The organism is Bacteroidota bacterium, from assembly GCA_018816945.1.
Taxonomy (GTDB): Bacteria; Bacteroidota; Bacteroidia; order Bacteroidales.
Genome location: JAHIVC010000052.1, coordinates 1 through 94,676 on the forward strand (window position 1 = coordinate 1; position 94,676 = coordinate 94,676).

Here is a 94,676-nt window from a genome sequence, read left to right on the forward strand (position 1 = left end):
CAAAGGACTCCAATGCAAACAAATTAATATAATACCACCATAGTAATTCACTTTTAAATCCACTTTCTTTTTTTATCGGTAATTCTTCGTTAAAATATTTAAGCACACCTTCTCTGAACCTTTTATAATCGTCCTTATGAAACTCACCACCATAATATGAGAACTTGTCCTTCAATGAATTTACACTATCAAGAGGATTTCGAATGATATATATGAACTTACAATCGGGATCGTATTTTCTAAAAATTCCATATCGACCGTTCCCTCTAATAATTTTAATTAATTTGGCATTATCCTTCTGTATTGGGTTAAAAATTTTGTGAAGAAACGAATCATCTATGTTTTCTGTATTTTTAATAAATAATGGAAGTGCCAAATGAGATGCGATTCCTTCATGACTGATTGAGTCAGTATATTTAAAATTACCTTTCACATTTTCATAAAAATCATTAAATGAATTTATATCCCAAAGAAAAGGTTCATATACAAAATCAACTTCATTGTACTTATCGATAAGAATTTTTTGCAATAATGCATAGATTGCTGTAGTTCCTGAACGGGCTGATCCAATTATACAAACTTTCATTTTGTAACAATAATTTAGTAATTAACATTTATCATATCAATATTCATTTCAATAGCACAATCTGCGATTCCATATATTCCAACGGGCGATTCAACAATTTTAAAAACACTTGCATCTATTATTCGACCGTAAAAAATGAGTTTTTCGCCTACTGTTGAAGAAACACCGCAATTCAGGTAATAGGTTCCCAATAATAAATTCGCTATAAACTTCCATTTAATCGTAACCCTGTCAGTTTTGTTAAAATCCAATCTTGTTGCTAAAAGATCCAGATGATCAGGGATTGTAGCACCGACTAACATTTGCCCCTGCTCAGTTTTTATTTGCATACCAAACGAAATGTCCTTTAAATTTTCTAAAAACAAAACATTATATTGATAAATGTAAGTCATTCCAGAAACTAAAGCATTGACTCTTCTTCCATCTAATGAAAAAATACCAATTAAAGAAAATTCCACCTTACTATCTATATATTCAACAGTGCTCTTAGGATTTAAACCATCAATAAAATAATCTTTTAGAGGATAGTTCTTAACTGAATTTCTGGATAGTTCATAGTTAAATTTAAAATCATTTTTTAAATTCTCATTTACTTGTATATTATAATCAGTAATATCCTTCTGAATTTGCCTAACTAATAAGTCATGAGAAATTATTTTTGAGAAAATCATTTTTTGATAAATACTAGTGATCATTTTGGGAATCCCATTTGCCAAGACCTGACCTTTATCAATTAGAATCGCACGAGAACAAAGTAGGTTAACAGAACTAATTGAGTGACTGACATATAATATGGTTTTACCAGCTTTGAAGAATGTTTCCATTTTAGCAAAGCATTTTCTTCTAAACAACTCATCCCCTACCGATAAGACTTCATCCAAGATAAGAATATCAGGGTCAATATTAACGGAGACAGCAAATGCCAATCTAGCTTTCATTCCACTTGAGTATGTTTTCAGAGGTTGGTAAATAAAATCACCAATTTCAGCAAATTCAAGAATCTGATCAATTCGTTCTTCCATATCCTTTCGTGAAAACCCCATTAAGGAAGAATAAAAGAAAATGTTCTCGATTCCCGTAAATTCAGGATTAAAGCCCGAACCAAGCTCTAATAAAGGGACTATTTTACCTTGGGTAAATACTTGGCCATTTGAAGGTGTTAAGATGCCTGAAATTATTTTTAACAAAGTTGATTTCCCTGAACCATTCCGTCCAATGATGCCGAGAATTTCTCCTTTACGTACTTCCAAATTAATATTTTCAAGCGCGTAAAAATCCCTATGGAATACTTTTCTAAGTGGGTGTAATGATTCCTTTAATCTGTCGACTTTACTTTTATATAACTTATACCTTTTTGAGATATTTGATAACTGTATGACTACTTCCTTTTCATCCATTTAATTCTATTTAGGTAACATCGGCAAAATGAGGCCTTAATTTTTTAAAAACTAATATCCCAGCTATTAGAATAATAAATGTGAGAGTCCAGAAATATAAAGTCAAAACTGGATACTCCCAAAATCCAGTCTTAAATAAAAGGCTATCTCTGTAACCATTAACAATATAATACAATGGATTAAATTGCATTATAATGGCAATATCCTTAGGTAATTCTTTAATATTCCAGAAGATTGGTGTTAGGAAGAATAGAACCCTATTTATAATGCTAATAATATTCTTTATATCGGGAAAAAACAAATTGATTGAAGACGTAAGCCAAGCCAAACCAGTGATTAAAACGACGAAACAAAATATATAATATAAAAGTTGTATCCAAAATAATGAAGGCTGAATCTTATTTACCAGGAGTAATAATATTGCAATAATTACAATTATGGCATGAAGCATTAAACTTGAAAGAATCTTAACAATAGGTAAAATAGCAATTCTGAAATTTACCTTTCTTATCAAAAAAGAATACTCTTTAATACTATTAACAACAGCCATTAAGGTTGTGCTAAATAATTCATAAGAAATATATCCGGTAATAAGATAGGTAATATAAGGTACCCCTAAGGTATTTATATGCCCGTATCTAAATCCAAAAACAAGGTATAATATGATTATAAATGCTAAAGGGTCAAATATTGACCATGCCAATCCAAATATATTTTTTATATATTTTGAAGAAAAATCACGTTTTGTCAACTCTAAAATAACATTTCTATTCTCCTTAAGCTGAGATAGAAAATCTATTCCTTCAACAAATAAGCGGCTTATATTCATTACACCTTATTATAATTATATAGTAAATTGTTACATTTCATTCTGTTCAGAATCCATTTCAGTAATATTCTCTATTTCTGCGCGCTTAAGTTTCTCTCTCAGTACATTCATCTCCTGCTTCATCAATCCAATGTCCTGGCCAATTGATTTAATCCAGAAAGATTGTTTAGAAATGATGAGGGAAAACTCAATCATAATGATAAATAGGGCCATTATTAAAATCATAAATAAGGCAGCCGGAGGATAGGCTATTCCTAAAATATCTGCCATCCATTCAAGTCCGTTACGCCATATAGAAAACAGAACAAACACACTTGTGAAAAACAACCAAAGAATGGAATATTCTTCCTTTAAACGATGTTGCCGGATTAAAATAATGATAAAGATTAAAAGTGAAACACTTCCTGCGATGGCAATTATTTGTATCCTGTTATCCATGACACTCTAATTTAATTTTTTAATTTTTTTGACCTTAAGGCCGCCATGGCCATTGATAATAAAACTTTAACGATATAATAGGGGCCCTTCCAGGTTGGGATTGAAGACACGCCGCCTTGCCGCTCACGCATTTGGGTAAATACCTCCTTCATTCTAAACCCATTTTTACCTAGCAGGATAATAAGTTCAGGTTCCGGAAAATCAACCGGATAATGTGTCGCTAAAAATTCAATCGCTTTTCGATTATAAGCCCTAAAACCGGATGTTTGATCGGCAATCCGTTGTCTGACAAAGAAATAGCTAAAGAGCCTCAATACGTATATGCCAATCATTCTGAATGATTTGGGTTGATAAGTTTGGGTTTTCTGTATAAACCTGGATCCAATCACACAATCTGCGTCTCCTGCCATGATGGGTTTAATTATTTTAATAATCTCCTCAATCATGTGCTGACCGTCACCATCAAATTGCAGAGCGATTGGATAATCGTGCTCTTTCGCGAATTTAAAACCGGTTTGCACACTTGCCCCGATTCCCATGTTATAAGGTAGATTAATCACAGATGCCAATTTTGTTTTTTCGGCAAGCTTTCCGGTTTCATCAGCAGAACCGTCATTTACAACCAACAAATCAAAGGTCGGATATTCCTGCTTAATGGCAGATATAACCTCCACAATGCTTGCGGCTTCATTAAATGCCGGAATGATCACCAAAACTTTTTCCATCATTATTATTTTTGAATTATTAACCTCTGCTTACAATTCTCCAATAAGGTTTCATCAATCTGAGCTCCATATTCCATTGCCTTCAAAAAATCACTGTATGCCTGTTCAAAATTATTTTGTTCAAGATAACAAATTCCACGGAGTTTTAATACTTCTCCATCTTTTGCATTGAATTGCAATGAAGTGTTTAAATCTTTTATGGATAAATCAAACCGACGAATTGCATAAAAAGCCTTTGCCCTGTTATTGTATGCATTGCTTAGTCTCGGTTCAATTTCAAGGGCTTTATTCAAATCAATGATTGCATCTTCATATTTCCCAAGGTTCAACATCACCTGACCACGATTATTTAAAGCAGCTGCAAAATTCGGATTTAGTTGAATGGCTTTATTTAAATCATTGAGTGCATTTTGGATTTCTCCTTTAAATAAATATGCATTTGCCCGATTAAACCAAGCTGACTCAAGTTCGGGTTTTAATTCAATAGCTTTTGAACAATCATCAATTGCAGCATCAAAATCTTTCATTCGTAGTCTTGCAATACCTCTGGTATCGAATGCTTCAGCAAATTTATCATTGAGTGAAATTGACTGATTTAAATCCCTGATGGCGTCTTCTGTTCGGTTAAGAACCAGAAGTGCCTCTGCCCTATTGTAATAAACCTGATCGTTCTCAGGTTCTATTTTATTAGCGATATTAAACTGCTCAATGGCAGGCACCGGCTTAAACAAATGAAAATATGCAATGCCAAGATTTAAATGTGGTCGAGCTTTTGCAGGTGACTTTTGCACCACGTCGTACCATAATGCAAGTTTTGTTTTCCATACTGTATTTCGAACTAGTGTTAAACAGCCATATACCACTATAATTAAGGAGAAAACCATAATTAATTGGCCTTGCTTAATTTTTCTCAATAGCTCAATGAGCGCAAGCACCAGAATTATCGCAAATCCCATCATTGGCAAATACAAACGATGTTCAAATATTACATCCCTGATCGGAATGATACTCGATTCAACCATAAGCGTTATAAAAAACCAGGCAATTCCATATGAAATTAATGGGTGTTTGCGGTAGATCGTAAAAGCAGAAACCAGCAAACTGATGACAACAACGCCACTAATCAACTCATCTATCCCCCACAATGATTTGGAAATCACAAAATCATAATCCAAATTTTGTGAAATCGGCAGGACAAGTAACTGAACATATTTTACAATTACCCGAATTTGGGTAATAAAGTATTCGTATCGACTAATACTTTCTGTTTCTTTGGGAAGAAGTCCTCCAAGAATGACTACAAAAGATGAAATCAAAATAGCAATAACTCCGGTAAGCAATAATTTATTAAACCGTTTTCCTTCATTATTTCTGATAAAAAAGAATTCGATCAATAAAAAAGCAATAGGTAAAGTAACTGCAATTTGTTTGGAAAGAACCGATGCGATCGCTGTAATAATCGTTAAAACATAAAAAGATACAAACTTAATATATAACTCCCCTTTCACCTGCGACAACCTTGCCTTTAAATAAAAAAAACTTGATGCAATATAAAAAAGCCCTGCCAGAGAAGTCATTCGTTGAATGATATAACTCACAGCCTGTGTTTGAATCGGATGGCACAAAAAAATCAATGCGATAAATAATGCAGTGAGTTTTTCTTTTCCTATGATTTTATTTGAATGGACTACCTTTTGAGAAAGTAATAAAAGTGTGAAGAAGTAGACCAAAATACTTGTCAGAAGATGAACCATCAAATTAAAGACATGGTAGCCGAATACGTTTGTTCCATTTAATGATCTGTTTATAGCTAGCGTAAAATATGACAAAGGGCGATCATTAATTCTGGTCCAACTTGAAAATTCTGAATACAGGGAAAGATCATTAAACTTATTTTGCTGAACAATATGCACGCCATCATCGAACTGAAACTCTCCATAAAAACTATTGGAATAGATAATAGTTCCTAATACAATTATCAGAAGACATGAGAATAAATGAGTTCTATTTTTTAATAATTCCAATTGGTGCATATTAGTTGCAACAAATATAATATCTTTTAAAACATTAGATATACGTTGCGGATCATAATAAAAGAAGGAGGAAATATTCAGAGATAACTATCTGCTGAACATTTCCTCCCAAGAGTGAAAACAAGCTATTCCTAATATTTATAGCCTGCTTTATGTAATTCTTTTAAGGTTTTAATAGGTTTTGGTGGATTTAAATATCCCGCAAGGAATTTATAAATTTTTACCCGTATTTCTTTTGCTGCTTTGGTATCAATGCGGTCGAACGAGTGGCCACCGGGCATATCTTTAAAAATTTCATACTCAAACTTTTTACCATCGGCTTTCAACGATTTGATCAAATGTTCAACTTCTAAAACATTCACGTCTTCATCGTTGGTATTGGTATGGATTAATAGCGGAGTTTTTAATTTTTCGGTATGCCAGGCTGGTGATCTGCGTCGATATTCCTCAACATTTTCATCAGCAGGTTTTCCAATATGATAATCTGCAGAAAATAAATCACGATAACCCTGATTTTTATAACCCATTCTTGCAATCAAGTCACTTACGGGTACCCCTGCAAAACCAACTTTATAGCTTTCAGGATGATCATAAAGATTGAAAAGAGTGATCAAGCCACCATGGCTCCAACCAATTAACCCAACTCTGTCTTTATCCACAAATTCGTAATTTTCAACCATGTAGGCCCTACTTGCATCCACATCTTCTACCTCAAGCCCTCCGTAATCAATTTTTTCATAAAAGCCCTTGCCATAGCCGGTACTTCCTCGATAATCGGCAGCTACTACGATATAGCCTTGAGATACCATCTCACGAATAATATGGGTGTAATAGGTTGTGACATTAGCATGAACTCCACCATGTGGAAAAACAAGTAAAGGGTACTTTTTATTTACATCAATATCTTTAGGAATAAAAATGTACGCCCAAAATTTGGTAGGATTGCCTGCCCCCTGACCAGTTGGGTTTTTCTCATTAGCTGCAGGTGGCCCATACATATATACTTTATCAACAAAGGCAACATCTCCCACTCTTTGAAACCAAAGCAAATCATCAATTGATTTTTCCATAACATCAAGACGATGATCAAGGTTTTTATTATCATTTTTCAAGGACTTAATGTCTTTGCTTAGTTGTTCCAGATTTTGTGCAGAAGCACCAAGACCAACAAATACAATTCCTGTTAGCAGAAATAATTTGGTTAATTTAAATAACTTTTTCATCGGATTGATTTTATAATTTTTTCGTCTACGAATTTAGAAAAAATGATTTAATTAATGGTATCTTGAATGGAATTAATCGACAATCTTGAGGATATATCCTACTCGTCGGATGGTCTCTAAGTTAATTGACGGATCGCTTTGGAAATATTTTCTAAGTCGACTGATAAAAACATCCATTGATCGCCCCAAAAAGTAGTCATTATTTCCCCAAAGATCAGAAAGAATATTTTCACGTTTTACGGTTTGATTAAGATGCTCGATCAAATATTTAAGAAGTTCGGCTTCACGCAATGTCAAACAATGAACCTGATCAGGACCCTTTAGTTTTAAGCTTCCGAAATTAAAGATAAACTTACCAACGCTAAACTCATTTAATTCATTGGGACCAATTTTGGTTTTCCTGTTCAGTAGATTTTGAATACGTTGCACTAACTCTTCTATTTCAAAGGGTTTGCAAATATAATCGTCTGCAATTGCCAATCCTTTTAGCCGGTCTTCTTTCAAATTTCTGGCTGTCAGGAAAACAATCCACATATCCGGATTATCTTTTTTAATATCGGCAGCAAGCGAAAAACCATCCTTTTTTGGAAGCATGATGTCTAGAATACAAAGATCAGGTCTGCTGGTTTTATATTTATTCCAGCCATCCTCCCCATCTTCGGCAGTTATCACTTCAAAATTCTGCATTTGTAAAAAAGAGGTCAACAAATTGCGAAAATCCCGTTCATCTTCGACTAATAGTAATCGACTCATTTGTTATTTTTTTAATTTGATAAAAAATGTAGTACCTATATTTAATTCACTTTCCAACCATAACTCTCCTCCATGTGCTTCAATGATACTTTTAACGTAAAACAAACCCAAACCCAATCCTTTGGTATTATGCACGGATGAAGTATTAACCCTGTAAAATTTTTCGAAGATATGTTTCTGATCATTCGGATTGATCCCGATCCCATTATCCTTGATTTTTAAAATCATTTCATCCGGATTAACAATTAAATCAATGATAAGATTTAATTCACCTCTTTTATACTTAACCGCGTTATCCAATAAATTATTTAAGGCTATTGACAACTGAAATGCATCAGCGTAAATAAAAAATGCACTCCGTGGGATGAATGTTTTTATCTGTACTTCCTCATGCACCAACTTAAAACTATCAATTTTTTCATTTAAAAAATGGACAAAATCGATTTGTTTGAGTACAAGATTAATTTTTTGCTTCTCCCACATGCTGATATCCAGTATTTGATCAATGATTTGTGTTAGGTGTTTATTTTGACGGGAGATTATGTTCGAATACTCTTTAATCTTAAGCGGGTTCTTCACTATATCTTCGTTCGACAAACCTTGGTTAGCAAGTGAAATTGTAGATAGCGGTGTTTTTAATTCATGCGTCATGTTATTGATAAAATCTGATTTTAAATCAGAAATCTTTTTCTGTTTCATTAAATTTCTGAGGGTAAAATAAAATACCAGACTGATGATCAAAATTGAAACCGTAATGAGGACAAGAACTCCTATCATTTCACTATATATTACCTGACGTTTTCTGGTAAAGTCAACATAAACATCAAAATTTACCGAGAAAAAACTTCGTTCGACCCGGAAATTATCCAGAAGCACGCCCTGAAGATTTTGATTGAGTACCCTTGAATTCACATCTCCAAGAATTAGGGTATCATTCCTGACTATTGGGAAATCATCAAAATCGTTAATGACTGTATAATCGTGAATAATAAATCCAGCCCGTAAATTTGGATCCATATTCTGTTGATTTAATTTATAACTGATCCTATTACTGAAAGGTTCCGTAACTGTCATGATACTCATCACATTATCATAAAATGTCGCCTTCAGAGAATCTGATAATTTAGGATCATTAATATATCCAATTCCCTTAAAATAAAAACTGATTTTATCCATGTACCAATACATCGAATCAAGACCAAGTTCCGGCGAATAATCATTAAGCTCATCCATAGCCTCTCGGATTACCTGATTATATCTTGTATCAAAATCATGCGATCTCACTTGATATACATTGATGATGGTATAAAATTGAATCGATAAAAATACAATTAATGCAAACAAGGAAGCACTAACGATGATGTGTGGTTTCATTAACAATTACTTTATTAAAAACTGAATGCTAAACATCTGATTTATTAACGAATGAATCATTTTACAGAAATTATCATTTAGAACTCATTTGTTGAATTTTGAATAAAATTAATGCTTTTTCCCAATTTATAAACGCATTAACCAAACGTTAACCAAGCATTAACATCATATCTTGAATTGAGTATTTAATTTTACATCATAAAAATATTTTAAATAATTAAATTTTATACAAATGAAAACACAGGCAACAATTATCCTAATTATCTGCTTATTCGTAGCCCCGGGCTTAGCAATGAGCCAATCAACCGGAACCAGCAAATCAAAAGAAGAACAAGAAATTGAGAAGTTCAAGGAAGCGAGAAAACATTTATATAATATGGACAGTATCATTGCTCCTTCAATGAGAACAGTAGGCAAGGCATTTTCAGGTACTACATGGTCTGCTTCTTCCGATAATTATTTTCAATTACTAGATAATACGAAAAACTCTACGCTATCCTTTCGTAAAGAATTTGATGAAAAAAAGAACATTGAACGATCATATGAAATGGAGTTCGATAAGGAACAGAAATCATTGGAAATCCGCATTTCAGCAGAAGCAAGAGAAGGCCGTATCAAAATCATGATTAACAAACCAAACGGCAAAGAATTTAAATCATTAGAAATTGATGGTGAAGAAAGCCTGAACTGGAACCAGACTATTAACGCCTATACCGATGAAAATAAAAAAGATTTTGCCGGAACCTGGGTGGTGAAAGTATCTACCACGGCTGCCATAGGTTATTATAATGTAAAACTTACGGTGAGATAAGCCCTCATATAAACTTTTGTGCGAATTAGAGTGAAGTTCATTTTTATAACAAACCCACCCTGCTTTAAAAGGTCAGAGTGGGTTTGTTAATTTACCGATTTAGGTTACAATTCTACTTGTAACCTGCCTCTCTTTCTTTTGCTTTCCGATCCCACTCAGGCAATACAATTTTCTTAAACTCCTCTTTCTCCTGAATAAGTTTCTCCATTGGTAAACCAATAAATTTTTGAGCTTTGGTTTTTGTGGCAATATCAGGATAAGGAATTTCACTATTTATTCCATGATTGGCTAAAACACGTGCCAATAAAATCCTTGCTTCCTGCGCATTGTCGATCGCTTTGCCAACTACCCTTGAGGTTTCAAGTGGTGAGTGGAACGATCCACCATGACTGGCAGCAACATAATCCCAGAACCATTGAGCTGCCCTGATTTTTTGCAATACATCTTTCATTTCTACTTCGGTAGCCCCGGCATCCCACGCAGCCTTCGCTTCAACATGAGCACGAACGAGTTGAACTTCCGCCTGATCACGAATTTCAATAACTTTCATCTGACGATCATAAACATTTTTAGCTAAGGTAGATTCACTTTCACGATGACATACCTGACACGATGCGGAGATGTTATCAAGTGGACTTACCATTTTATGATTCGTAAATTTTTGCCCGCCCTGGCTTTGATATGGCATGTGGCAATCAGCACAGCTTACTCCTCTTTCAGCATGAATTCCGGTTTGATAAACTTCATATCCGGGATGTTGTGCCTTTAGCATAGGCGCTTTACTTAAACTATGTGTCCAATCTGCAAATCCAATTTCGTTATAATAATCCAGCATATCTTCTGCTGTCTGGCCATTTTTCCATGGAAAGGTTAAATAAGGAACGCCTTCAACAGGAACTTTCTTGTTAAAATAATATTCAACATGGCACTGTGCACAAACCAATGAGCGCATTTCCTGATGGCTGGCCTGCCCGATGTCTTTACCCATCGCTTGAAATCCTTCAATTAAAGCTGGCCTGGTAATACGTAAATCCATGGTTTCATTATCATGGCAGTCGGCACATCCAATTGAATTCACTATCTCTGCTCCTTTATCCTCCCATTGCCCTTTATAAAACTCAGCAATTCCATTTTCTTTCATAAGTCTAGGAACATCCGGACTTTTACAAGTCCAGCATGTTGCGGGCATAGGTCCTTGAGCCGGTTTGATTGGCCCACCTGTTCGTAATGTATTTCTGGTGTCTTCAATGGCATAAAAATGTCCACGGCCTTGTTTATAATCTGTCGAAAATCCATATCCTACCCAAAGTACAACCAACCTGGGATCAACTTCTAACATATCAATCACGGCATTCCCATTATATAAAGTACGGAAAGAGGTGTCGGATGTTTTCATGTAGGATTCATACTCCATAGGATAGTTTTTACCCCATTCGCTATTTCGAGGCTCGAACTCACTTAACTTAACTCTTGGTTGATAAGCAAAAACTGCTTCAACTCTACGCTCAGTAATTGACGAGGCTAAAAGTCCCAGCAAGAAAACAACCACGATACTGGCCACAAATAAAACCCAATTAACCCAGGCCTTTCGATTTGAATTTTGATTAGCTCTTTTCATTTCTATACTTATTATATTATTTCTTTTCCTGATCTGTTCTTAACCACTTAGGAACCGGACTTGATAAAACCGGAACTCTTGCATATGGAACGCTCGATAAACTGTTCACTCTGCCGTGTGGCACCTCCCGATGACAATCCCAGCATAATCTGTCCTTGAACTGATTATGAAACACTTCCGTTTGTACCAATAATTTTGATTCCGTAATTAACTCATGATGACATCGTACGCAATTATCCTGAACTACTTTTATTCCGGCCGATTTGATGAAGATGGTTTGTGGTTCCAAACGAGCAGTGAATATGGTGGCATGTCGAATTCCATCCTTCGCTTTAAAAAACCATTTATTTGCAGCATTGTTATGCGGAACATGACAATCGTTACAAACTGCTCTTTCGCGATGCGAGCTATGGCCCCATGTTGAATATTCAGGAGCCATGATATGACAATTAACACAAGTTGCGGGATCATCAGAAAGATAGGAAATGGCATTTGAAGTGTAAAAAGCATACAAGCTGATTCCAACAATTGATCCTGCAATTATCGCTGCTATCGTTTTCCAACCTTTTGGCGGAGTAAGAAATCTTAGTAATTCGAACATCGTGATCTCATTTGATATAAAAAAATCGCGCTAAATTTAGGTATTCCTGTACTTTTTTTCGTAATCAAATTTACATAAAAATCACATTAAAAAACACCTCAATTTGACAATATTTGGCAGATTAAGTCAATTTATATTGAATCCAAATTACTTACGCTTTTTGCGCACATAAAGCTTGATCCAAACCACGACTCCACTTAAAATAGTCGTAAAAGCTAATAAACCAAGGATAGGTATAATAAGGATGTATAGATCACCAAAAATAAACTTGAAGAAGCGCCCGGTATGAACTTCCAGGGCAAAATTCCATAAAGACATTGGCGATTTTTGAAGCATTTGATATGACATTTCGGTAAATTTCACTCTTGAATTTAAAGGAATTATGCCTGCATTATAATCAATGTGGTATTCCGCTCCGTCATTTTTTTCAATGAAACCAGCCGCCATAAACTGCCCTATGGGTGGACCTGCCCTATCGATATTGAATTGGGTTGATTTCGAAATATAATCCTGCACAAATCCATGATCAGGTATCCAACGATAAAGCCCATAAAAAGAGCCTATCAAGTAATCACCAAGTCCAATTTTTTTAAAAACATTAATCCCCATAATCGAAACGGGAGGTTGCACCGGAGCTAAAACAGGCGCTGATTTAAAGTGATCCTCTGAAAAATAAATTCCTTCGACCGTACCGATTAAAAAGCGATCCAATTCTTCATCGTAAAGAATGTCGCGGAATCGATCAAACCAAGGATTTGGATTGTCAAGATTCGTATATTTTAACTTTGCTACACGCGAGTTGACGATGGCTATAAGCATTGGCGGTCGTAAAAACATTCCGCTTATGGTAGTAATCATCAAGAGCACTGCGAGCCAGATTCCGATTTTATTATGCCATTTGATCGAAAATTTATTAAACTGTTTAATTTTACTATTGTCCTTATCTTTGTTTTTTCGTCTGCGAATAATACCGGGAGAAAAATAATATACCAATCCTGTAATGGCCAAAACAATAAAAACAATTGCCACCAGATCGACAATTAATTTCCCAATCTTACCATAAATCTCGCCACTATGGATTACCCATAAAGTTTTAAAAAGGCCTATTTTATTGTCGTAACCAGAAGGTGCAAAAACTTTAATTTCCGAGAATTGATAATTACCCGGATTATCTATTGATGCTAAAATATGAGAGCGTGTCATCACATAAACAGAGTCGTTGGCGAATGCCAGTCCAACTGTTTGTTCTTCATCAACGGGCAATTTTATTTTTTGCCACCCATCATTCTGATAAATGTACAAACCAAATAGAGTTGCCGCTAATAAACTCCCATTTTCGGTTTTTAATAACTTAAATATTTTTCGGTTATCAATCCCAGAACGGAAACCTTTATTGAAATCAGTAAAGCTTGAATAGGAAGAATCAGTGAGCCAAACACCAATATTGCCATAAACTAGCAAACTATCCGAGTTAATCTGGATCGATCCTTTTAGTGAAGCATTATTCCAATTCTTATACTGATATTCACCTGCCAGATATTTCCGGTTTACCTCAAAATTAGCAAAAGTTTGCCGATGATTTAAAACTATACCTGACAAACACCAGAAAAACAAAAAGAAGGCAGCAATCAGTCCGGGCCATCTATGAAGCCACTTTAAAAATTTAAGGAAACGATTCTTCTTCATAAGCTTGATCCGGGCAAATAAGGTTTAGCCTTTAAAGAAATAAGTATAAAAAACGGGTCCCTCTTGCTTCGACCAGAATTGAAAACCCATGGCTTTTACCTTATCGATAAGTGGTGCGGGAAGAAAAGGCGTAATAAGTTCATAAATTTGTCCCTTTTCAATTTTATAAGCTCCTGCAACAACCTCTGGCAGCGGATGGCCACCATCGGCGATAATTTCGCGTGCATCAAAAGTGTATTCAATTTTGTCGGTAGCAAACCAAGCTGGTGCAACCGTATTTTCGATATTTGTCGGGTGTGAATGATCCATATTTTCTTGTCCTACTTTGTTTCGTAAATTATTAATTAACTGATCTAATGCAATGCCTCCAACCAGAGCAGCTTGTTGTAAGCTGGTTACCCTAGCAATGGTTCTTCTAAAAATCGGATTTTTCAGCTTTTTAAAAGTGGGAACCATCTCAATTAACACTTCCTCCAATTGTGGAAAATGATCAAGAAGTTCCCCTATATTTGTTTTAGGTATTATTTGTAAATTTGCGTTATTCATACAGCTACTCATTTTTCGAATAAGATAAAAGTCTTTGGTCTCCTTCTAATTTTCTTTTTGCGGTTAAATCTTGAGACACTTCTAAGGTGCCTATAAAATTTCCGCTTTTATCATTCAATGCGATGTATTCGATGTGGATAAATTTACCCCCCATCTGAATCCAGAATGGAGCTTTGCTTTGTTTTCCCGAACTAAAATCTTTCAAAATTTCCTCGACAATCCCAACACTTGATGGCGGATGACAAAGTTTAACATCCCGATTTAAGATGGCCCGGTTTCGGTCGAAGATTCTTTCTTCCGATTGGGAAAAATATTTCACTTTTTCATTTTTATCCACAAAGGTCATATCAATAGGTAATGAATTTAAAATGGCTTCTAGTTCAGTTTTGGTAAAGCTTCCGCTTGATAATTGAATCATTTCTTTATCTTCGGAGGAAGCATTTGTTTTCTGAACCATTCCTTCAGGTTTCCATTCCTCTTTCGGATCGTAAAGGCAAAATCCGATTTCCAAAGTCTGTTCCTGAATTTCATACCACTCAATGTCTGTAAGTTTATCCATGGTCATCGGAAATAGGATTTCTTCTTCCTTCAAAGTCATATCCTCAACTGCGCTTAATGCCGGCGATAATACCATTTCAATTAACACCTTTACTTCATCAAGAGAAATGCCTTCTGTTATATCAAGTGTTTCTAAGGCAGCTTTTAAAAAACCCCTGGTTTCATCATGTTTGCCCCACATTACTTTAGGCGGCCCGGTAATCCCATATTTTTCAAGATAAGGAAATAATAAATTTTCCTTACGTCGATAATGTTTATCAACATCCATCAATGCATTAAACAGTCCTTTTAATTTCATAAATTTTGATGGAATATGATCATCAGCAAGTCCATCAAACTCAGTAAAAACATTCCTGATTTGATTGATTACTTTTTTTAATTCCAGGTTTTCCTTAGTGAAAACATCAACCGGGTGACCTATAGGAATTTCTTTGGCACCACTCAAATCAATAGCTCCTTCCAGGGCTTGTGTATGCATATCACAAAATTTCAAGACCTCCTTTTCGTCAAGGACTCCTTCTGAAATGAGCTCCTGTTCAACTTCTACTACATCGCCATAAGGTACTTTTTTCATCAATTCGATTAAGCGTCCCCTTACTTCTTCCGGTGCTTCGCCCTCATGAAGTTGCAAAATCATGTGTTTGAGTAATTCTTTTCGTTTTTGCGAATTATTAATTAGTTCACTCATTGTTGTTATTTTTATAAAATCTTAATAAATACAGAAAAATAGGGCAAAAAAAGGGTGCTTAACCCTTGATCATTGTTAAAATCATTTTAAACTTTTCAACTGCTTTTAGCGAATGTGAGATATTGGCAGGCATAATAATGGTTTCTCCCTTTGATACGATATGCGATTCGCCCCCAATTTTTATATCAACTTTTCCATCAATCACTTGTACCATTGCGTCAAACGGTGCAGTATGTTCACTTAGTCCTTCATTTTTATCAAATGAAAATAAGGATACATTTCCGGCAGGATTTTTCAGCACATTTTTGCTGATGATAGAGCCACTTGAATAATCTACTTCTTCTTCAAATTTGAAGATATGTGCTTTTTTAAATTCGTTGGTTTCCATAATATATTTTGTTTTACAAGTTTTTTTATTTAGTTATTTATTATCAGAATAAATTGATAATCAAAGCAACAGAGGGAATCAGACCCATTGTTCGCTAAGTATTTCTCCCCTTATACTGACCACAGTTTGTTTAATCGGGATTTTTCGTGACGCTCCTTCCAATGCTTTTTTTGCCATGTGAATGAGTCCGCCACAGCATGGCACTTCCATTATCATTACCTGTAAAGTATTAATCATGGCGACATCAATCATTTGCCTAAGCTTATCAACATAGATATCCATCCCTTGATCCAGCTTTGGACAAGCAATTGCCAAGCCTTTGCCTTTTAGCACATCCCTATGAAAATTACCCATTGAAAAAGCAACACAATCAGCAGCCAATAATACATCTGCATTTCTGAAGTAAGGGGCATTGGGATTAACCAAATGCATTTGCACCGGCCACTGCTGCAACGTTGATGGTTGTTTATCATTTGAACTCTGAGCCGCTGCGTTCATTTGTTTTTCGTCAACTTTAAAATCGCGCATTGCTGAACCCGGACAGCCATGTCCATGTTCATGATGTTGTGTCACATTAATTTTGGGGTCCTCCTTTTTATGATCCTTCATAAGTATTTCATCTAAATCAAAATCTAATTCGCATTGAGCTGATATTAAATAATCGGTAGCTTGTTTTAAGTATCCGAATTCACCATGATCCTGTAAATGTGATAAATGGGCAATGACTGTATTTTTCCCTTTTTTTATAATTTCTTTGATAACCTTTGTTTCATCGTAAGCCTCTGCTTCCCGCTCCTCAATCTCAATCGCTCCTACGGGACACTCACCAATACAAGCACCTAAACCATCGCACATCAAATCGCTAACCAGCCTGGCCTTACCATCAATCATTTGTAAGGCACCTTCGGGGCAACCAGGGATGCATAATCCACACCCTGTGCATTTTTCTTCATCAATTTTTATGATTTCCCGTTTCATGATGTTGCTGTTTTTAATGATTTGACCCTAAAATATTGAACAAATTTTATTAATTACGCTATTTAAGTATTTGATTACGCTAATATACGTAATTCTTTAAATTCAAAGAATAATTTATTCAGATATTTTATTCGGGTAATTGGATTCTAAATAAGGAAAAGGATCACAAATACATCGCAAGTGTTTGCCCCTGAAGATAATCCCGATACTGAATTGTCATGTCGCGGGTAACACTATTTAGAATACACTTATCAAATGGACAGATTTGTTTTTCGATCGGGCACGCCAGAATCTCAATTTTTCCTTCAATGGCTTCGTAAATTTCAAGTAGTGTAATTTCATCAGGTTTTCTTTTCATCGTAAATCCACCGGATGGACCCCGATGAGATTCAATAAATTTTTCTTTCACTAATCGCTGAAAGACTTTGGCAACATGATGCTTTGAACTTGATGTCATCTCAGAAATTTGTACAACATTTATCATCTTATCTGATTGTGCAACTAATATCATACCGTGTAAGGCTATGGATGCAGCTTCTGAAAGAGTTACAATTTTTGACATGTGCTATTTAGTATAAGAAGTATTTAATTACCCAAATGTAAAAGCCTTTTCTTAAATAAAAAAATATTACTACAGAAATTTTAAAAAAATCAGCTATTTTTACCAATTCAAAATAACACCTAACATGTTTATAGGAATATTGAAAGATACCATCATGATTACAGCTTTTGTGCTGGTTGTGATGTTGATTATCGAATATATAAATGTACGAACTCGAGGCAATTGGAGTAAACCGCTCCAACGCAGTGGATGGCTGCAAATATTAAGTGCTGCCTTTCTAGGAATAATACCCGGTTGTTTGGGTACTTATACAGCAGTATCTCTTTATACACACAAAATATACGGGTTTGCCGCATTGGTTACGACCATGATTGCCACTTCAGGCGATGAAGCATTTCTAATGCTTGCAATTATGCCTGGATCTGCCTTGAAACTATTTGTAATCATTTTTGTGATCTCTGTTATCACAGGACTGATCATATTTCTCATTATGAAAAACAGGACCTTGATGCACATTCCTGAAAATCATCTAAAAATTCATTCTGAACAAGGTGATTGTATTTGCTTCGATCCCAAAATTATTGTTGATCAGATCAAAAACATCAGCTTTCAAAGGGCTATTATACTGGCTGGTCTATTGCTTTTTTTATTTGGGCTATTAATTGGGGTAATTGGCGAAGATCATCATTTCCTAATGCCAGGCAATGGATCAGACCCACTTTTACCTGAAACAGAATCGCATGGCTTTGAGTGGAGCTGGGTAAGCGCAACATTTCTTTTCGTAACCATCATCGCTTTGTTTATCATTTCTACGGTAAATGATCATTTTCTGAATGAGCATTTATGGGGCCACATTATTAAGAAGCATTTTTTAAAAATTTTCTTATGGACATTTGCAACATTGCTATTAATACATTTTATAAACGATTTTATCGATGTGGAAAGTTGGATCAAAAATAATCTCTTCAGCATCCTAATCATCGCATTGCTTATCGGTATCATACCGCAATCTGGCCCACACATTGTATTTGTTTTGTTGTTCGTTGAAGGCACCATCCCATTTAGTATACTATTGGCTAATTCAATAGTCCAGGACGGGCATGGAGCAATCCCATTATTAGCCGAATCGAAAAAAAGTTTTATTGTTATGAAATTTGTGAATATCCTTGTAGGTCTATTGGTCGGGATTGCAGGTTTGACTTTTGGCTTTTAAACCTAAAACTTTTTTTTGAGAACTTTTCGGACTATATTTGCCTTATATAGATTGTCTTATTCAATATGACCTGTAATGAAAATAATATTATTAGCAATTGATTTTTCAGAAGGGATTGAGAATTGTTGCAATTATGCCATTCGGGCAGCAGGAAGATTTGATGCCGAAATCATTCTATTTCACTCCTACTTTGACAAATTCCTTGTTGCTGAAAGCAATTTTCCGACCGGAATTGAAACCGACACCCTTATTAATAGAAAAATCTTACAGGACATAAAAACGCAAGCAGAATCAGATTTAAAGAATATTGAAAATTGCATTGTTGAGGCCTATCCGAAAGCAAAAGTAAAGTCAGCCTTGAGTGGTGGCGATGCGGAGGATGAAATTATAAAGGCAGCGGAAGAATATAAGGCAGATTTAATCATGCTCGGATCAAGTGGCAAAGCGGCTAAGGGTATCTTTTCGGGCAGTATTTCAAGAAAAATAATTGAAAACACACAGATTCCTGTCTTATCCATCCCTTTGAATTACACTTACAAACCAATAAACAATATCCTTTACCCTACCGAGTTTCTCCATGATGACACAAAAATCATTAAGACTATTTTTGAACTTCTTTCCAATTTCGACATCAAAATGCATTGCATTCACCTGGTCCATCCGGAAAACTTCAAAGCTTCCGAATCAATAAATTTACTTTGTGCGAATTTTAAAGCTGAAATTAAAAAAGAACTGATTTGCGTTGAAATGATTGCTTCATCCAATTTTCTTGAATCATTACAAAATTATGCTGAATTGCATCAAATTGATTTGATTGCTTTTGCAGCTCACAAAAGGGGTTTCTTAAAAGAATTGTTTACTCAAAAACTAACAAAAAGGGATTTATTCCAATTACAGCTGCCCATGCTAACAATAAAGCAGTAGACCATAAGTGTTAGTTTCGATATTTCATTATCTTTGATCATCTGCAGTCAAACTCCAGAATCTAAAGTACATGAAACTTTCCATCGTTATTGTCAATTACAACGTCAAGCATTTTTTTAGGCAATGTCTAAATTCTGTAATATTGGCTGCTAAGACGCTTTCTTATGAAATTATTTGTATTGATAATCATTCAGTAGATGGATCATCAGAAATGATTTCCAAGGATTTTCCGCAAATAAAATTAATTAAAAACGATATCAATCTTGGATTTGGAAAAGCTTGCAATCAAGGAATTAAAATTGCTCAAGGTGAATACATTTTAATTTTAAATCCTGATACTGTATTGGAGAATGACAGCCTGACAAAACCAATCATATTTATGGATGCTCATCCTGAAGCCGGTAGTTTGGGAGTGAAAATGCTTGACGGGAATGGGAAATTTTTGCCTGAATCAAAAAGAGGTTTACCAACCCCTGCGGCTGCATTTTATAAAATGTCGGGGTTATCTAAATTATTTTTTCCTTCCCGAATTTTTGGCAAATATTACCTCGACCAGCTCAATAAGGATGAGATTCAAAGTGTGCACGTTTTGACTGGTGCTTATATGTTAATTCGTAAATCCGTACTTGAAAAGACCGGATATTTTGATGAGCAATTTTTTATGTATGGAGAAGATGTTGATTTATCCCATCGGATTATTCAGGCAGGCTATAAAAATTATTATTTCCCTGAAACAAGAATTATTCATTATAAAGGAGAAAGCACAAAAAAAGAAAGCATCGAATATGTATATAGTTTTTACAGGGCCATGCTTATTTTTTCAAAAAAACATTTCTCAAAAAATAACACCAAAACTTTATCTATACTGATCAGAATAGCTATAATTTCAAGCGCTGCATTCGCCTTAATAAAAAGAATGCTGAATGGATTCTTCCTGCCTATCCTCGATTTTATCATTTTTGGGTTGGGTATAATTTTCATAACAAAGATTTGGGAAACACTGATCATTTACCCCGAAGGTGGCTCCTACCCGTTTCTGTTCTACCAACTAATCATTCCAATTTACATTTTAATCTGGCTGGCAACCCTTTATTTTTCAGGCGGGTATGACAAACCATTTAAACCGAAGAAAATAGTTTGGGCAATCGTCATCGGAACCATTTTAATTTTACTGGGATATTCGTTACTCAATGAAACCTGGCGCTTTTCCAGATCAATCATTTTATTGGGAGCTTTATGGGGACTAACTTCGTTAACCAGCTTTCGCTTGATTTTAGGTCGATTGGGATTAATTCAATATGGACATGAACCGGCCAAAAGAATATTCATTATTGGAAAGATTGAGGAGGCCAATCGAATTACAAACATCCTTCTCCAAAGCGACATTAAACCTGAATTTCACGGATATGTTTCTCCTGATAACAAAACCATAAATGACAATAAATTTATTGGATCCATCACACAAATCGAAGATCTGGTTAAAGACTTCAATATTAATGAACTTATTTTTTGTTCAAAAGACATCAGCTATCAGCAAATCATTGATATCATAACAGCACTTCAATCCAAACACCTTATTTGTAAAATTGCCCCCGAAAATAGTTTTTCAATCATTGGAAGCAAATCTATCTCAAGTACTGAAGATTTATATACCCAGAAAATCAATATTATCAGCAATCCATCGAATATTCGGGCCAAAAGAAACTTCGATCTCATCGTTACATTTGTTTTGATTCTCTCAATTCCATACAGCCTTTTCATAATCCCGTCATTTTATGGTTTTATTAAAAATATTTTCAGGGTGTTGATCAATAAAATTTCTTGGGTAGGCTATCATCCTCAGGATAATTCCAGCCTAAAATTACCTGTCATAAAAAGGGGCGTTTTACACACAACGGATGGAATCAAAGAATTTATTGATAACCAAAAAGAGATCACGGCTTTAAACATTGATTACACACAAAATTATCACTTTAAGAAGGATTTGCATATCGTCTATCAAGGATTTAAAAAGCTGGGAAGACAGTAATTACAATTTTATTTAGAACTATTCCAGATTAAAAAAAATCACTATCTTTGCAAAAAGAAACAATGAATTAATACCTGATTAATTCTAATGAAATATATAATTAGCAATGGCAAAATTTGATCTTATCATGCCCAAATTGGGTGAAAGTATTATAGAAGCGACCATTACCAAATGGTTAAAAGTTGAAGGTGATTTAGTAGAAGAAGATGACGCAATCCTTGAGATTGCAACCGATAAAGTTGACTCAGAAATACCCTCTCCTGTTGAAGGGAAAATTATCAAATTAATGTTTAAAGAAGGTGATATTGTTCCTGTTGGAGAAATTATTGCCCAAATTGAAATGGACGGAGCGGCAAGTATTGATGCAGAAAAGAGTTCAGAACCAAAACCAAAAGATAAACTAATTGTTCCCCCTGTCAAAGTAGAATCAACAACCCCTGAAGTAGTTCAGGCAGAAACTCAATCAGAAAATGACTTTACAGCTTCCGACCGTTTTTATTCCCCGTTGGTCAAGAGTATTGCAAAAACCGAAGGAATTGGGATTCGTGAATTAAACACTATTCAAGGCAGCGGAAAAGATGGTCGTGTAACGAAAGAAGATATGCTCTCTTTCCTAAAAAACAGAAAAGCAAGTCCGGCAACAAAAGTTGTTGAAGCACCTGCAGTTATAATGTCAGGAGGAGATCAGATTATTGAGATGGACCGCATGCGAAGATTAATTGCTGACCATATGGTGATGTCCAAACAGGTTTCACCGCACGTTACCTCTTTTATTGATGTTGATGTTACAACAATTGTTAATTGGAGAAATAAAGTAAAAGATATTTTACTGAAAAGAGAAGGTGAAAAAATTACATTTACCCCAATTTTTATTGATGCAGCAGCAAAAGCGATTAAAGATTATCCGGGTATCAATGCTTCTGTTGACGGTACAAAAATCATCATCCGTAAAAATGTGAATATTGGCATGGCAGCGGCACTGCCAAATGGCAATCTGATTGTTCCCGTCATAAAACACGCAGATGAAAAGAATTTATTGGGGCTATCAAAAACCGTTAATGATTTAGCAAACCGTGCACGATCAAATAAGCTTTTACCTGATGAAATCCAAGGAGGTACATTTACAGTTACCAATTTCGGTAGTTTCGACAGTTTAACCGGAACCCCAATTATCAATCAGCCACAAGTGGCAATTCTAGGAATTGGTGCCATTCGCAAACAACCGGTTGTTATTGAATCATCATTAGGTGACACCATCGGTATCAGGAGCATTATGATTTTCTCTCTGGCTTATGATCACAGAGTAGTGGATGGAGCTTTGGCAGGGATGTATTTAAAAAGGCTTAAAGAACTTTTGGAAAATTTTGATCCAAATTTGCCGATATAAGTCAGTTTATTCCCGGCGATTTTATTAAATTAGCCATTATTTAATAGCATTAAAATAATGAAACTAAATCTTACGCGTCCTTTAGCCTTCTTTGACCTGGAGACCACCGGATTGAATATCACCAATGATCGAATTGTAGAAATCAGCATCCTGAAAGTAATGCCTGATGGAACTCAGAAAACCTTAACCAGATTGGTAAATCCAACCATCCCAATTCCTCAGGAGGTAACCGAAATACACGGGATTAAGGATGAAGATGTAAAAGATAAGCCCACATTCAAAGATATGGCAAATGAGCTGAATCAATTCTTGCACAATTGTGATTTGAGCGGGTATAATGCACTTAAATTTGATATACCACTCTTGGTTGAAGAATTTTTCAGGGCCGAAGTAAATTTTGATCTAAAGCACCGCCGATTTATCGACGTACAGAATATTTTTCATAAAATGGAACAACGCACGCTAAAAGCTGCCTATAAATTTTATTGCGGAAAAGATTTGATTGGTGCGCATGGTGCAGAAGCAGATACAAAAGCAACTTACGAAATTTTAGTAGCCCAACTAGAGAAATACCAAAATGCCGAATTCGAAGACAAGGATGGCAGCATTTCCGTTCCGGTTAAAAATGATATTCACACTTTGCATGAGTTTTCAAAACAAAAAAACAATGCCGATCTCGTAGGCCATTTGATATTTGATGAGCATAATATTGAGCTTTTTAATTTTGGCAAACATAAAGGCAAATCGGTTGAAGATATTTTTAAACAAGAACCGTCATATTACGATTGGATGATGAAGAGCGATTTTCCTTTATCAACAAAAAATGTCATAACGGCTATCAAACTCCGTGGGTTTAATCAAGGATCACTTAATTTTGGATAAATTTTGTTCGGATGAAAATTATATGCATTGGCAGAAACTATGTTGAGCATGCCAAAGAATTAAACAATCCTTTACCCACAAAACCCATCTTTTTTCTTAAACCAGAAAGCGCAATTATTTTGAAAAATCAGCCATTTTTTTATCCTGAGTTTTCAAAAGATATTCATTACGAAACTGAAATTGTTTTAAAAATTTGTAAAGTAGGGAAACACATCCTACCGGAATTTGCGCATACTTATTTTGATGAAATTGGAATTGGATTCGACCTTACAGCCCGCGATCTTCAAAATGAATGCAAAGCGAAAGGAATTCCGTGGGAGATGGCAAAAGCATTCGATCAATCTGCACCACTTGGATTATTTAAACCTAAATCAGTTTTTAAAAATATTAATGATATCGCTTTCTCCTTGAAGGTAAACAATGAAATCAGACAACAAGGAAACACAAAAGATTTGATTTTTTCATTTGATCATTTAATTTCCTACGTCTCACAATTCATCACTTTAAAAATTGGGGATATGATTTTCACAGGTACCCCTGAAGGCGTTGGCCCTGTTCACATAGGCGATCATTTAGAAGCATTTATTGAAGGTGAAAAATGTTTGGATCTGAAGGTAAAATAATGCTGTTATGATCAAATGAACTACCCCGCAGCAGAGCTGCGAGGTATCTGGAATATCGAATACAGTAGTCAGAAGTCAGAATTTTTTTTGAAGATATTTTAATCCCTCTTCTGAATTCTGGATTCTTACCCCAAAGCAGAGCTTTGAGGAATTGTTTGATTAAATTTTTCGGAAATACCATTAGTTAAATATAATCTCATCCAAAATATCAGCACCCGCCTCTTTATTTAATGCTTTTACCATCTTGGTTTTGGCATACGTCAGTTCATTTGTAATTGCAGCTGAATCCATCTTCACAAACAACTTTCTTTTTTTTAGCTTGATATCGACCGTATGATTGGCAATCATTTTACCGACCACGCTTTCCCACGAATTAATCAACTTCACCTCGGTCATTTTATCTTCCAACTTGTAAGTTTTTAACAGCTCCTTGATGGCCTGGCCAATCGTCATTTCATTTGATCCCTTACTCATCATTATTTTGAATTATTGTTCTCAATTTCTGAAATTACACCTGCTTTCACCAGAAATATTTTATGATCAATTTTATTTTTCTGAAATAAACGTTCCACCCTAAATTGTTGGGTATCTGTTATGAAAACCTGCCCAAAATTATTTTTACTGACCAGATCAATCAATTGCTCAACCCTGTGTTCATCAAGCTTATCAAAAATATCGTCGAGCAAAAGTACCGGATTAAAACCTTTAATATTCTTGGTGTACTCAAACTGAGCAAGTTTAATGGCGATTACAAAGGACTTTTGTTGCCCTTGCGATCCAAATTTTTTAATCGGATGATCTCCAATATTATACTGCAAATCATCTTTATGAACACCCTGTGTAGTAAAACGCATCATACAATCTTTTTTAAACGAATCAATTAACAATTCGCCCAAATTATTTTCCGTTAATTGCGAATCATAAATGATGCTGACTTTTTCTCTCCCTTTCGTTATTACTTCAAAATACTTCTGGAAAATAGGGGAAAAATCATCCAGGAAATGCTTTCGTTTCTCATAGATCACCTCACCATGATTGATTAATTGATTGTCCCAAATTTCAATCTGCGATCGATCAAACGATCTTAACTCACCCATTTTTTTTAGCAAAGCATTACGCTGTGCCAGTACTCTATTATAATTGAGTAAATGATCTAAATAATTTCGGTCGAATTGCGAAATTACCCCATCAATATACTTCCGCCTGATTTCACTCCCATCATTGATTAAATCACGATCGTACGGAGAAACCATTACGAGAGGATACATTCCAATATGGTCGGCAAGTCGCTCGTATTCTTTTTTGTTATGCTTAAATTGCTTTTTTGCACCACGTTTTTGAATGCAACTTGTAACATCATCCTTGTTCCCATTTTTTGAGTAGTGGCCATGAATGGCAAAAAAAGGTGCTTCGTGCAAAATATTTTGCGTATCCATTGAATTAAAGTAACTCTTGCAAAACGACAAATAATAAATTCCATCAAGCACATTTGTTTTTCCCGCTCCATTGTTCCCAACAAAGCAATTTATTTTTTCGGAAAAATTCAATTCTGCCTGCTCGCAGTTTTTAAAATTTGTGAATATGAGTTTTTTCAGATACATGTTTAAAACGTCTTAATTTTTTCAGCAACTTCATTCATCAACCATTGAGGTGTGGAAGTTGCCCCACTAACTCCTACCAAATCAACACCTTCAAACCACGCTTTTTGAATTTCAGTTTCATTTGCCACAAAATATGATCTGGTATTGTGTTCTTTGCAAATTCCAAATAAGAATTTAGCGTTCGAACTGTTTTGTCCTCCAACAAAGACAATTACATCATGATTCTTAGCAAAGAAAACTAATTTTTCTTCTCTTTTAGAAACCTGCTTACAAACTGAGTTCGTGGCCTCAAAAAAATACTTATCATTTCTTTGAGATTCATTTAATTTCGAATAAATTAAAAGTTTAATCTCCTCAAACTTACTCATGCTCATGGTAGTTTGCGAAAATAAACGGATGGGGCGCGTAAAATCGATTTTTCGAATATCTCCTTCATTTTCAAGGATAATCACCTCTGCGCTTGACTGCCCCATTAAACCTAAAACTTCCGGATGCTTTGCTTTTCCAAAAATAACAATTTGTCCATTTTCCTTTTTGATTTCTTTGGCGGTCTTGCCCACTTTATTCTGCAAACGCTGAACAACTTTACAAGTAGCATCAATCAGTTCAATGTTTTTGTTTATTCCTAATTGATAAGTTTCGGGTGGTTCGCCATGAGCCCTGATCAATACTTTGACATTTCGAAGGCTTTTTAATTCATCATGACTAATAAATATAATCCCTTTCTCGGTCAACCTCGCAACTTCCTCCTGATTATGCACAATTTCGCCCAGACAGTACAATTGATCCTGACCTTTGATTTCCTTTTCCGCCATTTTAACGGCTTTTAACACACCTCCACAAAAGCCGGAATTAGGATCGACAAAAACCTGCATAGAATATTTATTAGACTGTAAAAATATGAAATAAGCAATTGCTAATTCCGAATAATTTCAGGAAGTACGATCAATTAGCGTTTAAATAATTCGGCTATATTCGTTGTGATGGTGAAATAATTTGGAGAACCGGCCAAATGATAGGCGGAACGGGCATAAGCCAATCTGAATCGGGAAATTTTAAATTCAAAGCCCCAGGAAAAACCAACGGTTGACATTTTAGTATCAATTCCTAATTCTTTTCTTCGTTTATAATTATATCCTAATCGTAAAATGAAGTTTTCTGATAGTAAGAGTTCGCCCCCAATCACGATATGACGAAATAATTGATCCCCAAACTTCAACGAAGCATCATTTGCATTTTCAGCATCATTTAATAAAATATAATCACTATTCGTATCATATGGATTGTTGTAACTCACATTCCATTTATTCAGATGATTTACTAAAAGAGAATATCTGAACGGAAGATGCTTTAACCTTTTTGAGAGTCCAAACTGAATTTCAAAAGGAAATCCTTCCTTGTTCCCGCTTGTGAATGATTTTACCTGCCATCCAACATTTTTAACAATTAAAGATGAAGAAAAACCATTTTCGTTGTCAAAGAATGAGCCTGCGAAATCAATGGCTATGCCATGCGAATTATATCTCTCAAACGACGAATAAACATATTTGAAATTAGAACCAATCGACCATTTTGGGGTAATTGCCTTGGCCCATCCGATTTGCATTGCCAATTCGGAAGCACCAAAACGGCCATTAATGATACCTGTGTTATCGGCGTAATCGAATTTGCCATAGTTTACAAACTGGATTGCCCCAACAAAGCTGCCATATTTTTCGAAAGAATGCGAATACGCCGCAAAGCCATAATTGATATCAGAATAATAATCAACAATACTTAAGGAAAGATGATGGTTCATTGTTGAATTAATCAGGGATGGATTGTTAAGCGCAAGCGCAATATCACCGTCATTAATTGAGAGAAAATCACCACCCATCGATGCAACTCTGGCCGAACTAACTAAATTCAAAAAATCGAATGAAGTATTTCCACCAACTTGCGCAGTAAGTTTGTTAATAAATAGTCCACAAATGATCAAAAAAAAGATCAAAACGCGGGTTACTTTCCGAAATAATTTACCATTAATATTCATAACAATCAATAACGCAAATCTATTGAATTTAATTTTTAAAACTTGTTAAACTTATTATTAATATTTTTTGAAGGACCCCTGAATATAGAAATAAATGGTATTAAACCCAGAGCAAGTCCTAAACCCTTTCTTCCGGAGCAAGCTCCGGGGAATTAAACCACGTCATCTCGTCTGCCGAAGCGGAACGCAAAGGCAGATAAAGAATCAAGTATAATACTTTTGGCATGATACAAAAAACACTAACTTTACCGATAGCAATCAGGTAAGTAATTTCTCAAGAATGAAAGACATTCAAATTCTGGTAATTGAAAACAACCCGGGGTTAAGCGAACAACTCGCGGCGATGCTTCCATCCAATAATCTTAGTTTTCATTACATCACAAATATTGATACAATTAATTTGAATTGTCTTCAGTACAAACCCAAAATCCTTATTTGGCTTCTAGAGAATCCTGACAAACACATTTTGGAGAAAGCTGAGGAGATAAAAAGAAAGTTCTGGTGTCAAAGCTTATTCATTTTATTTGATCAAAATGACATCCAAAAAGTTATTGATTCGGCAAAAGGAATTGACTTTATTTTAACCTGGCCCATGATTCCGCAAATGCTTTTAGCTAACTTGGGATTGATGCTAGATAATGCGAATAACCTACCCGATTCGCAAAGACTCAAAGAAGCAGAACTTCAAAAATCGATTGAATTGGCTGAAAATGCGAATCAAGCTAAAAGCGAATTTTTGGCAAGTATGAGTCATGAAATCCGCACTCCAATGAATACGGTGATTGGGATGTTAAGCTTGGTGTCCGAAACAAAGCTGACAGAAGAACAGAAAGAATTCCTTGAGTTGGTTCAAACGGCATCCAATCATTTGCTATCTATCATAAACGACATTTTAGATTTATCAAAAATTGAAGCCGGCAAAGTACAGTTTGTTGATAAAGAATTTGAACTAAAAAGCAACACCAAAGAAGTTGTTGATTCTTTTAAAGCAAATGCCGATGCTAAAGGAATTACCTTAAATCTGAATTATGGCAATAAGGTTCCTGCAAGAGTTTTAGGCGACTCTATTCATTTTAAGCAAATATTATATAACCTCATCGGAAATGCTTTAAAATTTACTCATAAAGGCAGTTGCACTATTAGTGTAACTCCCGAAAAAGGATATGATGAGATTATTATTAAAGACGGGAAATTCAAAATTCTTTTTTCGGTTAGTGATACCGGAATTGGAATAACCCAGGATAAACTTACCGACATCTTCGAATCATTTTCACAAGCACATTCAACTACCAAAAGAAGGTATGAAGGAACTGGCTTAGGACTAGCTATTTCTCAAAAATTAGTTCAAAAAATGGGGGGTGAAATCTGGGTTGAAAGTATCGAGGGCAAAGGCAGCACTTTTTACTTCACAATTCAATTTAAAGAATCCTCTTCCGCTTCTGTAATCAATGGTGATAATGAACAGGGAAAATTGCATTTAAACTTCCCTGTTTCAAGCAGTGAATCTTTGCATATTCTGATTGCTGAAGACAATGAACTCAATCAAAAACTAATCATTCGACTTCTCAAGAGCAGAGGACACACTTGCGTTGTCACTGAAAATGGACTTGAAGCTATTGAAACCTTGAAGAAATTTGATTTTGATGTAATCCTCATGGATATTCAAATGCCCGAAATGGATGGAATTCAGGCATCAAAGTTTATCAGGGCAGATAAATCAGGGCTTTTTAACCCTAAAATACCCATTGTTGCCGTAACAGCTTATGCATTCAATGAAGATCGTGAAAAATGCATGAAGGCCGGCATGAATGAATTTTTACCAAAGCCAATTGATAACACTAGATTAAACAGTATTCTCGAAGATTTGATGAAAAAGAAAAAAAAGGCTATTTGATTTTTCTTACATTGCCTGAACCGTTCACTTTCGTGTTAATGCTTGGATCACCTAAATAATTTACATTTCCGGAGCCACTGATACCCACGTCTAAATCATCAAGTGCATAAATATAGGTGCTGCCGGATCCTCCAATATGAACCTTTGCCCTTCCGGCTTTTAGTCTACTTGCCTTGATATCGCCTGATCCCCTAATCGAGGAGATGAAACGATCTGTTTCTCCAGTTAAAAACACACTTCCGGAACCATTAATTTCAGCTTCAACCCTTGTCGATTTAATCTCCAGTTCAATTGAACCTGAACCTGAAACGCCCAAGTACAAATCATCCATTATAAAAACATCTTCGCTTTCAACTTCTCCTGATCCGTCAATTTGGATTTCAGTAATTTCCGGCATTGAAATAAAAATCTCTAAACTTCTGCTATTCATTACACAGGCTTCATCATACTCTATTACTAAAGTCCTTCCTCTAAGCCTGGTTCTTAAAATATCCAGAATATTTTGCTGTCCTTTGATCTTAATTTCAAAATTATCCGACTTTGTTATAAATACATTTGCAGAAGCTTCTAATTCAATGGCATCGAAATTTGAAACATTTCTGGTTTCACTAACTGTAGGCCCTTCACCTTCAATACAATCACAGGAGGTAAATAAAATAAGCCCAAGTATCAGAATAAGGAATCTTTTAATGTAATACATAATTATTGGATTAAATGAATACTAACTCGATTGCTTGCGAATTAGGTTTAAGGCACTACCTGACTTAAACCACTCTATTTGACTCCAATTATAGGTATGGGTTACATTAAAGTTATCTTTAGTTCCATCTGAATGATGCAAAACTAAATTTAGTGCCCTTCCGGGAGTAAAATCGGTTAATCCGATTATGTCAAAAACATCATCTTCCCGCACTATATCATAGTTATTCTTATTTTCAAACGTTAAGGCAAGCATTCCCTGTTTCTTCAGATTTGTTTCATGAATACGGGCAAAAGATTTCACCAATACAACCTTTACCCCTAAATTCCGGGGCTCCATGGCAGCATGTTCCCGGGATGATCCTTCTCCGTAATTTTCATCACCAATGATAATTGAGCCAAATCCGGCCGCCTTGTAGGTTCTTGCACTTTCCGGAACCGGTAAATAGTTTCCGCTCAGATCATTTTTAACTGCATTGGTCTTTCCATTGAAAGCATTTACTGCACCAATCAATAAATTATTAGAAATATTATCCAAATGACCACGATACTTTAACCAAGGCCCCGCCATCGAAATATGATCGGTCGTACATTTCCCTTGTGCCTTTATTAATAATTTCAAACCTATAAAATTTTTCCCGTTCCACTCATCGAACGGACTCAGTAATTGCAATCTATCCGATTTAGGATCAACGGCAATCTGAATATGACTTCCATCGGCAGAAGGAGCCTGATAGCCATTATCTTCAACGGCATAGCCTTTCGCAGGCATTTCAAATCCTTTAGGTTCATCTAGTTTTACCTTTTTCCCATCCTCATTCACTAATTCATCGGTTAAGGGATTAAAGGTAAGATCTCCGGCAATAGCAAAAGCGGTTGTTAACTCCGGAGAAGCCACAAATCCATGTGTATTTGGGTTTCCGTCATTTCGTTTGGCAAAATTACGGTTGAACGAAGTCATGATGGAATTCCGTTCCTGTTTCTCGGCACCATGTCTGGCCCATTGACCAATACAAGGCCCACATGCATTGGCAAGCACTACGCCCCCAATTTTCTTGAACACTTCTAAATAACCATCACGATCAACCGTGAACCTCACCAATTCAGAACCCGGTGTAACGGTATATTCAGCTTTAACTTTTAAATTTTTATCGATGGCTTGTTTTGCAATGGATGCCGCTCTGCTGATATCTTCATACGATGAATTTGTACAAGACCCGATCAGTCCGACTTCAAGTTTCTGTGGCCAATTATTGTCTTTAACCGCTTGTGCAAATTTTGAAATTGGGGTAGCTAAATCCGGAGTAAAAGGTCCGTTAACATGGGGTTCCAAAGTGCTGAGATCAATTTCGATCACTACGTCAAAATATTTTTCAGGATTTTGATAAACTTCCTGATCTCCTCTTAAATAATCGGCGATTTTATCAGCCAACAAAGCAATTTCTTTACGATCGGTTCCAATCAAATATTCTTTCATTTTTGAATCGTAACCGAATATAGATGTAGTTGCTCCAATTTCAGCACCCATATTACAAATAGTTCCTTTACCTGTACATGAAAGTGAATCGGCCCCCGAGCCGAAATACTCCACAATGGCACCTGTTCCGCCTTTTACGGTCAGAATTCCTGCCACCTTTAATATGACATCCTTAGCCGAGGTCCAACCACTGAGTTTCCCTGTGAGTTTAATTCCGATTAATTTTGGGAACTTCAGTTCCCACGACATCCCTGCCATGACATCCACTGCATCTGCTCCACCAACACCAATGGCAATCATTCCTAAACCTCCGGCATTCACGGTATGTGAATCTGTCCCTATCATCATTCCTCCGGGAAAAGCATAATTTTCAATCACTACCTGATGAATAATCCCTGCCCCGGGTTTCCAGAAACCAATTCCATATTTATCGGATACAGAACTCAAAAACCCATACACTTCGTTATTGGTGGTATATGCAATCTTTAAATCTTCTTTTGCGCCAAGTTTAGCCTGAATCAGATGATCGCAATGCACAGTAGAAGGAACAGCTACTTTTTTTCTGCCTGCCTTCATAAATTGCAACAATGCCATTTGAGCAGTTGCATCTTGCATTGCAACCCGATCAGGACGAAAATCAACATACGATTCGCCTCTGATATATGGTTTTGTTGTAGACCCTTGGTCGAGGTGGGCATAAAGAATTTTTTCAGTTAAACTGAGTGGACGACCAACTATTTTACGAGCATGTTCAACTTTTTCAACAAAATTTGAATACACCAATTTTATCATTTCAAGATCAAAAGCCATGATGAGTTTATTAGTAAGAGTTTATTAAATAACACAGTTTATGCCTTTAGCAAAGCACAGAGCAAAGATAAGAAATTTAGCAGAATATTTTTATATCGAGGAACCTATATATTTACGATTAATTCATCAGACCCCTACCCGTTTTACGAATGTCTTTACTTTCTTTTAAATCATTGATGAGTTTATCCAATATTCCGTTTACGAAGATGTTACTTTTTGGGGTGCTATATGATTTTGACAGTTCGATGTATTCGTTCAAAGTAACCTTCACCGGAACCGATTTGAATTCGGTCAATTCAGTTAAGGCCATTTTCAAAATGATGATATCCATTACCGCAATTCGATCATATTCCCAATTGACTGTTTTTTCGGTTATCAGTTTCTCTAATTTATCAGAATTAACAATCGTCTTCCGATACAGGGATTTCACAAAATCCACATCTTCATTCTCTGCTTCGTTAGCCGTTTTATAGATTACCGGTAGCAAATGATAAGTATCACTTTCTTCGGTAAATGAATTTATGATTTTGATGACAAGTGCCGTAACTGAATGATAATCATCGGACCAATAAATACTCAAATCTTCATAGAACTGTTTTAAAGACTCTGATTTTGCGATCACTTTCTTGATTAAAAGGATGATGAATTCTTTATCGCTATCATAAGACCTTTCGGGTTCGGCCATAAACTTTTCGTAGTATTTACTTTCTATGATTTCCTTATATATTCTTCGGATCATTTCAGTTTGTTCAGCCCAGGAAATTTTATACTGGTCGTATTTTTTTTCATAAATCCGATTATTCCGAATTTGTTCAATCAGTTTATTATCGATGAATTTGGTATTTGGATTTAGGTTTTCAGGGGTAGGGAAATGCTTATGCTTAGCTTCTTCAGTCCTCACTTTTGTGAAATCGACAAGTTCTATCATAAATGATAATTGCCAAAAACAAAGCTCGTATATCTTTTCAATACTTATAAAAAGTTGCTTTTCACCGAAATCCATTCTGTCTGATTTTGATTGAAAGAATGCGTATAACGCTTGAAGCACTTTAATCCTTAACTGCCTTCTACTTAGCATATAGATATGTAAATGAACTGTAAATAATTTTATTTAACGACGGCAAAGTTAATCTTTTTATTTCAAAACATCATTCAATAAACATGTCGGAATTATTGAAAAAATGATCAAATAATCCATTTAATTCTATTTTACGGCAATTAGTATATTTGCTTTCATTTATAAATAATATTTTTATATTTGCTAACAGATAGTCGAGAATAAATTATTTAAAGAAAAAATGGAAGAGTCAGACAACAAGGAAAGAAGAGAGGAAGTATTTTCTAAAGCAATCAGAGCAGGAAAAAGAACTTATTTTTTCGACGTAAAAGCCACCCGTTCAGATGAGTATTACATCACGGTTACTGAAAGCAAAAAACGCTTTAACAATGAACAGGGAAAATTCTTTTATGAGAAACACAAAATATTTCTGTACAAAGAAGATTTTGAGAAATTCACAAATGGATTAAGGGATGTGGTAAAATTTATTGAAACCGGTGAAATTCCTGTTGAAGATGAAGCTGAAGAACGCTCTAACCATAGGGATCAGGGTTCTGTTGAATTTGAAGATCTGATGTCCGAAACTGAGGACGAAGAAGTTGAATCTAAAAAATAAAACCTAAAATAATTCTTTTCCTAATTTACAAGGTCTTAATAGGTTCACTTACAAAGATTACTAACATTTTTTAATTTTCAGTTAATAACTTAAGTTGTTTACATTCCAGTAATGCGATCAAAAATTATATTTTTGTAATCTGAGAAATTTTTCTTTTATGCATTTACGCAATCAAATTTATGGGTAAAGTAATCGCAATAACAAATCAAAAGGGCGGTGTAGGTAAAACCACCACCGCAATAAACTTAGGTGCGAGTTTTGCAGTTCTTGAATTCAGGACCCTAATCATTGATTCAGATCCACAAGCGAATGCAACTTCCGGGGTTGGTTTCGATCCTAAAAACATCAAAACCAGCATCTATGAATGTATCATGGATGATATCGAACCGAAAAATATTATCCTGTCAACTCAAACACCGAACCTTGACATAATTCCAGCTCATATTGACTTGGTTGGAGCTGAGATTGAAATGATCAATCTTCCGAACAGGGAAAAAATGATGAAGAAGGTAACCGATAAAATTAAAGATGATTACGATTTTATCATTATTGATTGCTCTCCTTCACTTGGGTTATTAACAGTAAATGCACTCACCGCTGCCGATTCGGTTATTGTGCCGGTGCAGTGTGAATATTTTGCACTCGAAGGACTAGGAAAACTTTTAAATACCCTAAAAATAGTACAGTCACGACTTAACCCTAATTTAGATATTGAAGGCATCTTGCTAACCATGTTCGATAAACGACTTAGATTATCAAGACAGGTGGTTGAGGAAGTGAAAACTCACTTTCAACAAATGGTATTCGATACGCTGATCAATAGAAATACCCGACTAAGTGAGGCCCCAAGTTTTGGAGAAACCATAATCATGCATGATGCTGATAGTACCGGTGCCATTAATTACCTGAACCTTGCCCGTGAAATTCTTCAGAATAATGAAATGACCAAAGTAGATGAATCTGAAAAAAAAATAGATCTGGAGAATGAAACCTAAGAAAAAAGCATTGGGCAGAGGATTAGATGCTATACTTCAGAGCCCTGATACTGATATTACTTCTAACGATATATCGGGCAATTATGTCGTTGGTGCCATTGCAATGATGGATGTTCGGATTATTGAAACAAATCCTTTTCAACCCCGCATCGAATTTGACGATTTAGCCATTGATGAACTCTCAAAATCCATTCAGGAACAAGGAATCATCCAACCTTTAACTGTTCGAAAACTTGGTTACGACCGTTACCAGCTTATTGCGGGCGAACGCAGATACCGCGCTGCGAAAAGGGCCGGACTAACCCATGTACCTGCTTATATCCGTGTTGCCAATGATGAACAAATGCTGGAACTTGCCTTGGTTGAAAACATTCACCGGGAAGATCTAAATGCCATTGAAATTGCGATAAGTTATAACAGGCTGATTGAAGAATGCCAGCTTACTCAGGACCAACTGAGCGAAAAAGTCGGGAAAAACAGAACTACAATCTCAAACTACATCCGTTTATTAAAGCTGCCAGCTGAACTGCAGATTGCTTTAAAAGATGAACAAATCAGTATGGGTCATGCACGAGCATTAATCAACATTGCCGACGATGAAACAAAATTACGCATCCTAAAAAGAATCATCGTGGAAAACTTATCCGTAAGGCAAGTTGAAGAAATGGTCAGAACCAATACATCAAGACCAAGAATTCAAGAAAAATCGACCGTTCAACTTCCTGAAGATTATTTACGGAATAAAGCACAATTAATCGAGCATTTCAATACCAAGGTTGACATTAGGAGAAACAATAAAGGTCTTGGCAACATCGTTATTTCTTTCGATTCTGATGAAGAATTCATCAGAATCATAAATCTTATTAAATCCTAAATTAATTTATAATTTTGTGGATTTATTCTCAAATGCACTTGCGAATGTTTCGAACTACTGTAAAGAATACGAAAATTATTTTTTTACTCGTTTTGTTTATCATTATCTCAAATATAAAGAGCCATTCACAATCGTTCGCAGATATTGATAATACCCAGAAAAAGCCTCATTCAGCGCATAAAGCTACAATTTACTCTTTTATCTTGCCAGGTTTGGGACAAGCTTACAATAAAAAGTATTGGAAAGTGCCCGTTGTTTATGCAGGATTTGGTGTTATCGGATACATGATTAATATGAATAAAAAAGAATATAAGCTGTATAAAGCTGCTTACGAGTTTGTCCCTGCAGAAGGAGGTGATCAACCCTCACCAAACGAATATTATGATTTATACAATAAAGATCAATTAAAACAAGGACGTGATTATTATAGGCGCAACATGGAATTGAGTTACATCCTTGCCGGGTTTTGGTATTTATTAAATGTTATTGACGCCAGTGTTGATGCCCATTTGTTTGAATTTCACGTTTCCCCGAACTTATCCTTAAGGTTTGATCCTTATTTATATAATCAGCCTGTGAATAACCAAACTATTCCGGGGCTAAGAATGCAAGTTAGCATCCCGGGTGTTTTTGGATTTAAGTAAAATTAAGGGTTCTATTCGCATTCTTAACATCTTTTAACTTCAGGTTCTTAAAACTTTTGTAATTTCGCTTTTCTCTAAACTCAAATATTATGTTGCTATTACTCATTTTGATCCCCTTATCATTCACCATTCCCGCCATTTTCGCTTCTCAATTATTTGAAAAATCAGGCAGGCCGGGTTGGATAACCTTCGTCCCTTTTTACAATTTATATGTATGGCTGCAAATTGTAAAAAAGCCAATGTGGTGGTACATTTTTCTATTAATTCCGTTCATCAATGTATTTGTTTTTATGTTGATGATTGTTGAATTACTAAAATGTTTTGGGCGAAACGGTTTATTGGAACACGGCTTTGGGGCAGTTTTTCCATTCCTATATTTACCTTATTTAGGATTTAAGGAACAATTTGTTTTTATTGATCCCGACAATAGAGAAGAAATAAAAAAGAGTTTTGTTCGCGAATGGGCTGATGCCATCATATTTGCCGTTATAGCTGCATCAATCATTCGTATTTTTATTTTTGAAGCCTATTCAATTCCGACTTCATCAATGGAGAAAACATTATTAGTTGGTGATTTTCTTTTTGTGAGCAAAATAAGCTATGGGCCAAGAGCGCCAATGACCCCCATTGCATTTCCCTTTGTTCATCATACGCTTCCACTAACAAAATCAACCAAATCATATATTGAAAGTGTTAAACTACCCTATTTTCGTTTTCCGGGTTTTACAAAAGTAAAAAGACATGACGCGGTTGTTTTTAATTTCCCCGATGGTGATACGCTTTCAGTAAAATGGCAAAGTAACATCAGTTATTATTCAATGGTTCGGGATTATGGCAGGGAAAGGGTGTGGAATGATAAAAATAATTTCGGAGAAATCATTAGTCGTCCTTTGGATAAAAGAGAAAACTTCATCAAACGATGCATGGGCATGCCAGGTGATGATCTTGAAATTATTGATCGTCAGGTATACATCAATGGAGTGGTGAATGAAAGCCCAGGGATTCGACAATTTAAATATAAAGTTACCACCAATGGCACTCGATTTAACCCAAAAGTTTTAGAAAAGCTGGAAATTACTGAAGATATTGGCAGCGGAAATGTTGGTGAATATTATATTACCCTGACCGATAATGCAGTTAAAGAAATGAAAACTTTTTCAAATGTAATTTCGATAGAACCTTTACATGACGCTAAGGGAGTGAAGGATCCAAACATTTTTCCGCACGACGATTATCACAACTGGAATTTTGACAATTTTGGGCCAATTCGCATCCCTAAAAAAGGCGAAACCGTTCAAATCGACCTACAGAATATTTCTTTATACAAACGTATTATCCATGTTTTTGAAGAAAATAAGTTAGAAATCATAAACGGCAAAATTTTTATAAATGATGTAGAAAGCAATTCTTATACTTTCAAAATGGACTATTTCTGGTTGATGGGTGATAATCGTCACAATTCAGCTGACTCAAGGGTTTGGGGGTTTGTACCGGAAAATCACATTGTTGGAAAAGCATCATTGGTTTGGTTTTCACTTGATCCAAACAAACCTCTTTTTGGAGGAAAAATCAGATGGAATAAAATCATGAGAACAGTAAAATAATAATCGGAAAGCAAATTGAATTAATTACAAATCAAAAAATTGAATCGATGAAAGCAATCATAAAAACAGTAAACGGAGATATGGAAGTTAATTTTTTCGAAAAAGATGCTCCAAATACCGTGGCCAATTTCGTAAAATTATCAGAGAAAGGATTTTATAATGGTTTAACATTTCATAGGGTTATTCCTAATTTCGTAGTTCAGGGTGGCTGTCCGAACGGAACCGGAGCCGGTGGTCCAGGGTATAATATCAATTGTGAATTGGATGGTGGAAATCAATATCACGACAGAGGGGTTCTTTCAATGGCCCATGCAGGAAGAAATACGGGAGGTTCTCAATTTTTCATTTGCCATAGTCGCCAAAATACAGCTCATCTTGACAGAAACCATACTGTTTTTGGTAAAGTGGTAAAAGGGCTTGAGGTAATTGATCAAATTAAACAAGGTGATAAAATATTAGCGATTCAGATCGAAAAATAGTCATCCATTCTTGATTATTCTAAATTCACAGTTTATGAAAAAGATTTTCCAAACTTTATTGCTTTTCATACTGGCAATATCAGCTTCATTCACCGGTAATGCTCAAAAAGGTTTTGCAGGTCATATTTTATATCAAATTGATTACGATGGCCTGGGCGAAAATGCGGCCATGAAATCAATGCTGCCCAGTGAAATGAAATTCATTCTAAAAAACAACAAAAGCAGAAGCGAATTGAAAACAGGAATGGGTAATCAGATTACCATTTTTGATAGTGAATCGAAAACTATTGTGAATTTACTGAATATCATGGGGCAAAAAGTGGCCATCAAAAAATCTCTTGGTGAAATAGAACTTGAGCGTACAAAATACAGCAATCTAAGGGTGTCGATTAGTGATGAAACAAAAAACATCGCAGGTTACAATTGTAAAAAAGCATTGATTGAAGTGAATGCTGAAGATTTTGGAGGACTGACCACTTTCACTGTTTTTTATACGGAAGAATTAGGAAATACTGGGATTAATTATAGCGACCCACTGTTTAACAAAATCAATGGGGTAATGCTCCAATATGAAGTCAGCACACGTGGGTTGCTAATGAAATTTTCTGCTTCTGAAGTAAAAACCGAAGATGTACCCGATAGTGCTTTCGCCATTCCAAGCGATTATAAGGAAATGACACAAGATGAACTCAAAAAAATGTTTGGGAGCTTCTAATAATTTATTTCTGAAACATATACATTAAATACTTAGGCAATATTATCATTTAGATTTTATTACCTTTGTTATTATTGTTATCTGAACATTCATACCAAATGCCTAGAAGAGTCAACCAATTAAAAAGCAATTCTTTTAAGGAGAAACTAACAGAAGCTCCTAAAGAAAAAGAAATAAAGATAAGAAGTGCCCGTACATTTCTTCCTTTTGCATTTTTAAAAAACGACAAATTCCATCGTGTTTTTGGCTTCTTTTTAATTTTGGCATCTATTTACCTTTTAATAGGTTTTGTTTCTTTTTTTTATACCGGCTGGACTGATTACGACAAAATTGCTTCAGCAACTTTTTTTAAACTGAACCAATATCCCGAAGTTCAAAATTGGACCGGTTATACGGGGGCCTATTTAGCCAAATTTTTTATCAACGATACACTTGGAATAGCTGCATTTATACTTGCTATAAATCTCTTTATTTACGGCTTTTATTTATTGTTTCGGCTAAAGATCATACCATTAGCAAAATTATTTTGGCATTCGCTCATTCTTATTTTATGGATCCCCGTTACAATGGGAATCCTATTTATGAATACTGATTATTCGGTATTGGGAGGGGTTTTTGGGTATCAAGCTAATCTCATACTTATCGGTTTTATTGGTGTCCCGGGCGTAATCATCGGTTTGATATTTATCTTGTTCGCATATGTTGTTATTTCTTTCAACTTTAATTTTAATCCATTCAAGAGCAAAGAAAAACCGGATTCGGATGTATCGGAAGATGGCGAAAAAATCCCCTTTATTTATCCGAACGACAAGTATAATACTGTTGAATTTTCGGTAACTGAAGATGAAAATTTTAGTAAGAAGAAAGTGGTTGGTGTGATATCGGACGATGAATCAAACAATAAGGACTTTGATGAATTTCCCGATCCTGATCTTGATATTGTCGATAATGAGATTCCACCTGGTATGAGAGAAGAAGATATTGAACTTACCATTGAAGAGCCGCTTAAAGAAAAGCAAGATTTCAGCAACGGAAAATTTGAACATTTTGGAATCGACACAGAATATGACCCTACCTTAGATTTGCCACATTATCAATTTCCGAAACTTGATTTGCTGGAAAATTATAACGACGATCAAATATCCGTTCATAAAGACGAACTGGAAGAAAACAAAAACAGGATTGTCGAAACGTTGAATCACTATTCAATCAAAATTGACAAGATTAAAGCAACCATCGGCCCGGCTGTAACCTTGTACGAAATTATTCCTGCACCGGGCGTTCGTATTTCAAAAATTAAAAATCTGGAAGATGATATCGCACTAAGCCTTGCTGCAATGGGAATCCGGATTATTGCCCCGATACCCGGAAAAGGGACCATTGGAATTGAAGTTCCGAATAAAAACCCGGAAATCGTTTCCATGAAATCTTTATTGGCTTCCGAAAGATTCAGGAATACCACAATGGAACTTCCACTGGCTTTAGGGAAAACAATTGCCAACGAAAGTTTTATTGTCGACCTAACTAAAATGCCTCATATATTGATGGCAGGGGCGACCGGTCAGGGTAAATCGGTTGGGCTGAATGCCATTTTAGTATCCTTGCTTTACAAAAAGCACCCTTCCCAAATAAAGTTTATTCTTGTCGATCCAAAAAAAGTTGAACTTTCGCTTTTCTCAAAAATTGAAAGGCATTTTCTGGCCAAGTTACCCGATTCGGAAGAAGCCATAATTACTGATACCCGTCTTGTTGTAAGAACGCTGAATTCGTTAACCATTGAGATGGATAACCGTTATGAATTGCTCAAGGATGCGCAGGTCAGAAATATCAAAGAATATAACGCCAAGTTTATTGCCAGAAAGTTAAACCCGGTTCATGGTCACCGCTATCTGCCTTATTTAATTTTGGTAGTTGATGAATTTGCCGATTTAATTATGACTGCCGGAAAAGAAATTGAAAACCCCCTTACTCGTTTGGCTCAATTATCAAGAGCCATTGGAATTCATCTTATCATCGCGACCCAACGGCCATCAGTCAATATTATTACCGGTACCATTAAAGCCAACTTCCCGGCCCGTATTGCATATCGTGTAATTTCAAAAATCGATTCCCGCACCATTTTGGATACAGGCGGAGCAGATCAATTGATCGGACGTGGAGACATGCTTTTAGCTACCGGAAGTGATTTAACCCGTTTGCAATGTGCTTTTCTGGACACGGATGAAGTTGAAAAAATAACCGACTTTATAGGTTCACAGCGAGCATATGCAACACCTTATCTTCTGCCGGAGTATGCAGATGATAATGACATAAATGGTGGCACGGATATTGATCTTAGCGACCGGGATGAATTGTTTGAAGATGCTGCATATATTATCGTGCAAACGCAACAAGGATCAACTTCATTATTACAACGAAAACTCAAATTGGGTTATAACAGGGCAGGAAGAATTATTGACCAGCTTGAAGCTGCCGGGATAGTTGGCCCATTTGAGGGAAGTAAAGCAAGAGAGGTTAAAGTGGCCAATGAATTTGCTTTAGAACAATTTTTGAAAGACTTAAACAAGGAATAAACAACTCAATTTAAAATCTAATGAGAAAGACATTTTTATTTATAATTTCGTCAATAATAGCTATTGGGAGTTTTGCCCAAAAAGACAAAAAAGCTACTGAGATACTTGACCGTGTTATCGCCAAAACTGAATCTTACAAAACCATGGAAGTTGAATTTACACTTGCTATGGTCAATGTTGAGGCAGATATCCACGACAACAAGAATGGAGTTTTGCTTGTAATGGGTGATAAATACAAGCTTACATTATCTGAACAAATTGTTATTTCGGATGGCAAGACCATGTGGACCCTTTTACTAGAAAACAAGGAAGTAATGATTAATGATGTTGAGGAAAATGAGGAATCAATTACTCCTACTAATTTATTAAATTCTTATAGCGACAATTATAAGTCAACATACTTAAAAGAAGATGTAATTAATGGGAAAAAGGTCGATTTAATTGAGCTGACTCCACTGAAAGGCAAAATTTATACAAAAATAGAAGTTGCCATTGAAAAGGGCATGGATCAGATATACAGTTTCTCAATGTTTGATAAAAACGGAAGTACCTATTCTTATACTATCAAAAAATACAATTTGAATAAAAAAGTAGGTGAGTTTGAATTTGTATTTAATGAAGCAAAATATCCTAACTTTGAGATCGTTGACATGAGATAATCTTATTTATTAATACTTATTCAGCTTTAAAAATCACTTTATGAATACCTCTGTCGACATCAGTTATTACCCGCTAAAAGAAGAGTTTATCCCTGCCATACTTGATTTTATTGATCGGCTGAATAAACATGAGAACATAAAGACCAAAACAAATGGGATGAGTACGCAGGTCTTTGGTGAGTATTTTGATGTGATGAATGCATTGACTGAAGAAATCCATAAATCATTTGAAATACCTCATTCTGTTTTTATCCTTAAAATAGTTAATGCCAATCTGAGCACAAATTAATGGATTCAGGAAATATCTTTGACGTTTTATACCAAAACATCCTTAATACAACTTTACTGGAAATCGTTGCAGTATTTTTTGGTTTGTTAAGTGTTTGGTACGCAAAAAAAGCCGACATCAAAGTTTATCCTACCGGAATTATCAGCGTTGTAATTTATTTTTATATCTGTATTGGAGTAAAACTTTACGCTGATATGGGAATCAATTTTGTATATTTTGTAATGAGTATTTATGGCTGGTATGCATGGACCAAAAAGGACAAAAAAGAAAAGATCCTACCCATCAGTTTTTGTACAAAAAAGGAATATTTTATCAATTTTATTATGTTCGTTTTCTTCCTGATAACGCTGATTTATATCCTGAAAAATTACACAGATAGCAATGTTCCCTATTGGGATTCGCTTACTACTGCCATATTTTTAGTTGGGATGTGGTTGATGGCACGCAAGAAAGTTGAGAACTGGATACTTTGGATAATTGGAGATGTGATCTCAATTCCCCTGTATTTTTACAAAGGACTTGTACTCACCTCATTTCAGTTTTCAATGTTTTTAATCCTTGCGGTTTTAGGTTATATTGAATGGAAAAGAAAAATTAAGGAGGCACAGGAAATTGCTTAAACGAATCGCTATAACCGGACCGGAATCTACCGGGAAATCAAGGCTTTGTCAACAACTATCCGATTATTACAAAGATTTATGGGTTCCTGAATTTGCCCGTGAATACATTGATAAAATCGGCAGACCTTATACCCAGGCAGATATCCTGATTATTGCTAAATCACAGGTTAATTTGGAAACTGAGACTGCAAAAAAGGCTCATCAATTTTTGTTTTGTGACACAGAATTGATTGTTACAAAAATTTGGAGCGAACATAAATACCAAAATTGTGATCCATGGATTTTAGATCAGATTAAAAAAAGCGATTACCATTTATATTTACTCTGTGATATCGATTTGCCCTGGGAACAGGATCCACAGCGAGAACATCCTGATTTAAGGGAATACTTTTTCGACAAGTATCGGAAGGAATTAAAATTCCACCATTTCAGGTATAAAATCGTTTCAGGAATTGGAAAAGAGCGATTGGATAACGCCATTAAATTAATCAACAATTCCTTATAAATTATTCTTATTTTTATTTGGCAATTCAACAAATAAAAAGGATGCAGTTACAATCTGATTCAAAAAAAATTCACGTTTTATACTTACCCAAATGGTACCCGAATAAGTACGATTGCATGCCCGGTTTATTCATTAAACGACATGCGGAGTCAGTTACGAAACATTGCAATATTAGCGTACTTTATGTACATTCTGACGATCAAATAAGAATAAACAAAACAGAAATTTCAATAACATTGGAAGATGAGATCCAAACCTGTAGAATTTATTTTCAAAAATCGCAGTTCCCAATGCCGGTTATTGCCCGCCTGATTAACTTGCTCAAATTCTTTTTTTACAATTTTAAAGGAATCAAACTCATATCACATTCTGATCGGAAACCTGATCTTATCCATGTAAATGTTTTAACCAGACTTGGTTTAATAGCATTGATTTATGGGTTTTTTACAAAAACCCCTTATGTCATTACCGAACACTGGACAAGATACTTACCTGAAGTAAATTCATTTAAAGGGAGCTTCCGAAAGATGATCACCGGAATGGTTGTTAGAAATGCTAAAGCGGTGATGCCCGTTACAGAAAATCTCCAACAGGCGATGCAATCGCATGGGTTAAAAAATAAGAATTATCAGGTGATCCCAAATGTGGTTGATGTTGATCTTTTCATTCCCTGTTCAGATCAAAAAACCCATACAATTAAAAAGATCGTTCATCTTTCATGTTTTACCGATGCACAAAAAAACATCAGTGGAGTTTTGAGGGTCATTAAAAAATTAAGTACCATCAGACAAGATTTTAAATTGCATTTCATAGGTGAAGGGGAAGATTTTGATCGGATGAAACAAATTTCAGATGAATACAAACTAACGAATAATCTGGTTTTTTTTGAAGGAATGTTGCAAGGAAAAAAATTAGCAGATAATATCAGTTCTGCCGATTTGATGATTTTGTTCAGCCATTACGAAAACTTGCCCGTGGTTATTTTAGAAAGTTTTGCATGCGGGGTTCCGGTAATTTCAAGTCGGGTTGGAGGCATTCATGAGCATTTGAACAATAAAAGAGGTGCTTTGGTCGATGCCGGAAATGAAGATCAATTTTTAAAAATATTAAATCATACCTTGGATGAATTGGCATTCTTTAATAAAAATGAAATCAGGCAATACGCCATCGAACATTTCAGCAAGAAGGTAATTGGTAAAAAACTTTACGATATTTACACATCAATTTATAAAACTTAAGTTTGTTTCAAAAAATCATCAATACCTTAGGCACCCGAGTTTTTTCAGCAGTTTTAAATTTGCTGATTGCAATTTTTATTTCCCAGCATCTTGGAGCCATTGGCAAAGGTCAGCAGGGACTGATCATTGCAACCATCACCTACATTCTTATCTTTTCGAATTTAGTTGGAGGAAGCACTTTGGTTTACTTATTGCCGCGATATGGGTATGCGCGTTTGCTTTTGCCTTCGTATATATGGTCAATATTAATGAGCCTGGCTTTTTATTTTATCCTGACCACAACCAGGATTATTGAAAACACATTGATTTTAAATATCTGCATCTTATCAATATTTATTTCATTTATCTCCATCCATTCGAACCTGCTCATTGGGCTCGAAAAAGTAAAAACTGCCAATCTCATCTGGTTTCTGCAACCGCTCATGATTATCGGATTCCTCCTTGCCTTCTTTCTGTTCGGGAATCAAGTTGGTATCGACACCTATTTTAATGCACTCTATTTCTCGCTTAGCATCTTGGTAATTCTAAGTTTTATACTATTACTTAAAGCAAAAAAAACACCTGTAATATTTAAACTGCAATCTAATTTTAATATACTCTCAGAGATGTTCCGTTTGGGATTTCTTAATCAATTGGCACATATTTTTCAGATGTTAAGCTTTCGGATGAGTTATTATTGGTTAGGTCAAGTCTATTCCGAAGCTGAAGTCGGGATCTATTCAAATGGAACTTCTCTTATCGAATCGGTTTGGCTATTGAGCAGAAGTATCAGCATGGTTCAATATTCCAGAATAGTGAATATGAGCAACAAAAAAGAAGCTCAAAAACTCACCCTAAACTTAAGTAAATTGAGTTTTGTGATCAGTTTTGTCATATTACTGCCTATGATTTTTCTTCCCTCCTCTTTTTATGAATTTATATTTGGAGAAGGCTTCGGAGATGTACGATTGGTTATTCAATCACTGGCTCCGGGTGTTTTATTTCTCAATTTGAATATTATTATCAGTCACTATTTTTCGGGAACTGGCAAGTACCATTTTAATTCCATTGCATCTTTTGCAGGACTTTGTATTGCAATACCCTTATTTAGTTGGATGATTCCGGCATTTGGGATATTAGGAGCAGGATTTGCAAGTAGTATTTCCTACCTTGTTACAACCATGGTTATTCTTTACTTCTATAAAAAAGAAGCAGAAATAAATATAAGCGATTTACGTTTAACACTTAATGACCTCTTGCAAGTGAAGAAGTTATACGAAAACACCTTTTTAACAAAAAAACTAAAAGATGATCAACATTAAATCATTAAGTGCCACTTCTATTGAAAGCATACATCAGGCATTTGTTATAGCTTTTGCTGATTATGAAGAACCATTTGACATGACCGTCAAACAACTTCAGTACATGATTGAACGAAGAGGCTTTGTGCCTGAATTATCGTTTGGTGCTTTTGATGATGAAGAACTGATTGGTTTTATCTTAAACGGCATTGGTTTATGGAACAATATACTTACCGCTTACGATACAGGTACCGGTATAGTTAAAGCATATCGAAAACAAGGAATTGCCACCCGCATTTTTAATGAATCGCTTCCGGTATTGAAGCAGCATGGGGTAAATCAATATTTACTAGAAGTGATCAAGACAAATACCAAGGCCTACGAATTATACAAAAAGGCCGGGTTTGAGGTGCTCAGGGAATTTGATTATTTCGTATCCCCAATTGAATCGATTAATACTACCACTGAAGAGTTAATAACCGGATTCAGCATTAATGAGATTGATGAACCTCAATGGGATTTATTCAGTACTTTCCGTGATTTTACACCTTCATGGCAAAACTCATCTGATTCAATTCAACGCAAGCGATCGTTCTTTAAAATCCTGGGCATTTTCAATGAAAAAACCTTAGTTGGCTATGGAATCATCGAAACACACACTGGAGATATCCCACAATTTGCCATTGCCAAAAATTTCAGAAGAAAGGGATTGGGGACAGCACTTTTTAAAACATTTTGTAATACCACCGAGAGTGGCATTATAAAAATTATCAATACCGATTTCAAAGATAAAGGCACTAAAATTTTTATTGAAAGCCTTGGTTTTAAAGCCGGGTTTGGGCAGTATGAGATGTTGCATAAGTTTTAATAAGTCATTTTTTAACAACTGGAGGATCAGATTATGATTGATAATGCTAATACAGAAACATTGAATTTTGATGATGGTGAAAGGTTTTTACTTCGTCATATGGCACATGGCGATGCAACCAAGGAACAAAAATTCGTACGTAAACTTTCAAATGAGTCTCGCTACCTGCGCTTTCATGGATCAATCAAAGAACTAAATAAGGAGGATCTGGAGAGGTTTACAAATCCCAACCCGCTGAGCGAAGAAGCCCTGATTATGCTGTATAAAGGAGCATCATTGGAAGAAGAAATCGGCGTTGCACGATTCATCATTGATCCGGATGACGAGGGCTGCGAATTTGCAATTGTAGTTGCTGATGAATGGCAAAATCTTGGCCTTGGGGCAAAACTGATGAATGCATTGATAAATCATGCTCAAGCTCGCGGGTTAAAACGAATTTATGGTTCTGTACTCAAAGATAACGCTGGTATGCTCCAGTTTATCAAAGGATTGGGATTTGAAGAAACCATCGACCCTGATGATTCTTCGCTTATACTTGTTACAAAATATCTGAGGGATTCATCAGGATCGTAATATTTTGTAAATGATCCGTAGGTTAGGTAAATTGACCTCCCCACAATTGGAGAATATAACCATTTTATTAGTAGTGAAAAACTTTAAATTTAACTGCCTGGAGCATGGCTTCACACAACAAGTATTGCTTAAGTTTTGGATTTTGAAAAAGAAAGCGGTGCGAAGTTTTAAAAAGTAAGGAAATAAAATTGTTAAAAGTATAGAAATATAACTGCGTGCTATTTAATACAAATCCCTAAATGCATATACAAATACGAATAGATAATAACTTACAAGTCAATTTTTATTTTCGCATTTTCTAAATAAGGTAAAGGTGTGACTAAATCAAATTCCTTTGAAACATCGAAGAGATAGTTTAACAAATTGATGTGCTCAGCTCCGATTATTAATAAAATTCTATCATCAGGATTAGAAGTTATTCTTTGAAGGTTCCTAAAAATTCTCAGGTTCCGGTTAAACCACCTGCCTGTTTCAAAATCAACTCCAATAAAATCACCGTTTTGTTCTTCATATTTAAAAGGAGTCAATAAATATACTGACAACCTGTCTTTAATATGCTGGGGATCATTTAATTCGATCAATTCATTAACAATGCTGTTCACTATTCCGGATGGTTTAGGCAGCTTATATACAGAATCGGGAGAATTGAGATAATAATCCTCAAAATTAGCAGATCGGATACTATCGTCAAATAATGCTTCAAGGGTAGCATAATGTTTGCCCCAATCATTAACACAATAAATTTGAGGCAGGTTCAAATTTTTCCCAATCCGAAAAGCAAGTTGATAAATTTCATCTTTATCCAATGTAAGTCTATCCGACTTATACAATGAATATAATGAATCTATTTGGTATTGTTTAGCTGGTAATGCTTCTATCGCAATCTTATTCGGTTTAAATTCCTCAATGGCTTTGCATATTTCAATTATTTCTGATTGATAAGGTTCATCAAGCACCGAGATTTGATCTTTTTTTTCTGTTTTTACAACATCCAAATTATGATAGGCAAAATGAAAAACGCCAAGTGTCATTATTTGTGCTTGCTTTGGAACATCATTCGATTGTCCGAATGAAGTAGGGATAATAAGCATACCGAAGAATAGGATAAACAATTTTTTCATGTTTTTAATATTAACTTAATTCACGGAGAAGACGAATCCCTTTTCAAAATATTACAACATAAATGGTTTCATGATGACTTTTGCAATAGAATAGAGCTAAAGCTACCAAGAGGATGATTTCATTTGATTAGAGCAGTGGAGCATTGAAAAGCTTTAAGTTTAATTGCCAAAAATATGGCTTCGTTCAACAGATGTTGCTTAAATTTTGGATTTTGAAAAACAAAGCGGTGCGAAGTTTAAAATTTATCTGCCAAAGACATGACTTCGCACAACAGTGGGTTTCGACAAATGCTAAACGGGAGTCTCGATTTGACAAGTTTTAGATAATGTCGGCGTTATAGATAGCCCTTTTTATTCCAAGTCGATTTACAACTTAAGCTTTTTCAGAAGCAAAGTTCGGTTCAACAGGTTTACGGAAATCATTTACCCTGCCAGTAATTCTTCTCTCTGCAGGAAATGTGATATCGTGATAAATATTTACATAATAAGCCAGGCTTTCTTTTAAGCCTTTACGATGGACCAGATGTTGAATTTTTCCCGTTTTATATAAACTATTCGTACATACTATTTCTGGATCTACCTCAAAACCGGCCCCAATAACTACCCTTGGGCCGGCAAATTCAACCAGCGAACCTATTTCTCCGAACATCACATCACCTTGGGTAGCATAACTTGCGTAAGCACCACCTGTGGTCGGTCCGGTAATAACCGATAAAAATAAAACACCGGCTTTTTTCAGATCCAAAATGGCCATGTTCATTTTTGCCATTTGAGCTAAGGACATGGGGCCCTCATTCATCCTTGCCCCACCCGATGCGCAAATTGAAACCATTGGATATTTATGTTTTACGGCAAAATCAACTGCACGCTTGAACTTTTCGCCAAAGGCCGCTCCGAAAGAACCACCAAAAAAAGTCAAATCAGATATGATCAACACGATGGGTTTCCCATTGATCCTGGCAGTACCAGCCACAAGACCTTCTTTCGAAAATGTTTTGCCAATAGTTTTATCCAGTGAATTTTGATAACTTCCAAAATAATAGCGCTCTTTCCCAATTAATTTATGAATGGTTAGATCACTTTCAATCTCCTCGAAAGTATCCTGATCACATATTTTATCTATCTGGTCCTCAACACTTAGATATTCTCCTTTTCCACATTTTGGACAGGCATAATAATTATCTACATATTGTTGATAGGGTACAAAACCGCATCCACCCTTAACTTTAAAAAGATTTTTCTCTATATCCCATTCTTTGGTGCATTCAAAGAGTTCTGTTTCTTCGATCCCCTTTTTTTCCATGTGGGCCTTCATGAGCAATTGGGTGTAAAATTCTTCGCGCTCAATATCAATGGTATTTATTTTTTCATGAATACTTTTCAAGATTTTACGTTTGGTAAGCTTATCAATCGTATCTTCAAACATTCCATAATTCAGCACCCGCTGTCGTCGTTCAATAAGCAATTTATCAACCAATTTGGGTTTAAGGACCTTCTCCCCCGTTTTTAATTCTACAACCCAGTCTTTTAGTGTTAAGGTAAGCGATTCTGTTATGGTGTCGATGGTAAATTCATAATTTTCGTGAGCACCATTTATGGGCTCAGGCAAAATACCATCTATCATTCCAATTTCCTTGATATGCTCAGCACCCGGCCTTAACATTTCAAGTGCATCAGGAACCGTGTCTTCAATATTTTCACCCGAGGTCAATCTACGATGAAAGATAATACGACAGCAGCTCTCGGGTGCAATCACCGAGTACAAAGAATTCTCAAGCATATAACTCCGATCGGCTACTTGCAAAGCCAAAGCACCACCACTCCCACCTTCACCTATCACATACGAAACAGTTGCTGTTTTCACACCGCAATAACGGCTGATGCAGTCGGAAATCAAAAAAGATTGTCCCCCTATTTCAGATTCCATGGAAGTATCACCGCCAAAAGTATCAATAAAAGAAACGACCGGAATTTGATTTTTTTCAGCTAGGTCAAGCACATCCAATACATAGGCAAATCCCTTCGAAGTTATCATTCCTGTGGCTAAACTATCTTTACCTTGCCTTCTTTTTTCCTGACCAAGGATATAACATACAACTCCATCAACAGAACCTTTAGCAGCAACTAAAGAAGGATCGGGCGAGTTAAAGTATTCTATATTGTCAAATACCCCTGCAATGACATCTGAACTTCTTATCCTGGAGGGATTTCGAGTAATATCATATCGTTCTTTATAGTTACGCTTTAGTGGAAAACCGTCTTTTTTCATAGCTTTGACAAATAAGGTTTATTTAATTGACCAGGTGCATTTAATATCATCTCAGGGCTGATATAACTTAAATATTTCACTATTATTATATTCTTTCCCTTGAAAAAAACGTGGCAAGTTAAAAAAATATCCCTTAATTCAAACCTTAATTCATAAACACAACATGTTTTTGCCACCCAAATGAATTCTTGTCTAAAATAATTTTAACCTGTATTTTTTACAACATTTAGCTAATAATGTGATAAATACATTCGCTACGAGGCCTAATTATTTTTATAAAACGGCCTTATTTTGACACATCATAAATTATGAATGAGATAAAATTCATAATGAGTTATAAACAGCATCACATCATCTGCTACAACTTTTTGCAAATATAAGTTTGCTAACTTTGCTAAAAATTTCAAATGAACAAAAGCAATCAGTTTAAGGGTGTTATATGGGCATTGATTGGTGCAATTTCCATGTCAAATGTCTATATATTCAGTAAAGCTGCTTTAACTGAAATTCATTTAATCCAATTTGGGTTTTACTGGTTTGGTTTGGGTTTGCTCTGGAATTTGATTTATTCGGTAAAAACAAAGAAACTACAGCATATTAAAGGTTTTAGCCGTTCATCCTTTATTGCGATTGGGGTAATAGGCTTACTTGAATTAGTCTCTACCACTTTATTTTTCATAGCGATAAAATCAGCTGATAACCCTGCTGTAATTTCATTTCTGGCAGATACCAACCCATTGTTTGTTGCAATTCTGGGAGTCGTACTTTTAAAAGAACGATTTAATTTAATTGAATCATCGGGAATGGTGTTCATCATCTTGGGTGCACTAATTATCAGCTATAAAGGGGATACAGGATTAAACAATCTGTTGATTCCAGGCTCACAATATATCTTACTATCTGTATCACTCTATGCCTTTGCAATCATTTATGCTAAAAGAAAAATTAAACTGATACCCCCGGCTATCCTAAGCATTAACAGATCTTTGCTATTATTTATTTTTTCATTCATTCTCTTAATATCCTACGGATTTTCCATTAAAATTTCATGGATGGTATTCTTTAACTTACTGATTGGATCATTATTGGGGCCATTTTTAACCGGTCTGGCAAATTATTCCTCTCTTCAATATATTGAAGCATCCAAATCATCAATCATCAGAAGCAGCCGAAGCTTGTTTGTGGTGATCGGAGCCTATCTCTATTTTGGCACCTTACCCCAATCGTATCAGCTTTTGGGAGGATTATTCACCTTAACCGGAGTGATTATCATTTCACTGGGCAAATCATTTACAAAACATCCAAAAAAAACATTCAAGTTATCTTCCTGATTATATTGTCACTGTAAGATATGAACAGAACTTGTTTGAAAAATAAATGAAATTCACATCATAGTGATGAGTCAAATCTTTAATTTTGCCGCAAACTGGTAATAATGTCAGAAAATTACACTGAAGATAGTATAAGATCGCTTGACTGGAAGGAGCATATCCGACTTAGACCAGGAATGTATATTGGGAAGCTTGGTGACGGTGCTTCGCAGGATGATGGGATTTATGTTTTAATCAAAGAAATTATTGATAATGCCATTGATGAATTTGTAATGGGCAATGGCAGAAACATCGACGTTGATATCTCTGACAAAATGGTTAGCATCCGTGATTACGGTCGCGGAATGCCACTCGGAAAAGTAATTGATTGCGTTTCGAAAATCAACACCGGTGCCAAATACGATTCTAAAGTTTTCAAAAAAGCTGTTGGATTGAATGGAGTAGGTTCAAAAGCAGTAAATGCCATGTCATCCTATTTCAAGGTCCAGTCAATTCGTGAAGGACACACTAAAATTGTAGAATACAAACGGGGTGAGCTCATGCTGGATGCCGAAATTGTTCCTTCAATTGAAAAAGATGGCACCTTAATTAATTTCATACCTGACGATCAGATTTTCGGCAATTTCCATTATATCATGGATTATGTTGAAAAACTGCTTTGGAATTATGTTTTTCTGAATAACGGCCTGACCATCAATTTTAATGGAGAAAAACTTATTGCAAAAAACGGAATTGTAGATTTACTTGAACGGAATATTAATGGAAACGGCCCCATCTTATATCCAATCATCCACATTACCGAAGATGATTTGGATTTTGCATTTACACATAGCTCAAAGCAATACGGAGAAGAATATTACTCGTTTGTAAACGGACAGCATACAACGCAAGGAGGTACACATCAGGCAACATTTCGGGAAGCAATCGTAAAAACCATTCGTGAGTTTTACAACAAAGATTTTGATACTTCTGATATTCATACCTCAATTCTGGCAGTTGTAAGTTTAAAAGTCCAGGAACCGGTTTTTGAGTCACAAACCAAAACAAAATTAGGTTCTCAGCATATTGAGCCCGAAGGTCAAACCATTCGCAATTACATCACAGATATTGTTAAACGAAATCTGGATAACTTTTTACATAAGAACCCGGACACCGCCGAATCATTATTGCTTAAAATAATGCAAAACCAGAAGGAGCGAAAAGAGATAGCCGGGATTAAAAAACTGGCTAAAGAAAGTGTAAAGAAAGTCAGCCTTCATAATAAGAAGCTTAGAGATTGCCGCATTCATTATAATTCAAATCATGAAAACCGTTTAGATACCATCCTTTTTATAACCGAGGGTGATTCAGCTAGTGGATCAATTACAAAATCGAGAAATGTAAACACACAGGCGGTTTTTAGCTTAAAAGGGAAACCCTTGAATTGTTACGGCCTCAGTAAAAAAATAGTTTACGAGAATGATGAATTTAATTTGCTTCAGTCGGCACTCAACATTGAAGATGGCATAGAAAACCTGAGATACAACAATGTGGTTATTGCTACCGATGCCGATGTGGACGGGATGCACATTCGATTATTGCTCTTAACGTTTTTTCTTCAATTCTATCCCGACCTCATCAAATCAGGACATGTATACATTTTGCAAACACCATTATTCAGGGTACGAAATAAAAAAACGACGAAGTATTGCTATTCGGAAGAAGAACGCCAAAAAGCAATCAGTAGCCTGGGTGTAAATCCTGAAATAACACGATTTAAAGGGTTAGGGGAAATTTCACCTGACGAATTCAAGCATTTTATCGGTTCAACAATGCGCTTAGATCCTGTACTGCTTACCAGAGATGCGAGCATATCGGATATTCTTTCGTTTTATATGGGGAAAAATACTCCAACGCGACAAAATTTCATCATCGATAACCTCAGAATTGAGGAAGATTTTGTGGTAGAAGATAAAGTGGCTTAATTATCAAACTTTTTTAATTTCAATTTCCTTAAATGCTTTACCCAAATTTTCGATAATATCGCTTGCTATTAATGAGGTTTCGCCTGATTTCTTTGCTGCCTTATCACCGGCCAATCCATGCACATAAACCCCTATTAATGCAGCATGAACACCGGTGTAACCTTGAGCCATTAAGCTTAAAATAATGCCTGTAAGCACATCCCCACTTCCAGCAGTTGCCATTCCCGGATTTCCGGTACAATTAAAAAAACAATCGCCCAAAGGAGTTACAATTTGTGTGTATGCCCCTTTTAAAACAACAACCAGATCGTGTTTAACGGCAAATTCCTTCGCTAACGCGACTCTTTCAAAATCATTCGTTGATTTACCAGCTAAGCGTTCAAATTCCTTTGGATGTGGTGTAATTACACAGCCTTTTGGCAAAAAAGCCAGCCAGGTTTTGTTTTCAGCAAGGATATTTAAAGCATCTGCATCAAATACCATTGGTACATGAGTGTTTTGAATAAGTACTTTTAAGGCATTGCGGGTTTGCTCCTCGGTTCCAATGCCGGGTCCTGCACCAATAGCTGAATAATTATTTAAATCAGGCACATTACTAAAAGAGTTTTCAAATCGGCCCAGGCTGATCATTGCTTCAGGAACTGCGGTTTGCAATACATCATTTCCAACCTGGGGAATATGTGAAGTAAGTAACCCCACTCCGGAACGCAAACATGCCTTTGAAGCCAGTACTGCTGCACCCATTTTCCCCAGACTTCCCGCCACTAGCAGAGCATGACCGTAATTTCCTTTATGTGAAAACTTAGTTCTCTTTTTGTAAATTTTTCTGCAATCATTTTTCTTGATTAAATAATCCTTGACCTTAACCTCATCAATATATTTTTCATTTAACCCGATGGATAGAATCTCCCATTTCCCAACAAACCTGTCATTTTCAGGCATAAAAAAAGCAAGTTTTGAAGATTGAAACGATAAAGTATAATCCGCCTGAATAATTGAAGCTTTCTCAATAACCGATGATCGATCTGCAAACAATCCGGAAGGAATATCGATGGCAATGGTTATACAAGCTAATTTATTAATCTCATTAATAAGCTCAGCTGCCAATCCACTAACAGGCTTTGATAATCCGGAACCAAATATTGCATCAATAATGATATGATTTTCGGGGATATCAGGAAAATTGTCTAAAGATTTTAAGCTAATTATTTCACATTTTTGCTGTTGTACCAGTCGATCATGGTTTATTTTAAAATCAAGTGAATAATTTTCTGTAATCTCGGGAATAACAACCTTTACTTCAAAACCTTTTTCTGCTAACAATCGGGCAATTGCCAAACCATCACCTCCGTTATTGCCCGGCCCACAAAAAATATAAAAGGCATAAATCCGATCCATATATGCTTCCAGCCATTTCACACATTTCATTGAAGCTCTTTCCATCAGATCAATTGAAGCGACAGGCTCATTTTTGATGGTATAAGCATCAGCCTCACGAATTTGTTCTACAGACAATACTTTTTTCATGATTCAGCGTTTTACACAAATTTACCAAAAATCCAACTAAATATCATGATCTGTTCAAGATAAGAATAATGGCATTAGCCTCATTATTTAGATTTAATCGTAGGTGCAGATTTATCTTTCAACTATTTTTGCAAAAAAAATTAAGATGCCCAGAAGAAATAACAAACAAAGTTTTCCAATTCTTAAAAATGTTGAAATTGTTGATGCAGGCTCCGAAGGAAAAGCCATTGCACGGGTTGAGAATCAGGTGATATTCGTTCCATTCGTGGTTCCGGGCGATATTGTTGACATTCAAATTACAAAAGCCAAAAAATCGTATAAGGAAGGAAAAGCAGTCCATTTTCATAAATATTCAACATTACGAATTGAACCGAAATGTTCGCATTTTGGCGTATGCGGTGGATGCAAATGGCAGAACTTATCGTACGAACAACAGTTGATTTATAAACAAAAACAGGTTAAAGACTGTTTGGAAAGAATTGCCAAAGTAGAATTTCCTGAAATTTCACCCATTCTGGCAGCTGAGGATGTTTTTTATTATCGAAACAAACTTGAATATTCTTTCTCCGACCGAAAATGGTTAAGCGAATTTTCGAAAAATGAAGATCACAGCAAAACCAATTTCAATGGTGTTGGGTTTCATATTCCTGGCATATTCGATAAAATTGTAGATATTGAACATTGCTATTTGCAAGCAGAACCATCAAATAAAATTCGACTGGCTATTAAAGATTATGCCTTCAAGCATCAACTATCCTTCTATAATGCCCGCCATTGGACCGGGTTTTTACGTAACCTGACCATAAGAACAAGCAATACGGGCGATTTAATGGTAATTTTGGTTGTTGGTCAAAGGGATGAAGAAAACATCAAAAATCTGATGAACTTCATCAAGGATGAATTTCCTGAGATTACCTCCCTTTTTTATGTCATCAATCAAAAACAAAATGACGATATTTCTGATCAGACCTTTGTACATTTTCATGGAAAACAGTTCAACACCGAGCAAATGACTTCTTTGCTTGCCCCACAAACGCAGTTGAAATTCAAGGTAGGGCCCATTTCATTCTTTCAAACAAACTCAAAACAAGCCAACCATTTATATGATATTGCAGCCGAATTTGCGGGTTTTAAAGGTCACGAAACAGTGTATGATCTTTATACCGGAACGGGTAGTATTGCCATCTTCATTGCCGGTTCTGTAAAAAAAGTTATTGGGCTTGAATATGTTCCTTCCGCAATCGAAGATGCCAAAGTAAATGCAAGCCTTAATCAAATAAATAATGCTTCTTTTCATGCGGGCATTATTGAAAAGATTTTGACTGAAGATTTTGTAACTCAGAATGGAAGGCCTGAGATTATCATTACAGATCCACCCAGGGCAGGGATGCACCAAAAAGTGATTGATCAATTGAATATTATTCTGGCAGAAAAAATTGTGTACATCAGTTGCAATCCTGCGACACAGGCACGTGATCTTGCGCTATTAAATGATAATTACAGAGTTGTTAGGGTGCAACCGGTAGATATGTTCCCACATACGCATCATGTTGAAAATGTGGTTTTACTTGAAAAGCGGGTGTAATTTGATGGATTGAGCCAAGATTTCAATTTCACTGTTTTCACCATTCACAATGATCTGGGCTTTTTTATAAAATACATCCCGCAATTTTAATTGCTCAGTTATAAATGTAGTCAGCTCATTCTCATTCATATCTTTAAGCAAAGGACGTACGCGTTTTGCGTTCGTTAAACGATAGACCAACGCAGGAATACTCATTTGAAGATAAACAGTCAGTCCCATACCTTTCATCAGAGAAAGATTATTGTTAAAACAAGGTGCACCTCCCCCTGTTGAAATTACAACATTATCTATTTGCTCAGTTTCCTTAATCAGATTTGATTCAATTTCCCTGAATGCCTGTTCATCATATTTTACAAAGAAATCCGTAATCTTTAAATGATACTTTTCTTCAAAAATTTCGTCCAGATCAATAAATTGATAATCAAGCAAACGAGCAAGTTTTTTTCCGACAGTGGTTTTACCACTTCCCATATAACCTATCAAGTAAATGCGCATAAATAATTCTTAATACGTAACGAAGTTATGAAAAACAGGAAATGTTGTTATGAGATATCGGGTAATTTTCACAATTTTACTTAATTATAAAGCTAAAATAATTAAAGCATCTTTTATTTTCGAATCAAAACTGCTTGAACAGCTTTAATGATATGTTCGGCATCCAGGCCATAGGCCGTTAACAATTCATCCGGTGTACCGCTTTGTCCGAACTGATCATTTACTGCAACCATTTCCATCGGAGTTGGTAATTTTCGAGCCAATAATTGGGCTATGCTATCACCCAATCCCCCGTTGCGCATATGCTCTTCAGCAGAAACAACGCATTTTGTTTTAGTCACTGATTTCAGGATTGCTTCTTCATCCAAAGGCTTGATGGTGTGGATATTGATAATCTCGGCATTAATACCCATTGCAGCAAGTTGATGACCCGCTTCAATGGCCTGCCACACCAAATGACCCGTAGCGAAAATACTTACATCAGCTCCTTCATTAATCATCAATGCTTTGCCAATCTCAAATTTTTGATCAGCCGCTGTAAAATTTGGAACACTGGGCCGTCCAAAACGTAAGTAAACCGGGCCCACATGATCTGCAATTGCTATTGTTGCCGCTTTGGTTTGGTTATAATCGCAAGGATTGATCACAGTTAAATTAGGCAACATTTTCATCAATCCAATATCCTCAAGTATCTGATGAGTGGCACCATCTTCACCCAGGGTAACACCCGCATGCGATGCACAAATTTTCACATTTTTGTTTGAATATGCAACCGCCTGTCTGATCTGATCATAAACCCTGCCCGTAGAAAAATTGGCAAAGGTACCAGTGAACGGAATTTTACCTCCGATGGCTAATCCGGCTGCTATGCCAATCATGTTTGCTTCTGCTATCCCGATTTGAAAAAAACGTTCCGGGAAATCTTTCACAAAAGCATCCATTTTTAAGGATCCGATTAAGTCGGCACATAAAGCAACCACATTCTGATTGGTTTTACCTAGTTCGTGCAATCCGGCTCCAAAACCAGAGCGGGTATCTCTGTGATCTATTACTTTTATATCTTTCATTATTTAGGTATGCTAATTATGTTGATGTGTTTGAGTATTTACGTGTTCGTGTGTTTACGTGCTTAAGAATATAAAAGGTTGACTCTAATAACATTAACTCTTTAACACCTTAACACATTTTCTTTCTAATAATCCCCCAATGTTTCTGTTAACTGCGAAAGTGCATTTTTTAATTGCTCATCATTTGGAGCATTTCCGTGCCATTTATGGGTCCCCATCATAAAATCCACACCCATCCCCATTTCTGTTTTCATTAAAACCATTACTGGTTTTCCCATTCCGATTTTGTCTTTAGCTTCTTTCATGGTTCTTAAAATAGCAATCATATCATGGCCATCCATTTCCAATACTGCCCAACCAAATGCCAACCATTTTGCTTTCAGATCACCTAAGGATAATACGTCTTCGGTTGGGCCATCAATTTGTTTACCGTTTAAATCTACAACAGCGATCAGATTATCCACTTTTTTGGCAGCTGCATACATGGCTGCTTCCCAAACCTGTCCTTCTTCTAATTCGCCATCCCCCATCAATACATAAACCAGTTTATCGTCATTGTCCAATTCTTTGGCTTCAGCTATTCCAATTGATACAGACAGTCCCTGACCCAATGAACCGGATGCAATCCTGATACCGGGTGTATTTTCAGCAACAGAAGGATGTCCTTGTAATCGTGTATGAAGTTTACGAAATGTTCCCAATTCATTAATTTCGAAATACCCATTTCGAGCTAAAACACTATAAAAAACAGGTGAAATATGGCCATTTGATAAAATAAAAACATCTTCGTTTTTACCGTTCATTTTAAAATTCTTTGGATCATGATCCATGATTTTAAAATACAAGGCCGTGAGAAAATCGGCACAACCCAGCGAACCTCCCGGATGACCTGATTTCGCACCATGAACCATCCTAACTATGTCCCTTCTTACCTGACTTGCAATCTGTTGTAAATTTTCGATATTTGACATAAATGATTTTTTTGCAAAAGTAAGTTTTTAAGTTTTAGAGACTAACAATTGTTAGTAAAATAGAATAAATATTAATTTAAGAAAGAATGCCTGATTTTGAAATTAATGTTCGCATTTCAATTTAATGTTTCAAAATTATTCCTATTTTTAAACTTTCTAAATAATTACTATTCATGAGAAAGTTTTGCTTTTCGTTTTTCTTAATTATCACAATAACAATTCCTTCTTTATCAAGGGTTTTAGCACAATCTAATTCGCTGAATTTGAAAGAAAAGCACTGGGTAGATTCGGTTTATAAGTCATTAAGTTTGGAACAAAAAATTGGACAACTCATTATCGTAAGGGCTAATGAGGCTGGGAAAGCTTATGATGGAAATATTGAAAAATACATTAAAGATTACAATATTGGCGGTGTTACTTTTTTCAGGTTTGATGCTTTAAAGCAAATAGAACATACCAATCAATGGCAATCAATTGCTCAAACTCCTCTTTTTATTTCAATGGATGCCGAATGGGGTGTGGCTATGCGATTGAATGAGTTTATAAAATTTCCGTACCAAATGACTTTGGGAGCCATTCAAAACGACAGCCTGATCTATAAAATGGGTACAGAAGTTGCAAGACAATGCCGACGATTAGGAATTCAAATGAATTTCGCACCGGTAGTGGATATCAATATCAATCCCAACAATCCGGTAATAAATATGCGATCCTTTGGAGAAGACAAATATAACGTCACTCGAAAAGGCCTCATGTACATGAAAGGATTACAGGATAATGGAATTATAGCAACTGCCAAGCATTTCCCCGGCCATGGCGACACCGACACCGATTCTCATGCAAGTTTGCCCATTATCAATCAGAGCAGAGAACGTCTTGACAGCATTGAGTTGTACCCTTTTAAAGAACTTTTTAAAAACGACTTGGGCGGAATCATGATTGCACACCTCTACATTCCTGCCTATGAAAACGCAGAAAATACTGCTTCTACCCTATCTCATAATGTAGTAACCAAACTGCTCAGGGATGAATTGGGATTTAAGGGATTAGTTGTAACTGATGCCCTGGATATGAGTGGTGTTACAAAATATTTCAAACCCGGTATCATTGAACAAAAAGCACTAGAAGCAGGAAACGACATTCTTTTACTCCCGAAGGAAGTGCCAACGGCCATGCGAATATTAAAAAAAGCTGTGGAAGATGGAGAGATTCCTGAAAGCCGTATTGAGGAAAGCTGCAAAAAAATATTGGCCTACAAATTCAAAGCGGGGTTGAATAATCCATATTCGATAAATCCGAATTATTTACTAGAAGATATTAATAACGCAGATGCAAACTACCTTAACCAAGAACTTTATGAAAGTGCACTGACTTTAGTAAAAAATATAGATTCCTTGCTTCCTTTAAAAAGGCTTGATACTTTAAAAATTGCCAGCATCGGTATCGGAGTTGGTGCATCAACAAAATTTCAGGAACGGTTAAATAACTATGCTCCGATAAAACATTTTTACTTGAACAAAGAGTCGAGCCTTGAAGAACAACAAGCCATTTTATCAGAACTTGAACAGTTCAATCTTGTGATTGTTGCCATCCAAAATACGGGCATTTACCCAGCTAATAAATTTGGCATAAGCCCTTCAACCTTCACGTTTGTAGATAGTTTATTAAAAAGTAAAAATATTATTCTGGATTTATTTTCAAATCCTTATGCGCTCTCTTTATTCAAGAATGATGACCGTTTCAAATCGATACTGGTATCTTATGAAGATAACGAGTTTACTTACGATTTATCGGCTCAACTAATTTTTGGTGGAGTTGCTGCCAAAGGTAAATTGCCGGTTACGGTGAGCCCATTTTTTTCGATAAACACAGGAATTGAGACTGTTGCAAATCGCATAAAATTTGGAAGACCGGAAGAATTAAATATAAATTATAATTATTTGAAAAAGGTTGATTCTATTGCCATGTTAGGGATTGCAAAGAAGGCTTATCCCGGTTGTCAAATAATCGCGTTAAAAGATGGAGTCGTATTTTACAATAAAGCTTTTGGCAATCAAACTTATTCTGGAACAATTCCTGTTAAACTGACAGACCTTTATGATATTGCCTCTATTACCAAAATTGCAGCTACTACTATCTCTGTAATGAAGATGCAAGAAAACGGACAAATTGATATTGACCGAAAACTCTCAGAATATCTGCCTTATTTGAAAAAATCAAATAAAGGAGATATTGTACTTCGCGATTTATTGACGCATCAAGCCCAATTTCAAGCTTGGATTCCCTATTTTCAGAGTACATTGACTGAAAATAAATTGGACACTTCAGTTTATCATACTAGTATTTCCGAGCTTTATCCTATTCGCGTTGCAGAAAATATTTACATCAGGGATAATTATAAATATCATATCGTCGACAGCATTTTGCTTTCCCCCTTAAGGGAAAAAAATGACTATAAATACAGTGACCTTGGATTTTATTTATTGGCGGCAGCTATCGAAAGCATCAATAATCAACCCATGAATCAATATGTGGATGAGCATTTTTACAAGCCACTTGGATTATCAAATATTTCGTATTTACCAAGACGAAAATATGCTCTAAGCAGGATCATCCCAACCGAATTGGATACTATGTTCAGGCACCAATTGGTTCATGGGGACGTTCACGATCCGGGAGCTGCAATGCTTGGTGGTGTTTCCGGGCATGCCGGGTTGTTTTCTAATGCCACAGATCTTGCCGTTATTATGCAAATGCTTTTGCAGAAAGGATCATACGGCGGACAGCAATATTTTACGCAACAAACCATCAATGATTTTACAAAATATCAATTCCCCCTGAACGAAAACCGACGTGGTTTGGGATTCGACAAACCACTACTTGAGTATGTCAAAGGTGGTGCTGTGAGCTTCAGTGCATCGGCAGATAGTTTTGGACATTCCGGGTTTACAGGAACTTATGCCTGGGCCGATCCACAGCACGGACTGGTTTATGTGTTTTTATCAAATCGCATCCATCCGGATGCTGCAAATTCAAAAATCATGGATTTGAATATCCGAACGGAAATTCATGAGGCTTTTTATCACGCTATCAATAAAACGAAAACCATCAAAAATTAATGGGACATGATCATACACATAAGCATGAAATGAAGGAAGGAAAAAACCTTTTCATCACGGTTTTATTGAATTTTTTGATCTCCTTTGTAGAAATTGCCGGAGGTATTTTTTCAAATAGTTTATCGCTTATTTCCGATGCACTTCATAATTTCAGTGACGGCTTGGCCATGCTGATTGCCTATGTTGCCCTAAAAGTCAGTAAAAAAGATCCAAATTTCCGTAAAACTTTTGGTTATCAAAGGATACAAATCATAGCCGCACTATTTAATGCTGCAACATTGATGGTCATCTGCATTTTTCTTATATACGCAGCCTATCAAAGATTTATAACTCCGGAAGAAATAAAAAGCATGCCCATGATGATTGTTGCAACCATTGGATTAGTTGCAAACCTTTTGGGTGTTTTTTTATTAAAGGGGCACTCTAAAAACAATCTGAATATTAAAAGTGCATATTTGCATTTAATTGGAGATACCTTTTCGTCAGTTGCCGTAATCATTGGAGGTGTTTTAATTTACTACTTCCAAATCCACTGGATTGATCCGTTGATTACAGTTTTGATAAGTGTATATATTATTAAAGAAACTATTTCCATCTTATTGGAAACCTATAATATACTAATGCAATCAACACCTAAAGGAATTGATATTCTTAAATTGACCCAAGAGATTCAACAGATTGAACAGGTTGAAAATATTCATCATGTTCATGTTTGGAGTTTAAGTGATAACGAAACGCATTTTGAGGCGCATATAAATTTAGCCAAAGACCTAAAAACCAGCGAATGCAACCAAATAATTAAAAAAACAGAATCTATATTACATAAAAATTATCAAATAAATCATGTTACTTTGCAAATGGAATATGGATTTTGTGACGATAAAACAATCATTTCTAATAATCACTAATTTAAACTAAATAAGATGAATCCTAAATTGAAATCATTTTTACTCTGGACATTCTCCGTAATTTTTATGATGATCTTTGTTGTTTATCAAAGACTCACAGGACCAACCCATCCATCACGTGGGAAAGTTGAGATTGCAGGTGAAACTGTAAAATACAAACTCCTTCGTTCGTGGGGAAATGAGGGCGATGCCAGAATTGAAGTTAAAGTTGAGAACCAAAACATTCATGGAACTTTCAAATTCAGAAGATTTAAAAGCCATGACGAATGGAGTGAGGTTCCGATGCAACGTGAAGGAAATATGCTGATTGCATTTATCCCTCATCAACCTCCGGCCGGTAAAGTAATGTACAATATTATTCTTAGCAACGAAAATATATCCGTTACTGTTAAAAAAGAACCGGTAATTCTAAGGTTTACGGGAATAGTTCCACAATATATATTATTACCCCATATTCTATTGATGTTCCTGGCCATGGTGTTTTCAATTCGCGCAGGCATTGAAGCTTATTACCGTCGCAACAACATATTTAAATATACTCAATATACGGTAATTTTATTTTTCCTGGGTGGATTAATCCTGGGTCCGATTGTACAAAAGTATGCCTTTGATGCCTTATGGACCGGCTGGCCCTTTGGTCATGATTTAACTGACAATAAAACCCTTGTAGCTTTTGTTTTCTGGGTAATTGCGCTGTTTAAAACCATGAAGGACAAGAAACACCGAACCTGGGTTTTAATCGCAACCGCTGCAATTATCGCGGTGTACTTAATTCCACACAGTGTGCTCGGATCAGAAATTGATTTCACACAGGTACCAAAATAAATGATCAGTCTGCTAATCATACTCATCACAGCTGTAATTTCAATAGTTGCACTGAATGATCAGAACATTTTCGACAAATTGAAGTTCAATGCGTACGACATTAAACATCATCGACAGGGTTATCGTTTTTTCACCCATGCCTTTGTGCATGTCGATTGGATGCATCTCCTGGTAAACATGTACGTTTTATGGATGTTCAGTGATGTTGTATTTACTTTTTTCAGCTATTATTTTGGGTATAAAGCAGCTTATTATTTTATTCTCCTATATGTAGGAGGAATCTTTTTCTCTTCTATTTTTGACTTCATTAAACAGAAGGACAATGTAAATTATAATGCGGTGGGAGCCTCTGGTGCTGTGGCATCAGTGGTTTTCGCCAGCATTATTTTGCATCCCGGAGCATCCATTTATTTATTTTTTATTCCAATTGGAATCCCGGCTGCACTATTTGGATTTGGTTATTTAATCTATTCTGCAATTATGGCCCGAAAAGCAAATGATAATATCGGGCATAATGCCCATTTCTGGGGAAGTATTTTCGGGATCATTTATACTATTCTTATCAATCCCGGGTTTTTTATGCGGTTTATCAATGAAATTTTTCCGAAATAGATAAAATTATTTTGCATTAATTCTGCATCGGATCAACCGGAAATTTTGGCCAGTATGAATAATCACCACCCAATAAATGGAGAGATGTTTCCCATAGCTGATCAGGATCTGTTTTCATAAGAAGCTTTGTGTTGGTGCGCGAAACCACCCAGGCATTTCTTTCTAGTTCCTCTTTCAATTGATTTGGCGACCAGCCTGAATAGCCTAAATAGAATCGAATCTGATCAGGACCAATTTTTTTCAGTAGCATCATTTCTTTTACGACCTCCATTTTACCTCCCCAATACAATCCACTCAAAATCTCAAAGCTACCTTCAATTTGATCGCCCAAAGTATGAATAAAAAAAAGGTTGTCATTTTCAACCGGGCCACCCAAATAAACAATTGAATTAAAATCCGGGAAATCATGAACTACCTCGCTAAGCTTTATATCAAGAGGTTTATTTAAAATCAAGCCAAATGAACCTTCCTTATTGTGATCGGCAAGCAAAACCACCGATCTTTTAAAATAATAATCACCCAGAAAAGGCTCTGAAATCAAAATTTTACCTTTGCCCGGTTCAATATTATTTGTTTTAATGGATAGAATATCACCTAATTTTCGCATGGTCTAAATTTATATAAATTAAGATCAAATGATTACTTTTACAATTAATTTTTCACACAAACGAAGTGTATCAAAAACAATACCATTAATAAGTGAAACACTCAAACAATAATCAAAGTTTTATTAAACTCCGAAAGGATTACCCATGCTTTGTGTTTGAAAATTACAGTGTTAGCACCTATTCAAATGTATTGAAAGTTGAATTTGAATTTTCTGTAAGTGACAAATTTTATTTTTATCCCAAACTAACTTTCCCAATAAAAGACATAAATCTAAAGAATAGATTATCCGAAATCGATTTACGAAACCTTGTATTTCATATCGGGATGATTGAATTAATAAGTTATTGGAAAGCTACATGCAGCCCACAAATACTAATTAAGCCCCATATAATTAATTCAGAACAAGTACTATGGTGGAAGAAAATATATTTTGAAGGTTTGGGCGAATTTTTTCACTTAAATGAAATATTGACAGATTTCGACTCATTTGTTGAAATAAAATCAATTTCCGAAGATTCACTTTCAGTTCAAAATTTTGATTTAACTGACAAAATTCTTGTTCCGATAGGTGGCGGAAAAGACTCAATAGTTAGTATTGAACTACTAAAGAGTAGTAAAATGGAATTATCTCCATTGGTATTAAACATGAATGCGGCACAGGATCGAACCATACGAACAGCCGGTTTTGACCCATCGGAAATTATTGAAATTAAACGCAGTATTGACCCGAAATTACTTGAACTGAATGGTCGGGGATTTTTGAACGGCCATACTCCCTTCTCTGCTCTTTTAGCCTTTACGAGTTTACTTGCCGCAGTTATAAATAGGTATAAATATATCGCATTGTCCAATGAATCAAGCGCCAATGAATCAACAGTAGCAGGCTCTAACGTGAATCATCAATATTCAAAATCTTATGAATTTGAGTCCGATTTTCGAGATTATGTCTCAAAATATATTTCTCGCGATCTCAACTATTTTAGCTTTTTACGACCATTAAACGAGCTTCAAATTGCAGCATTGTTTTCAAAATTCACAAAATATTTTCCTGTTTTCAGGAGTTGCAATGTAGGGAGCAAAACAGATGAATGGTGCTGTAAATGCCCAAAATGCTTATTTACTTATATCATCCTCGGCCCTTTCTTAACCGAAACCGAATTACATTTAATATTCGGCAAAAATCTTTTGGATGATAAAGCCTTGTTACCAATTTTTGATGAGTTGATAGGGATCGGCACTACGAAACCCTTCGAATGTGTAGGGACCCTCGATGATGTCAATGCCGCACTTGTCTTAATCACTGCAAAACATCAAGAATCAAAATTGCCGGTTCTTTTGGAGCATTATCTAAAAACAGATGCTTATGCATCAAACAAAAATCTGAATACAAATAAATTATTGACCGAGATAAATTCTGAACATTTCTTAAATTCCTCATTTCTCTCAATCTTAAAATCAAAACTGAAATGATTGAAAAACTGCGAAAGCTTTTAAACGGAAAGAAGGTTTTGATTTTAGGCTTTGGTCGCGAAGGGCAATCAACCTATCAATTAATTAGATCGTTTTCCCCGGAAACGCCACTAACAATAGCTGACAGTAATGAAATTCACACAGAAGCAAAAAAAATTGGTGAATCTGATCAATATGTCAATATTATTTTAGGTAAATTTTATCTTGATGAAATCAATAAGCATAATCTCATATTTAAATCCCCGGGTATAAGTCTCCAAAATATTTCGCTCAATCCGGATACGATTCTCAGTTCTCAAACACAAGTTTTTTTGGGAGCCTATTCATCGCAAACAATTGGAATTACAGGTACTAAAGGGAAGAGCACCACTTCAAGCCTGATCTATCACATTTTAAAAGAAGCCGGTCGGGATTGCATTTTAGTTGGTAATATTGGGATCCCTGCATTTTCGGCAACCCGAAATATCAAGTCTGACACCATTATCGTTTACGAACTTTCGGGGCACCAGCTTGAATCAGTCAACGTTTCGCCACATGTGGCAATTCTTTTAAATATTTTCGAGGAACACCTGGATCATTTTGGAAACTTTGACCGATACGTAAAAAGCAAAACCAAAATAGCTGAATTTCAAAAAGAGAATGATTTTATGATCATTAATAATGACCAACCCGATCTTCTAAATTATTTACCAAAAATTTTGAAATCAAAAAAACTGGGATTTTCGTTAATCCCTAATTTGAATGCTCAGTGTTTTGTTGAAGATGAAATAATTTACCTCAACATAAACGCAGCACAAATATCGATTATAAACACAATTGAAACTGAAAATCTGATTGGGAAACATAATCAATACAATATCATGGCCGCAATTCTGGCCTGTACAGAAGTAGGTCTAAGTCCAAATCAGATCAGAAATGGAATAAAAAGTTTTCACAGTCTTGAACATCGCCTTGAATATGTTGGATTTTTTAAGGGTATTCATTTTTACAATGATTCTATTTCTACCATCCCGGAAGCCACCATTGAAGCGGTAAAAAGCCTTCCTGATACAGACACATTAATCCTGGGCGGCTTTGACCGTGGCATCAATTACGACCATCTTATCCAATTTTTAGTTGGTTCGGATGTCAAAAACTTCATTTTCATGGGACCGGCCGGAAAAAGAATGAAATCAGTTCTTGACGATTATGAACTATCGGGTAAATTTGTTTTTGAGGCCAACTCATTGGAAGAGGCATTCGTGCATGTACTTAACGCTACTGCTGCAGAAAAAATTTGTCTGCTATCTCCTGCAGCAGCCAGTTATAATGCCTTTAAAAATTTTGAAGAGAGGGGCAATCTTTACAAAAAAATAGCAAGAAATTTATAATTCCTTGCTATTTATCCGTGAAATTCGTCCTGTTAATCCATCTATAGTTTTAGCCTTCCTCGTTTCAGGGTATTTATCTACTTTTATGGAGTGGATTTCTTTTTTAAATCAGGTTTAGGAGCCGTCTCTGTTTTTTTAGCCGGAACTTTTTTTGGTTCAGCTTTAACGCTCACTTCCTCTTTAGGCTCAACCTTTACTTTTACTTCAGCTTTTACAGGTTTTTCTACTTTTATAAAAGCATTCTTTTTTATTTTAGGCCTTCTCACACCGTGACTACCCAAAATAATTTTACCTCTTTTCGTCTTTTTATCTCCTTTTCCCATCACTTGTCATTTTAATAATAGAATGGTAAAGTTAAGCAAAAAAATGAAGTTAAAAAAGTAATATTCATCGATTTAACAATTCTTTTTAAAAAACTCCTTCTCAACAACCACAGGATTCCTCAATACATTTCTGGTCCAATTAAGCAATACCTCCAGTTTTTCGGGTTCGGTTAACTCCCACGAAACGCCAGATTTTCTAATATTATCAATTAACTTGGTAATAAAAATCGCTGCAGAAACTGATATGTTAAAACTCTCGGTAAACCCGTGCAACGGAATTTTAACAAATTCATCTGCATTTTCCATCGCCAGTCGCGAAAGACCACTCAATTCATTTCCAAAAACAAGTGCAATCTTTTTATCTACCAATAACTCATCCAAAACCTGATCATTTTTATGTGGGCTTGTTGCCACAATCCGATAGCCCTGTTCTCTCAATCGACTGAAAGCATCCAGTGTGTTGTTTGGATTTTTATTGTATCTGTTTAAATTTAACCACTTTGACGATCCCAACTCCACCTCTTTGCAAAGGTTATATTTGTTTTGATTTTCAATAATATGAACATCCTGTATCCCATAACAATCACAGGTTCTTAAAACTGCACTTACATTGTGCGATTGATAAATATCCTCTAACACAACTGTTAAATGACGTGTTCTTTCCTTTATGATCCTTTCAAATTTTTCTTTTTTATCCTCGGTTAAAAACTGCGCCATGAAATCATATAGGGCCTGTTGAATTTTGATATCTATAACCATTTTTCAATATAATAATTACAAAAACAGAACATACTTTCTTCATTCAGGAGCCAATTAGAAATACATCTTACACAACTCAACAAATGACTAACTATTGTTATTCTTCAAAATTAACAAATTCACGAAGATTTCAAATCAATTACCATAACCGGTTCAGGAACTATAAATTGAATTATTTTAAACCAGAATTTAAAATATCAACAAAATAATTTACTTTTGCACTTCAAAACATTAAAAAATGGCAAAAAACGTTAATAAAGCAGAAGATAAAATTGTTGCTGTAGAAGAAGCATTAAGCAAAACCGAACATTTCATCGAAAACAATCAGAAGATATTGTCAATTGTTGTTGGAGTTATTATTTTAGTAGTATCAGGATATTTTGCATATCAAAAATTATACGTAACTCCGATGGAAAAAGAAGCACGTTCTCAAATGTTTATGGCTGAGATGTATTTCGCTAAGGATTCACTCGATTTGGCGCTGAATGGAGATGGCAATTATCTGGGGTTTCTTGACATTATAGATGAGTATGGATCATCAAAACCGGCTAAACTGGCCAATTATTATGCCGGTATATGTTTACTTAAAAAAGGTGAATTTGAAAATGCCATTGATTATTTGAAATCTTATTCCATTAAAGATAAAGTGATAGCAACCATGGCAACCGGAGCAATTGGCGATGCTTACCTCGAATTGAAAGATTACAAAAAAGCCACAACCTACTACCTTGAAGCAGCAAAAAAGGATAATAATTCTTTTACCTCTCCTATCTTCCTTCTAAAAGCAGGAAGGGCTTACGAAATTCAGCAGGAATATTCAAAAGCTGCTTCTACCTATGAAAGGATATTAAATGAGTACAAACTGAGTATGGAAGCCAGAAATATTGAAAAGGACATTGCCAGGGCGCAAGGCTTAGCAAAATAAAATTTCAACATATCGATAATAGAAACCTCGCAATAGCGGGGTTTTTTTTATCTTTAAGAAAAATAAAACATGAATAAGGCAAGGATAATTTTTATGGGGACACCTGAATTTGCTGTTCCTTCTCTTGATATCCTGATAAAAAATGGATTTGAAATTTGCGCTGTAATTACAGCACCCGATAAACTGTCAGGTCGAGGAAGAAAGTTATCGGAATCCGCCATAAAAACCTATGCCATTTCGAATTCAATCCCCGTTTTACAACCCACCAATTTAAAAGATCCCGAATTTATCAACGATCTTAAAAAAATAAATGCCGATTTACAAGTTGTAGTTGCTTTTCGGATGCTTCCCGAGAGTGTTTGGGCCATGCCAAAACTTGGAACTTTCAACTTGCACGCCTCGCTTCTGCCACAATACAGAGGTGCTGCACCAATCAATTGGGCAATAATAAATGGTGAAACAGAAACAGGTGTAACCACATTCTTTCTGAATAAAGATATTGATACCGGAAGCATCATATTTCAGGATAACGTTGAAATTCATAAAAATGAAACCGCCGGTGAATTGCATGACACCCTGATGGTGAAAGGAGCGAATCTGGTGCTTAAAACGGTTAATGCCATAATTTCAGGGGAGTTTACATTAACTGAACAAACACTCAAAAAGGAAGAAATTAATTTACTGAAAACGGCCCCAAAAATCTTTAAAGAAATCACCCACATCAATTGGGATGTGCCTGCAAAAAACATCTTAAATCTGATTCATGGACTTAGTCCATATCCTACCGCCTATACCATGATAAAACCGGAAGGAATGGATGCCATTCAACTAAAAATATTCGAAGCTGAAATTATAAATACCAATCATCAAATTGAAATTGGCAAAATTATTTGCGACGGAAAAAGCAAATTGGAGATCGCTTGCGCTGAAGGCATGATTTTGCTAAGAGATGTGCAACTTTCGGGTAAAAAAAGGATGAAAATTGAAGAGTTTTTAAGGGGCTTTCCGATAAATAAGGGATGGATTGCCCAGTAGCTAACGATACCAAGACTTACAGAAAGTTTGAGCTTTTCGCCATAATCTGCCCATAGTTATTAACAAATACTCGGTTTTATTAACATTTTCAAGGGTTTTAGCGCATTTTACTTGATTTATTTACTTTATCTTTTATATTTGTAAGTTCTTCGATAATAATATTATTAATTAAAACATTTGAAAAATGAACAAAGCAGAATTAATTGAAGCCATGGCTTCATCATCAAACCTAACAAAAGCTGACGCAAAAAGAGCTCTTGACTCATTCATTACCGCTACTTCTGGTGCATTAAAAAAAGGTGACAGAGTTGCATTAGTAGGATTCGGATCTTTTTCTGTATCAAAAAGAGCTGCCCGCAAAGGCAGAAACCCACAAACTGGTAAAGAAATTAATATAGCAGCCAAAAAAGTAGTAAAATTCAAACCAGGCAACGAACTTTCCAAAAAAGTTTAATTGCATTGAACTGCTAAAAAAAAGACCTTGAGAACCAAGGTCTTTTTTTATTGTTTTAACACAAACCTGTAAGGCAATAAAGCGTCAGTCCCTGCATAGCCAACTCCAATTCTTGGACCGACCTCGATCTTTCTTTTCAAATTATTCAAACCTAAATCTTCAACCCAGATTTGATCTCCCTGCAAATCCAAATCATTATGGGTGGTTTTAATGCCCAAAGCTTTTGTCAGCTTACCGGGTCCATCAAAAAGCGATGACTTAGCAACTTGTTTGCCTAATCGCGATAAAATTGTTTCCATCCCATGCGTTGGCCAAAATCCCCTGATTAAAACCGCATGCGGAACATCCTCTCCTGCAGTCACAAAATTCAACAACGCATGCATTCCATAACATAAGTAAACATAAGTTCTTCCTCCCTGCATAAACATCACTTCGGTCCTGTTCGTCCTTCGGTTTTGATAAGCATGCGATGCCTTATCCCTTGCCCCGGCATAAGCTTCCGTTTCGGTGATATAACCGCCACAAACAACACCGTCAATATTCACAAACAAATGTTTACCGATTAAATCTCTGGCTATTCCAACAACATTATCTGAAAGGAAATAATTTATATCAAACTTCATAAACTATGATTAAAAATTCAGACCCAACTGTTTTCTCCAACTCAATTGATTTTTTTCGTTCACTTCAACATTCCCGTTATCCTGAAGCCAACGTACCACCCCAATCACATCATTTTCATTAAACATTTCGAGATGATCAATAATTTCCTGCAGAAAGCAAGCTTTTGTGAGCAGCAGTGGTTTTATTTGCCCTAAAATTTGTTCAAATTCGGCATTGCTTAATTTCACACGATTCCGCTTCATACACACATCACAATTACCGCATCTTTTCGAATCCCTTTCGCCGAAATAACTTAAGAGTTGCTGGCTTCTGCATTTATTATTCGTTTCGATATATGCTATCACCTTATTTAAACGGTGATTAGCAGCTTTTTTCAAACTGCTGTAGTTTTCCTTGGAAATAAAAAGATGGCTTGTATCAATTCTTTCTTTCAGAAATATTAACTGAGGTTTACTCTTTTGAGGGATATAATCAAGAATTTCATATTGTGCCAGGCGTTTTAAATATTTCACCACGGTTTGCTCATCAACAGATGCCCTTTTGGCCAATTCGATCTCGCTGATATTTGTGAAATCCTGAAATAAACCTGAATAAGAGCGAAGCAATAGTTTAATAAATAAATCGTAAAATGAATTCTCGACCTGAAATTTATAAAGATTTTCACGATTAACGACAAACCTGATTTTTGCCTGACTGTCGAACCCATCGCTTAAGAGCACATATGATTCCTTTTCAAGGAATTTTAAAGCATTGAAAACAATGAGCGGTTGAAATTTAAACCGCTCACAAAAATCGACCAACTCAAAATCAAATGCCGCTTCTTTTCCGCTTCCAACAGCCAGTTGGGTGTAATTCCCCAGAGCCTGATAAACATCCTTGATCATATTGATTGGAGGGAAGGCTAAAGCAAAATTCTTTTTCAGGTTAATGAGATCTGCATTTTCAACCAAAATGAAAGAATATGCTTCTTTCTCATCTCTCCCGGCCCTGCCGGCCTCCTGAAAATAGGATTCTAAATTATCGGGCAAATCGAGATGTGCCACAAACCTGACATCGGGTTTATCAATCCCCATCCCAAATGCATTGGTTGCAACCATAACACTATCTTTGCTCTTCTTCCATTTATTTTGTTTCTGCGATCTGCTCTTGATGTCCAAACCTGCATGGTAATAATCGGCCTTAATGTGATTCAGGTTCAGGAAATCGGCAATTTCTTTTGTTTTTCTACGGTTTCGAACATAAATAATCCCTGATCCTTTAATCCTGGAATACACCTTTAATAATCGGCTTAGTTTATCCTCTTCATGAAAAACAGAATAAGTCAGGTTAGGGCGATTAAAACTTACCTTAAACTCATTTTTTTGTTTAAATTTTAGTTTGGCCTGAATATCGTCAACCACATCAGGGGTTGCAGTTGCTGTTAAAGCAAGCGTTGGGACTTTCGGCAGATAAAGTTTAATTTCAGGAATACGAAGATAAGGCGGGCGAAAATCATAGCCCCATTGCGACACGCAATGAGCCTCGTCTACCACCAGTAAATTAACTTTTACTTTTTTTATATTCTCGATAAAAACAGGAGATTCAAGTCGCTCGGGCGAAACATATAAAAACTTGCTTCTGTTATAAATACAAGCGTTAAAGGCTAAACTCACTTCATTCTGATGCATCCCCGAATAAATTGCATAGGCACTGATCCCTCTCTGCTTCAGATTCTCAATCTGATCTTTCATCAGAGCGATCAAAGGGGTAACAACCAGGCATACTCCCTCCATCATGATGCCCGGCACCTGAAAACAGATAGACTTTCCACCTCCGGTCGGCAATAAGGCAAGCGTATCCTTTCCATCCAACACAGATTGAATGATTTCTTCCTGCATTGGTCGGAATGAAGAATAGCCCCAATATTTTATTAATGTCTTTCGCACCGAATTAAATGATCATTACTTTCTATGCTAAATTATAAAATAAAAAGAACTTAGTGGAAATCAGCATAAATTGAATAATTCCTACATTTGTTTATCCTAAAGGATAGCAACCTATTTATCACAAAAATTAAAAAATGCCTGAAAATTCAATTCTCTTTTTAATCAATGGTAAAGCCGGGCATGGTTTGCCGAAAAATTTTGAAAAAATAATAGCATCCATCCTTAAGGCACACGATATTGAATTTAAAATTTCATTTTCAGCTTATCCCGGACATCTAAAAAGCCTAGCCATTGCTGGTGTTGACGAAGGGTTTAAAACCATCGTTGTTGTAGGAGGGGATGGATCGATTAATGAAGCATTTAGCGCACTTTTATATACTGATGTAAAATTGGGAATTATACCTTTGGGTTCAGGAAATGGCCTCGCCCGACATTTAAAAATACCGATTAAGTTCGAGCAGGCACTTGCATTGATCGTTAAAGGCAATTCGAAATTAATCGACAGTGCCATCCTGAACGGCATCCCCTACCTGAGTATTGCCGGAACAGGTTTTGATGCGTTGGTAGCAAAGCATTTTGCGAAGAGTAAAACACGTGGTTTCCTGGCATATTTTACGCTAACCATAAAACATTATTTTTCTTATAAACCGATCAAGTATCAAATAACAACAGACAATGAAGATTTTAGTACCAATGCCATGCTGATTAGTTTTTCAAATTCAAATCAATTTGGATACAATATTTCATTGGCTCCTCAAGCAGTTATCGATGATGGGTTACTTGATATTTGCGTAATACAAAAACCTACTTTTTTTGCACTTCCGCTCACAGCTTATTACCTCCTTACAAAAAAGATTAATAAGAGCAAATACTATAAAAGAATCCTCTCAAAAAATACGACCATTGTTTGTAGCGGTGAATCCTTAATCAATGTAGATGGTGAATATATTGAACCTTCGAAAGAAATTAAGGTTCAAATTATGCCTCTTTCAATAAACATCCTAATTCCTTAACTTAGCGCTTGAACAAATTCTATCCATGGCAAAAAAGAAAAACATCGAAGGTGTTGTTTATTCAACCAATCCTCATTTCGACTATTTATATAAAACATCGGAGGAAATGGAAACCCTATCTCCCTCACAACAATTGCTAAAAATTGAATTTGAGAAAAAGCACCGAGGTGGAAAAACAGTCAGTATTGTTAGAGGATTCATTGGCAAAACAGCAGATTTGGAAGCATTAGGAAAAATATTAAAAACGAAATGTGGAACAGGCGGATCAGTCAAAGATGGTGAAATTTTAATTCAAGGAGATAAACGCGATCTGGTGATTAAATTATTGACTGATATGGGATATAAAACTAAGCGTGTAGGAGGATAATGGATGAAATTAGATAAAGAATATTGGAATCTTCAGTACGAGCAAAATAAATATGGATGGGATATCGGATATCCTTCTACCCCAATCAAAAACTACATCGATCAACTTACTGATAAATCAATAAAAATACTTATCCCCGGAGCAGGCCATGCTTATGAGGCCGAATATTTATATAATCATGGGTTTATAAATACTTTTGTGTTGGATTATGCAGAAAAAGCAATTACAAAATTTAAAGCAAGGATTCCTGATTTTCCTGAATCTCAAATTTTAGTTGAGGATTTTTTCAAACATGATAAACAATACGATCTTATTATTGAACAAACATTCCTCACTTCGCTACCCCGTATGATGAGAGAAGCATATTCCCGAAAAATGCATGGCTTACTTAAGGATAACGGGAAACTTGTCGGTCTGGTTTTTAACCATGAATTTTATAATGACTCACCGCCATATGGAGGAACCCCGGAGGAATACAAATTGCTGTTCAACCCTTATTTTAAACTTAAAATCTTCGAAGTTTCTTATAATTCGATTAAACCGCGTCAGGAAAGGGAACATTTTTTTATTTTAATAAAAAAGTAGAGAAATACCGAAATTGATTTTCATTGGTCTGAAAATTTATTTATATTAGCTTTAAATAACTGAAAATTACTAAGCAAATAATACTACAACTATGCAACCTAAGCACATTATTGAAACCATCGGAACTATAAAGAAAAAAGAAACTGTTGTATCCGTAAATCATGATGATTTGATACTAGAATCACTTCATCCATACCCGGGTTATAACGGCACAACCATACCGGATCAAACAAATCCAAAATCGATTTTCCTGATGATGAAATCAAAGGAAAGTGATGAAGATGTCATTCGAAAAACGGTAAGGGTAAGAAAAAAATTCTCTTCGAAATTTGATGCCTCGCCCGGAACCATAAACGTTTTCAATCAAATTGAGCCCTGCATTCGAATTAAAGATCTTGATAATTACACCATGATCCCGGAATTAATTTCCCTTTACAAGGAAGAAGGAATTGTTTTCATGAAGGGCAGGAACATTGGACCCTATGAAGGATTAATGCGTATTAAAAAGTTTTTTATTCTCGATGAAGTGAATGATGGAATTTATATTGATAGAGAAACTCCTGAAATGGGATATTTCGAAGTTCCTGTAAAATTGGATTGGGATGTTTTTGAAAAAATTACAATGGATATAAAGCATAATATTGAAAATAACAATTTCGACGTTGCATTGGGTACGTTTTATCGGAAAAACGGGTTAAAAGATGTAATTAGGATCTATGACACTAATGTATGTCTGGGCGAATGCTTATTTTTGCGGGATAAATATCTCACTGAAATTAAAAAGCATTTAAAATAAATCAACCCATAATGTTTGAACGGTATTCTAATATGTTGAAGTCGTGGCTTGAGCAGATAGGCTTAACAAGCAAAATCGCCAACGACATAACAAGTTATTTTGAATTCATAGTACTTATTTTACTCTGTCTGGCTTTATTTGTTATTATTAAACAGTTTATAAAGAAAAGCGTTCATCAACACATTAAAAGGAATCAATTTAAATGGGATGATGCTTTGGTGGATAAAAGAGTATTTATCAGGTTTGCATATTTGATTCCACTCCTTATAATTAATTTTTATTCAAAAGTAATTTTTGAAGAATATCCAATTACGCTTAAAATATTGTATGCTTTATTTCAGATTTCAGCATTGATTATTACAATGTCAATATTAAATGGGATACTGAATGCGCTTTACACGATTTATGAATCATTTGAAGTTTCAAAAGTTAGGCCAATTAAAGGTTATATACAGGTTTCAAAAATTATCATCTATGTACTTGGATTCGCTTTTTTTATTTCCATTTTACTCGGCAAAAATGGCATAGACTGGTTATTTGGATTTGGCGCTTTTTCAGCCATTTTATTATTGGTATTTAGAGATCCTATTTTGGGATTTGTTGGGGGAATTCAGCTTACTTCAAACGACATGGTTCGGTTAGGCGATTGGATTTCGATGCCGAAATTTGGAGCAGACGGAAATGTAACCGATATAACACTGACTACTGTTAAAGTTCAAAACTGGGACAAAACCATAACCACAATCCCAACTTATGCCTTGGTTACAGATTATTTTCAGAACTGGCGCGGGATGGAAGAGTCGCAAGGACGTAGGATAAAACGTTCGATCAACATTGATATGAGTAGTGTAAAGTTTTGTGACAAACAAATGTTGGAAAAGTTTAAAAAATATGATTACGTCAGAGAATATATTGAGCAAAAAAACGAGGAACTGGAAGCCTACAATAAACAATATGAAATTGACAATTCAATTATAGTTAATGGCAGGAGACAGACTAATCTGGGTATTTTTAGAGCTTATCTTAAAGTTTATTTAAGTCATAAACCCGAGATTAATACTGACATGACTTTTATGGTCCGTCAACTTCAGCCAACTGCTGATGGTATTCCGATGGAAATTTACATTTTTAGCAGGATTAAGGAATGGGTGAAGTATGAAGAAATTCAGGCAGATATTTTTGATCATATCCTTGCAGTAATACCACAATTCGAATTAAAAGTATTTCAACAGCCCAGCGGCAGTGATTTTAAAAGTATTATTTCTTAAGGCTTTTGCTTTGAAGATAATTTTCTACTTTCTCAAAAGCAATTTTAAACCATTCGGTATAATTGGCAGGATGATGGTCGATGTCATCTCTTAGCGCATTCATCGACATAAACTTCCAATCCTCTACCTCATTTTTATTAATAATCGGTTCACCATCATAGTGACCTACAAGAACATGATCAAACTCATGTTCAGTTAGTCCCTGGCCAACATTTGATTTATAAACGAAAGTAAAAGCCGGTTCTAATTCACAATCAAATCCCATCTCTTCCTGAAGTCGCTGATGGGCATTATCCATCACCTCTTCATCCAATCTGGGATGAGAGCAACAAGTATTGGTCCATAATCCGGGTGAATGATACTTCGATAATGCGCGTTGATGGATCATTAAATCCCCCTCTGAATTAAATACGAATATTGAAAAGGCACGATGCAAAGCACCTAATTCATGTGCTTCCATTTTACCCATAACTCCAACAGTGTTATCTTCCCTATCAACCAATACAACCTTCTGCTTAGCCATATGCTCTTTTTAATTTTAGGCCAAAAATAATAAAAAAGTCAAACAAATACTTCTCCCCGACAAACTACGTAATTAACCGGATGAATAATAAAAGGTTTTCTTCTAAAAAACAGTGATTTACAAACTAAATTTAAAATTTTAGTAAAAATATCTTGACAAATATCAAATAATTTATTTATTTTTGACCGACCGTTCATTCATTAATATTTTTACAAATGACTCCTCGAACACATGAACAATTTCAAAACATTCGTCTTGATAAAAAGACGCTGATCATGACTACTGCACTAGAGTTATTTGCGAACACTGGCTATCATTCGACTTCAATAAGTGACATTGCACGTAACGCTGGAATCTCAAAAGGATTGATGTACAATTATTTTATAAGCAAAGAATCACTCATAACCGAAATACTCGCGCAAGGTATTGATTCGATGGCAGAATTTTTTGACCCCAACAATGATGGGGTATTGACCGATGAGGAGATGAAAAGTTTCATCCGAAATATATTTGAATTTCTTAAAAAGGATAAGCAATACTGGAAATTATACTACGCTGTGTTTTCGCAACCTCAGGTTTATGAGTTGATCGAAAAAAAATATATTAATTTGCTTTCTGGGTTCATTGAAATACTGACAAATTATTTCAAAGCACACGGAGCAAAGGACCCCACGAAAGAAGCACTCTTGTTTGGGGCATTGATGGACGGTGTGGGCCTTAATTATGTGATGAGCCCCGACCTTTATCCAATTGATAACCTTGTTGAATTGATCCTTGAGAAATTCTGTTACATCAAAAAATATTAAGTAAAAATGAAAAAAACGAAATCAATCCTGTTTACTATTGTTTTTATAGGTCTGGTCAGCTTTTTGAACGCACAAGCGCTAACTGCTAAATCCATTATTCAGAAATCAAATGATTTATTACTTGGCGAATCAAGCTTTAGCGAAATGACCATGACAATTACACGTCCCGAATGGACAAGAACCATCAGTATGCAAAGTTGGTCTTTGGGTGAAGACTTTTATATGATTTATATAACGGTTCCGGTCAGAGATAAGGGTCAGGTATTTTTAAAAAGGGAACAGGATATGTGGAATTGGATGCCTTCAATAAATCGTGTGATTAAGATCCCACCTTCTATGATGATGCAATCGTGGATGGGATCCGATTTTTCAAACAACGATTTGGTGAAACAAAACTCAATCATTGTTGATTATACCCATCGGATTTTGGGAAGCGAAATTATTGATGGTCGGGATTGTTACAAAATCGAACTTTTGCCACTTGATGATGCAGCGGTGGTTTGGGGTAAAATTATCATGTGGATATCTAAAGATGAATTCTTTCAATTAAAAAGTGAATTTTATGATGACTACATGGAACTGGTAAATATTGCAACCTCAACTGAAGTAAAAAATATGGGTGATCGCAATTTACCTTCTGTTTTCAAAATCTATCCTGCGAATAAAGAAGGAAATATAACTGAACTTCGAATCAATCATCAGGTATTTAATATTAAGGAAGTTAATGAATCTTTTTTCTCACAACAAAACATGAAAAATATCAGGGCTAAATAGCTGTTATTTAAAACTTAAACGATGAATACATTATTAAAAATAGCCTGGCGAAATCTGTGGAGAAATAAACGCAGAACACTAATTACAAGTGCCTCTGTGTTCTTAGCCGTCTTTCTTGCCTTGTTTATGCGATCGATGCAGATTGGTTCTTACGAAATCATGATTGACAGTGTTGTGAAAGAAACGGGACACCTTCAGGTGCATGACAGCGGATATTGGGAAAGCAAATCCATCAATAATTCTTTCGAATATACAGCGGCTTTAAAAGAAGAAATCGAAAGCCACAAAAACATCAAATCCATTATTCCTAAACTTGAAACTTTTGCACTGGGATCTTATGGTCAATCAACCAAAGGATTTATGCTTCAAGGGATAGATCCAGAATTGGAAGATCCAAGAAGGAAAATTTCGAATAAACTGATAGAAGGCAGGTTTTTAAATGAAAACGATGAAGGAATAGTTTTAGCTGAAGGATTGGCGAAATTTTTCCAGATTGGAATTAATGATACATTGGTTTTGATTGGACAAGGTTATCAAGGCATTTCAGCCATTGGCATATTCCCCGTTGTGGGCATTGTGAAATATCCCATTCCAAAACTCAATAACCTGATGGCATATATGAGTTTAAGTAAAGTTCAAGAAACATTCGCCCCATATCACCCGGGTTTGGTTTCAGCACTGGTACTAGATGTCGGTGACGATAAAAATTTAGCTCTTACAGCCAAAGAAATAAATGCATCGATCGGGACAAACTATGAGGTAATGCCCTGGACAGTAATGCAACCTGAAGTGGTACAACAAATTGCCGGAGATAATGTCGGTGGAATCATCATGTTGGCAATTTTATATCTGGTTGTTGCTTTTGGCATATTGGGAACCATACTCATGATGACCATGGAACGAAGAAAAGAATTTGCAATCATGGTGGCTGTTGGGATGCATCGCGGCAAGCTTGCAATTGTAGTATGCATTGAAACCATTTTTATTGGGTTATTGGGCATCGTATCAGGGATATTGGTCAGCCTTCCATTCCTGCAATATTTATATTTTAACCCAATTCCAATCACGGGAGAAACTGCTGAATTGATGCTCGAATTCAACCAAGAACCGATTATGCCGTTTTCACTTGAAACCACCATATTTACAAATCAGGGAATTACGATTTTGGTATTGGCATTACTAACTGCAATTTACCCAATTGTCTTTGTAAATCGTTTCAAGATATTAAAAGCCATGCGTTCATAAAATAAAAATTAAAAACTATAAAAATGATTTGGTCGATAGCCTGGAGAAATGTATGGAGAAATAAGTTCAGAAGCCTGATAATTATCATTGCCGTAACCATCGGACTTTTTGGAGGTGTTGCTTCTTATGCATTTGCCGTTGGATTAATGCTGCAACGTGTTGAAGCTGCCATCAGCAACGAAATCTCAAACATACAAATTCATAATCCCGATTATTTAGTAAATGAGGAACTAAAGTTCACGATTGAAGATTCTGAGGAAATTGTGTCGCAAATAAAAATATTAGATGGCGTTAAAGCCGTTAGCAGCAGAATAAAAGCTTTGGCAATGGCAAGTACGGCAGAAACCGGAACCGGAATTATGCTAAATGGAATTGATGCTGAAAATGAAAAGCAGGTTACAAAACTTTCAGAACAGTTGATTGAAGGCGAGTACATCAATGAAGAGAACCGTATCCCAATCGTGATCGGTCAAAAACTGGCAATAAAATTAAATGCTCGATTAAAGTCAAAAATAGTCATCACGACCTCGAATACCGAAGGTGTCCTAACCTATGGAGCATTCAGGGTGGTTGGAATTTACCATACTGATAACGACATGTTTGATGAAATAAATGTTTTTGTAAGAAAATCCGAACTAGCCGATTTACTGGGCATATCAAATAGTGAAGTAAATGAAATCGCAATTTCACTTTACGATTATGACCAAAGCACACCCATTGCAAGCATTTTAAAAAATAAATTCAAAAATGAGATTCAACAAAATCAATTGGTTATTCGACCATGGACGGAAATCACTCCATCATTAAATGCAATGATTAAAATGATGGATTATTTTTCTTATATCTTCATCATTATCATTCTCATAGCATTGGCTTTTGGGATCGTTAATACCATGCTGATGGTAGTTATGGAACGATTAAAAGAACTTGGGATGTTGAAGGCAATTGGCATGAACAACAAACGCTTATTCAGCATGATTATGCTCGAAACAATCTTTCTTTCGATCGTTGGAGGGGTATTTGGCTTATTGTTTAGTTATCTGACCATTCTATATTTTGGTCATTATGGTTTAAATCTTGATTCAATGAAAGAAGGGTATAATGCCATAGGATTTAGTTCTGTTATTTATCCGAAAGCTGCATATTCATTCTACATAGGCACAACAGGTTTAGTGATCATTACGGCCATCCTCGCGAGTATTTATCCGGCACGAAAAGCCCTAAAATTAAATCCTGCCGAAGCAATTCAACAAAATGATTAATCACAATAATATATCATAAAATGGCTATTATAGAAGTTAAAAATTTGTACAAAATTTATCAGGAATCAGCAATCCCGGTTAAAGCAGTGAATGGTATTGATATTTCTATCGAAAAGGGTGAATTTACGGCAATTGTTGGTCCTTCAGGTTCCGGGAAAACTACTTTTTTGAATTTAGTTGGTGGCTTAGATACACCAACAGAAGGAGAAATTTTTATTGATGGAACAAATCTGGGCGAGCTGAAACCTAAACAATTGATCGACTACCGATTGAATAATATCGGGTTTGTTTTTCAGGCATATAATTTAATCCCTGTTCTTACTGCCCTCGAAAATGTTGCCTTTATTATGCAATTACAAGGCAAGAAAAAAGATGAACGAAACAAGATTGCAAAAAAGCTACTTGAAGACGTTGGAATTGGTGAAAAAATCAATGAACGCCCAGGCAAGTTATCTGGTGGACAACAGCAAAGAGTTTCTGTAGCAAGAGCACTGGCATCTAAACCAAAATTCATTTTGGCGGATGAGCCAACCGCGAACCTTGATTCAAAATCGACCAGCGATTTATTGGATATGATGCAAAAAATGAACAAAGAATCCCAAATCACATTCATTTTCTCAACCCATGATCAGCGTGTAATGGATAAGGCCCGAAGAATTATCACCATTGATGATGGTAAAGTGGTTAGTGATATTACAAAAGACAAATGATAATGAAACGCTCTATTTTTCTCGTGTTAATTATTATGGTTGGAGGAAATGTGTTTTCTCAAAACAAGGCTAAAAAAACCAGCCTAAATGGGTATCTTCAGTCGCTTGAAATGATTTGGATGCCTCCTTCAACTGAAAAATGGTTTACCATGAACACCATTTCAAACCGACTTGATTTTAAATGGTATCCTTCTGAACATCTTCAAACTTATGTTGCCATGCGAAACATTGCCAGTTACGGGCAAATCCCTTTCGAATTCTATCCTTACATGGCCGATCTTTCAGTTAAAGACAATGGGAAATTAAATCTCACAAAATCGATTGTCAGTGATTCATCCTATTATTTATATACTAATCTGGATCGATTTTATGTTCAATATTCAACAGGCAAGTTTGAGGCAACTATTGGAAGACAGCGAATAAACTGGGGTATAAATATGGTATGGACCCCTAACGATATTTTTAACTCGGCTAATTATTTTGATTTTGATTACACTGAAAGGGCAGGAAGCGATGCTGTCCTGATGCAATATTACACTGGCATGACTTCATCCATTCAGTTAGCCGCCAAGGTGGACAAAGATGACAAATCAACCTATGCAGTCATGTATAAATTCAACCGTTGGAATTATGATTTTCAGGTTTTAGCTGGAAAAATGAGAGATGATCTGATAATTGGTGCAGGTTGGGCAGGGCAAATTGAAGGAGCCGGATTTATTGGTGAAGGAACCTATTTTAGGGATAAAGGAAACTTCAGCGATACTACTGGTGTTTTTGTGGGTTCAGTTAGTCTGAATTACACATTCAAAAACAGTTTGATGCTTCAGACGGCAATTTTATACAACAGCGCCGAGACAATGGGAAATGCTGGTCAGCAAGGAATGTTTGCGCTTGATTTAGAGATCTCTGCAAAAAACTTTAGCAGAGCCAAATTCTCCACTTTTTTACAAGCTAGTTTTCCAATAACGCCATTAATAAATGCTTCATTCTCCGGGATGCTTAACCCGAATGATAAATCAGGATATTTCGGACCATCAGTTGATATTTCCCTAACCGATAATATTGGCATTTTATTGATAGGTCAGCTTTTTGTAGGAAAAGATCAAACGGAATTTGGTGATTATGGATCGATGTTCTTTAGCCGATTAAAATGGAGTTTCTGATGATTTGTTAATATTTATTCATAAGTCCTTAAATAACTTTTCACCAAATCAAAAAAACAATTAATTTTGCAGTCGGAAAACAATCTGGGACAATTAACATTTGTTCATAAAATATTTTGCTTTATGAATTATATTTCTTAATTTTGCAGCCCGAAAATAAGAACGTAAATAAATTAATATGTATTTAACATCTGAGATTAAGAAGAATATTTTCACGGAGTATGGCAAGTCTGATATCGATAGTGGTTCTGCCGAAGGGCAAGTTGCACTGTTTACTTTCAGAATTAAACACCTCACCGGTCACCTCAAAATCAACCGAAAAGATAAAGCAACCGAAAGATCTTTGGTTCGCTTAGTTGGTAAAAGAAGAAAATTACTTGATTATCTTAAAGATACTGATATTGAACGATACCGTACGATTATCAAAACATTAGGTTTGAGAAAGTAAAAAAAAACAAAATATTCCAGGATTAAAAGGCAATTATGAAATTGCCTTTTTTTTTCTACGCCTCTCAGAACAAAAAATATATACCAATAAAACAACATATGTCAAAATTAGGTTTATCAAAATCCTTTCAATTAGAGGATGGCAGAACCGTAACTATCGAGACCGGGAAACTTGCAAAGCAAGCAGATGGCTCTGTGGTTGTTCGCATGGATGATACCATGCTCTTAGCTACTGTTGTAGCTAACAAAGAAGCCAAAGAAGATGTCGATTTCATGCCTCTATCAGTCGACTATAAAGAAAAATATGCAGCAACCGGTAAATTTCCCGGAGGCTTTTTTAAACGCGAAGCCAGAGCATCAGATTACGAAGTATTGATCGCCCGTCTTGTAGATCGTGCCTTACGACCTTTGTTTCCTGCAGATTTTCATGCTGAAACCCAGGTCCTTATAGAATTAATATCCGGAAACGCAAATACACCTCCAGATGCACTTGCAGCATTAGCTGCTTCTGCAGCATTGGCAGTTTCGAACATTCCTTTTAATGGGCCTATATCAGAAGTAAGAGTAGCTAAAATTGATGGCAAGATGGTAATTAATCCTTCTTTTGCCGATTTAGAAAGAGCCGAACTTGAAATGATCGTAGCCGCCACCATTGAAAATATCATGATGGTTGAAGGTGAAATGAAAGAAGTTTCGGAAGCTGATATGCTAAATGCAATCAAAACAGCTCATGAAGCTATAAAAATTCAATGTCAGATTCAGTTAGATTTAGCCGCTGAGGTTGAAAAAGCAAGAACCAAACGTGAATATTGTCACGAACAAAATGATGAAGATCTTAAAACACAAATTAAGAACTTTACATACGACAAACTTTATAAAATTGCAGGCAGTTCAATTGCCGACAAACATAAACGATCCGAATTGTTTTCATCTGTCAGACAAGAATTTGTTGATACTCTTGAAGAAACAGAAGCATCTGCTAAAATGAGTTTGATTAAGCGTTATTTTCATGATATAGAAAAAGAAGCAGTTCGGAATAGTGTATTAGAAACAAGAATTAGAATTGACGGAAGAAAATTAGACGAAATCAGACCCATTTGGTCAGAAGTTGACTATTTACCTTCTGCTCATGGTTCAGCAATTTTCACAAGAGGAGAAACCCAATCGTTGGTTACCGTCACACTTGGATCAAAAATGGATGAGCAACTGATTGATGGTGCCATTATTAATGGTAAAAACAATTTCTTGCTGCACTATAATTTCCCTTCATACTCTACAGGAGAAGCCCGGCCAAACAGAGGTACTGGCCGTAGAGAAATCGGACACGGAAATTTAGCAATGCGTGCGTTAAAACATGTAATTCCTCACGGAGTAGTTAACCCATACACCGTTAGAATCGTTTCAGATATTCTTGAATCAAATGGTTCTTCGTCTATGGCATCAGTATGCGGTGGCACCCTTGCATTGATGGATGCAGGTGTAAAAATCACCAAACCTGTTTCAGGAATTGCCATGGGATTGATCGCAGATACCAATACCGGCAAATACGCTGTATTATCTGATATCCTTGGCGATGAAGATCATTTAGGGGATATGGATTTTAAAGTTACCGGTACACGTGATGGGATTACTGCCTGTCAAATGGATATTAAAGTCGACGGTCTCTCATATCAGGTACTTGAAGAAGCGCTAGAACAAGCAAAACAAGGACGTTTGCATATCTTAGGAGAAATGGAAAAAACCATTTCAACTCCACGTGAAGATTACAAACCTCATGTTCCCCGTATCGAAAAGATGATCATTCCTAAAGAATTTATTGGAGCGGTTATTGGCCCAGGTGGTAAAATCATTCAGGAATTACAGCTAACTACAAATACAACAATTGTCATCGAAGAAATTGACAATATGGGGGTAATTGATATTGTTTCTAAAAACAAAGAAGATATCGAAGCTGCTAAAAACCGTATCAAACAAATAGTTGCAATACCTGAAGTAGGCGAAATTTATCAGGGTGTTGTGAAAAACATTGTTCCTTTCGGAGCATTTGTTGAAATTATGCCGGGTAAAGATGGCTTGCTGCATATTTCTGAAGTTAACTGGGATCGACTGGAAACAGTTGAATCTGTGTTAAAAGTTGGAGATAAAATTGAAGTTAAACTGATTGGGGTAGATGCAAAAACAGGGAAGCTTAAACTCTCACGAAAAGTGCTTTTACCAAAACCAGAAAAGAAGTAATATTTTTGTAACATAATTATGAATGCCTCGTAAAATACGGGGCACGACAAAATTAATATTTCTCAAAAAAAATGCGACAACTAAAAATCACCAAACAGGTTACCAATCGCGAAACAGCTTCTTTGGACAAATACCTGCAAGAAATTGGAAAAGTAGAACTCATTACTGCTGATGAAGAAGTATTACTGGCTCAACGAATTAAACAAGGCGATAGAGCTGCTTTAGAAAAGCTTACGAAAGCTAACTTAAGGTTCGTTGTTTCAGTATCAAAACAGTATCAAAATCAAGGTTTAAGTTTGCCCGATTTAATTAATGAAGGTAATTTAGGTTTGATTAAAGCGGCACAACGTTTCGACGAAACCAGAGGATTTAAGTTTATTTCCTATGCCGTTTGGTGGATCCGACAATCAATCCTTCAAGCATTAGCTGAGCAATCACGTATTGTACGTTTACCCTTAAATAAAATCGGGGCGATCAATAAGATTAACAAAGCTTATGCAAAACTTGAGCAAAAATTTGAGCGCGAACCAAATCATGATGAAATTGCTGATTTACTTGAATGTTCGGAAACTGAGGTTAAAGAATCCATTAAGAATTCAGGTCGTCACATTTCAATGGACGCTCCATTGGTGCAGGATGAAGACAATAACATGTACGATGTTCTCAGAAACGATGAAGGCCCAACTCCTGAAACCGAACTATTGTATGATTCGCTCCGAAAAGAAATTGACAGGGCTGTTTCTACCCTTACCCCTCGTGAAGCTGACGTAGTAAAACTGTACTTTGGCTTAAATGGCGGACATCCAATGACTTTAGAAGAAATTGGTGAAAAATTTGACCTTACACGTGAAAGAGTTAGGCAAATAAAAGAAAAAGCAATAAGGAGGTTAAAACACACCTCACGAAGCAAAATACTTAAAACTTATTTAGGTTAATAGCAAAAACGTCCGATCAACCGGACGTTTTTTTTTTTACTTTTGAATCACAAAATAAATATTTATGAGCCATTTAATTGCCCCCTCATTATTATCAGCCGACTTTGGAAATTTAAAATCCGACATCGAACTCATAAACAGAAGCAAAGCCGACTGGTTTCATGTGGATGTAATGGATGGTATTTTTGTTCCAAATATTTCATTCGGTCAGCCCATTATTAAACAGATCAAAAAACACGCTCAGAAACCTTTAGACGTGCATTTAATGATTATCGATCCCGATCGGTATTTTCAAGACTTTAAAGATGCAGGTGCGGATATCCTCACCATTCATTACGAAGCCTGCAATCATTTACATCGTTCTATCCAAGCCATAAAAGCCTTGGGGATGAAAGCCGGGGTCGTATTAAACCCACATACTCCTGTTCATGTTCTTGAAGATATTATTACAGAACTTGACCTAGTTCTGCTCATGTCAGTTAATCCCGGTTTTGGGGGACAAAAATTTATTGAAAACACATTCAACAAGATTTCAAAACTTAAAAAACTGATTAAAGACAATAAAGCAAATACCCTTATAGAAATAGATGGTGGAGTTACCCTCCAAAATGCGCCTAAACTTATCAATGCAGGGGCAAATGTTTTAGTTGCCGGAAATACCGTGTTTGCTTCACAAAATCCGGAACAAACCATTGCTGAATTAAAACAAATTCAAACTTAAACCAATGCAGTTTAATGTACTTGTAGTATCGGATGGTACCGGCCGTACAGCCCAGCAAGCCCTTGATGCTGCACTTACACAATTTCCCGGAATTGAAATTAATATTATCGTCAGAGCTCACATCCGTACTAAAAATGAAATAAAAACAATTATTCGTGAAGCCATCGATGCAAATGCTTTCATCTTACACACCATTGTACAGAATGAAATCAGGCACGAATTAATTCGTGATGGAAGAATAAACAATATCGAAACCATTGATTTAATGGGCCCTTTATTGGCTCGATTGGGTCATCAATTTGAAAATAACCCGGTTCAAAAACCCGGCTTATTTCATACCCGGAATAAGGAATATTTTCAGCGTATTGATGCTATGCAGTTTGCATTTAGTCATGATGATGGGCTTCGGCACCATGAATTGGATAAAGCAGAAATTATTCTTGTGGGCGTATCGCGAACATTTAAAACGCCATTAAGTATCTATTTTGCATATAAAGGCTGGTTTGTTGCCAATATCCCGTTAATTTTAGGGATCGAACCCCCAAAAGAATTATTTGAAGTAAATCCGGAAAAGGTTTTTGGATTAACTACCACTGCTAACCGACTTTCCGCATTAAGGCAGGTAAGAGAAGAACACTTGGGTGGACAAACAGGGAATTATGCTAATCTTCAGCATGTGAAAGAAGAATTATGGTTCTCTCAACGTCTTTATGAACAGAACCCTAAATGGTCTGTCATTAAGGTAACAGGTAAATCAATTGAAGAAATTGCCGCCGATATTTTAGCTACAATTAAACCCAGAATAAGCTAAAGCAGGATTAACCGTTTTGGTGTCAAAAAATTATTTTTGCAATTTTAAAGAAATTAGGCAATTCACCTATCATCAGATATTGGAAAGCATGCTATTTTTACGAACAGATTAAAAATCCGACTTTAAAACAACAATTAACATTGAAATAAAAACCATCGACTCACGAATAAAAAATTCTGAAATAGAAAATATACGGGTCAATATTCAATCGTCAATAAAAAGAATAATTTTTCAAACTTTTTGTATAAAAAATTTTTGTGTTTATTGCGTGTACGAATATTATATCGAAATCTCTTTATAACAATTATTTCAATCTAGAAATGCATTATCTGCCATGCCTAAAATATTAATCATAGACAATAAGGAAGACAACTTAATTTCCATGAAAGCTCTTCTCCGCAATTTAATGGAGGATGTAGAAATAAGTACTGCATTCAATGGAGTAAGTGGAATTAATATTGCAAAGCAGGAGCAGCCTGATTTAATTTTACTTGATATTTTCATGCCTGAAATGGATGGATTTGCTGTATGTGAAAAATTAAAGAAAAATAAACTCACAAAACAAATTCCGATCATCATGATTACTGCTATCAAGGCAGATAAAGCTAACAGGGTAAAAGGTCTTGAACTTGGAGCAGACGCTTTCCTCAGCAAGCCCATTGATGAAACAGAACTTGTTACGCAAATCAAAGTAATGTTCAGAATTAAAGCCGCTGAAGATCACTTAAGAGTTAAAAATAAAGACTTAGAAAAGTTAATAAAGAAGCAGTCTGTTGAATTAGAAGAAATAAATGAACAATACAAATCCTTGGTTGACAACTCTTTGGAAGGATTATATATTATACAAAATGAAAGAATCCATTTTCACAACCAAAAATTTGCTGAAATACTAGGTTATAATAAAAAAACAAACTTGATAGGAAAACCTATCATGAATTTTGTTGCTCCTGAGAGCCAGAAATTAGTCAAAGAAATGGTTAAACGTAGAGAAAATGGCCAACTAGATTCGACACATTATAATTTTTGGGGATTGAAAGCTGATGGCGCAAAAATTCTTATTGAATCCTTAGGTGGAAGAATATTTATTGATGGTAATCCTGCTGTTCAAGGGGCACTTCGGGATATCACCGAAATGAGTACCCTTGATGATCAGGTTCGCAAACTTTCGAGAGCAGTTGATCAAAGTCCGATCTCAATTATAATTACCGACCTGCGAGGGAAAATTGAATATGTAAATTCATCTTTTTTAAGAACCACCGGATATAATTTGAATGAACTAATCGGGAAAAGCTCAAGTATTCTTAAAACCGGCCATACGAAAGCTGATGAATATAAAAAACTATGGCAAACCATTCTTGATGGTAATGAATGGAAAGGTCAATTTTTAAATAAACGAAAGAATGGGGAATTGTTTTGGGAAGCAGCATCCATCTCGCCAATCAAAGATCAGGATGGTATAATCACACACTTCCTGGGTGTTAAAGAAGACATCAGTGAACGCAAAAGATTAGAAAATGAGTTAATTTACGCAAAAGAAAAAGCTGAAGAAGCTGATAAACTTAAAACGTCATTTCTTGCAAATATGTCGCATGAAATAAGAACTCCCATGAATGCAATCATGGGGTTCTCAAATCTGCTTGTTGATGAAGGTATGACCATTGATGAAAGACTTGAATACGTTGACTTGATCAATAGCAACAGTAAAACATTGCTTAAACTTATCGACGACATCTTTGATATTGCCCGAATTGAAGCTGGACAATTAAATGTGACAAATTCCGATTTCGATTTTAAAAATATTTTATTAGAATTACATGCGAATTTCAATCAGTTTACCATTAAAAAAGGTGGGGACAAACTCAAATTTGAATTAGTATTTCCCGAGGTTGAATATGAGGGAAATATCCATTGTGACCCCCATCGATTAAAACAGATTCTTTCAAACCTGATCGGTAATGCAATAAAATATACAGAAAAAGGAAGTATTAAGCTTGGTTACAATATTATTCCGGCAAATGCCTCAATAACGAGGCGGCCATCCCTTCAATTCTATGTTAAAGACACAGGGATAGGGATTCCTCAAAATAAGATGCAATTAATCTTTGATCGTTTCCGTCAGGCTGATGATTCGCATACGCGTGAGTATGGAGGCACCGGGCTTGGGCTTGCAATTTCAAAAAATATTGCACAACTGCTTGGTGGCAATCTGTATGCGGTTTCAAGTGTTGGAAAAGGATCGGTATTTTATTTAACCATCCCATTGCAAGAAGGGAAAGTTGAAATGCCGCAATCGAAAATCCCTGATGCAAAGCCTCAATTGGATTGGAAAACTAAAACGTTACTTGTAGCAGAAGATGTTGAATCAAATTTCCAACTCATAGAGACACTTCTCCGAAGAACCGGCATAAAAATTATTTGGGTAAAAAATGGCGAGGAAGCCATCGCCACAGTTCAAAAAACAGAAGGAATTGATCTTATCCTTATGGATATACAAATGCCTATTTTAAATGGTTATGACGCTACTAAAGCTATTAAAAACACACATAAAAACATGCCTATAATTGCAGTAACTGCTTTTGCTCTCGAGGGTGATAAAGAAAAAATGCTTGATGCCGGTTGCGACGATTATATAGCAAAACCAATTAAATCAAAAGAACTCTATACAAAAATGGGGTGTTTTCTTGACAAATAACCTCAATTCGATATAAGAAATCATTAAAATACATACTTCCTATGTCATAAGCGTTTTAATGAATTAAGATATAAGACGTTA

At 35.6% G+C, this 94,676-nt stretch carries 89 protein-coding genes; 53 read left to right on the forward strand and 36 right to left on the reverse strand.

What is annotated here, in order from left to right; translation table 11 throughout:
- The 9 genes from KKG99_07675 to KKG99_07715 form a co-directional block, all read right to left on the reverse strand.
- Positions 1-586 (reverse strand): sulfotransferase (locus KKG99_07675; GenBank protein MBU1012869.1); only part of this gene is annotated, 586 nt, incomplete at its 3' end.
- A gap of 14 nt (positions 587-600) precedes the next feature.
- Positions 601-1,983: an ABC transporter ATP-binding protein gene (locus KKG99_07680; protein MBU1012870.1), complete on the reverse strand. Its 1,383-nt coding sequence runs from the start codon at positions 1,981-1,983 to the stop codon at positions 601-603.
- Between the two features lie 10 nt (positions 1,984-1,993).
- Entirely contained in the window at positions 1,994-2,812 is an 819-nt protein-coding gene (locus tag KKG99_07685) for an ABC transporter permease (GenBank protein MBU1012871.1), read from the reverse strand.
- A gap of 30 nt (positions 2,813-2,842) precedes the next feature.
- Positions 2,843-3,250: a DUF2304 domain-containing protein gene (locus KKG99_07690; GenBank protein ID MBU1012872.1), complete on the reverse strand. Its 408-nt coding sequence runs from the start codon at positions 3,248-3,250 to the stop codon at positions 2,843-2,845.
- 11 nt (positions 3,251-3,261) lie between these two features.
- On the reverse strand, positions 3,262-3,975 hold the full coding sequence (locus KKG99_07695; protein MBU1012873.1) for a glycosyltransferase family 2 protein: 714 nt from the start codon (positions 3,973-3,975) through the stop codon (positions 3,262-3,264).
- 5 nt (positions 3,976-3,980) lie between these two features.
- Entirely contained in the window at positions 3,981-5,999 is a 2,019-nt protein-coding gene (locus tag KKG99_07700) for a tetratricopeptide repeat protein (GenBank protein ID MBU1012874.1), read from the reverse strand.
- 140 nt (positions 6,000-6,139) lie between these two features.
- Complete coding sequence (locus KKG99_07705; GenBank protein MBU1012875.1) at positions 6,140-7,231, reverse strand: prolyl oligopeptidase family serine peptidase; 1,092 nt, start codon at positions 7,229-7,231, stop codon at positions 6,140-6,142.
- A 72-nt stretch (positions 7,232-7,303) separates the two neighbouring features.
- On the reverse strand, positions 7,304-7,984 hold the full coding sequence (locus KKG99_07710) for a response regulator transcription factor (protein MBU1012876.1): 681 nt from the start codon (positions 7,982-7,984) through the stop codon (positions 7,304-7,306).
- Between the two features lie 3 nt (positions 7,985-7,987).
- Complete coding sequence (locus tag KKG99_07715; protein ID MBU1012877.1) at positions 7,988-9,358, reverse strand: HAMP domain-containing histidine kinase; 1,371 nt, start codon at positions 9,356-9,358, stop codon at positions 7,988-7,990.
- Positions 9,359-9,590: 232 nt separating this feature from the next.
- Here KKG99_07715 and KKG99_07720 point away from each other — a divergent pair, with 232 nt between their 5' ends.
- Complete coding sequence (locus KKG99_07720) at positions 9,591-10,169, forward strand: hypothetical protein (protein ID MBU1012878.1); 579 nt, start codon at positions 9,591-9,593, stop codon at positions 10,167-10,169.
- Positions 10,170-10,281: 112 nt separating this feature from the next.
- Here the strand turns inward: KKG99_07720 and nrfA are convergent, their stop codons facing one another.
- The 8 genes from nrfA to KKG99_07760 all read right to left on the reverse strand — a co-directional run bounded on the left by nrfA (position 10,282) and on the right by KKG99_07760 (position 17,794).
- A complete protein-coding gene (nrfA, locus tag KKG99_07725; GenBank protein MBU1012879.1) occupies positions 10,282-11,787 on the reverse strand; it encodes an ammonia-forming cytochrome c nitrite reductase in 1,506 nt (501 codons plus the stop codon).
- Positions 11,788-11,803: 16 nt separating this feature from the next.
- Complete coding sequence (gene nrfH, locus KKG99_07730; protein ID MBU1012880.1) at positions 11,804-12,388, reverse strand: cytochrome c nitrite reductase small subunit; 585 nt, start codon at positions 12,386-12,388, stop codon at positions 11,804-11,806.
- A 147-nt stretch (positions 12,389-12,535) separates the two neighbouring features.
- Positions 12,536-14,074, reverse strand: coding sequence for a PepSY domain-containing protein (locus KKG99_07735; GenBank protein ID MBU1012881.1), 1,539 nt, complete (start codon positions 14,072-14,074; stop codon positions 12,536-12,538).
- Positions 14,075-14,098: 24 nt separating this feature from the next.
- Positions 14,099-14,620 carry a DUF1858 domain-containing protein gene (locus KKG99_07740; protein ID MBU1012882.1) on the reverse strand — a complete coding sequence of 174 codons (522 nt, stop codon included), beginning with the start codon at positions 14,618-14,620 and terminating at the stop codon, positions 14,099-14,101.
- Positions 14,621-14,624: 4 nt separating this feature from the next.
- A complete protein-coding gene (locus tag KKG99_07745) occupies positions 14,625-15,866 on the reverse strand; it encodes a DUF438 domain-containing protein (GenBank protein MBU1012883.1) in 1,242 nt (413 codons plus the stop codon).
- Positions 15,867-15,924: 58 nt separating this feature from the next.
- Positions 15,925-16,254 (reverse strand): cupin domain-containing protein, encoded by a 330-nt coding sequence (locus KKG99_07750; GenBank protein MBU1012884.1) that lies wholly within the window; start codon positions 16,252-16,254, stop codon positions 15,925-15,927.
- Between the two features lie 78 nt (positions 16,255-16,332).
- Positions 16,333-17,232 (reverse strand): 4Fe-4S dicluster domain-containing protein, encoded by a 900-nt coding sequence (locus KKG99_07755; GenBank protein MBU1012885.1) that lies wholly within the window; start codon positions 17,230-17,232, stop codon positions 16,333-16,335.
- Positions 17,233-17,395: 163 nt separating this feature from the next.
- A complete protein-coding gene (locus KKG99_07760) occupies positions 17,396-17,794 on the reverse strand; it encodes an Rrf2 family transcriptional regulator (protein MBU1012886.1) in 399 nt (132 codons plus the stop codon).
- A 124-nt stretch (positions 17,795-17,918) separates the two neighbouring features.
- Between KKG99_07760 and KKG99_07765 the strand changes: the two genes are divergently transcribed.
- From KKG99_07765 to KKG99_07790, 6 genes are all read left to right on the forward strand, one after another.
- A complete protein-coding gene (locus KKG99_07765) occupies positions 17,919-19,007 on the forward strand; it encodes an arsenic efflux protein (protein MBU1012887.1) in 1,089 nt (362 codons plus the stop codon).
- 75 nt (positions 19,008-19,082) lie between these two features.
- A complete protein-coding gene (locus tag KKG99_07770; protein MBU1012888.1) occupies positions 19,083-19,931 on the forward strand; it encodes a universal stress protein in 849 nt (282 codons plus the stop codon).
- 70 nt (positions 19,932-20,001) lie between these two features.
- On the forward strand, positions 20,002-21,960 hold the full coding sequence (locus KKG99_07775) for a glycosyltransferase family 2 protein (GenBank protein MBU1012889.1): 1,959 nt from the start codon (positions 20,002-20,004) through the stop codon (positions 21,958-21,960).
- Between the two features lie 106 nt (positions 21,961-22,066).
- The gene (locus tag KKG99_07780; protein MBU1012890.1) at positions 22,067-23,347 is read left to right on the forward strand and encodes a 2-oxo acid dehydrogenase subunit E2; all 1,281 of its coding nucleotides are present in this window, start codon (positions 22,067-22,069) and stop codon (positions 23,345-23,347) included.
- A gap of 57 nt (positions 23,348-23,404) precedes the next feature.
- A complete protein-coding gene (locus tag KKG99_07785) occupies positions 23,405-24,229 on the forward strand; it encodes a ribonuclease H-like domain-containing protein (protein MBU1012891.1) in 825 nt (274 codons plus the stop codon).
- A gap of 11 nt (positions 24,230-24,240) precedes the next feature.
- On the forward strand, positions 24,241-24,852 hold the full coding sequence (locus tag KKG99_07790; GenBank protein ID MBU1012892.1) for a fumarylacetoacetate hydrolase family protein: 612 nt from the start codon (positions 24,241-24,243) through the stop codon (positions 24,850-24,852).
- Between the two features lie 180 nt (positions 24,853-25,032).
- Here the strand turns inward: KKG99_07790 and KKG99_07795 are convergent, their stop codons facing one another.
- The 4 genes from KKG99_07795 to porQ all read right to left on the reverse strand — a co-directional run bounded on the left by KKG99_07795 (position 25,033) and on the right by porQ (position 28,485).
- Positions 25,033-25,329: a DUF721 domain-containing protein gene (locus tag KKG99_07795; GenBank protein MBU1012893.1), complete on the reverse strand. Its 297-nt coding sequence runs from the start codon at positions 25,327-25,329 to the stop codon at positions 25,033-25,035.
- Entirely contained in the window at positions 25,329-26,453 is a 1,125-nt protein-coding gene (locus tag KKG99_07800) for a DNA replication/repair protein RecF (protein ID MBU1012894.1), read from the reverse strand. The genes KKG99_07795 and KKG99_07800 overlap by 1 nt, the downstream gene beginning before the upstream one ends.
- A 2-nt stretch (positions 26,454-26,455) precedes the next feature.
- Entirely contained in the window at positions 26,456-27,328 is an 873-nt protein-coding gene (locus KKG99_07805; GenBank protein MBU1012895.1) for a 4-hydroxy-3-methylbut-2-enyl diphosphate reductase, read from the reverse strand.
- Between the two features lie 74 nt (positions 27,329-27,402).
- On the reverse strand, positions 27,403-28,485 hold the full coding sequence (porQ, locus tag KKG99_07810; GenBank protein ID MBU1012896.1) for a type IX secretion system protein PorQ: 1,083 nt from the start codon (positions 28,483-28,485) through the stop codon (positions 27,403-27,405).
- Positions 28,486-28,765: 280 nt separating this feature from the next.
- Here porQ and KKG99_07815 point away from each other — a divergent pair, with 280 nt between their 5' ends.
- A complete protein-coding gene (locus tag KKG99_07815; protein ID MBU1012897.1) occupies positions 28,766-30,379 on the forward strand; it encodes a response regulator in 1,614 nt (537 codons plus the stop codon).
- On the opposite strand, the gene KKG99_07820 is transcribed toward KKG99_07815, so the two are convergent.
- From KKG99_07820 to nusB, 3 genes are all read right to left on the reverse strand, one after another.
- Positions 30,372-31,079, reverse strand: a complete 708-nt coding sequence (locus KKG99_07820) for a DUF2807 domain-containing protein (GenBank protein ID MBU1012898.1) — start codon at positions 31,077-31,079, stop codon at positions 30,372-30,374. The two genes, KKG99_07815 and KKG99_07820, sit on opposite strands and share 8 nt — an antisense overlap.
- A gap of 21 nt (positions 31,080-31,100) precedes the next feature.
- A complete protein-coding gene (locus KKG99_07825; protein ID MBU1012899.1) occupies positions 31,101-33,365 on the reverse strand; it encodes an aconitate hydratase in 2,265 nt (754 codons plus the stop codon).
- A gap of 118 nt (positions 33,366-33,483) precedes the next feature.
- The gene (gene nusB, locus KKG99_07830) at positions 33,484-34,368 is read right to left on the reverse strand and encodes a transcription antitermination factor NusB (protein ID MBU1012900.1); all 885 of its coding nucleotides are present in this window, start codon (positions 34,366-34,368) and stop codon (positions 33,484-33,486) included.
- Between the two features lie 295 nt (positions 34,369-34,663).
- Here nusB and KKG99_07835 point away from each other — a divergent pair, with 295 nt between their 5' ends.
- From KKG99_07835 to KKG99_07910, 16 genes are all read left to right on the forward strand, one after another.
- Positions 34,664-35,038 (forward strand): PUR family DNA/RNA-binding protein, encoded by a 375-nt coding sequence (locus KKG99_07835; protein MBU1012901.1) that lies wholly within the window; start codon positions 34,664-34,666, stop codon positions 35,036-35,038.
- A 179-nt stretch (positions 35,039-35,217) separates the two neighbouring features.
- Complete coding sequence (locus KKG99_07840; GenBank protein ID MBU1012902.1) at positions 35,218-36,033, forward strand: AAA family ATPase; 816 nt, start codon at positions 35,218-35,220, stop codon at positions 36,031-36,033.
- Complete coding sequence (locus KKG99_07845) at positions 36,023-36,907, forward strand: ParB/RepB/Spo0J family partition protein (GenBank protein MBU1012903.1); 885 nt, start codon at positions 36,023-36,025, stop codon at positions 36,905-36,907. Before KKG99_07840 ends, KKG99_07845 begins: the two co-directional genes overlap by 11 nt.
- 44 nt (positions 36,908-36,951) lie before the next feature.
- Complete coding sequence (locus KKG99_07850; GenBank protein MBU1012904.1) at positions 36,952-37,551, forward strand: hypothetical protein; 600 nt, start codon at positions 36,952-36,954, stop codon at positions 37,549-37,551.
- A gap of 296 nt (positions 37,552-37,847) precedes the next feature.
- Complete coding sequence (locus KKG99_07855) at positions 37,848-39,155, forward strand: S26 family signal peptidase (GenBank protein ID MBU1012905.1); 1,308 nt, start codon at positions 37,848-37,850, stop codon at positions 39,153-39,155.
- Between the two features lie 47 nt (positions 39,156-39,202).
- Complete coding sequence (locus KKG99_07860) at positions 39,203-39,634, forward strand: peptidylprolyl isomerase (protein ID MBU1012906.1); 432 nt, start codon at positions 39,203-39,205, stop codon at positions 39,632-39,634.
- Between the two features lie 34 nt (positions 39,635-39,668).
- Positions 39,669-40,349, forward strand: a complete 681-nt coding sequence (locus KKG99_07865; protein ID MBU1012907.1) for a DUF4412 domain-containing protein — start codon at positions 39,669-39,671, stop codon at positions 40,347-40,349.
- A 98-nt stretch (positions 40,350-40,447) separates the two neighbouring features.
- Entirely contained in the window at positions 40,448-42,922 is a 2,475-nt protein-coding gene (locus KKG99_07870; protein MBU1012908.1) for a DNA translocase FtsK, read from the forward strand.
- 20 nt (positions 42,923-42,942) lie between these two features.
- Positions 42,943-43,581 carry an outer membrane lipoprotein carrier protein LolA gene (locus KKG99_07875; protein MBU1012909.1) on the forward strand — a complete coding sequence of 213 codons (639 nt, stop codon included), beginning with the start codon at positions 42,943-42,945 and terminating at the stop codon, positions 43,579-43,581.
- 40 nt (positions 43,582-43,621) lie between these two features.
- Positions 43,622-43,870: a hypothetical protein gene (locus KKG99_07880; protein ID MBU1012910.1), complete on the forward strand. Its 249-nt coding sequence runs from the start codon at positions 43,622-43,624 to the stop codon at positions 43,868-43,870.
- Positions 43,870-44,490: a nicotinamide riboside transporter PnuC gene (gene pnuC / locus KKG99_07885; GenBank protein ID MBU1012911.1), complete on the forward strand. Its 621-nt coding sequence runs from the start codon at positions 43,870-43,872 to the stop codon at positions 44,488-44,490. Before KKG99_07880 ends, pnuC begins: the two co-directional genes overlap by 1 nt.
- The gene (locus tag KKG99_07890) at positions 44,483-44,995 is read left to right on the forward strand and encodes an ATP-binding protein (GenBank protein ID MBU1012912.1); all 513 of its coding nucleotides are present in this window, start codon (positions 44,483-44,485) and stop codon (positions 44,993-44,995) included. The genes pnuC and KKG99_07890 overlap by 8 nt, the downstream gene beginning before the upstream one ends.
- A gap of 41 nt (positions 44,996-45,036) precedes the next feature.
- A complete protein-coding gene (locus KKG99_07895) occupies positions 45,037-46,233 on the forward strand; it encodes a glycosyltransferase (protein ID MBU1012913.1) in 1,197 nt (398 codons plus the stop codon).
- A gap of 2 nt (positions 46,234-46,235) precedes the next feature.
- Entirely contained in the window at positions 46,236-47,534 is a 1,299-nt protein-coding gene (locus KKG99_07900; GenBank protein ID MBU1012914.1) for a polysaccharide biosynthesis C-terminal domain-containing protein, read from the forward strand.
- Positions 47,521-48,381 carry a GNAT family N-acetyltransferase gene (locus tag KKG99_07905; GenBank protein MBU1012915.1) on the forward strand — a complete coding sequence of 287 codons (861 nt, stop codon included), beginning with the start codon at positions 47,521-47,523 and terminating at the stop codon, positions 48,379-48,381. The genes KKG99_07900 and KKG99_07905 overlap by 14 nt, the downstream gene beginning before the upstream one ends.
- Positions 48,382-48,414: 33 nt before the next feature.
- Positions 48,415-48,954, forward strand: coding sequence for a GNAT family N-acetyltransferase (locus tag KKG99_07910; GenBank protein ID MBU1012916.1), 540 nt, complete (start codon positions 48,415-48,417; stop codon positions 48,952-48,954).
- A 269-nt stretch (positions 48,955-49,223) separates the two neighbouring features.
- Here the strand turns inward: KKG99_07910 and KKG99_07915 are convergent, their stop codons facing one another.
- Both KKG99_07915 and KKG99_07920 read right to left on the reverse strand, forming a co-directional pair.
- Positions 49,224-50,075 (reverse strand): hypothetical protein, encoded by an 852-nt coding sequence (locus KKG99_07915; GenBank protein MBU1012917.1) that lies wholly within the window; start codon positions 50,073-50,075, stop codon positions 49,224-49,226.
- 373 nt (positions 50,076-50,448) lie between these two features.
- Positions 50,449-52,344, reverse strand: a complete 1,896-nt coding sequence (locus KKG99_07920) for a hypothetical protein (GenBank protein MBU1012918.1) — start codon at positions 52,342-52,344, stop codon at positions 50,449-50,451.
- Positions 52,345-52,751: 407 nt separating this feature from the next.
- On the opposite strand from KKG99_07920, the gene KKG99_07925 reads away from it, so the two are divergent.
- Positions 52,752-53,675 (forward strand): DMT family transporter, encoded by a 924-nt coding sequence (locus tag KKG99_07925; protein MBU1012919.1) that lies wholly within the window; start codon positions 52,752-52,754, stop codon positions 53,673-53,675.
- A gap of 104 nt (positions 53,676-53,779) precedes the next feature.
- The gene (locus KKG99_07930) at positions 53,780-55,639 is read left to right on the forward strand and encodes a type IIA DNA topoisomerase subunit B (GenBank protein ID MBU1012920.1); all 1,860 of its coding nucleotides are present in this window, start codon (positions 53,780-53,782) and stop codon (positions 55,637-55,639) included.
- 3 nt (positions 55,640-55,642) lie between these two features.
- On the opposite strand, the gene KKG99_07935 is transcribed toward KKG99_07930, so the two are convergent.
- Positions 55,643-57,166: an NAD(P)H-hydrate dehydratase gene (locus KKG99_07935; protein MBU1012921.1), complete on the reverse strand. Its 1,524-nt coding sequence runs from the start codon at positions 57,164-57,166 to the stop codon at positions 55,643-55,645.
- A gap of 145 nt (positions 57,167-57,311) precedes the next feature.
- On the opposite strand from KKG99_07935, the gene rlmD reads away from it, so the two are divergent.
- On the forward strand, positions 57,312-58,751 hold the full coding sequence (rlmD, locus tag KKG99_07940) for a 23S rRNA (uracil(1939)-C(5))-methyltransferase RlmD (GenBank protein MBU1012922.1): 1,440 nt from the start codon (positions 57,312-57,314) through the stop codon (positions 58,749-58,751).
- On the opposite strand, the gene KKG99_07945 is transcribed toward rlmD, so the two are convergent.
- The 3 genes from KKG99_07945 to KKG99_07955 all read right to left on the reverse strand — a co-directional run bounded on the left by KKG99_07945 (position 58,731) and on the right by KKG99_07955 (position 61,284).
- Complete coding sequence (locus KKG99_07945) at positions 58,731-59,246, reverse strand: shikimate kinase (protein MBU1012923.1); 516 nt, start codon at positions 59,244-59,246, stop codon at positions 58,731-58,733. The genes rlmD and KKG99_07945 overlap by 21 nt on opposite strands.
- 113 nt (positions 59,247-59,359) lie before the next feature.
- The gene (locus KKG99_07950; protein MBU1012924.1) at positions 59,360-60,313 is read right to left on the reverse strand and encodes a transketolase family protein; all 954 of its coding nucleotides are present in this window, start codon (positions 60,311-60,313) and stop codon (positions 59,360-59,362) included.
- A 125-nt stretch (positions 60,314-60,438) separates the two neighbouring features.
- Positions 60,439-61,284, reverse strand: a complete 846-nt coding sequence (locus KKG99_07955) for a transketolase (protein ID MBU1012925.1) — start codon at positions 61,282-61,284, stop codon at positions 60,439-60,441.
- A gap of 173 nt (positions 61,285-61,457) precedes the next feature.
- Here KKG99_07955 and KKG99_07960 point away from each other — a divergent pair, with 173 nt between their 5' ends.
- From KKG99_07960 to KKG99_07975, 4 genes are read left to right on the forward strand one after another with little or no spacing between them, the layout of a single operon-like run.
- Positions 61,458-64,403 (forward strand): serine hydrolase, encoded by a 2,946-nt coding sequence (locus KKG99_07960; protein ID MBU1012926.1) that lies wholly within the window; start codon positions 61,458-61,460, stop codon positions 64,401-64,403.
- A gap of 29 nt (positions 64,404-64,432) precedes the next feature.
- Positions 64,433-65,311 (forward strand): cation diffusion facilitator family transporter, encoded by an 879-nt coding sequence (locus KKG99_07965; GenBank protein MBU1012927.1) that lies wholly within the window; start codon positions 64,433-64,435, stop codon positions 65,309-65,311.
- A gap of 15 nt (positions 65,312-65,326) precedes the next feature.
- Complete coding sequence (locus KKG99_07970) at positions 65,327-66,136, forward strand: hypothetical protein (protein MBU1012928.1); 810 nt, start codon at positions 65,327-65,329, stop codon at positions 66,134-66,136.
- Complete coding sequence (locus KKG99_07975) at positions 66,137-66,748, forward strand: rhomboid family intramembrane serine protease (protein ID MBU1012929.1); 612 nt, start codon at positions 66,137-66,139, stop codon at positions 66,746-66,748.
- A gap of 16 nt (positions 66,749-66,764) precedes the next feature.
- Here the strand turns inward: KKG99_07975 and KKG99_07980 are convergent, their stop codons facing one another.
- Positions 66,765-67,355: a YqgE/AlgH family protein gene (locus KKG99_07980; protein MBU1012930.1), complete on the reverse strand. Its 591-nt coding sequence runs from the start codon at positions 67,353-67,355 to the stop codon at positions 66,765-66,767.
- A gap of 92 nt (positions 67,356-67,447) precedes the next feature.
- Here KKG99_07980 and KKG99_07985 point away from each other — a divergent pair, with 92 nt between their 5' ends.
- Together KKG99_07985 and murD are read left to right on the forward strand one after the other, a co-directional pair.
- Positions 67,448-68,827 (forward strand): hypothetical protein, encoded by a 1,380-nt coding sequence (locus KKG99_07985; GenBank protein MBU1012931.1) that lies wholly within the window; start codon positions 67,448-67,450, stop codon positions 68,825-68,827.
- Positions 68,824-70,197 carry a UDP-N-acetylmuramoyl-L-alanine--D-glutamate ligase gene (gene murD / locus KKG99_07990; protein ID MBU1012932.1) on the forward strand — a complete coding sequence of 458 codons (1,374 nt, stop codon included), beginning with the start codon at positions 68,824-68,826 and terminating at the stop codon, positions 70,195-70,197. The genes KKG99_07985 and murD overlap by 4 nt, the downstream gene beginning before the upstream one ends.
- 83 nt (positions 70,198-70,280) lie before the next feature.
- Here murD and KKG99_07995 read toward each other — a convergent pair whose 3' ends face one another.
- The gene (locus KKG99_07995) at positions 70,281-70,520 is read right to left on the reverse strand and encodes a 30S ribosomal protein THX (protein ID MBU1012933.1); all 240 of its coding nucleotides are present in this window, start codon (positions 70,518-70,520) and stop codon (positions 70,281-70,283) included.
- A 72-nt stretch (positions 70,521-70,592) separates the two neighbouring features.
- Positions 70,593-71,273, reverse strand: a complete 681-nt coding sequence (locus tag KKG99_08000; GenBank protein MBU1012934.1) for an RNA methyltransferase — start codon at positions 71,271-71,273, stop codon at positions 70,593-70,595.
- Between the two features lie 244 nt (positions 71,274-71,517).
- Between KKG99_08000 and KKG99_08005 the strand changes: the two genes are divergently transcribed.
- The 3 genes from KKG99_08005 (at position 71,518) to KKG99_08015 (ending at position 73,693) form a co-directional block, all read left to right on the forward strand.
- On the forward strand, positions 71,518-72,204 hold the full coding sequence (locus tag KKG99_08005; GenBank protein MBU1012935.1) for a tetratricopeptide repeat protein: 687 nt from the start codon (positions 71,518-71,520) through the stop codon (positions 72,202-72,204).
- Between the two features lie 93 nt (positions 72,205-72,297).
- On the forward strand, positions 72,298-73,239 hold the full coding sequence (gene fmt / locus KKG99_08010) for a methionyl-tRNA formyltransferase (protein ID MBU1012936.1): 942 nt from the start codon (positions 72,298-72,300) through the stop codon (positions 73,237-73,239).
- A 184-nt stretch (positions 73,240-73,423) separates the two neighbouring features.
- Entirely contained in the window at positions 73,424-73,693 is a 270-nt protein-coding gene (locus KKG99_08015; protein ID MBU1012937.1) for an HU family DNA-binding protein, read from the forward strand.
- Between the two features lie 47 nt (positions 73,694-73,740).
- On the opposite strand, the gene KKG99_08020 is transcribed toward KKG99_08015, so the two are convergent.
- Both KKG99_08020 and KKG99_08025 read right to left on the reverse strand, forming a co-directional pair.
- A complete protein-coding gene (locus KKG99_08020) occupies positions 73,741-74,316 on the reverse strand; it encodes a DNA-3-methyladenine glycosylase (GenBank protein ID MBU1012938.1) in 576 nt (191 codons plus the stop codon).
- Positions 74,317-74,325: 9 nt separating this feature from the next.
- Positions 74,326-76,194, reverse strand: a complete 1,869-nt coding sequence (locus KKG99_08025; GenBank protein ID MBU1012939.1) for a RecQ family ATP-dependent DNA helicase — start codon at positions 76,192-76,194, stop codon at positions 74,326-74,328.
- Between the two features lie 182 nt (positions 76,195-76,376).
- Between KKG99_08025 and KKG99_08030 the strand changes: the two genes are divergently transcribed.
- The 5 genes from KKG99_08030 (at position 76,377) to KKG99_08050 (ending at position 80,271) form a co-directional block, all read left to right on the forward strand.
- Entirely contained in the window at positions 76,377-77,255 is an 879-nt protein-coding gene (locus KKG99_08030) for a YegS/Rv2252/BmrU family lipid kinase (protein ID MBU1012940.1), read from the forward strand.
- A gap of 25 nt (positions 77,256-77,280) precedes the next feature.
- Positions 77,281-77,622, forward strand: a complete 342-nt coding sequence (locus tag KKG99_08035) for a translation initiation factor (protein MBU1012941.1) — start codon at positions 77,281-77,283, stop codon at positions 77,620-77,622.
- Between the two features lie 3 nt (positions 77,623-77,625).
- Positions 77,626-78,207 (forward strand): methyltransferase domain-containing protein, encoded by a 582-nt coding sequence (locus tag KKG99_08040; protein ID MBU1012942.1) that lies wholly within the window; start codon positions 77,626-77,628, stop codon positions 78,205-78,207.
- A gap of 91 nt (positions 78,208-78,298) precedes the next feature.
- Positions 78,299-79,003, forward strand: coding sequence for a hypothetical protein (locus tag KKG99_08045; GenBank protein ID MBU1012943.1), 705 nt, complete (start codon positions 78,299-78,301; stop codon positions 79,001-79,003).
- An 11-nt stretch (positions 79,004-79,014) separates the two neighbouring features.
- The gene (locus KKG99_08050) at positions 79,015-80,271 is read left to right on the forward strand and encodes a mechanosensitive ion channel family protein (protein ID MBU1012944.1); all 1,257 of its coding nucleotides are present in this window, start codon (positions 79,015-79,017) and stop codon (positions 80,269-80,271) included.
- Here KKG99_08050 and idi read toward each other — a convergent pair.
- A complete protein-coding gene (gene idi / locus KKG99_08055; protein ID MBU1012945.1) occupies positions 80,261-80,794 on the reverse strand; it encodes an isopentenyl-diphosphate Delta-isomerase in 534 nt (177 codons plus the stop codon). The genes KKG99_08050 and idi overlap by 11 nt on opposite strands.
- 215 nt (positions 80,795-81,009) lie before the next feature.
- On the opposite strand from idi, the gene KKG99_08060 reads away from it, so the two are divergent.
- The 12 genes from KKG99_08060 to KKG99_08115 all read left to right on the forward strand — a co-directional run bounded on the left by KKG99_08060 (position 81,010) and on the right by KKG99_08115 (position 94,595).
- Positions 81,010-81,600: a TetR/AcrR family transcriptional regulator gene (locus tag KKG99_08060; protein MBU1012946.1), complete on the forward strand. Its 591-nt coding sequence runs from the start codon at positions 81,010-81,012 to the stop codon at positions 81,598-81,600.
- Positions 81,601-81,606: 6 nt separating this feature from the next.
- Positions 81,607-82,374, forward strand: coding sequence for an outer membrane lipoprotein-sorting protein (locus tag KKG99_08065; GenBank protein MBU1012947.1), 768 nt, complete (start codon positions 81,607-81,609; stop codon positions 82,372-82,374).
- A gap of 21 nt (positions 82,375-82,395) precedes the next feature.
- Positions 82,396-83,619, forward strand: a complete 1,224-nt coding sequence (locus tag KKG99_08070) for an FtsX-like permease family protein (GenBank protein MBU1012948.1) — start codon at positions 82,396-82,398, stop codon at positions 83,617-83,619.
- Positions 83,620-83,642: 23 nt separating this feature from the next.
- Entirely contained in the window at positions 83,643-84,881 is a 1,239-nt protein-coding gene (locus tag KKG99_08075; GenBank protein ID MBU1012949.1) for an FtsX-like permease family protein, read from the forward strand.
- A gap of 20 nt (positions 84,882-84,901) precedes the next feature.
- A complete protein-coding gene (locus tag KKG99_08080) occupies positions 84,902-85,591 on the forward strand; it encodes an ABC transporter ATP-binding protein (protein MBU1012950.1) in 690 nt (229 codons plus the stop codon).
- A 2-nt stretch (positions 85,592-85,593) separates the two neighbouring features.
- Complete coding sequence (locus KKG99_08085; protein MBU1012951.1) at positions 85,594-86,754, forward strand: hypothetical protein; 1,161 nt, start codon at positions 85,594-85,596, stop codon at positions 86,752-86,754.
- A gap of 178 nt (positions 86,755-86,932) precedes the next feature.
- Complete coding sequence (gene rpsO, locus KKG99_08090; protein ID MBU1012952.1) at positions 86,933-87,202, forward strand: 30S ribosomal protein S15; 270 nt, start codon at positions 86,933-86,935, stop codon at positions 87,200-87,202.
- Between the two features lie 98 nt (positions 87,203-87,300).
- Positions 87,301-89,436 carry a polyribonucleotide nucleotidyltransferase gene (locus tag KKG99_08095; GenBank protein ID MBU1012953.1) on the forward strand — a complete coding sequence of 712 codons (2,136 nt, stop codon included), beginning with the start codon at positions 87,301-87,303 and terminating at the stop codon, positions 89,434-89,436.
- 71 nt (positions 89,437-89,507) lie between these two features.
- Positions 89,508-90,371 (forward strand): sigma-70 family RNA polymerase sigma factor, encoded by an 864-nt coding sequence (locus KKG99_08100; protein MBU1012954.1) that lies wholly within the window; start codon positions 89,508-89,510, stop codon positions 90,369-90,371.
- Positions 90,372-90,435: 64 nt separating this feature from the next.
- On the forward strand, positions 90,436-91,092 hold the full coding sequence (locus tag KKG99_08105) for a ribulose-phosphate 3-epimerase (protein ID MBU1012955.1): 657 nt from the start codon (positions 90,436-90,438) through the stop codon (positions 91,090-91,092).
- A 4-nt stretch (positions 91,093-91,096) separates the two neighbouring features.
- Positions 91,097-91,903: a kinase/pyrophosphorylase gene (locus tag KKG99_08110; protein MBU1012956.1), complete on the forward strand. Its 807-nt coding sequence runs from the start codon at positions 91,097-91,099 to the stop codon at positions 91,901-91,903.
- A 334-nt stretch (positions 91,904-92,237) separates the two neighbouring features.
- Complete coding sequence (locus KKG99_08115) at positions 92,238-94,595, forward strand: response regulator (GenBank protein ID MBU1012957.1); 2,358 nt, start codon at positions 92,238-92,240, stop codon at positions 94,593-94,595.
- The last annotated feature ends 81 nt before the right edge of the window (positions 94,596-94,676 follow it).

Excerpts from the sequence above, each read along its gene's own strand:
- KKG99_08105 (MBU1012955.1), top strand. The coding sequence starts at position 90,436 with ATGAGCCATTTAATTGCCCCCTCATTATTATCAGCCGACTTTGGAAAT.
- rlmD (MBU1012922.1), top strand. The coding sequence starts at position 57,312 with ATGCCCAGAAGAAATAACAAACAAAGTTTTCCAATTCTTAAAAATGTT.
- KKG99_07840 (MBU1012902.1), top strand. The coding sequence starts at position 35,218 with ATGGGTAAAGTAATCGCAATAACAAATCAAAAGGGCGGTGTAGGTAAA.
- KKG99_07790 (MBU1012892.1), top strand. The coding sequence starts at position 24,241 with ATGAAAATTATATGCATTGGCAGAAACTATGTTGAGCATGCCAAAGAA.
- KKG99_07870 (MBU1012908.1), top strand. The coding sequence starts at position 40,448 with ATGCCTAGAAGAGTCAACCAATTAAAAAGCAATTCTTTTAAGGAGAAA.
- nrfA (MBU1012879.1), bottom strand. The coding sequence starts at position 11,787 with ATGAAAAGAGCTAATCAAAATTCAAATCGAAAGGCCTGGGTTAATTGG.
- KKG99_07775 (MBU1012889.1), top strand. The coding sequence starts at position 20,002 with ATGAAACTTTCCATCGTTATTGTCAATTACAACGTCAAGCATTTTTTT.
- KKG99_08020 (MBU1012938.1), bottom strand. The coding sequence starts at position 74,316 with ATGAAGTTTGATATAAATTATTTCCTTTCAGATAATGTTGTTGGAATA.
- KKG99_08035 (MBU1012941.1), top strand. The coding sequence starts at position 77,281 with ATGGCAAAAAAGAAAAACATCGAAGGTGTTGTTTATTCAACCAATCCT.
- KKG99_07845 (MBU1012903.1), top strand. The coding sequence starts at position 36,023 with ATGAAACCTAAGAAAAAAGCATTGGGCAGAGGATTAGATGCTATACTT.
- KKG99_08060 (MBU1012946.1), top strand. The coding sequence starts at position 81,010 with ATGACTCCTCGAACACATGAACAATTTCAAAACATTCGTCTTGATAAA.
- KKG99_07770 (MBU1012888.1), top strand. The coding sequence starts at position 19,083 with ATGAAAATAATATTATTAGCAATTGATTTTTCAGAAGGGATTGAGAAT.
- KKG99_08005 (MBU1012935.1), top strand. The coding sequence starts at position 71,518 with ATGGCAAAAAACGTTAATAAAGCAGAAGATAAAATTGTTGCTGTAGAA.
- KKG99_07780 (MBU1012890.1), top strand. The coding sequence starts at position 22,067 with ATGGCAAAATTTGATCTTATCATGCCCAAATTGGGTGAAAGTATTATA.
- KKG99_07895 (MBU1012913.1), top strand. The coding sequence starts at position 45,037 with ATGCAGTTACAATCTGATTCAAAAAAAATTCACGTTTTATACTTACCC.
- KKG99_08015 (MBU1012937.1), top strand. The coding sequence starts at position 73,424 with ATGAACAAAGCAGAATTAATTGAAGCCATGGCTTCATCATCAAACCTA.
- KKG99_08100 (MBU1012954.1), top strand. The coding sequence starts at position 89,508 with ATGCGACAACTAAAAATCACCAAACAGGTTACCAATCGCGAAACAGCT.
- KKG99_07815 (MBU1012897.1), top strand. The coding sequence starts at position 28,766 with ATGAAAGACATTCAAATTCTGGTAATTGAAAACAACCCGGGGTTAAGC.
- KKG99_07685 (MBU1012871.1), bottom strand. The coding sequence starts at position 2,812 with ATGAATATAAGCCGCTTATTTGTTGAAGGAATAGATTTTCTATCTCAG.
- KKG99_07715 (MBU1012877.1), bottom strand. The coding sequence starts at position 9,358 with ATGAAACCACACATCATCGTTAGTGCTTCCTTGTTTGCATTAATTGTA.
- rpsO (MBU1012952.1), top strand. The coding sequence starts at position 86,933 with ATGTATTTAACATCTGAGATTAAGAAGAATATTTTCACGGAGTATGGC.
- KKG99_07800 (MBU1012894.1), bottom strand. The coding sequence starts at position 26,453 with ATGTATCTGAAAAAACTCATATTCACAAATTTTAAAAACTGCGAGCAG.
- KKG99_07930 (MBU1012920.1), top strand. The coding sequence starts at position 53,780 with ATGTCAGAAAATTACACTGAAGATAGTATAAGATCGCTTGACTGGAAG.
- KKG99_07945 (MBU1012923.1), bottom strand. The coding sequence starts at position 59,246 with ATGCGCATTTACTTGATAGGTTATATGGGAAGTGGTAAAACCACTGTC.
- KKG99_07955 (MBU1012925.1), bottom strand. The coding sequence starts at position 61,284 with ATGTCAAATATCGAAAATTTACAACAGATTGCAAGTCAGGTAAGAAGG.
- KKG99_08070 (MBU1012948.1), top strand. The coding sequence starts at position 82,396 with ATGAATACATTATTAAAAATAGCCTGGCGAAATCTGTGGAGAAATAAA.
- KKG99_08085 (MBU1012951.1), top strand. The coding sequence starts at position 85,594 with ATGAAACGCTCTATTTTTCTCGTGTTAATTATTATGGTTGGAGGAAAT.
- KKG99_07690 (MBU1012872.1), bottom strand. The coding sequence starts at position 3,250 with ATGGATAACAGGATACAAATAATTGCCATCGCAGGAAGTGTTTCACTT.
- nusB (MBU1012900.1), bottom strand. The coding sequence starts at position 34,368 with ATGGATTTCGGTGAAAAGCAACTTTTTATAAGTATTGAAAAGATATAC.
- KKG99_07910 (MBU1012916.1), top strand. The coding sequence starts at position 48,415 with ATGATTGATAATGCTAATACAGAAACATTGAATTTTGATGATGGTGAA.
- KKG99_08045 (MBU1012943.1), top strand. The coding sequence starts at position 78,299 with ATGCAACCTAAGCACATTATTGAAACCATCGGAACTATAAAGAAAAAA.
- KKG99_07720 (MBU1012878.1), top strand. The coding sequence starts at position 9,591 with ATGAAAACACAGGCAACAATTATCCTAATTATCTGCTTATTCGTAGCC.
- KKG99_07880 (MBU1012910.1), top strand. The coding sequence starts at position 43,622 with ATGAATACCTCTGTCGACATCAGTTATTACCCGCTAAAAGAAGAGTTT.
- KKG99_07855 (MBU1012905.1), top strand. The coding sequence starts at position 37,848 with ATGATTGTTGAATTACTAAAATGTTTTGGGCGAAACGGTTTATTGGAA.
- KKG99_08040 (MBU1012942.1), top strand. The coding sequence starts at position 77,626 with ATGAAATTAGATAAAGAATATTGGAATCTTCAGTACGAGCAAAATAAA.
- KKG99_07950 (MBU1012924.1), bottom strand. The coding sequence starts at position 60,313 with ATGAAAGATATAAAAGTAATAGATCACAGAGATACCCGCTCTGGTTTT.
- KKG99_07710 (MBU1012876.1), bottom strand. The coding sequence starts at position 7,984 with ATGAGTCGATTACTATTAGTCGAAGATGAACGGGATTTTCGCAATTTG.
- KKG99_07925 (MBU1012919.1), top strand. The coding sequence starts at position 52,752 with ATGAACAAAAGCAATCAGTTTAAGGGTGTTATATGGGCATTGATTGGT.
- KKG99_07805 (MBU1012895.1), bottom strand. The coding sequence starts at position 27,328 with ATGCAGGTTTTTGTCGATCCTAATTCCGGCTTTTGTGGAGGTGTGTTA.
- KKG99_07705 (MBU1012875.1), bottom strand. The coding sequence starts at position 7,231 with ATGAAAAAGTTATTTAAATTAACCAAATTATTTCTGCTAACAGGAATT.
- KKG99_07680 (MBU1012870.1), bottom strand. The coding sequence starts at position 1,983 with ATGGATGAAAAGGAAGTAGTCATACAGTTATCAAATATCTCAAAAAGG.
- KKG99_07750 (MBU1012884.1), bottom strand. The coding sequence starts at position 16,254 with ATGGAAACCAACGAATTTAAAAAAGCACATATCTTCAAATTTGAAGAA.
- KKG99_07835 (MBU1012901.1), top strand. The coding sequence starts at position 34,664 with ATGGAAGAGTCAGACAACAAGGAAAGAAGAGAGGAAGTATTTTCTAAA.
- KKG99_07745 (MBU1012883.1), bottom strand. The coding sequence starts at position 15,866 with ATGAGTGAACTAATTAATAATTCGCAAAAACGAAAAGAATTACTCAAA.
- idi (MBU1012945.1), bottom strand. The coding sequence starts at position 80,794 with ATGGCTAAGCAGAAGGTTGTATTGGTTGATAGGGAAGATAACACTGTT.
- KKG99_08095 (MBU1012953.1), top strand. The coding sequence starts at position 87,301 with ATGTCAAAATTAGGTTTATCAAAATCCTTTCAATTAGAGGATGGCAGA.
- KKG99_07765 (MBU1012887.1), top strand. The coding sequence starts at position 17,919 with ATGTTTATAGGAATATTGAAAGATACCATCATGATTACAGCTTTTGTG.
- KKG99_07695 (MBU1012873.1), bottom strand. The coding sequence starts at position 3,975 with ATGGAAAAAGTTTTGGTGATCATTCCGGCATTTAATGAAGCCGCAAGC.
- KKG99_07920 (MBU1012918.1), bottom strand. The coding sequence starts at position 52,344 with ATGAAAAAAGACGGTTTTCCACTAAAGCGTAACTATAAAGAACGATAT.
- KKG99_07860 (MBU1012906.1), top strand. The coding sequence starts at position 39,203 with ATGAAAGCAATCATAAAAACAGTAAACGGAGATATGGAAGTTAATTTT.
- KKG99_08065 (MBU1012947.1), top strand. The coding sequence starts at position 81,607 with ATGAAAAAAACGAAATCAATCCTGTTTACTATTGTTTTTATAGGTCTG.
- KKG99_07865 (MBU1012907.1), top strand. The coding sequence starts at position 39,669 with ATGAAAAAGATTTTCCAAACTTTATTGCTTTTCATACTGGCAATATCA.
- KKG99_08050 (MBU1012944.1), top strand. The coding sequence starts at position 79,015 with ATGTTTGAACGGTATTCTAATATGTTGAAGTCGTGGCTTGAGCAGATA.
- KKG99_07850 (MBU1012904.1), top strand. The coding sequence starts at position 36,952 with ATGTTTCGAACTACTGTAAAGAATACGAAAATTATTTTTTTACTCGTT.
- KKG99_07785 (MBU1012891.1), top strand. The coding sequence starts at position 23,405 with ATGAAACTAAATCTTACGCGTCCTTTAGCCTTCTTTGACCTGGAGACC.
- KKG99_08110 (MBU1012956.1), top strand. The coding sequence starts at position 91,097 with ATGCAGTTTAATGTACTTGTAGTATCGGATGGTACCGGCCGTACAGCC.
- nrfH (MBU1012880.1), bottom strand. The coding sequence starts at position 12,388 with ATGTTCGAATTACTAAGATTTCTTACTCCGCCAAAAGGTTGGAAAACG.
- KKG99_07875 (MBU1012909.1), top strand. The coding sequence starts at position 42,943 with ATGAGAAAGACATTTTTATTTATAATTTCGTCAATAATAGCTATTGGG.
- KKG99_07825 (MBU1012899.1), bottom strand. The coding sequence starts at position 33,365 with ATGGCTTTTGATCTTGAAATGATAAAATTGGTGTATTCAAATTTTGTT.
- KKG99_08080 (MBU1012950.1), top strand. The coding sequence starts at position 84,902 with ATGGCTATTATAGAAGTTAAAAATTTGTACAAAATTTATCAGGAATCA.
- pnuC (MBU1012911.1), top strand. The coding sequence starts at position 43,870 with ATGGATTCAGGAAATATCTTTGACGTTTTATACCAAAACATCCTTAAT.
- KKG99_07820 (MBU1012898.1), bottom strand. The coding sequence starts at position 31,079 with ATGTATTACATTAAAAGATTCCTTATTCTGATACTTGGGCTTATTTTA.
- KKG99_08030 (MBU1012940.1), top strand. The coding sequence starts at position 76,377 with ATGCCTGAAAATTCAATTCTCTTTTTAATCAATGGTAAAGCCGGGCAT.
- KKG99_07970 (MBU1012928.1), top strand. The coding sequence starts at position 65,327 with ATGAATCCTAAATTGAAATCATTTTTACTCTGGACATTCTCCGTAATT.
- KKG99_07980 (MBU1012930.1), bottom strand. The coding sequence starts at position 67,355 with ATGCGAAAATTAGGTGATATTCTATCCATTAAAACAAATAATATTGAA.
- KKG99_07975 (MBU1012929.1), top strand. The coding sequence starts at position 66,137 with ATGATCAGTCTGCTAATCATACTCATCACAGCTGTAATTTCAATAGTT.
- KKG99_07905 (MBU1012915.1), top strand. The coding sequence starts at position 47,521 with ATGATCAACATTAAATCATTAAGTGCCACTTCTATTGAAAGCATACAT.
- KKG99_07755 (MBU1012885.1), bottom strand. The coding sequence starts at position 17,232 with ATGAAACGGGAAATCATAAAAATTGATGAAGAAAAATGCACAGGGTGT.
- KKG99_07995 (MBU1012933.1), bottom strand. The coding sequence starts at position 70,520 with ATGGGAAAAGGAGATAAAAAGACGAAAAGAGGTAAAATTATTTTGGGT.
- KKG99_07740 (MBU1012882.1), bottom strand. The coding sequence starts at position 14,620 with ATGAATAACGCAAATTTACAAATAATACCTAAAACAAATATAGGGGAA.
- KKG99_08075 (MBU1012949.1), top strand. The coding sequence starts at position 83,643 with ATGATTTGGTCGATAGCCTGGAGAAATGTATGGAGAAATAAGTTCAGA.
- KKG99_07795 (MBU1012893.1), bottom strand. The coding sequence starts at position 25,329 with ATGATGAGTAAGGGATCAAATGAAATGACGATTGGCCAGGCCATCAAG.
- murD (MBU1012932.1), top strand. The coding sequence starts at position 68,824 with ATGATTGAAAAACTGCGAAAGCTTTTAAACGGAAAGAAGGTTTTGATT.
- KKG99_07960 (MBU1012926.1), top strand. The coding sequence starts at position 61,458 with ATGAGAAAGTTTTGCTTTTCGTTTTTCTTAATTATCACAATAACAATT.
- KKG99_07915 (MBU1012917.1), bottom strand. The coding sequence starts at position 50,075 with ATGAAAAAATTGTTTATCCTATTCTTCGGTATGCTTATTATCCCTACT.
- KKG99_08115 (MBU1012957.1), top strand. The coding sequence starts at position 92,238 with ATGCCTAAAATATTAATCATAGACAATAAGGAAGACAACTTAATTTCC.
- KKG99_07735 (MBU1012881.1), bottom strand. The coding sequence starts at position 14,074 with ATGAAGAAGAATCGTTTCCTTAAATTTTTAAAGTGGCTTCATAGATGG.
- KKG99_07760 (MBU1012886.1), bottom strand. The coding sequence starts at position 17,794 with ATGTCAAAAATTGTAACTCTTTCAGAAGCTGCATCCATAGCCTTACAC.
- KKG99_07935 (MBU1012921.1), bottom strand. The coding sequence starts at position 57,166 with ATGAAAAAAGTATTGTCTGTAGAACAAATTCGTGAGGCTGATGCTTAT.
- fmt (MBU1012936.1), top strand. The coding sequence starts at position 72,298 with ATGGGGACACCTGAATTTGCTGTTCCTTCTCTTGATATCCTGATAAAA.
- porQ (MBU1012896.1), bottom strand. The coding sequence starts at position 28,485 with ATGAATATTAATGGTAAATTATTTCGGAAAGTAACCCGCGTTTTGATC.
- KKG99_07965 (MBU1012927.1), top strand. The coding sequence starts at position 64,433 with ATGAAGGAAGGAAAAAACCTTTTCATCACGGTTTTATTGAATTTTTTG.
- KKG99_08025 (MBU1012939.1), bottom strand. The coding sequence starts at position 76,194 with ATGCAGGAAGAAATCATTCAATCTGTGTTGGATGGAAAGGATACGCTT.